This is a genomic window from Microbispora sp. H10885, from assembly GCF_014161415.1.
Taxonomy (GTDB): domain Bacteria; phylum Actinomycetota; class Actinomycetes; order Streptosporangiales; family Streptosporangiaceae; genus Microbispora; species Microbispora triticiradicis.
The window spans coordinates 460,259-573,398 of record NZ_JABBWY010000001.1 but is presented as its reverse complement, the minus strand read 5'-3'; the positions used below and the strand labels follow the sequence as shown (position 1 = coordinate 573,398).

Below are 113,140 nucleotides of genomic sequence, written 5' to 3'. Positions count from 1 at the left end.
ACCGTGGCCTCCATGTCCACCCTCGGAAGGGCCCCGACGTCGGCCGCCTGTGCCGCCGGCATCCCGGACGCTCCGGTCAGGCAAGCGAGCAGGGGGGCCGCGAGGGCGGCGGCGCATGGCGGCAGCTTCATCGTTTCTCCTGGTGGCGAGCGCCGGCAGGTGAGTCCTGCGGCGGGATCCACGGTTCCGGATCCCTCGCGCTGTCCACAACGAGATCGTGTTGTCAGCCTGTTCGACAGGCTCGCCGTACAGGCGTCCGCGCCGCCTGACAGGTGATTACGTGACGAGCGAGACGTCCGGGCGCCTCGAAGCGAGCGGCGACGGACGCCGTTTCGAGCCCGGAGAACACTGAGGCCCGTTTCCAGGTGATCCTGGTAACGGGCCTTCTGTGATGTGCGCGGCCGAGAGGACTCGAACCCCCGACCTTCTGATCATTAGGGCTCTACGGGCCGGTAGCCCCGCACATAGTCGACCACGAACTCCTTGGGGTACGGCCCTACCCGCTCGGGCCCCTCCGCGTCGGGGAACTCGTAGATCCCGAGCATGAGCTGCATCGGATAGTCCGGGGACTGCCGGACGGTCTTGACGTGCCGGCCGTCCACGAAGAACGTCACCCGATCCGGAGTCCACTCGGCCGCGTACACGTGGAACTCGCGTACGTCGATGGGGAGGACCTCGGCGGCGAACTCGTCGGTGATCGCCGGGTCGCCGAACGGGTGGACGCCCATACCGACGGCCGCCGCCTCCGGTCGTACGTCACGCCCGAAGATCTCGCAGACGCAGATCTCCGCGGACCGCTCGGGCGCGTCCTCGAAGCCGATCATCCACAGTGCGACCATGGCACGCGGGTCGTCGGCGGCCCTGGCGCGCATCTCGATCAGCCCGTAGTGCGGGGTGTAGAGCCGCACCTCGTCCTGCGCCTCCCGCACGACGGCCCGGCCCCGCCCATGCTGGCCGACGCCGCTGCCCACAGGTCCGGAGAACACGCCCGTCTGCAGCGAGGACACGCGCATCCGGCCCTCCGTCTCCGGCGACCACGGCGGCTGGTCCTCCTCGATCAGCAGGCGCAGGCACCCGTCGCCCATCCGATGTCGGGCGGCCGAGGCGGCACGCGTCGTCCACTGGGGCAGGTAACGCGGGATCCAGCGATGCTCGTCGAGCGTGTCTCCGTCGAAGGTGTCCTCGAACTCCAGCACATAGCCGGCCTTCGTCACCGGGTCCGGCGGGTGCGTTCTGTCCACGGCTTCGCTCATGCGGCAATCCTGGCGCGACTGGGAAACCTGAGCGTATCTCAAGCAAGCCGACGCCCAAACGTCAGTCGGGAAGGCACACCCAGATGCTCTGGCAATCCCCGAAAGCGTGGAGACATTTCGATGCGGCGATGGCCTCCTGAGCCCTCGCCTTGGCCGCTTTTCGAGCAGCTGTAATCCGTTGTTACGCGGCGATCAGGCACTGGGTCGCCCGCGCACCCCAAGAGGTCCTCCAACACCTCGGGGCCCGGCGAGCTGGTGCGAGGCCGCCTGGGCTCTCGCCGCGATACGGGGCACCGGCCTTTCGGCCAGGCCTTTCCCGGTGCCCATTGCCGGGAAGTAAGGGATAAGCCAAGATCGATGGGTGATCCGCTGCGGCATGCGCCCCGGTCCACCATCGGAAGGTAGACAAGTGATCAGGTCTGTTACGAAGGTCGTCGCCGTGACGGCCTTGGCCGTCGGCGTTCTCGCGGCCAACCCGGCATACACGGCGTACGCGGCCTCCTCCCCCTACACCCCCGAGGGCGTCTGCGGGGCGGGGTTCGCCCGGGTGAAGGACGGCTCCCGTCCCCTCAAGTCCGGACGTGACACCTTCGGCTATGTCTACCTCATGTACAACCGCAGGACCGGTTACAACTGCGTGGTCAGCATCAAGACCGCCTTCTACCGGACCGCCACCTACACCACCGCCACCCTGACGGTGAAGGGCAGCAAGCCGAAGACCGACGCGGGCAAATTCAAGTACTACGCCGGGCCGGTCAAGGTGAAGGCGCGCGGCAAGTGCGTCTCGTATTGGGGCAGCACCCGAGACACCCGGCTGGACTTCGCCGAGGCGACCGGTGGCCGCAAGACCTTTGGCAACTGCGGGTAGCGAAGCCCCAAGCGCCGAGGCCACCCAGAGAAGGCCGAGCTGCTCGCGGCCAAGCGCGGCTGTTGTCAGCAGCCGCGTTGGCAAGAGCGCTCCGTTGGAGCGGGGGTCGACCTCTTATACCGAGAAGCGGATATCGGATGAAGGCTCCGTTCACCCAGATCGGGCCTTGACCGCACCGTGATCCGGCGCGACAGGTGCTGCACCTGCTCTATCGAGTTCGCCAGTACCTGGACACCTAAGTTCTGCGTGCGAGAACAAGCCGGCAGCGCGGGCTGCCATCTTCGCGTCGGCCAAGGGCCGTCAAAGGGACTGTCGTCACGGTGAATCCGGCTGCTGTCAGGTCATCGCGGACCGCGTGCAGCGGGCAGGTGCCGTAGTACATGACGAAGGGGGGACGCCACACGGCATTGCGCACCTGCATGGCCAGGTCGAATCCGAGCAGCGCCCAGTACCAGCCCGACGTGATGGGGGGCGGCGCGACGATCGGGAAGGCGAAGAGCCCGTCAGGCCGTAACGCGCGGTACACCCCGGCGAACAGCGAGGGCCGTTCGGCGGGCAGGAAGTGTCCGAGCGCTCCGAAGCTGACCGCGAGGTCGAACGCCCCGGCGAAGGGCAGGTCTCGAACGTCGGCCTGTACCCACTCAGCGTCCGGGTGCGCCCGGCGCGCCTGGGCAAGCATGCCGGTGCTGAAGTCGACGCCCGTGATCCGTCCCTGGCACAGGGGGTTGAGGATCCGCATGCCCGCACCGGTGCCGCAACACACGTCCAGTCCCTTCCCGAACGGCCCGAGCGGACGCAGAGCGTCGGCGGTTGCGTCAAGAACGCTATCGGGGGTGCGAAAAGGCGTGTGTTCGAACTTCGGGGCGAGCAGGTCGTAGCCGCGCTCGACCGAGGACAGCGCCTGGACCACCAGTTCACGCAGCGACGGGCCTTGAGGCGAGAACACCAGCCAAGGGTACTTCCTCGAATGCCGGGCGGGCCGGCCGCGGGAAGTCCCGGCCGCGGTAGTTGCCGACCGGTGGCGGGTGATCGCCAAGGCGCCGGTGCGTACGGACTGCTGGACACGCACTCCGCTCCACCTCCACAGACTGTTGGCCGAATCGCGGGCGGGCGAAGGCGGGATCGGCATCGTCGTAGTCGCCGTGCAACGAGATGGAGGTCATGTCCCAGTGCAGGCGCGTCACGTCCAGGCCGAACGCCTCGATCGCGGCCAGCCCGACCGACCCGGCCAGCAGGTCCAGATGCGGGGCGATGGCATCCAAAGCGCGGCCGATGCGGTCATCGTTGAGCAGATCAGGCTCGATACCGAAGGCCTCGCCCACCGCCCAGGCACGCGCCCACTCCTGCACGTGCACCAGCGGCGCGGGTGAGGTCAGCCGGTTGGCCACCAGCACCTCGATCACCTGCCCACGAGTCAGCTCCGCGACATCCCGCACCGGGCAGGCCGCATCCGCCAACTCCCGGATCCGTAACCGCGCACAAAACCCCGCGATAACCGGCAACGCCCCAAGCATCTTCTCGACACTGGCCCCGCCCCACTGCGCACGCTGTCTCACCAGCCAGGTCATACCGAAACAACGATCACCACAGCAACCCAGCGATCTCCAATCAACCCGACCTGCGGAAAATGGGGCTAGCCGCTCTCACTGCCGAACAGCATCCGCTCGTCACGACGTGACAGATGCCTGCGATGTGTTTGAGGCAGCCTGCGTTGCGTCAATAGACGCTCCAGGAATCTGGTCCCGACCATCCTCAAGGTCACACGCAGCTGCTGACCGCGCCCGCATCTTCCTGGCCGACCGCCCACCGTGCGGCGTACACCTTGCGCTGTGGCCGATCACGGTCCACCAGCACTGAGGGGCCGGTCCGGGAGATTGAGTCCGTTCCGCCCGCAGCCCAGGGGATCACCCTCACGTAGGGCGTCGCGTACACAATTCGAATCTAAAACGACACGGCCGCGATTCCGAACAACAACAGGATCCGACTTCACAGCGCGCCCGCGGCGCCCCATTGACCGTTCTCCCCGAACGCTGGCACGAGGTTGTCCAGGCGCATCCAATGATGAACGCATATCGATGATCGAATCCGTAGTATGGGACCGCCTTTGTTGAGAGTTCGCTTGTTTAAGCCGTCCCCCGGAGGCCCCAATGACCCACCAACCTGTCATACCTGTACCCGAGGCTGCCCCCACCCGGCCTCGTCCGCGTGCGCGCTCCGTGAGCGTCGTGCTCGCCATGCTGGCCGCCGTGGTCGCCGGCATCGGGCTGGTCGCCGGCACTGCCGGTGCGGCGACCATCCAGTCCGCAGTTCCCGCAGCGGCCACCCCCACGACGAGCAGCACTGCGGGCGTCCTGCCGACCCCGAGCACGACGCCGACCATCTGCCCCACGTCGCCGACGGCGCTCATTCCATGGGGGACGGCGAGCCCAGCCGTGGCCAATGGCGACACCGTGCCGCCCACGCCGCACGGCGGGCCGGTCTTCACCGAGTGCGGACCGACCGTCGTGGTCAGCTGGGCGCCCGCCACCGACAACGTCGGCGTGGTCGGCTACTACATCCTGCGTAACATCAACCAGTCCGAACAGTTCTACCGCTACTTCGTGACGGGCACCTCGTTCGCGGTCAGCCACGTTGAGGGGCACGAGGTCTACACGGTCACGGCCGTGGACGCTGCCGGCAACGCCTCCGGACTTGGCCAAGCCACCACGGGATGCTGGTCGGCGTCCTGTCTGCCGCCGTCGCCGTCGCCGTCGCCGTCGCCGTCTGGTGGGTACCCGTACGGCTACCCCGGCAATCAGATGCTGACGGTCAACGGGTCAACCGCCACCGTGAGTTGGGCCGCGTCCGGCAGCGTGCCTGTCGTGAGCTACCTGGTCGGCCACCAGTGGTACGAGGTCGGCGGGACGGTCCACGCCGAGTTCGTCACCGTTCCGGGCACCACGACCAGCCAGACCCTCAGCATCGCCACCCCCGGCCTCCATACTTTCTGGGTCAGCGCCCTGGACGCGGCGGGCAACATCTCGCCGGCGCCCAACACTCTCGACTACGGTGTCCCCGTGCCGAGCCCGACCGTGCTCCCACCCACCAGCTGCACGGTCACCTACACCATCAACAGCCAATGGCCCGGCGGATTCCACACCGACGTGAAGATCCTCAACACCGGCAAGACCACCGTCCACGGCTGGCGGCTCACCTTCACCTTCGCCAACGGCCAGACGATCTCCCAGATCTGGAACGCCGTCCAAGTATCCAACGGCGTGTCCCCCACGGTCGCCCACGCCGACTGGAATCCGGACATCGCGGGCGGGGCCACCGTCTCCTTCGGATTCATCGGCACCTGGACCGGCACCAACTCGCGGCCCGTGGAGTACGCGCTCAACGGGTCGAAATGCTCAGCCGCCTGACCGGCGCAGCGGAGGCGCCGGCGCATGCACTGGCCGTAACGGGAACAAGCCCCATCGTCTGAGGAAAGCCGCCGAAACGTCAGGGACCGTCTGCGGCACCGGACCAAGGAATGGCACGGTGTGCTGTCGGTCTGCGAGACTCTGTGGGAAGGCATCGGGAAAGATCAACCGGAGTCAACGGCTGACGGCCGGACATAGCCGGACACCGGCAACTGATCTGGAACACGAGAAAGCCCAGGTCATCGGCTGATGATCTGGGCTTTCGTGCTGCGCGGCCGGGAGGACTCGAACCCCCAACCTTCTGATCCGTAGTCAGATGCTCTATCCATTGAGCTACGGCCGCCTGGCTGCCTGTTCACTTGCTGTGCTCGGCAACGCGTGTAACTCTACCAGACCCCTCACCCCTGCTTGCGCCAATAATCCGCCCTGCGCACGGTCAAGCCGACCCGTACGCGGGGACCGTCCGCGCACGGCAGGAGCCGCTCGGCGAACGAGCTGGCCGGAATCGGCCGCATGGCTACCTTGGCGCGCCGCCGATGCGCACACTGGTCCTCGGGGGACCCTTGCCACGCCATCACTCTCTGTGACGGATATGACTTCGTGGCGACAGGAGAGGCGTACCCGGGGTATATGAGCAGGGCACGCAGGCGGACACCGGGCCGCCCCGCGGGAGGGAACGTGAACGAGCCACCAGGCCCGCCCGGCAGGCGGTACCGCCTTCGCGGGCTCGTCGCGGCCGTGGTCGCGGGTCTGGTCTTCTGGGCGCTGGTCATCTGGCTGGTCGTGGCCTTGTTCCGGTAAGAGCCGTCCCCGCGGAAGCCGGATCGCTCAGGGGATCGGGGACGTGCCGGCCAGGAGACCCGCCCCGGCCGGCACCGGCCCTCACCCGCCACGCTGGATGCTCTCCATGAGGTCGAGGTGCTCCTGCACCACCGGCTTGGTGTCCCGGGCGAGCCGCCGCACCTTCTCGGAGGAACCGGTCGACGCCTCCTTGTCCAGCGCCACCAGGGTCATACGGTGGTCCTCGACCTGCGCCGGAACCCAGGCCCGGTCGAACGCGGCGCCGCTCTTGGCGGCGAACTTCCGCAGTTCGGCCTGCTGCTTCTCCGTCGGCTCGCCCGGCAGGTCCACCCCGTACTCCGCGGCGACCTTCGTGACCTGCTCGTCGAGGGCGGTGTGGTCCTTGACCAACCGGCTTCCGGCGTCCTTGACGGCCTGGCTTCCGGCCTGCTTCTCGGCGGTGTGGCCGCCCTCGATCTCCGTGAGGTTGTCCTGATGCGCACTGACCAGGAACGCCTTGTCCTGGTCGCTGGCATCCGGCGGCGCGGCGTGTGCGGCGGTGCCCCCTGACAGCGGCGCGATCACGGTCGCGACCGTGACGATGAGCGATCTCAGCATCGGATCCCCCGATCCTCGCCCGACGGCGAGCACCGGCTGATCGGTACTCGACCATCCGGGCATACTCGTTGTCAGGTGTCATACCCACCGGCCCGTTCACGGGGAACCGAGCGTGTACGGCGGCGCGGCCGGGAGTTCACCATACCTTTGGCGATCTTTACCTTGGTTCGGGCCGAATTCGGGGTGATGCTGGCGATTGTCCATCCCCCTCGCCTCTGCAAGGAGGTCTCGTGCGGACTCCGCGACGCTTCCGGTCGTCCTGGCCGGCCCGGTTCATCGCCCTGATCGCCGCCGTCGTGTCCCTGACCACGGTGACCGGCACCGTTCCCGCCAGCGCGGCGGTCTACGGTTCCTGCACCATCTCGCGCTGCGCCGACGCGCGCTCGGCCAACGCGATCTGGGCCGGGAAGGGATACCCGACCAGCGCCGGCTGGTACTCCTGGCCGGATGGCAAGTACAACTACACCGGCGGCCGTTTCTACAACAGAGAGGGCCAGCTGCCCAGCGGTGCCACCTACTACGAGTACGACGTGTACTCCCGGGCCCGCGGCGCCGCGCGGGACGCCTACCGGATCGTCGTCAACCGGAGCACCGGCGTGACCTGGTTCTCGCCGAACCACTACACCGACTTCTACCGGCTCTAGGGATCCTTATGACCTCCGCCCCGCGTCCGCTGCCCGAATGGCTCACGATCACCACCGGCCGGGCCCCGGCGGTCGTCGACGGGCGGGCCTGCCGTACCCGTGCCGCCTTCTTCGCGGAGGTGGCACGGGTGCTGCGCCTCCCCGGCTACTTCGGCCACAACTGGGACGCGCTGACCGACTCGCTGCGCGACATCGGGAACGTCCATCTGGTCGTCGAACACGCCGGGGACCTGCTCGCCGCCGAACCCGCCGAGCAGTTCGCCACCCTGCTGGCCGTACTGGCCGGGGCGGCGGAGGACGGGCTGACCCTGACGCTGTGCACCGACTCCGCCCACGAGGCGCCACTCCGCCGGCGTACGGCCGAGGGCCTCGCCTGACCCTTCCGCGGCCCGCACCGGGCTGCCCGCTGCGAGAATCGGCGAATGCTCCTGGAAACGCCACGGCTGTTCCTGCGTCGGTTCCGGCCGGAGGACGCGCCGGCGTTCGCCGCCTACCGCTCCGACCCGGTGGTCGCGCGTTGCCAGAGCTGGACCGCCCCCGTTCCGGTGGAGTCGGCCGTCTCGCTCGTCACCGCGTTCTCCTCGCGGGACCCGGAGGAGCCCGGGTGGTTCCAGTACGCCGTGGCGCTTCGGGCCGAGGAGTGCCTGATCGGCGACGTGGGGGTGAACCTGCACGAGAACCGGATGCAGGCGGAGCTGGGCTTCACTCTCGCCGCCCGATGGCAGGGCCGGGGGTACGCCACCGAGGCGGTGCGGGCCGTACTAAGTGACCTGTTCGAGCGGCGCGGCCTGCGGCGCGTCTCCGCCGAGTGCGACGCCCGCAACACGAGCTCGGCACGGCTCCTGGAGCGAGTGGGCTTCCGGCGGGAGGGGCTGCGCCTCCAGCACACCTGGTTCAAGGGCGAATGGACCGATGATCTCCTCTACGGTCTGCTCGCCGACGACTGGAAGAACCGCGCGTGACTCATGCCTCCTCGGGGTCGCGTCCGAGCACCGACCGTCCGCCGTCGACGGGAAGGATCGCGCCGTTGACTAAGCTCGCGTCGGCGGAGAGCAGGTAGGCGACGGCGGCGGCCACCTCCTCCGGACGGCCCACCCTGCCGAGGGGGTGCAGCAGTCCCATCTCGTTCTCGATCCGCTCGGCCGCCGCGGGCTCCTGGCGGCGGAGGAACGCCTCGTACCGTTCGGTGCTGATCGAGCCGAGGGCGACGGCGTTGACCCGGATGCCCCGCGGGCCGTAGTCGACGGCGAGCGCCCGGGTGAGCCCCTCGGTCGCGGCCTTCGCCGTCGCGTACGTCAGGGAGCCGCGCACCGGCCGCTGCGCCTGGTGGGACGAGACGTTGACGATCGCCCCGGCCGTACCGGCGTCGAGGAAGCGGCGGATCGCCGTCACGCAACCGGCGACCACGGGGTTGAAGTTGGCCCCGATGAGAGCCAGGAGCTCACTCGCCGACGGGGAGTCGAGCGAGGCGGCGCGGAAGACGGCGGCGTTGTTGACCCAACCGGCGAGCGGGCCCGCCGCCTGCGCCAGGTCGGCGGCCCGTTCCGTGACGGTCTCGTCGGCGGCGTCGCCTGCCACCGCGATCAGCCGGGAACCCGCGGGGTGAGTACGGATCCACTCGAGCGCCGCCGGGTCGAGTTCGATCACGGCGACGGTGTTCGCGTCGCCCAGGAGTCGCTCGACGATCGCCCGGCCGATGCCCCGCCCACCCCCGGTGACAACGTACGAAGAGCCCACAACGCCCCCTCCATCGAAGTCACCCCGGGTGGAGGTGTGTACCTGTGATCAATCGACCATGGCACATGCAGAACTCGTCGCGCACTACCAGCGCCTGCTTGATGTCGCCCAGTTCCTTGAAGCCGGGTTGTCCTGGACGGTCGTTCAGCCGCTCGTCGAGCCGATCGGCATCGATGACGTAGGCGCGTCAGTGGTCTTCCTGGAAGAGGGCCAGGAAGCGCCGCTCCAGCTCCTCCTCACCTGTGGCCGAATCACTAGACCGCGTAGATGGGGGAAAGATCGACGAATATGCGGTAGTCGGAGATCAGGCCGTCGTCGCGGGTGCGCCAGATGGACACGGCTACGGCGCTCGCGTCCTTGCCGTCGAGCCTCCGGTAGGTCACCTCGGTCTCGGCGATGACGTCGGCGTCCACCTGCCAGGTACGGACGACCCGGTGCCGCAGGCCGCCGATGGTGGAGTAGAACTCCCGGATGCCCGCGACGATGGCCTCACGGCCCGCCAACGGCTCGGCGTTGCCGAACACCAGCGTGGCGTCCTCGGCTAGCAGCCGCCCGAACTCGTCGGGATCGAACGAATCCACTGATCGGAAAACGCGTAGCACCGCATCGTCGGACATGCCGGTCCATTCTCACGCAGACGGGATCACTGATGCGGACGATACGGGGCGAAGGATGGCGTACAACTAGCGCAAGGGTGTGGATCTTGTTGCCGCACCCGGATCGGAGATCTCTCACAGGTCGCCAGGCCGCAGCGGTGGAAACTACCACTCGAGCGGGCCGTGACCTGCGTGGATGCGCACACCCCGCCTCTCCGGTACGGCACCTCCCCGGAGCCGGGAGGCGCTGAGCTACCTGGGCCCTCTGAAACTGTCAGGGCCGCCGCGTAGCCTCGCATCGACGTTCGGCGCCGACAGCCGTAGGAGAGGGCATGGACAGCAAGGTCGTCTTCGAGGGCGTGGCGCCTGTGATCCCCGTCCGCAATCTGGCCGTCGCGCTTGAGCGTTACCGTCACCTGGGGTTTGCGGCGCGGCAGTCCGATGAGGACCTTGGATATGGGTTCGTCGCTCGGGGGCCGGTGTCGCTCCATCTCACCGAGTGGAACGAGCACGACCCTGCGCGCACTGCTGCGGCCGTGTACATCTATGTTTCAGACGCCGATGCCCTTCACGCCGAATGGGTCGCAGCGGGCGTCGCCGGCCGCCTCGGCGAGCCTCACGACACTCCATACGGACTTCGGGAGTTCGGCTATGTCGACCCTGACGGAACACTGCATCGCGTCGGCTCGCCCTTACCGTGATCTGATCACGTAATCAGCTCTCCCACTTCGCCGGACGGCCACCCCGACGGTGCCGCGTACACGAACGCGCCGGCGACTCATGACTACATCGCCAGTCCCCAGGTGAAGGACGCCAGCGAGCGCATCGGAGCCGCCCTGTGGGGCGAGGACCGAGGACAACTGCAACCAGAACTGCAACCAGAGGCCTGTTGAAGATCAAAAAGCCCCTCTCGTCGGTGAGGACGAGAGGGGCTCTGAACTGCGGAGGCTCGGGGATTTGAACCCCGGATGGGCTTAAGACCCAAACCGCATTAGCAGTGCGGCGCCATAGACCTGACTAGGCGAAGCCTCCTGGGAGCGCTGCTCAGCACAGCGTACCGGCGATCGCGCAACGCGGCAAAGCGGATTGCCGGGTGGGGCGTGGCACCGTCTCGACCACCCGCGTCGCGGCACCGGAGCGGGCCCGCTCCGGGCGGGCTTCGGCGGGGCTGGAGGGCTGCCGTGCGGGTCGGCGAGCGGCGCACAGACTCGCGCCGGTGCGTACGGCAGGATGTCCTCGACCGCCGGGTGAGCTGGCGTTATACAAGGGCACAGCCGTCGTCCACAGGCTGTGGATGACGGCTGTGCACAAGGTGTGGATTTCCGCCGGTGCAGTCCACAGGCTCAGGCCTGACGGACGGCCTCGCCCTCGATCTCGATCTTGACCTTCTTGCCGACGAGGACACCGCCGGCCTCCAGCGCCTGGTTCCAGGTCAGGCCGAAGTCCTCGCGGTCGATCTCGGTCTCGGCGGAGTAACCGAAGATCTCCTGGCCCCACGGGTTGTTGGCCGCGCCGTTGAACTCGACCTTGAGCTCGACCTCCTTGGTGACGTCACGCACCGTCAGGTCGCCGACGAGCGTGAACTCGTTGCCGGAGAGGCCGGTCACGCGCTTGCTGCGGAAGGTGATCTCGGGGAACTTGTCGGCGCCCAGGAAGTCGTCGCTGCGCAGGTGGCCGTCACGGTCGGCCGCGCCGGTCTCGATCGTGCCGGTCTTGATGACGACGTCGACGGAGGACTCAAGCGGGTTCTCGGCGATGGCGATCTTGCCCTCGAAGTCGGCGAAGTGCCCGCGAACCTTGCTGACCATCATGTGCTTGACGACGAAACCGACGCGCGTGTGCGCCTTGTCGAGCGCGAACTCGCCGGCCGTCGGGACCTTCAGGCCCTCCCACTCACGGATGCTCATGGCTACTCCCCAGATCGTTGCGGTGCGGATGTCTCACTGAGCAAATTTCTACCCGAGGATATTCCTCGCGTCAACTATTCTGGCGTAGACTTGGACCATGGATCCATTCGACGACCCGCGGCTCACGGCGATGGGCCTGTTCGCGGAGGTCTTCGCCGGGCTGGCCGCCAAGACCACCCCCACCCTGGTCACCGCCGGGTTGTCCGAGGTCGACTTCGAGACTTTGATCCGGCTGGCCCGCTCGCCCGAGCGGCGGCTGCGGATGAGCGACCTCGCGGCCCAGACCTCACTGTCCACCAGCGGGATCACCCGTGTCGTCGACCGCCTGGAGCGCGAGGGACTCGTCGAGAGGCACGCGTGCGCGAGCGATCGCCGCGCGTCGTACGCGGTGTTGAGTGAGGCGGGGGCGGAGCGGTTGCGCACGGTGCTCCCCGAGCACATCAAGGACATCGAGACCTGGTTCACCGGCCTGCTGAACGACGAGCGGCTCGCCGAGTTCCTGGAGACCCTGCGGGTGATCCGCGACGTCGTACGGCCCTGCGCGACCGCGGGAGCGGACGGAGCCGGCAGGCCGTCGCGGACGAGGACGGGCTGAGCCGCAGAGGATCGTGATTCGAGGGAACTGACCGGACGGACTGGCGCATACGATCGTTTTCTGGTGGACTCCGTAGTCCAGGAAACGGCTCCACGAAGCCGACGTGTCCCCCGTACCCAAGCCAATGGAGCACTCGTGCGTTTCCCCTCACACGCACTCGCCATCCTCGCCACCGCGGTCCTCGCGGTTCCTGTGGCCGCGTCCACCAGCGCCTTCGCCGCGGCCAGCACCGCCGCCGCGAGCCCGAGCCCCAGTCCGAGCGCCAGTCCGAGCCCGACGCCGACCCCGTCCCAGACTCCGGCCGCGACCCCCAGCCCGAGCGCGAGCGCGACGCCGAGCCCCAGCGCCACCCCGAGCACGACCGCGAAGGCCACGAAGACCCCCCGGCCGAAGACCGTGCCGAAGGACGCCGTCGAGGTGACGGTGAAGAAGATCGTGGACGGTGACGCCCTGGACGTGGTGACCGCCAGCGGCCGGACCGTACGGATCGGTCTCCTGGAGGCGGACGCGCCGGAGAAGGGCGACTGCTGGTACGAAGGCGCGGTCGCGCGGCTCAAGGCGCTGCTTCCCGTCGGCAAGCCGGCCTACGTGCGGGCCTCCGAGCAGGTGACCGAGAACGACCGCGTCCTCATCTACACGTGGTCGCCCAAGGGCCTGTACGTCAACGGCGACATGGTCAGGAGCGGGTTCGCCCAGGCCGTGCCCTACCTCCCCGACCACAGCTACACCGACTGGCAGTTCGCCGAGCAGATGCGCGCGCAGGCCGATGGCCGGGGCATGTGGTCGGGTCCCTGCTGGGCGGCCGACACCTACGACAAGCGTGGCTCGATCCAGGTTCCGCCCGGATCGTCCGGAGACCTCGCGGTGGAGCCCGCCGACGGCGCCTCTCCCGCGCCCGGCGCGTCCGCGAGCCCGGACCCCGACGGCCTGACCGGCGGCACGACCACTCCCACGCCCACGCCCACCCCGACGCCCACTGCGACGCCGACCCCCACTCCGACCGCGACGGGTGACGACGACGGCTCGACGGATCCCCGCTTCGGCACCTGCGAGGAGGCCAACAGGGCCGGCTACGGGCCGTATGTCCGGGGCATCGACGTCGAGTACGACTGGTACGTCGACAGCGACAGCGACGGCGTGGTCTGCGAGACCTGAGAAGCGCGGGGCCTTATGAAGCGCGGGAGGTGAGGCGCGCGGCGGTCAGTTCACCCGTTCCCGGGGTTCGGGGACGACCAGATCGCCGCGTAGCTTCGCCATGCCCCGCGAGACCGAGCTCTTGACCGTGCCCACGCTGATCCCCAGCGTCCTGGCGATCTCGGGCTCGGTCATGTCCTCGTAGTAGCGCAGCACGATCGCCGTACGCTGCCGGGTGGGGAGCCGGTCGAGCGCCTGCTCCAACTCCTCGTACCGGTGCCGCGCGTCCTGCTGCGCCGGTACGTCGGGAAGGGACTCCGAGGGGTACTCCTCCAGCCTGCGCCGCCGCCACCAGGAGATGTTGATGTTCACCATCGCGCGTCGCACGTAACCGTCGAGCGACGACCGGTCGCGGATGCGGTCCCAGGCGAGGTAGGTGCGGGTGAGGGCGGTCTGCAGCAGATCCTCGGCGTCGCTGGGGTTGCCGGTCAGCTGGTTGGCGACCCGGAGCAGCGCCGCCCCGCGGGACTGGACGTACGTGTGGAACTCCTCGTGCTTCACGCTCAGGATCACCAACCCGGCCAGAGAGGCATCTCGTGCCAGAATCGCAGCCACGCGATCGGATCCGACTGAGCCGGAATTCAGGTTTCGCCCCGGCCTGCGTAAACACCGGACAAGCCGGTAGCGGCGGGCCGGACGGGCCGTAATCCCACCCGGGCGGTGGTTTGCCCTCGGCGGGTGGCAACCCCTTGCACCGGGAGGAGGAATATTGATCCCGGACGCCACCATCGCCCGGAAAACGGCATCTCCATCCCGCCCCGGCATGTGAGGCTGGAGGACGTGGAAGGGTCATTACCGCACCGGGCCGGAGCGCGACGGCGCATGCTGGCCGCGGCGGCGCTCGGGCGCGATCCCGGGCCCGCGCCGCGGTCGCCGGAGGAGGAGGCGCCGTTCGACGTGGTCGACGGCGAGGTGATCGACGTCAGCCCGCATCTGATCATCGTGGAGGCCGACGACGGCCGGCAGCGGCGCCTGGTGATCGCGCCGTGGGCGACCGCCTGGCGCGGCGGCGCCGTCGCGCCCGCCGACCTGCCCATCGGGTCGCGGGTGGTCATCAGGGCGCTGCGGTCCGGCACGGTGGCCGAGCGCATCTGGGCCGACGTCACACGGATCACCGGCGTCATCCGTGACGTCCGGGGAACCCGGGACCTCACCGTGGACCTCGACTGCGGTCCGCATCGCCGGGAACGCTCCATTGTGATCCCGTACCGCTCCTCGGGGCGGATCCGGGTGCGGCACCCGAAGCTGGAGCCGGGGTATCTGTTCGACGCCATCGGCCTGCTCGACCAGGGCACGTCACTGGCGCAGCTCCCCGCGACCTCGCAACCGCCGTACCACGCCTCGGCGTCGCCCCCGGCTCCCCCGGCGTACGGAGGGGTCCAGGCGAGCGTCGCGGGCACGGCCGTGTGGGCGGACCTTCCGGAGGACGGCGCGGCCTATCCCGTGCTCGAATCCGAGGACACCGGCTGCGATGACGCGGGTGTCTCCTGCGCGGGCCTGCCGTACCTCGCGCTGGGCTCGCTGCTGCGCGTACGGAACGTGTGCGACGGACGGGCGGACACGCTGCCGATCGTGGCGTGCGGGTGCCTCGCCGGGCGGTTCTGCGACCGCTGCCTCGAATGCGGCACCTCCCCGCGCGGGAGGCTCGTGGAACTGTCGGCGTCGTCCTACGTGGCTCTTGGGGGAGACTTGACCAAGGGCTGCTTCAACGCCCGCGTCGGATTGGGGTGACCGGTGCTTACGATCATCGCGACGGCCGCGTTACCGGTCCTCGCCCTGACGCTGACGCTGGGCGGCGTCGCCAAGCTGGCCACGGCCGGCCGTGAGGCGTCGCCGGGCGCGCTGACCCGGCTGGGCCCGGTCGCGCTCGCGCCGGAGCGGTTCGCCAGGCCCGCGATGATCGCCTGCGCGCTGACCGAGTTCGCCCTGGCCGGCGGATCGCTGGTGCTGGACCACCCCGTCACGCGCTGGTCGCCGGTGGTGTTCTTCGCGATCGCGACGTATGTCCTGTGGGACCTGCGCAGGCGGCGGCCCGACGTCGGGTGCGGCTGTTTCGGGGAGGTCAGCGCGGCGCCGGTCGGGCTGCGGTCGATCGGACGGGCCGCCGCGCTGACGGCGATGGCGGTTCTCGTCGCGGCCGGGAACGTCCCGGGTCTGCCCGGAGTCATGGCCCGGCCCGTCCTGCCGCGGGGGACCGCGGCCTGGATCGCCGGCGGCCTCGTCCTGCTGCTGCTCGTCCTCTCGCCGGAGATCGACGAGGTCGCCGCCCGCGTACGGCACCGGGCGCCGTGCGAGCAGCGGGCGCTGCCTTCCGGACGGGCGCTGTCCCGCCTGCGCGGCAGTGCGGCGTGGCGGGCGCACGCGGGGTCGCTGGTGACGGACGAGCCGTCCGACATGTGGCGCGAGCTGTGCTGGCGCTTCTTCGTGTTTCCCGCCCGGGACGGCGCCGAGGTGGTCTTCGCGGTGTACCTGAGCGGACGCCGTCCCGCCGTCCGCGTCGCCGTGGTCGGAGCGGACGGCCGCGTCGCGGCCGCCGCCGGTGACCGTACGGACGCCTCTCTGCGGGAATCTACCCCTGTATCGGCCTGACGCTATACAGGCGTAGATTCCCGCATCGAGGGCTTCACTTCAGCTCTCTACGGCTCTCTAGCTTCCCCTCTAGAAAGCCGTAGAGAGGTCGATGGGCGTGCCGCCTCAGACCGGCTGGGCACGCAGGAACCTCCCGAAATGGGGCACGGTGAACCCGATCACGCCGCGCTCGGCGCTGTAGATCAGGCCCTTCTTGATCAGGCTGTCGCGGGCCGGGGACAGGCTCGACGGCTTGCGGCCGAGCGCCTCGGCCACCTCGGCCGTCGGCACCGGGTCGTCGCCGAACTGGGCCATCGCGTGCATGTAGTCGCGCTCCGCGGGAGTGGCCCGTTCGTACCGGCTGCCGAAGAAGCCGACGGCCAGCTCCTCCTCCGCCTCCGGCGCGGACACCTTGATGTCCTCGGCGGTGATGGGGCTGCGGGGCGCGAGGTCCCAGGCGACCTTGCCGTACGCCTGGACGAAGTAGGGGTAGCCGTCGGCCGCCTCGTACAACGCGTCGAGCGCGTCGGGCGTGAACTCCACGTCCTCGCGGCCGGCCGGGACGATCAGCGCCAGGTCGGCGGCGTCGCGGTCGAGCCGGTCGATGCGGGCGTACCGGAACAGCCGCTCGGAGTAGCTCTTGCTCGCCGACAGCACGCTCGGCAGGTGCGGCAGGCCGGCGCCCACGACGATCAGCGGGCCACCGCTCTGCGACAGCTCGTGGCAGGCCGCGCAGAGAGCCGAGACGTCCGGCGCCTGCACGTCCTGCATCTCGTCGATGAACAGCGCGATGCCGACGCCGAGGTCGGTCGCCACACCCGCCGCGTCGACGAACAGCTCGGTCAGGTCGATCTCCAGGTCGCCGGAGTCGGCCCGGCCGCGGGCGGCGGGGACGTCGATGCCGGGCGACCAGTGGGACGTGCCCTTCGCGGCGGCGGGATCGCGCATGGCGAACGCCTTGAGCACGCCGAGGAACTCCTCGATCCGCTCGGGGGCGCGGTGCCGGGGCGCGAGCTCCCTGATGGCCATGTGCATCGCGGCGGCCACCGGGCGCCGGATCGACTGGTCGGGCCTGGCCTCGATCTTGCCGGTGCCCCACAGCCGCTGCATGGCCATGGACTTGAAGGTGTTGAGCAGGACCGTCTTGCCCACACCGCGCAGACCGGTGAGGACCATGCTCCGCTCCGGGCGGCCCCGGGCCACCCGCTCCAGCACGACCTCGAACTGCTGCAGCTCGCGATCGCGTCCGGCGAGCTCCGGGGGGCGCTGTCCGGCGCCGGGGGCGTAGGGGTTGCGCACGGGGTCCACGCTCTCGGACTTTATGACGGGATATAGCGGCCGTCGTAGATTTCCGTAGAAAGCGCTACGGCGTGTCGCCCGGCGCGGCCCGGGCACGCACCGCACGACGGCGGGCGGAGCCTGGGCCGGCACGACCGGGACGACGACGGGCGGAGCCGGGGAGGGTACGCCGCGGCCGAACGCAGCCGGGCCGGCGAGGCCGGGGGCGGGAGTGGGAGCGGGGGCGGCGGACACCGTCGGCACAGCCATCGCACACTCCTCACCTGCCGGGACTCGACCGAACCCGTGTTCGATCCGGTGCCCATGACTGTAGCGCCTCATCGAACATGTGCGCGAGCGTTCGGTGAAAAAGCTCCGCCAAACGCCGTCGTTCGACTCCGGTCAGGAGGGCTTCAGTCCTCGAGGGCGGCGAGGTCCTCCGGCGTCAGGTGGATCCGTCCCGCCGCCATGTTCTCCTCCAGATGATCGAGGACCCCCGTACCGGGGATCGCGAGCAGCGCGGGCGAGATCGCCAGCAGCCACGCGAGCGCGATCTGCGGGGCGGTCGCCCCGTGACGCTCCACGACCGCCGCCAGACGCGTCTGGTCGATGGGCCGCCACCCGCCGCCGAGCGGGAAGAAGGGGACGAAGGCGATGCCGTCCTTCTCGCAGCGGGCAAGCAGCTCGGCGTCGCCCCGGTCCTGCACGTGGAAGCTGTTCTGCACGGCGGCCACCGGGGCGATGGACAGGGCCTCGTCGAGCTGGGCGGCGTCGACGTTGCTGACGCCGAGGTGCCGGATCAGCCCCTCCTCGCGGAGCTCGGCCAGGGCCGCGAACCGGTCGGAGACGGAGGCGCCGCCCGGGCCGCTCATGCCGCCGACCCGCAGGTACACGAGGTCGAGCCGCTCCACGCCCAGGGTGCGCAGGTTGTCCTCCACCAGCCCGCGCAGCTCGTCCGGGCCGGCCTCGCCGGTCGGCATTCCGGTCTCGCCGAGCAGGGGGCCGACCTTGGTCGCGATCACCAGGCCGTCCGCGTACGGCGCGAGCGCCCGGCGGATCAGGTCGTTGGCGGCCACGCCCCCTCGCCGGTAGAACCATGCCGTGTCGATGTGGTCCACGCCGAGCTCGACGGCGCGGCGGAGCACGGCGACGCCCGTCTCGGGGTCGCGGACGGCGCCGTCGAAGGTGCCGACGGGCAGCCGCATGGCCCCGAAGCCGAGCCGGTGAACGGGCAGGTCACCGCCGAGGAGGAACTCGCCGCCGAGCGCGGCGTTCGTGTCAGTCGTCATGCCGTCAGCCTCGCGCGGCGGGAGGCGGCGGCCAACGCGGTGGCAGCAAGCTGCCAGCCTCCCGCCAGGTCATGGAGGGTCATAATGGGCGAATGACAGCCGAACAGGTCATCACCGTCCGCGGCGACGCGGAGCTCGTGGCCCGGGCCGGTCATCTGTTCACCGGCGTACGGCACGAGTTCGTGTGCGCGGCCCGCGACCTCGCCACCTGGTCGCAGCCCGGGGCCCGGCACTCGGTGGCCGGGCGGATGCCCGGCCCCGGCAGCTCCGGCCTGGCCTTCAGGAAGCTCTACACCCCCGTCGCCCTCGTCGACGAGGCCTCGCGGACGCACCTGCGCGAGGTCGTGGCCAGGGGCGTCGAGGTGCGGATCAGCTCCACCCCGCTGCCGCACGAGACGATCGTCATCGACCGGCGCGTGATGATCCTCGCGGGACGGGACGGGCCCGGCCCCCGCGAGTTCACCGTCACCACCTCGCCCACGCTGGTGAGCGGCGTGTACGCCCTCTTCACGGCCGCCTGGGACGCGGCCACCGAGCTGACCGCCTACCTGCGCGGCGACGCGCCGCACCTCGACGAGGACAGCCGGGCCGTCCTGCGCGCGCTCGGCGCGGGTCACACCGACGAGACCGCGGCGCGGCACCTCGGCCTGTCGGTGCGAACGTACCGCAGACGCGTCGCCGAGCTCATGGAGGCGCTGGACGCCGGTTCGCGCTTCCAGGCCGGGCTGCGCGCGGGCGAACTCGGGCTCACGGGATAGCCGGACACCGGTCGGACCCAGGCCGCCGGCTCAGCGGGGCAGGTGCGGGAGCACGAGGGCCGCGGCGGCGGCCAGGGCGACCAGCCCCAGGTAGGCGAGGACGAGCCGGGTGTCACGGAGATAGCACTTGCTCCTCGTGAGCCCCGCGCGGCGGGCCCGCCAGTATCCGGCGACGCCCAGGGCGGCGAAGGCGAGCACCGCCCACGCGCCGAACACCCAGGCGAGCAGCGCCACCGTGGCGTAGACGCACAGTTTCAGCGGATCATACGGCTGCGCCTGACCGTCCGCCGGGGTCTGACCGTCCGCCGGGGCCTGGCCGGGCGTACGGCCCTGGGCGGCGAGGGCCTGTTCGTAGGCGACCCCGGTGGGGTGGTCGTCCGGCCGGTCACCCGCCCGAGGCCCGGCGCCGGGGCTCACGCGCGCTCCGCGACGCGGCGGCTCACGTGATCTCCACGAGCGGCAGCCGTACACCGGCGTCGGCGGAGGCGACGGCCGACAGGCGCTGACGCGCGAGCGCCGGCCAGGCCTGGACCGCGCAGAACGGCGCGCACTGGTCCTGGTCGGAGCGGGTGCCGACGTGTACGCAGCACTGGGTCAGGCGCTCCTCCAGCATCGTGGACATGTCCATGAACGGCTTGACCGTGATCCGGACGACCCGTTCGCCGAGCAGCTTCCGCAGGCGCCGCTGCCGGCCGGGCAGCACCGACGACGCGAGCGTCAGCAGGGTCGTCAACCCGAGATCACAGTTCTCGCAGATGTCGCGCCAGACCTTCCCGATCTCGGGGTGGGACAGCGACGACTGCTCCGACAACAGGCCGAGCAGCGACTCCTGGACGGCCATGCGAAGCTGGCGGGGGATCTCCGAGTCGGCGATCCGGTTCGAGACCAGGCCGAGGTTCTCCTTGAGACGGTCGTGGCCGATCAGGGCCGTCAGCGAGCGCCACCGGTCGGCGTCGTCCCTGACCATGTAGCCCACCGAGCAGCAGTGGGGGTGCGAGCAGGGCAGTGCCGTGAGGTCCCGCCAGGTGACCAGGCCGCCCGTCTGGGGGCCGAGGCGCTTCAGCACGCCGGTGTGGGTGAGCCGGTCCATGGGGTCGATCACGCCGGACCGTCCCGAGCCGAACTGCGGCTGGATCGACACGCCGCCGACGTAGGGCGTGTCGAGGGCCAGGCGCACCACGTCGCCGATCTCGCCGTCGTTGACGCCGAGGGCGGCCGTCATCACCAGGGTCGTGAAGATCTCCCGCTCCGACAGCCGGCGCAGCGCCTCCGCCTTCTGCCGCCGCAGGTCGCCGCCCCGGTGGTGCCGGGACGCCTCGGCGGACAGGCCGTCGTACTGCAGGTAGACCTCGACGCGCTCGCGGTGCTCGGTGAGCAGGTCGAGCAGGGCGTCGTCCCTGGCCACCAGGAGGCCGTTCGTGTTGACGAGGATGCGGGTGACCGGCCGCGCCACCAGTCCGGCGAGCAACTCGGGCAGGTCGGGATGCAGCGTCGGCTCGCCGCCGCTGAGCATGAGCACGTCGAGCCGGCCGTTCTCCCGGGCCAGCCGCTGGTCGACGTTGGCGAGCACCTCCCGGACCGGCACGACTCCCCGCAGGTCGGGCGAGGACTCGGTGAAGCAGGTCGGGCAGCGCAGGTTGCACGCCTCCGCCACGTCCTCCAGCAGGATGCACGTGTGCTGTGTCTGCATCTCCGGCAGACCCCGCAGGTACGCCTCGGGGATCGGGTCGAAGTTGCCCGCGACGTCGGGCAGGTGGGCCTTGGTGGGAGCGGTCCACTCCTCCAGGTAGGCGAGGATCTCCGGGTCCTCGTCGTACAGGGTCCTGACCATGCCGTGGGCCCGGCAGCCGCGCTCCAGGAAGACGCGGCCGTCACGGGCGGCCAGCCAGCCGGACAGCCGCGGCACCTCCGCCAGCGGGCGGTCCGGCCGCTCCTCGTGGCAGCGGGGGCAGAACGCGTTGACGTAGCGGAGGATCCGGTCTCCCCGCAGCGGCATTCCCATGGTCACAGTCCGCCGTCCGTGTAGAGCGAGGTGTTGACGCCGGTGCAGAAACCGGCGGTGACGATCGTCACGAGCGCCCATCCGATCATCAGGCCGAGACCGAGCCCCCGCGACCACGGCTGCCGGTGGCGGATCAGCAGCGTCCCGCCGCCGAAGACGATCGCGGCCAGGATCACGGCCCCGCCCACGACCGCTATCTCCTTGTGATCGCCGAGGCCGTCAGCGGCCGCCAGGGTGGCGACGGCGAGGATCGCGTTGACGATCACCTCGAGCACGATCCCCGCGAACGTCAACGCGACGACCACGCCGGTGGTGTTCTCCTGCCGCGCCGGTGGTGGCGGCCACGCGTAGGGCGCCCCGCCGCCCGGACCGTACGGACCGCTGGGACCTGGTGCGCCGCCAGGCCCGGGTGTGCCGCCGGGGCCATACGGTCCGCCGGGGCCGGAACCGGCGCCCGGACCGTACGGACCGCCGGGACCGGGCGCGCCACCCTGCGCCTCGCCGGGGTACGGAGGCCGGCCCGGGGGTGGGGGCTGGTTGGGAGGCGGGGGCTGTTCCGGTGGCGGGGGCTGGTCGCCGGGCCGGAGGTCCTGGGGCTGGGGGTCCTGGGGGTGGGGGTCCTGGGGCCGCTCGGGCGGCTCGGGGGGTGTACTCATCTGTCCTCCTCGCCGGCGGGCGAAAGCCGTACGCCCGTCAATAACGGCCGCTCGCCCCGGCCGGGGAGCAGTCTGTCGTAGAACCCCTTGCGACAGCCATACGTCAGCCGGACGGCGAGGAGCGCCAGGCCCGGCATCAGGAACCACTGCGGGCGGGTCAGGTCGAGCCAGACCGTCTCGTTCGCCCTGGTGAACTCGACCAGGAACCGGAACACGGCGTAGGCGCCCAGGTAGAGGGTGAACAGCTCGCCCGGCCGGTCGACGCGGCCGCGTGCCCACAGCAGCGCGCCGAAGGCGGCGAGCTGGAAGACGACCTCGTAGAGGAAGGAGGGATGCATGGCCTGCCCGGCCAGGCACCCGGGGCACTCGGGGACGGTCGCGGGCGCGTGGACGCCCCAGGGAAGAGTGGTGGGGCGGCCGGGGGCCTCGGTGAGGAAACAGCCGATGCGCCCGACGGCCATGCCGATCGCGACGGCGGGGGCGAACAGGTCACCGGTCCGCTCCCGGTAGCCGATCAGCCGTTTCGCCACCAGCACGCCGACGTAGGCGCCGGTCAGCCCGCCGAGGATGCTCCGGGCGCCGAACATCCACGCCTCGACGAGCCCGGGGTTCAGCGCGGGGTCGAGGTGCTCGGCCCAGCCGGACAGCCGCATGCCCACCGCTCCGCCGACGAGCGCGCCGGTGACCGCCACCAGCGACTCCTCCCGCAGCGCTCCCCTGCGGCGCGCCTCCAGGACGAAGACCACACTGGCGAGGACCACGCCGAGGCCCACGAAGAAAGCGTGGGCCGGCACGCTCACCCCGCCGAAGCGCAGTTCCTCCATCACGGACGCCACCCTAGCGGCGGCTTCCGACGTTTCCGATCCTCGATTTCCGGGCCGGCCGAGCCGGGTTGACCTGACCGGGCGGTTCCGGGCGACGGCCCGTACGGCGAGGCCGGCGCGGATCGGCCACGTACTTTCGGGGGCTGGTTATCCACAGGTTGTGCACAACCGTCGGCGCATCCTGCGGGCGCGGGTACTCTGCGCCTATGGGCTTCTTAAAGAACCGCAGGTCAGCGGTGATGATAGCGACGCTGGTGGGCGTGACCGGCTGTGGCGGCGGGGCAGGCCCCGAGGCCGGAGGCGCCGCCTCCGCACCCGCCCGGACGTCGGTGCCCGTCGCCGTCACGTCACCGGCGGCGTCCCTCTCCACGGCAACCGCCACGCCCGCGCCCGCGACGCCCTCGGCGACGCCCGCCCCGTCCGCTCCGGAGGACGGCGGCACACCCAGCCCGAGCGGCCCGCCCGCCTTCTCCTCGAAGATCGAGAAGGTGTCCCGGGACGAGTTGCGGCACTCCTGGCGCCCCGGCTGCCCGGTGGCGCCGAGCGGCCTGCGGAAGATCACGATGACCTACTGGGGCTTCGACGACAAGGCGCACACCGGCACGCTGGTGGTGAACAGGTCGGTGGCCGAGGACGTCGCGTCGGTCTTCGGGAAGCTGTACGAGATGCGTTATCCCATCCGGCGGATGGAGCCCGTCGACGTCTACAAGGGCAGCGACTTCGACTCCATCGAGGTGGACAACACCTCGGCCTTCAACTGCCGCAACGCCACGGGATCGGGCAGCTGGTCCAACCACGCGTACGGGCTGGCGGTGGACCTCAACCCGCGCGAGAACCCGTACGTGGAGGCGGACGGGAGCAACGCGCACCGCAACGCGGACGCGTTCGTGGACAGGCCGCTGAAGAAACCCGGCGTGATCAACAGAGGCGACCGCGTGGTGCGCGCCTTCGCGAGCATCGGCTGGGGCTGGGGCGGCACCTGGTCGGGCGCCCGGGACTACCAGCACTTCTCGGTCAACGGGCGCTGACGGCACCGGCCGCGCAGACGGCACGGCCCGGAAACCCCGGGCCGGGCACACGGAGAGGACCGCGCGGGAGGCGGGCCGGATCGGTGGGGCGAGGGGTGGAGGACAACGCCCGCTTCTCCGGCCGCAGAAGCGGGCGTCTCTCCAGATATGACATCTCCTGATTCTCCGGATAAAGGGGAATCACGAGTGAGGGCTCAAACGCTAACGGGCTACGGACTCCAGCTTGGGAAGGATCGCTTACCAGTTAATAACGATCGGCCTACGACGCCGTCACGCTGTGGCGATCACGCGCGCCCGACCGGTCAACTGCTTGTTCTCAACGGCGAGACAGGAGAGACATGTCCGCTTGGCAGCAATCTGCTCCATTGCCCCATCTGTGGCCCCCCGACCGGTTCGAAGTCCGTTCTGTCCGGCCCGCTCCCGGTGGCCGCGCGGCCGACCGCTACCACTTCCCGCGCAGGGCGCACGAGGCCGCCATTCGCCTTCGCGGTCTCCGCTTCGCGACACAGATCCAGGTGATCCGCCTCGCCGACGGCGCCACCCTCTTCGACCTGTCCGCCGGGGTGGAGGTGCCCGTCGACCACTGGTGACGCCGGGAGCGATGAGCCCGGCTCCGCACGCACCGCATGACCGGGGCTTTCCCTGGCTGCGCCAAAATGGGGACATGGCGGCGATGGACGGCGACGGCTGGGCCCTGTGCTCGCTGGGACACCAGCACTGGGGACTGCACGGCGCCGCCGGTCTGCTCGCCGTCCACCACACGCTGGACGGCATGCCGTACGTGCTGCTGCAGAAGCGGGCCTGGTGGAGCCATCACGGCGGCACCTGGGGCCTGCCCGGCGGGGCCCGCGACAGCCACGAGGACGCTGTCACCGGCGCGCTGCGCGAGGCGCGGGAGGAGGCGGCGCTGAGCGCCGATCTCGTCCGGGTACGCGGACTCTACGTCGACGACCACGGCGGCTGGTCGTTCCAGACCGTCATCGCGGAGGCGGACGGGCTGCTCGACGCCGCGCCCGCGAACGGCGAGAGCCTGGACATGCGGTGGGTGGCCGCGGACGAGGTCGCCGCCAAGCGGTTGCATCCGGGCTTCGCCGACTCCTGGCCGCTGATCCGGGCCGCGCTGAGCCCGGTCGTGGTCGTCCTCGACGTGGCCAACATCATCGGGGCGCGGGCCGAGCACGGCTGGTGGAAGGACCGGGCGGGCGCCGCGAACCGCCTGCTCAACGAGCTGATCGCGCTGACGGCGCGGGGCGTGGGCGACATGCCGGAAGGCGTGCCGGCGCTGACGCGGTGGTTCCCCCGGATGCTCGCGGTGCTGGAGGGCGCCGCGGCCAGGGCCGCCGACCCCGGGCCGGTGAACGGGGACATGTCGGTCGTGCTGGCCGGGGGCAGCGGGGACGACGCGATCGTGGAGACGGTGCGCGACGTGCGGCCATGGGAGACGGCGCTCGTCGTCACCGCCGACCGCGGGCTGCGCGAGCGGGTGATGGCCCTCGGCGCCCTCGTCACCGGACCACGCTGGCTGCTCGGCCAGCTCTGACACCGCACAACTAGGACATCACACAGCTCTGACACCGCGCGGCTCTGACACCAGACGGCCCGACACCGCACAACTCTGACCCGCACCGCCGTACGCCGCGCGGACCGGCACGGCCGTGAGCCCGGGCCGACTCGGCACCCTGCCCGCACCGGCGGCGGACCGGCCGCCATCCCCAGATCGGACATAAATGTACGAACCATCGTAAATCGCTCCATCTGGGCAGGATGAAGAGCGTGAATCTGTTCTTCCGCCGACTGGCCACCACCTGGACGACGACCGCTCCGATCCTCGCCGTGATCGTGCTCGCCCTGGCATGGGGCCGGACGATCCCTCCCCTCGTCGTCGCGATCGCGGCGATCTTCCTGGCGGCCGCGGTGCTCGCGGCCGTGCATCACGCGGAGGTCATCGCGCATCGGGTCGGAGAACCGTTCGGGTCGCTGGTCCTCGCGGTGGCGGTGACGGTGATCGAGGTGGCGCTGATCATCAGTCTCACCGTGTCCGGCGGCCCGGCCGCGTCGTCGCTCGCCCGCGACACGGTGTTCGCCGCCGTGATGATCACCTGCAACGGCATCGTCGGGCTGTCACTGCTGATGGCGGCGCTGCGGCGGCGGGTGGCGGTCTTCAATGCCGAGGGAACCGGCGGAGCCCTGGCCACCGTCGCCACGCTCGCGACGCTGAGCCTCGTGCTGCCCGCCTTCACCACGACCGTGCCGGGTCCCGCCTTCGCCCCGGCCCAGCTCGCGTTCGCCGCGGTCGCCTCGATCACGTTGTACGGCCTGTTCGTCCTCACCCAGACGATCAGGCACCGCGAATACTTCCTGCCCGTCGAGACCACCGGCGAGCGCGGCGGCAGGCAGGGGGGCAGGCACGGGGGCGAGGCGAAGCACGCGGATCTCTCCTCCAACCGCGCGGCCATGGTCAGCCTGGCGCTGCTGCTGGCGGCGCTCATCGCGGTGGTCGGGCTGGCGAAGATCGAGGCGCCCGCCATCGAGACGGTCGTGCGTACGGCACGGCTTCCGCAGGCCGCCGTGGGTGTGGTGATCGCGCTGCTGGTGCTGCTCCCGGAGACCCTCGCCGCCGTACGCGCGGCGCGGCGGGCCCGGGTCCAGGTCAGCCTGAATCTGGCGTTCGGCTCGGCCATGGCGAGCATCGGCCTCACCATCCCGACGATCGCCGCGGCGTCGCTGTGGCTGGAGGGGCCCCTGCTGCTCGGTCTCGGCCCGACGCACATCGTGCTGCTCGGCCTCACGGTCGTCGTGGCCACGCTGACGGTGGTACCCGGCCGGGCTACGTTGCTGCAGGCCGGAGTGCACCTCACGTTGTTCGCCGCGTTCCTGCTCCTGGCCGTCAGCCCGTGAGCGGGTCCGCGCGGGAAAAACCCGATGCGGAGCGGATCGGCGTGACCTTAAAGTGCCGGGCATGACCTGGCGACATTGACGCTCACCCGAACGGGCCCTCGCGGCCCGCCTGTACGCCTACGCGTTCTTCGAGGACTTCATCGTCCTCTATCCGGTGTACGCCCTGCTGTTCGCCGAGACCGGGCTGTCGCCCGCCCAGATCTCCTCGCTGTTCGTGATCTGGTCCGTCACCGGCTTCGTGCTGGAGATCCCGTCCGGAGTGTGGGCCGACCTCGTCTCGCGCCGGGCGCTGCTCACCGCCGCACCCCTCCTCACGGGCGTGGGGTACGCCCTGTGGACGTTCGTCCCCTCCTACTGGTCGTTCGCGCTGGGCTTCGTGCTGTGGGGCGCCGGGAGCTCGCTGCGCTCGGGCACCCTCCAGGCCCTCGTGTACGAGGAACTCGGGCGGCACGGCGGGACGGACCGCTACCCCGTGCTCGTCGGCCGGTCGGCCGCGGTCGGCACGACGGCGATCACGGCGGCCACCGCGCTCGCGGCGCCGGTGCTCGCCGCGGGCGGCCTCCGCGCGGCGGGTCTGGCCAGTGTGCTCGTGACACTGCTCTGTGCCGTCGTGGCACTGACGTTCCCCGAGTCACGCCGCCGCGACGAAAGCCCTCGTCCGGCGAACCCCGTGGCCGTCCTGCGGGAGAGCCTCGCCCAGGTGCGCGAAGGGCCGGCGATCCGCCGCGCGATCACGGTCCTGTCGGTGATGTCGGTCATCGGGGCGATGGAGGAGTACCTGCCCCTGCTCGCCCAGGCCACCGGGGTGTCCGCCGGAGCGGTGCCGCTGCTCGTGCTTCTGGTGAGCGTCGGCGGGATGACCGGCGGGTGGTTCGCCGGGCGCGGACAGGGCGCGCTCGCACCGGCCCTGGTGCTCGCCGCCGTCTGCCTGGCCGCCGGGGCGGCGGGGGCCGCTGCGCGCCACCCCGCGGCGGTCACGCTGGTGGCCGTCGCCTTCGGCCTGGTCCAGTGGGCCTCGGCGACGCTGGACGCGAGACTCCAGGACGAGATCTCGGACGGCGCCCGGGCCACCATCACCTCGATGGCCGGAGTCGGCGTCGAGATCGTCTGCCTGACGGTCTACGGCGGTTACGCCGCCGGATCGATGTGGGCGGGCCCCGGGCCGCTCTTCGCCGTCGCCGCCGTGCCCTACCTCGTGATCGCCTTCGCCGTACGCCGTCCAGAGCGCAGGTGACGCCGCGCGCTCAGCCGTACGGCGGGCCGGCGCCCCGGCCGGGACCGGTCACCGGGCGGTGCGGGCGCAGGCCGGCCTGCCGTACGGGCAGACGGTAGGTCTCGCCGCGCATGAGGTAGTGCACGAGGTGGGACAGCCCCGCCCGCCGGACGTACTGCTGGAAGTCCTTGAGCGGCGAGGCGAACGCCTCGTAGTCGTCGTAGTGCACGGGCAGGGCCGACTCCGGCTGCATCAGCCGCAGCCACTCCGCGCCCTGGAGGCCGTCCATCGTCACCGTGACGCCGAGGATCCGGGTGCCGCCGAGGTGCACGACGCCCACGTCGATGTCCGGGAAGCGGCGCGGTATCTCGGCCAGGCACGGGTCCATGATCGTGTCGCCGCTGATGTGCATGCGCAGGTCCACCTCCCCGGCGTGGGCGAAGTCGAGCACGCTGCCCATGACCGGCGGCATCAGCCTGCCGACGGGGCCCGGGGCGTGCCGGGCGGGTGTGGCGGTGACCGTCAGCGTGGCGTCGTGGCGGCGCACGAAGTGGTACTCCCAGGGGTCGAGGGCGATGGCCCGATGAAACCCCTGGCGCCTCAGCCGGTGCGCGGCGTGGCGGGTGGTGACGATCGGCAGGTCCTTGTCGAGGCCGTCGCGGGCGATGGCGTCCCAGTGGTCGCCGTGCATGTGTGACAGGACGACCAGGTCCACGGGTGGCAGTTGCGTGACCTGCATCGCGGGCTCGGTACGCCGGCGGGTGCGCAGGCCGTAGCCGAGACGGGCCCACTGTCCCCGGTGCAGGAAGTTCGGATCCGTCAGCAGGGTGAACCCATGTGATCGGATGATCATGGTGGCGTTACCCACGAAGAACACGGTCGCGTCCGCTGGATCGGGCATGGCGACTCCCCTCTCCCAGGACTTCAGGCTACGTAAACCACCACAAATCACCCGAAAGTGGGGGGTGCTTGACGGGCGCGCGGCGCGACTGCGCGGGCCAGGGCGACGGCCCCCGCCATGCCGGTCGCCGCGGCCAGCGCCAGCCACCAGGCGATCGCGCCCATGGCCTCCGGCCGTGGCGGGTCGGCCAGGGCGAGGAACACCGCGCCGAACACCGCCACTCCGCTGAGCTGGCCGAACTGCATGGTCGTGGTGAGCAGGCCGCTCGCGTCGGCGGCGCGGGCGGGCGGCACGTGGACCAGGGCGTGGGCGAGCAGGCTGGTGGAGACGCCCAGCCCCGCGCCGTACACCACCAGAGCGGCCCACATCGCCGTGCCGCCCGCCGCCGAGACGGCCAGGCACGACGCGCCGAGGACGTTGAGCGCCAGTCCGGCCGCCGGCAGCAGGTGGTGGATCCGCCTCGGCAGCCTGCGCCAGTAGAAACTGCCCAGCCCGAACGCCGCCGCCATGGGCAGGAACGTGAGCCCGGCCCGCAACGGGCTCTCCCCGAGCACGCTCTGCAGGTGCAGGGCGAAGGTGAACAGGAACCCGCCGTACGCCACCATCAGCGCGACCAGCGTCACAAGGCCCGACGGCATGCCGGTCACGCGCAGCACGTCCACGTTGAGCAGCGGGTCGCCGCCCCTGGCCGCCGTGCGCCGCTGCGCCACGACGAACACGACGGCGAGCGCGACCCCCACGGCGATCGAGGCGTATGTCCACTTCGGCCAGCCGGACTCCCGGCCCAGCACGAGCGGCAGCACGAGCAGGAGCGTGGCGGGCAGTGCAAGCGCGAGACCGCGCAGGTCGAGCCGCCGCGACCCGCTTGGCCCCGCGGACGGGAGGTCAGGCGGCACCAGCCGGGGCACCGCGAGCGTCAGCAGGACACCCACGGGGACGTTCACGAGGAACACCGGCCGCCAGCCGGCGCCGACCAGCACCCCGCCCAGAGCGAGCCCGACGACCGAACCGGCCGAGAGCACGGCGGTGTACGCGCTGAGCGCCGTGGCCCTGGCCCTGCCGGTGAAGCGCGCCTGGATCACGCTCATGATCTGCGGCACCATGACCGCCGCCGCGGCCCCCTGGACGAACCTGAACGCGATCAGCGTGCCGATGTCCGGTGCGAGCCCGCACAGCAGCGAGCCCGCGGTGAAGCCGGCGACCCCGATCAGATACATGCGGCGCCTGCCGCACAGCTCGCCGAGCCGGGCACCGGTGATCAGCAACGTCGCGTACGCGATGATGTAGCCGCCGACGACCAGTTGCAGGGCGGCCCCGGACGCCCCCAGGTCGGCGCCGATCCGGGGGATCGCCACGTTGACGATGTAGAGGTCGAGCAGTCCCATGAACTGGCCGGCGAGCAGAACCGCCAGCATCGGCCATGGCCGTCCGGCGGTGGTGTGGCTGGGCGTCATCCGCGTCCTTTCCCGTGGTTCTTCCGCGGTGGTCGCCGGTACCTACCGGGGCCGGATGGAGAACTCATCGATGAGAACCCACCGATGAGTTCCGCCGGGCGCGGCGGTAGACACCCGTGACGGCGACGCGACGCGGGAGAGCGCATGTGGAGTGACGAGGAGTTCGAGCGGATCACCGGGCCCCACCGGCGTGAGCTGATGGCGCACTGCTACCGGATGCTGGGCTCGGCGCACGACGCGGAGGACCTGCTGCAGGAGGTCATGCTGCGGGCCTGGCGCGCCTCGGGCGACTACGACGAGCGGCGGGCCTCCCCGCGCACCTGGCTCTACCGCATCGCCACGAACGCCTGTCTTACCGCGCTCGAACAGCGCGGCCGCAGGGCCCTGCCGTCCGGGCTCGCCGGCCCCGGCGACGATCCGGAGGCGGGACCGGGGCGACCGCTACCGGAGGTGACCTGGCTGGAGCCCATTCCGGACGCGCTGGTCGACCCGGCCGCGGTCGTCGCGTCCCGCGGCGGGATAAGGCTGGCGTTCGTCGCCGCGCTGCAGCACCTGCCACCGCGGCAGCGGGCCGTGCTCATCCTGCGGGAGGTGCTCGCCTGGCGGGCGAGCGAGGTCGCCGATCTGCTGGACACCTCGGTCGCCGCCGTCAACAGCGCTCTGCAGCGTGCCCGCGCCCAGCTCGCCCGGGTGGCCCCGGCCGAGGACGGCCTCGCGGAGCCGGACGACCCCGCCTGCCGCGACCTGCTGGACCGGTACGTCGCGGCGTTCGAGAAGGCGGACGTCGAGGCCCTGGAACGGCTGCTGCGCGAGGACGCCGTCCTGGAGATGCCGCCGTTCCTCTCATGGTTCGCCGGCCGCGAGGACTTCGGCCGCTTCATCCGCTGGGTCTGCGGCCGTCGCGGCCCCTGGCGGATGGTGCCGACCCGGGCGAACGGGCAGCCGGCGCTCGCCGCCTATGTCGACGGCGGTGACGGCGTCCTGAGGGCGCACTCCCTCCAGGTCCTCGAGATCACCGAGGGCGGCGTCGCCCGGAACGTCGTGTTCGGGGATCCCACCCTCTTCACTCTCTTCGCACTGCCGGCGGCCCTCTGAGATTTCAGCTTTCACCACGTAACCGCCCATAACCCCTTTAAAGCCGACGGGTATGGCAAGTAGCATTTCGCCGCAACGGGATCATCGGTGATCACGGACCGATGCTCCCGCGCCGCGGGTGGTCGGCAGGCTGCTCGTCAATCGCGGGAGGTCGGGTGTCCGCACTGCGGCGTGACTCGTGGGTGCCGGTCGCCCTCGCCTACGCCACCTTCGTCCTGGTCGGCCTGAGCGCGGGCGTCGGCGGGGTGCTGCTGCCCGCGCAGATCGACGACTACGGCCTCGACAAGGCCACCGTCGGCACCCAGTTCTTCACCTTCTCGGCCGGGTTCATGCTGGCGGGCTCGACCGCCGGCTGGCTGATCCACCGGTTCGGCGTGCGCACCTCGCTCGTCGTCGGCGGCGGCGTCTTCGCCCTGGCCGGCCTCTACACCGCCGTACGCCCGCCGTTCGCGGCCTTCGTGGCGGTCCAGATCCTGGCCGGGTACGGCACGGGCATCCTCGAATCGGTGCTCAACGCCTACCTCACCGAACGGCCCGGGGCGACGACGCTGCTCAACCGCCTGCACGCGTTCTTCGGCGTCGGCGCGCTGCTCGGGCCGCTGCTGGCCACCTGGATCCTGAGCTTCCTGCCGTGGACGGCCGTGTGGCTGGTCCTCGCCCTGGTGAGCCTGCCGCTGCTGGCCGGGTTCTGGCTGACCCTGCCCGCCCGCGAGATCCCGTCGCCCGCCGCGGACGGGGAACCGGCGGAGCGTCCCGGCCTGCTGACCGCCGTCTCACGGCAGCCCGCCGTCCTGCTGGGCGCCGTGTTCCTGGCCGTGTACGTCGGCCTGGAGATCAGCGTGGGCAACTGGGGGTTCAGCTTCCTGGTGGAGGAGCACGGGCAGGGCGACCTGATCGCCGGATACACCGTCTCCGGCTACTGGCTCGGGCTCGCCCTCGGCCGCTTCCTCATCAGCCCGGCCGCCACCAGGCTCGGCATGACCGCGACCGGGATGACCTACGTGTGCCTGGCCGGCATCACCGTGAGCGCGCTGCTGGCCTGGATCGCGCCGGGCGCCGCCGTGGCCAGCGTGAGCTTCGTGCTGCTCGGCTTCTGGCTCGGGCCCGTGTTCCCCACGACGATGGCCGTGGCGCCCCGGCTCACCGTGCCCCGGCTGGTGCCCACGGCGATCGGGCTGCTGAACGGCGTGTCGGTGGTCGGCGGGGCCGTGTTCCCCTGGCTGGCCGGGGCGATCGCACAGGGCGTCGGCGTGTGGACCCTGCCGCCCTTCGCCGTGGTCCTGGCCCTGGCGCTGCTCCTCGTCTGGTGGCTCGTGGCGGGCCGCATGACCCCGGCGCCCCGCCCGGCCGCCGATGAGCCGGTTCCCTCCCGCTCCGAGGATCAAGCCGAGATATAGGGTCGTCCAGGTGACGGTAAACGACACCACGGGGGATGTAATGGATTCGAGACTCACCCTGATGGCCGTGCACGCCCACCCCGACGACGAGGTGATGGGCACCGGCGGCGTCCTGGCGAAGTACACCCAGGAAGGCATCCGTACGGTCCTGGTGACCTGCACCAACGGCGAGCAGGGCGACGGCCCCGGCGGGGTGAAGCCGGGCGAGCCCGGGCACGACGACGCGGCGGTGGCCGAGCAGCGGCTGAGCGAACTGCGCGAGTCGGTCGCCCACCTCGGCATCGACCATCTCGAACTGCTCGGCTACCGCGATTCCGGCATGGTCGGATGGGAGGGCAACAGGCACGCCGACGCGTTCGCCAACGTCCCGGTCGAGACGGCCGCCGCCCGGCTCGCCGCGCTCATGGAGCGCTACCGGCCCCAGGTGATCGTCACCTACGACGAGAACGGCAACTACGGGCACCCCGACCACATCCAGGCCCACCGCATCGCGGTCGCCGCGGCGGAGCTGACCGGCATCCCGGACAAGCTGTACTACATCGCCGTACCGCGTGAGCGGATCCAGCGGATGTTCGAGTTCCTCCAGGAGAGCGGCATGGCCCCGGAGGACTTCGAGATCCCCGAGGACTTCGGCACCCCCGAGGAGCTGATCACCTCCGTCGTCGAGGTCTCGCCGTACGTGGAGCGCAAGATGAAGGCCCTGCGGGCCCACGCGAGCCAGGGCGAGAACATCCCCATGCTGCAGATGTCCCCCGAGGCCCAGCACCAGGCCTTTTCGCACGAGTTCTTCATCAGGAAGACGTCCCGGGTGGCCACCCCCGACCAGGAGGACGACCTCTTCGCCGGCCTCCGCTGACTTCGGCTGAGCGGGCGCGAGAACCCCATATCGTCCTTCGCCCGCTCATAGCACCGAATTTCTCTGACTCCTATGAAAGATCCGCGTCAAAGGTCATGATTCGAGAATCGCACCAAGATGATCGACGACGCGAAATGTAGGAGGAAAAGTTGTCGGTGCCCCCCACCCCGGCATCCCCCGACGCACCTCTCTCCACTGAATCGCCCTTCCGTCCGTCCCGCCGGGCCGTCCTGGCCGGTGCGGGAGCCGCCCTCGCCGCCTCGCTGATCCCCGCCACAGCCGGCCGCGCCCGAGCGGACGAGGCCCGGAACGGCGGCGGCACCTCCGTCGCCTCCGGCACCGACTTCGCCGTCGCCCCCTCACCCGACGGCCGCCTGCTCGCCATCGACATGCTCGGCGTCCTGTGGGTCTGCTCCACCTCCGGCGGCACCGCCCGCCGGCTCACCAGCGATCTGTACGACATCGCCCAGCCCGACTGGTCTCCGGACGGTTCCACCATCGTGTTCCAGTCGTACCGCGACGGTGTGTTCAACCTGTGGAAGATCCGGTCCGACGGATCCGCGATCACCCAGTTGACCACCGGCCCGTACGACCACCGCGAGCCCCGGTACAGCCCCGACGGACGCACCATCGCCTACTCCTCCGATGCCGGCGGCAGCTACGGGATCCACCTGCTCGACGTCGCCACCGGCGCCACCCGCGCGCTGGCGGACACGCCCGCCGAGGAGTACGAGCCGGTCTGGTCACCCGACGGGACCAAAGTCGCGTTCGTCGTCTCGGACACCAGGATCGACGTCGTCGACGTCGCCACCGGCGCCCGCAGCACCGCGGTCACCGTACCCACCGGTCAGGTCGTCCACCAGCCGTCGTGGCTGCCGAACGGCACCGACATCGCCTACCACCTCTTCAACGCCGGCGTGAACTCCCTGGCCAGCACCGCGGGCCCGCTCGTCACCGGCGAGGAGGTCTTCCCGTTCCGGGCGCGGTTCGCCGCGGACGGGCGCTACTTCTACACCTCCGGCGGCACCATCCGGACCCGCCGCCTCGGCTCCACGTCCGCCGGCACGGTGGGCTTCACCGCCGCGCTGACCGTGACCACCCCGAAGTACAAGAAGAACGTCCGCGTGTTCGACGCGCCCGGGTCGTTCCCGGTCGTCGGCATCGGCAGCCCGGCCGTCTCCCCGGATGGGTCCACCATCGCGTTCCGCGCCCTCAACGACATCTACACGATGCGGATCGGAGGCAGGCCGGTCCCGCTGTTCCGCGACCGGTGGTGGAAGGCCGACCCGGACTTCTCCCCGGACGGGCGGCGGCTGGCGTTCGTCACCGACCGCACCGGCACCCTCAACATCTGGGTCCGCGATCTGGCCGCCGGCACCGACCGGCAGCTGACCCGCCTGACCGACTCCGCGGCCCTGTCGGTCCGGTGGTCACCCGACGGGAAGGAGATCGCCTACCTGGACCAGGACGGCGCGCTGTGGGTCCTGGACGTCGGCACCGGCGACATCCAGAAGGTCTTCGGCGCCACCTTCGAACCGGGCCGGCCGACCTGGTCGCCCGACGGGAAGACCATCGCCCTCGCCGCGGTCGTGCCGTACTCGCGACGGTACCGCGAGGGGCTGTCCAAGATCCTCCTCGTCGACCGGGCCACCGGCGCGGGCACGTACGTCGACCCCGCCCCGCACCGGTCGCTGCAGACCCGCGGCGACGACGGCCCCGTCTGGTCGCCGGACGGCACCATGCTCGCGTTCGCCATGGAATCGCTCTTATGGGTCCTGCCGGTCGACAAGACCGGACGGCCCACCGGCCCCGCCCGCCAGGTGACCCAAGAGCTGTCCGACGCCCCGGCATGGGCCGGCGACTCCGCCTCCCTGCTCTACCTGAACGGCGGGCGGCTGAAGACCGTCCGCATCGACGGCAGGCCCGGACGATCCATTCCGGTACCGCTGACCTGGCGCAACGACCCCGGTCCCGCCGACCAGGTCGTCGTCCACGCCGGCCGAATGTGGGACGGCGTCTCCGCGGGCGTCGCCCGCGACGTCGACGTCATCATGCGCGGCCAGCGCATCGTCGCGGTCGAGCCGCACCGCGACGGACGGCCCGGCACGCTGATCGACGCGAGCGACAAGTTCGTCATGCCCGGCCTGATCGACATCCACCACCACCGCGAGATGCAGGGCTACGCCTACGGATCCCGCCAGGGGCCGCTGTGGCTCGCCCTCGGCATCACGACGACCCGCTCACCCGGCTCGCCCGCGTACCACATGGTCGAAGAACGCGAGTCGGTCCAGTCCGGCGCCCGGCTCGCACCGCGCTACCTGGCCACCGGGGAGGCCATCGACGGGCCGCGCATCTACTACAACTTCATGCGCCCGACGTTCTCCCACCAGCAACTGCGGCTGGAGCTCGAACGGGCCGCCAGCCTCGACTACGACCTCATGAAGGCGTACGTGCGGCTGCCGGTCGTGTGGCACAAGGAAATCATCGAATGGGCCCACCGCAAGGGCAAGCCGGTCACGTCCCACTACCACTATCCGGCGATCGCGATGGGCGGCGACCAGACCGAGCACTACGGCGCCACCAACCGGTTCGGCTACTCGCGGACCGTCACCAACGTCGGCTCCGCCTACTCCGACGTCATCTCCATGTTCAACGCGTCCAAGATGGCCAGAACCCCGACCCTGTTCAACTGCAGCACCCTCTACAAGGAGGACACCTCGCTGGTCACCGACGAACGGGTCCGCCGGCTCTACCCGAACTGGCGGATGGCGGCGCTCCAGGCGTCCGTCACGTCGGCGCAGACCACCGATCAGACGGTGCTCCGGGCGGCCCTGGCCAATCACGTCGCGCAGTTCGCCGCGATGATCCGCGGCGGCGGCGTCGTCACCGCCGGCACCGACTCACCGATCGATCACCTCGCGGTCAGCCTGCACATGAACCTGCGGGCCATGGTCAAGTACGGCCTGACCCCGCTGGAGACGCTGCGTACCGCGACCAGCACGTCCGGGACGTTCCTCGGCCAGCCGCTGGGCAGGATCGGCAGGGGCATGTACGCCGACCTGGCCGTCGTCGACGGCGATCCCCTGTCCCGCATCGAGGACGCCGCGAACGTCACCGCCGTCGTCGTCGGCGGGAGGCACCACACGGTCGAGCAATTACTCGCCCCGTACCCGTCCTCGACGACGACCGACCAGGCCGACGCGCTCGGTGTCTCGGCGCCCCGGGGCAAGGTCAGGGCCCGCGTGCCCGCCCATCCGAGCACCGCGGCCTTCTGGTGGAACGACGCCGACGAGCTGGAGAAGGCCCGCCTCTCCTGCGGCCACGACCACTAGGCGTGCCCGGCTGACCTCCCCACCGGCCGTGTGCGGCCGTACGTCCGCACACGGCCGGAACGATCGACGGCGTCCGGCCGGTGCGAGCCGCCGACCGGACGCCGTGGTGACTGAAGTATCGCTGGTCCGGCAGCGGCCCGAGCCCTTACGCTGGCCGTACAGCAGGGGGGAGTATCCCTTCGCGACGGTCCCGTCATTACGGTGTCGGCACCCGGGGCCGCCGGTCCGGCCGCACGGCGGGCGGGAGAGACCTCTGGCGAGCTTCGCGCTGCCAGGAGGGCTCCGTGACCGAGTTCTTCAAGACCGTGGGAATGGGTGCCTCAATCGTGCCTGTCGCCATGGCCGTCGTCGTCGTGGCCGCCGGTCTGACCGCCCTCTGGGCGCCGTCCGCCAAGCGCCAGACGCGCGCCGTTCAGGTGCTCAAGATCATGCTGCGCGTTCCTCCCCCCTCCCGGCAGCGCCGGGGCGAGCTACCGCCGGAGGCCGCCGACCTGGGTGAGCTGCCGCCCTTCCCGGGCCGGGAGAAGTAGGTTCCGTGCGATTACGTTCGATCCACATGGGCGTACGTGCCGGCTCGAAGCGGTCTCCGGCCGGCCGTCCCCGAAAAGGTGCGGACCGCGTACGGCCCGCACCTTTCCGGGGTTCCTTTTCCTGTTACTGGGCCGGGTAGTCGGAGATGTACACCGGCGCGCCGACCTTGGTCGTGTCGGCCGCGTCGCCGACACCGTTGACGACATGGTCGATCGTGCCCGCGCTGAGGTTGACCGTCATGATGTGGTGCAACCGCACGCCCGGGGTCTGGGGCGCCTCGAAGCCGTTCTCGGTGTGAATCGACGGGTTGTTCTGGTTGAAGACGTAGACACCGCCGCCGTACAGGCGATGCGTCCGCACCCGGTCGCCGACCTTGTAACCGGCGTAGCCCTCGACCTTGCCGTTCATCCAGTCGGCCTGGGTCGGCGGGTCGTACGGCAGCTCGTTCTGGTAGAGGATCGTCGTGCCGTCGTCGCCGTTCCAGACCGTGTTGTAGCGCTGGAAGTGCTCGACGAACAGGCCGGTCGCCGTGACGTGGTCGCCGTTGACGACGGCGCCGTAACGGCCGATGTTGGTCTGCCAGCGCTGCGTGTCGGTGAAGCCCTCGACGCCGTGGTCGGCGCGCCACACCCACGTGTGGTCGATGAGCACGTCGTCGCTGTCGACCTGGAGCGCGACGTCGGTCTTGCCGACGTGCGGCCCGCCGACGCGGAAGTACACGTCGGACAGGGTCGTCGGGTCGTTCGCCGAGGTCCGGTGCCCGCCGTGCCCCCTGCCGACCCGCAGCAGGACCGGCGACCTCTCCGTTCCCGCGTCGATGGTCACGCCCGCGACGACGACGCCGGGGACGTCAGCGACGTCGATGGGGGTCGAGCCGTGGACGGCGGTGAGCGTGGCGTGCCCGAGGCCGAGGACCACCGTGCCGGGACGCTTGACCTCGATGCTCCGCGCGATGTCGTACACGCCCGGCGTGAGCAGCAGGTTCCTGCCCCGGGCGAGCTGGCTGTTGATGGTCTGCACGGAGTCCGACGGCCTGGCGACGAAGAAGTCGCCGATCGGCAGCGTACGGCCCGGGGTCAGGCCGTTCGCCCAGGAGACGCCTCGCGTGTTCTTCCGCGCGGCGGGCACCCGCACGTTGTACCTGCCCTGCGCGTCCACGAACAGGTACGGCTTCTCCCGGCTGACCGGCGTCGTGTCGAGCGTCGTGTACGGCGGGTTGGGGAAACCGCTCTCGTCCGGCGCTCCGACGACCCCGGAGAAGACCTGGTTCCACACGCCGTTGGACCAGCCGGCGATCTCGGTGTTGCGGGTCAGCCACTGCTGCTGTGAGCCGTTCGTGACGGACGGCAGCTTGGAGTCGGCGATGAAACCGCCGCTCGCGTACTGCGGGCCGGCGGTGCAGTAGTCCATCAGCGACAACGTGCCGCCGGTGACGTTGAGACGGCGCATCGAGACGGCCTGGGAGACGGCCCAGAAGTTCGCCCCCTTGCGGCAGTCGTCCTGTCCGGCCCCGTTGACGTTGATCGACAGGTTGGACAGCGTGCGCCAGAAGTTGACGAGCGCGAGGCAGTTGCCGGTGCCGTTGTTCTCCAGGCAGCGGTTGTAGACCTCGACCTTGCCGTTGATGACGACGTCCCCGGGGGAGGCGCCGAGACCGGCGATCTCGGTGTAGTAACCGACCTTGATCTGGAGCGGATGCTCCGCCGTGCCGTACGTGCCGGGTCTGAAGAGATAGGCGTGCCGGGTGGTGCCCATCTCGTTGTCGACCTGGGCGGCGTTGGCCGCGTCGAGGGTCGCCTGGATGTCGGCGACCGGCATGCTCGGGTCGAAGACGGTGACGTTCGGGCCCAGGTTCGCGGCGCCCTGGTTGTGCGGGGCGGCGCCCGGATTGTACGGGGCGGCGCCCGGATTGTACGGGGCGGCGCCCGGCTTGTACGGGGCGGCGCCCGGCTTGTACGGGGTGGCCACGGCGGCCGGGGACGCCGTGGACATCGCGGCGGCCGTGATCAGGAGGCCGGCGGCGAACACGAGGCCGGCCCGGCGGCGGCCGGAAGGCTGGGGCGTCATGCGGTCCGTCCTTCCCGCTCCATGCCGAATGCGGAGGACGTGGGGATGGACGGCGGGTATGCGGGCGCCGCGTGCGGGGTCCCTCGACGGGCTCGGTGGCCCGTTCGCGTGCCGGGGTGGCTCACGATCGTCATCGACCTGCCTACTCAGGGGGTGGACGGCCCGACACCGCCGCCTCCCTGCGGAGCCTGTGAGAGCGCTCTCTCGGGTGGGCGGGCTTGTATCAAGCCGCGAAAAATGTGTTGGGTCGTTTGTACCTCGCCAACCCCTCCCGGCGCTATGTCCACAGCCGCCCCTATTGCCGGAGCGAGGCGCGCGGCCCGTTGCCGTTCCGGGCCGTCGCGCGCTACGTCGGCGGCGACGGCCCCGCGGCGTGAGGAGGCGTCACAAGAGGTCGTGCAGCTCCCGCAACAGCTCAGCCGTTCCCCCAGGGGGCAGGGCCTGGACGCACAGAGTCGCCATCACCTCCGTGTAGAGGTCGACGTCCTCGCGCTTGTCGATGTAGAGCGCGCTGTTGAGCTGTTCGAGGTAGACCAGATCGGGAAGGTCCGGCTCACCGAACCGCAGGATGGTGAACGAGTGACCGACCAGAGCATGGGCCTCGGCATCGTACGGAAGAACCTGGACGGTCACGTTGGGGCGTTGCCCCATCTCCATGAGGTGCCGCAACTGCCCCCGCATCGTCTCGCGTCCCACTGTGGGGCGGCGGAGAGCGCTCTCGTCGATCACCGTCCACACTGCCGGGCCTTCGGCCGCCGACAGAATCCGCTGACGCTCTCGCTGCAGGTCGACCCGGCGGTCGATCTCCAACGGAGGCGCGCCTGGATTGGCAAGCGTCAGGTACGCCTTGGCGTACTCCGCCGTCTGCAGAAGAGGGGGGACGGCGTGCTCCTCGTAGCCCCGGATCACCGAGGCTCCCTCTTCCAGCCCCAGATAGGCGTTGAGCCAGGGCGGCAGGACGTCGCTGTACTTGTGCCACCAGCCCGGGTTGTTGGCCTGCTTCACCAGGTCGAGGAGTGCCGCGCGCTCCTCGGCGTCCGTCACGCCGTAGAACGTCAGGAGATCGGCGACGTCCCGCTCCTTGAAGGGGCTCCGGCCCAGCTCCAGACGGCTGATCTTGGATTCGCTGCCTCGGATGAGATGTCCCGCCGCGGCGCGGGAGATGCCCTTCGCCTCACGCAGCCGACGTAGCTGGGCGCCCAGTGTGATGCGCAGGACAGTCGGTCCGCTTCCCGAATGACCGCGATCCCCGTCGGCCGGCCATCCGCTTCCTGCGAGTACCGCCGCCATCAACTCTCTCCCGCGCAGATGACCTGACCTGGGAAACCATGCCTCTATAAGGGTCCGCGCACGTCAAACCGCCCCGGGCTCGACAGTACGCCATCGAATTGTCCGGCGCCCATGGTAACCGAGTCTGCCGCGCCAACCGCCGTGCACGTGCATATAGCCGCTCATAAGCAGGTGCAAACCCTGACGGCCCCGACCGTGCCCGTCGGCCGAGCGCGATGCCAGGAGAAGCACAAGGTGAAAGGAAGGGTGAGGCCGAGCGGATCGACGAACGGCCTGTCCGTGTTCGGCACAGAGGGCAGCGGGACGCATGACCCGACCGCGAGGCATCCGCCATCGCCCCGCACGCGCTCTTCCTCGCTCATCCGGTATGAGCTGGGAATTCGCCCGAAGACGGAACTCTGCCCAAGGTCGATCAGGCTCAGGCCGGCAATCCGGAAAGCTCTCCGGCCCGATAGAGAAGGTTATGCACGTGCATCTGGTCGGTCATACTCACGTGCAGATGGCGCTTGCACGGAGGTGATCGCTGGTGGAGGATAAGCGCCATCGAGCGTGGCACCGTGTCAAAGCCACGCAAAAACGAACGGCCCTCCGTGGTCAGACAGAGGGCCGTTCCCGATCAGTCCCCGCGCTTCCACCGCACGAAAGGACATGAACCGATGTTGAAGATACCCCCTGCGCCTCGCGGTCGGCGCGTCCCACCGGGCATATCGCCGAGATCACGGGCCGGGAGTTCGGCCAGGGTCTCGGCCACGGCCTCGGGCGCGGCCTCGTGAGTCGCCGGCACAGGACACCGCCGGGAACGACTGACCATCCCGGTAGAAGGGCCGATGAGGCCATGGGCCAATGGAGATGCCGGGTGGTGCGCAGGCGCGTGGAGGGCAGCGGGCCTTACGAGGGACGTCCCCCGGCACTGCTCTCTTCCCGCGCTCTCCTCCTCGTGTTCGTCTCCGTACAGACCGGGGCGACCGTGGCGGTCAGCCCGGCGCTCGCGCTCCCCATCGGCGTCGCCCTCACCACGCTGGCGCTCCTGCACAGGTTGACAGGTTCCTGAGGGCGCTCGGCGCCCGAGCATCGGCCAGAGGGCAAGGCTGGTGCTGATTCGCCGCCGGTAGCGGTCGACGGCGTCCGGCTGACCGGCCAGACGCCGTCCCGACCTGAAAAATCGCCGGAAGTCGCGGTCAGTCCCGGGTGTGCATCATCGAAAGGGCTTTCTCGGTCACCGCCATCCACATCGCGAAGGCGGCGCAGCCGCCCTCGAATGCGACGAGCCGCGAATACCATTCCTGGTCTGTCCCTTCGGCCTGCACCACCGTACGGAGCAGCAACAGGCCACCGGTGAGATTGACGAGCCCCCATTCCGGGAGCGTTATCGGTGCGATTCGCCCTGCAGCGGCCTGCCGGGCGGTCGCCTCTCCGACGTCAGCGAGCGAATTTCGCGATGGCGGCCGGCGTGACGGGGGTGAAGAAATTGACGAGGTTGCCGTCAGGGTCGCGCACCAGGAGCGACCGGTTGCCCCAAGGCATGGTGGTGGGTTCCTTCACGAGCTCCGCGACGGACCCGGCCAGGTTCCGGTGCACGCCGTCCACATCGTCGACGAGGAATTCGATGATCACCGAGTGGTTGCCGGCCGGACGGGCCGCTCCGGGAGCGAACAACGGAACGGTGCGGGTGCTACCGATCGCGAGGGTGGCGGATCCGGTCCTGATCTCAGCGAAGTCCTCACTGGACCAGTCGGCCCGCACACCCGTGGCCCGCTCGTAGAAGCCGACGAGGCGCGCGAGGTCGCCTGTGATGACGCGGATCGAGACGAAATCCATGAGAGATCTCCTTGGTCTGCGGGGCCTACGCAGGAGAAGTTACGTCGAATACTGGACAGAATCGGCCCACTATCGGCACTAAGTTGTGGTGTATGGCCCGGCCCACTCAGCGCGTGCTCACCCTGCTCGAACTCCTGCAGTCGGGCGGCATCCGGACGCTGGCCGAACTCTCCGATCGGCTCGGCGTGGATGAACGCACCGTGCGCCGCTATGTGGACCACCTCATCGACCTCGACGTGCCCGTCGAGTCGGTGCGCGGCCGATACGGCGGATATCGGCTCGCCGTCGGATACCGGATGCCTCCACTCATGCTGAGCGACGACGAAGCCCTCGCCGTGCTGCTCGGCCTGGTCGCCGCCCGCCGGGCGGGGTTGGCGACGACGACGGGCACGGCGAGCGAGACGGCGGCTGCGAAAATCCGGCGGGTACTGCCCGAACGGCTCGCCCGCAAGGTCGACGCCGTGCTCGAATCCCTCGCCTTCACGGCTCCGCCCGGCGAGTTCCCCGCCCCGCAGACCACGGTCCTGCTCGCCGTCGCCGATGCGGTGCGCCACCGTCGGCCGATCTCGATCCGGTACACCGCCGCCGACGGCCGGCGCAGCGAACGCACGCTGCACCCGTACGGGCTCGTCGCCCACTCGGGCCGGTGGTACGTGACGGGTGCGGATCCCGGGGCCGGCGAGGACCGGACCTTCCGGCTGGATCGCATCGCGGACGCCAGAACCCTGCCCGGCTCGTTCGAGCAGCCGACCGCAGGGATCGATCCGGCGCAGCGCGTCCTGTCAGGGCTCGCCAAGGCCCCTTACCGGCACGAGGTGACCCTCAGAATCCAGGGGACGGTCGAGCAGATCCGCACCAGGTTTCCCGCCAGCGTCGCGATCGTGGAGGAGCCGCCGCCGACGGGGGGCGTGGCTTCGGAGACCGAGGGCTGGCTCCGCGTCGAGGTGCGGGCGGAACGGCTCGACTGGCTGCCTCCGCTGCTGGCGTCACTCGACCGGCGGTTCGTCATCGAGCGACCGGATGAGCTGCGCACCCTCGTCATCGCCCTCGCCGATCGGCTCGCGGCCTCCGCCGGCCGGCGGACCTGATCCGCTGATTGCCGGGCAGGCACGACCCACCCGGCAGATTCGCTCCCCCCGTCGTCAGGCCTGTCTCAGTGGCCGTGTCCCTGGAACTCGGCTCCGGCGTCCGCTCGGGCCGGCAGGAGCACGGCGGTGATCACCACGGCCAGGGACAGCACCGCGCCGATGACGAAGGCCAGCCGCATGCCGCCCAGGTTGGCGAGCACCTCCGTCGTTCCCGCGGACCTCAGGGCATCGGCCCGCGCGCTCATCACGGTGATCACGAGCGCGGTGCCAAAGGCCGCGGCGACCTGCTGCAACGTGCTCAGGATCGAGCTGCCGTGGGAGTAGAGGTGCGGGGGAACCGCGCCGAGCCCGAGGGTGAACACGGGGGTGAAGGTCGCGGCCAGGCTCACCATCAGCAGCGCGTGCAGGCCCAGCAGCTGCCAGTACGGCATGGTCATCGTGACCTGGGTGAAGCCGGCGAGCGCGAACATGATCCCGACCGCGCCGGGAACGACCAGAACCCGGCCGCCGAACCGGTCGAACAGGCGGCCCACGGTCGGGCCGAGAAGCCCCATAGCGAGGCCGCCCGGCATCACGAGGAGGCCGGTCTCCAGGGGGCTCAACTGCCGGACGTTCTGCAGGTACAGCGGCAGCAGGATCATCGCACCGAGCATCGCCATGAAGGAGACCGACATGAGGATCAGCGCGATCGTGTAGGTGCGGTGCCGCAGGGTGCGCAGGTCCATCAGCGGCACGCCGCGCTTCTGCAGCGACAGCTGGCGGACGACGAAGACGGCGATGGCGATCAGGCCCGCCGCCACGATCGAGGCGGCCACGCGGACGTCGCCGCCCTCGAACTGGCTGAGCCCGTAGACCAGGCCGCCGAAGCCGGCGGCGGCGGTCACCACGCTCAGCCAGTCGATGGCGCTGGCCTGGGTCTCCCCGACGTTCCTGAGCTGCCGCAGACCGCTCCACGCGATCAACGCGGCGATGGGGAGCACCACCGCGAACAGCAGCCGCCAGGACCCGAGCTGGAGGATCACCCCCGAGACCGCCGGGCCCATGGCGGGCGCGACCGAGATGGCCAGCGTGACGTTGCCCATCACACGGCCGCGGTCCGACTCAGGCACAACCTGCATCAACGTCGTCATCAACAGCGGCATCATCACGGCCGTCCCGGACGCCTGGATGATGCGGGCGCCCAGCAGCATCTCGAACGACGGCGCGACGGCGGCCAGCGCCGTGCCGAGCAGGAACAATCCCATCGCGGTGGCGTACGCACTCCGGGTGGACACCCGTTGCAGGAACCACCCGGTGATCGGAATGACGGCCGCCATGGTCAGCATGAAGGCGGTCGACAACCACTGCGCCGTCTGTTCCGTGATGTGCAGTGCGCCCATCAGCCGCGGAATCGCGTTGATCAGGAGCGTCTCGTTGAGGATCACCACGAACGTGGCGAGTACCAGCAGCCGGATCACGGGCGGGGTGCGCCCCGGAGCTGCGGCGGTCACAGGCTTGGCAGGTGAATCAGTCTGAGCGATTGACACGGTACCTCGATCAGGGTCGTCGGAACATGACGCGGGCATGGCTGGAGCCCCAGCCTTAGCCTTGGGCTCCGCAAGAAGTTGCGTTCATGGAAAGCCTGACGGACACCACCGACAAAACTCATCGCCCAAGCACAGAGTTACGGCACCTGCCATGAAATGTCACATGGTTTTCACCTGGCGGCGGGCACCGGCACCCCGAAGCGACGCCTTCGGCGCCGCGGCACCGCCCGCGCCGAGCCAGGCCGCTCACGCCGTACGCGACCTCAGCCGGGCGGCCTTCGTCAACTGCTGAGCGCGCGGGCCGCGCACGGTCGCCCAGCCACGCGTCTCGCGATCCCGTACGACCCGGTCGATCCGCCCCGCGGGCAGGAAGTCGGTGACGACATCTCCGGGCCCGCGGGCGGCGGCCGTGAAATTTACACCTGCAGCGGTGAATCGCCATCGGACCCCATGTCCCTCTGAGGGCCGCCGATCCCGCCTGCGCTCGCCGAGCTCCCGGGGTTTCCGAGTTCCTGCCCACGACGCCGCAGCGACCCTGGCGGCAGGCCACCCCGCCTGCTCGCCGTCTTTCCCAGTCAGGGCGGGAAACCTCGAAAAGTTTCGAAAAACCTGCCGCCGGCTTAGCCGCAGGCGGAGGGCCGACTATCGCACTCCTATCTCCCCCAGAGGGCACCGGGAGCGAAACCACTGGTGGTTGGAGCTCTTGACGTACAACAAGCCACTTCCTATGGTCTGCATTACTTTCGTAACAACCTCGAAACTTTCGGTCATCCTCCGTACGAAGATGGAGTCGTCGTGGTCAACCGAAGCCGGCGTCCACGCGGGCCACGTCTTCTCGCAGCTCCACCGGCCGCGACGGTTCTCCCGCCGGTAGGCCGCGCCCGCTCGCCGTACCGCGCGAGCGCCGCGTGAGCGTAGTCATGTGCCCGTCGGGCGATCGTGTGCGGCCCTGTTGGAGACGAGCGTCGCCATCCGCGCACCTCCCGACACCGGTCCGGCGGGGCTGACCTGATCCACAACAGCCATCAGATCCCTGTTTCCAACCCGAGGAGTTCCTGTGGTTCGTTCCGCACTGTCCATCGGCGTCCTGAGCGCCACGGTCCTGCTGGGCGGGGTGGCTCTCACCAGCTCGGCCTCCGCCGAACCGGGCGCCGCCGCTGCCGCACCGTCCAAGGCCGTCCGCTACCCCGCGGACTCGCTGCGCGCCCTCGGCGACCGGATCGGTCTGCGCATCGGCACCGCCGTGAACATGGACGAACTCGGCAGCAACACCGACTACACCAAGATCACGGCTGAGCAGTTCTCCAGCGTCACCCCGGAGAACGTGATGAAGTGGCAGCTGGTGGAGCCCACCCGCGGCACCTACGACTGGGCGCCGGCCGACCGGCTGGTCGCCTTCGCGAAGACGAACAAGCAGCTGGTCCGCGGCCACACGCTGGTGTGGCACAGCCAGCTGCCCACCTGGCTCTCCTCGGACGGCTACACCACCACGCTGTCCAACGACGAGCTGAAGGCCCTGCTCAAGAAGCACGTCCAGGACCAGGTGAAGCACTTCAAGGGCGACATCTGGCAGTGGGACGTGGTCAACGAGGCGTTCGACGACGACGGGAAGCCCCGCCAGACCGTCTGGTACAAGGCGTGGGGTGGTCTCGGCTACATCGCCGACGCCTTCCGCTGGGCGCACGAGGCCGACCCGAAGGCCCTGCTGTTCTACAACGACTACAACCTCGAGTTCACCGGGCCGAAGAGCAACGCGGTGTACGACTTCGTCAAGACGCTGAAGGCCCAGCGTGTGCCCATCGACGGCGTCGGCTTCCAGGGCCACCTCGACACCCAGTACGGCTTCCCAGACCTGCAGAACAACCTGCAGCGCTTCGCGGACCTCGGCCTGAAGGTGGCCGAGACCGAGGTCGACGTCCGCACGTTCACGCAGGCCGCGCCGAACGTGAACACCCCGACCGACCCGCTGGCCCCGTACGCCCAGGAGAGCTACTGGTCCCGCGCCCTGAAGGCCTGCCTGGCGGTGCGCGAGTGCATCTCGTTCACCCCGTGGGGCTTCGGCGACACGTACTCCTGGATCCCCGGCTGGTTCGACAACCCGCAGGAGGGCGCCGCCCTGCTGTACGACGCGGACCTGAAGCCCAAGTCGCAGTACTACGTGATCCAGCAGGACCTGGCACTGGCCGCGGGCGCGCCGCGCCGGAACGGCCCGGGCGCCGGCCACTGACCGTACCGACAGGAATGGGTCCGCACTCCACGAGTGCGGCCCCATTCGCCGTATCGGGTTCACTCTATAACTCTATATAGGTAGAGTATCGGAGGTGACCCGGACACGGCGTTTCTCTCCCCAGGCGGAAGCGGTGCTGCGCGCGCTGGCGGCGGACCCTTCCGAGTGGCGTTACGGCTACGAGCTCGGGCGGGAGGTGGACCTCAAGGCCGGCTCCCTGTATCCGATCCTGATGCGGCTGGCCGACCGCGGGCTGCTGGAGTCGTCCTGGGAGAAGGCCCCGGTGGCGGGCCGCCCTCCCCGGCACCTCTACCGCCTCACCGGCGCTGGACTGGCGGTCGCCGCCGAGGTGGCGGCGAAGGCCGCGGCGCGCTCGGCCGCCGAGCAGGACAGGCCCGGCACACAGGGTTCCCTGCGCGGTGCCTGGTGAGCCGCCCCAGAGGCGACGCGGCGGGGCGGCTCCTCGCCTTCGCGCTGTGGCTCCTGCCTGCCGCCCGGTACGACTGGGGACTGGCCATGCGGGCCGAGCTCGCGCACCTGGAACAGCCCGCGGCACGCCTGCGCTTCGCGCTCGGCTGCGTCCGAGCGGCGGCGGTGCAACCGGTGGCACTGCGCCGCCTGGCCCTTTCCGCCGGCGTGGCAGGCGCGTTGGCGCTCCTGCTGGCGGGAGGCGTCACGTATCCCGCCGCCCGGCTCGAGCTGACCGGCTTGTTGTCGGTCGTGGTGCTGCTGGCCTGGCGGGGAGCCAGGCCCGGGCTGCTGGGTCCGGTGCGGCCTTCGAGGACCGCCCGGGTGGTGCGGACGACGGGGTTCGCGGTCGCGTGCGCGTACCTGCTGATCGCCTTTCTGGACCATCGCGGTCCCCAACCGCTGGGACCCGGCGACGGCCTCCTGCCAGCCATGATCACGCTCGTCCTGTACCTCGTGGTCACGCTGGCGCTGACCGCGCGTGCGTCCACGGCGAGTTCCCTGACCCTTGCCTCCGGCATCGTCGCCGGTCTGGTCGCGGGACCGGCGTGCTTCACGCTCCTGCCCTTCGAGCGTGCTCTGCCGCCGCTCGCGGAGCACCTGCCGGGCCACGGGATGTGGCTGTTCGCGGCGGTCGTGGCGGCGCCTGCGGCGGCGATGATCGTGGTCGCCCGGTGCACCCGGGACACCCTCCAGAGCGTCGTCGCCCTGATGTGTGCGGGAGCCGTCTGCGCCGGAGTGGTCGCCGTACTGGGTTACGGCGCCTTCCTGCTCTTCCCCGACCAGATGCCGAACCTGGTTCCGCTCAACGCGGGGCCCCCCGACGTCCGCAGGGCGTTGTCCAGGCTGGAAGCAGGCGACGAGTACGTGGCCGCCCTGATCTGGGGTTGCCTGCTCGTGGGCGTGCTCAGCTCGTTGATCCGCCCTGCCGTCCGGCGGTGGACCCGCGTCCTGCGCGTCGTGACGCTCACCGGCGCGTGCCTGGTCCTCGTGGCCGCGCCGACCGGACACGTGGACGCGGCCGTCGCCGCCGTCCTCGCCGCCACGACGACAGGGATGCTCACCCTGATCAGTACGAGGCATGATCTCCGTCGCAGCGGTACCACGGCCCGCATCTCATTCAGGTGACCGATTCCTGAGTTCCCGGCACACAGAGAAGTCGGCATCTCTACACGGACGGATTGACGAGGCAGCTCACCCCTTCGCCTTCATCCACCGGAGGGGGCTTCCAGTCATCCGTGATTGCGGCGGCTCGACAGAAGGAGCAGGCGGGACCAGGTCGGCGGGTGCGGGCGGGACCGCGGCGGCGGGCCAGGGCCGGGCGTTCAGGGCCTCGAGGGCCTGGCGGGCCATGGCCAGCTTCTCGTAGACGAACAGGACTGGTTGGCCGGCGGCCATCGTGACCGCGATCCGCAGGGCGGCCTGCGGTCCTTCGGCGGTGGCGAGGCCGATACCGGGCCGGGCCCGGCGCATGGCCGCGGTGATCAGGCCGGTCATCTCACCGGGCCGGCGGCCGCGCTTGTCGGCGTCCTCGTAGACGACGACCCGGCCGAACCACGCGGCGACGGCGTCGGCCGAGCGGGCCACCAGGTCGTCGCGGCGGTCGCCGGGCAGCGTGATCGCGGCCACGGGCTCGCCGCCCCAGACGTCGTTGATCATGCGGCCGGTCGCGTCGAGCGCGGCGGCGTTGTGGCCGTAGTCCACGATCACCGGGCCGCCGCCGGCCAGGAAGACGTGGCCGCGCCCCGGGTTCGACTCGCCCGGCGTGAACGTGCCCAGCGCGCGCCGGATGTCCTTGGCGCTGACTCCGAGCCCGCGGCAGGCCGCCACCGCGGCCAGCGCGTTCGCGATCACGTGCGGGGCGAGCCCGCCGAACGCGCCGGGCAGCTCGGCCACGCTGAGCAGCGCCAGCTCCCGGTCCGCATCGAACTCGACCAGCTCGCCATCGCGAAGCTCGTAGGCCAGGCCGCCCGCCTGCCGGTGCCGTTCGGTGACCGGGTTGCCGTTCACCAGGCTGAAATACCTGATCACGGACGCGTGCCTGCGCACCCGCGGCCGGTCGGCGAGCGCGGCGACCAGCGGGTCGTCGGCGTTCAGCACCACGGTCCCGCCATCGCGAACCTCCTCGGCGACCAGCGCCTTCACCTCGACCAGCTCGTCGAGATCTTCCACGCCGTCCGCACCCAGGTGGTCGGCGGTGATGTTGGTGACCACGGCCACGTCGGCCTGGTCGTAGCCGAGCCCACTGCGGATGATCCCGCCACGCGCCGTCTCCAGCACCGCGGCATCGATGCTGGTGTCGTCGAGCACCATGTCCGCGGACCGCGGGCCCGAGCCGTCGGCGTCGAAGACCAGCCGGCCGCCGGAGTAGACCCCGTCCGTGGTGGACATCCCCACCCGCATCCCCGCCTTGCTCAGGATGTGGCCGATCATGCGGACCGTCGTGGTCTTCCCGTTGGTCCCGGTGACCGCGACGATCGGGACCCGAGATGGGGCGCCGGGCGGGTACAGGCTGTCGATCACCGCGCCGGCCACGTCCCGCGGCGCCCCCTCGGCCGGGGACAGGTGCATCCGCAGCCCCGGGCACGCGTTGATCTCGATCACGGCCCCGGGCTCGGCCCCGCCGTGACCGGCCGCGCCGCACCGCATCGGTGCCGCGATGTCGGCCAGCCGCACGTCGATGCCGCAGACGTCCAGGCCGACCACGGCCGCGGCCCGGCGGCACATGTCGGCCACATCCTCGTGCACCAGGTCGGTCACGTCGCGGCTGGTTCCGCCGGTGGACAGGTTCGCGTTCCGGCGCAGGGTCACGAGCCGGCCGCGGGCCGGGACCGACGCCGGGCCCAGGCCCTGGGCCTCCAGGTTCGCGAGCGCGCAATCGTCCAGTTCGATCTTGGTCAGCTCTCGGGAGTGGCCCTCGCCCCGGCGCGGATCGGCATTCACCACATCGACGAGCCGGGTGATGTCGGAGGCGCCATCGCCGGTCACCGAGGCCGGCCGCAGCTCGGCCGCGGCCACCACCTGGCCGTCGACCACCAGCACCCGGTAGTCGGTGCCGGGCACGAACTTCTCCACGATCGCTCCCTCGCCGTCGGCCGCCGCCTGGGCGTAGGCCACCGCCGCGGCCGCGGCGGTGGTCACGCCGACGGTCACGTTGGCACCGTGGCTGCCGTGGAGCGGCTTGATCACGACCGGCCCGCCGAGCCGGCCCACCGCCCCGGCGGCGTCGGCCGCGCTCCAGGCCACCACCCCATCGGGCACCGGGATGCCCGCCTCTGTCAGCAGCTGCTTGGCCAGCATCTTGTCGGCCGCGATGTCCACACCGATCACCGACGTCTGCTCGGTCAGCGCGGCGTACACCAGTCGGCGATAGCGCCCGTAGCCGAGCCGCAGCATGCTCAGCCGGCCGACCCGGCGGACCGGTATCCCCCGGCGGCGGGCCGCGCCCGCGAGCGCGGCCGTGCTCACGCCGAGGCGCTCCCGCTCCACGACCCGAGCGATCCTGGCCAGTTCGAGCGGCAGGTCGGGGATGCGTTCGCGAAGAATGTGCTTGACCGTGGTGATGGCCAGTTCCAGCAGCTCGGCCGGCACCGAGGACTGCGCGGGCTCGTCCTGCGGGCACTCGGTCATCACGTCGTAGCGGCCGTCGGCGCCGGCCCACATGGTCCGGCCCAGGTACACGTCGCGGCCCACCAGGCTGGACAGCTCCAGCGTCACGTGCTCGGTGACGTGGCCGAAGTAGGTGCCCCGGGCCATCGCCTCCAGGAATCCGCCCGGACGCCCGGCCGCGCAGTGGTGCTCGGCCAGCCCGGGCAGGGCCGCGGTCAGCCGTCCGGCGAAGCCCGGGTACTCGGTGGTGTTCCGGCCGGTCAGCTCCTTGAGCTCGAGCCGTGCGACGGTGACCGGCCGGGTGCTGAATGCGTTGGGTCCGCTCAGGTGACGCAGGTCTTCGAGACGCACGTGACGCTCCCCAAGGGTTGGGCAGATGGGCGGGCTGGCGGTGATCAGTACCGGTCGTGCGCGGGCCCGATGGTGGCCTCGCGGGTCGCGATGTCGAAGACGCACCCGGCGGGCAGCAGGTGCAGCCGGACGCCGAACAGGGTGATCGGGTCTTCGTCCCCGGCGGCGTGGATGACCGTGGCGTTCCGTCCGTCAGCCACCGTGGCCACGCCGGCGCCGAGCACCTCGAAGCGGGTGCCGTCGACCAGGATCCCGGTGTTCTCGCCGATGCCGACGCCCAGGTACTCCAGGTCCAGCGCCAGAGCGCTGAGCAGCCGGGGGAGCCGGCCGCGCTCGCTGAAGTGCATGTCGATGATGAGCGCCTTCGGGAGCAGGCCGAGCCCCGGGCCGGTGCGGACCGTGGCGGCGGACACGCCGGGGCCCTCGCCGCCGAGGATCATCGTGCGGCCCATGGCGGTAGCGCCGGCGCTGGTCCCGGCGATGACCGCGCCACCTGCGCGCAGCCGGTCGCGCAGGATCTCGTTGGCCCGCGAGCCGACCAGGGCGCGCAGCCGCGACTGGTCGCCGCCGGAGAAGAACACGCCCGTGGCGTCGTCGAGGAGCTTGGCCGCGTTGTCGCCGTCCGCGTCGGAGCGCCCGCGCAGCCGCAGTTCTCTGGTGTGCTCCACGCCGAGCTTGCGGAACACCCGATCGTAGTCGGCGTGCACCTCCTCGGGCGCCCCGGTGGCCGTAGTGACCAGCACGATCCGGGCCGCCTCGCCGCCAGACAGCTCCACGAACCGCTCGAGCAGCCCGGAACCGCGGCACTCGGCGCCTCCGATGACAAGCAGGCGGCCCGGATCGCCAGGTTCATCCCCTTCGTCCGTGTCCATGCTGCCTCCTCGACCAGTTGTTACCCTGAGGCGTCGGATATCATCCGAGAGCAACCAGTTCGGCCCCTATGGGCCGGTTTGTGAGCTCGGGTGCCCTGCTCCCCCCGCCCGTACCGAGGTCAGCGGTGCTGCTCGGATGCCGACGTGCGCTCATAGTGGCCGACACCGGACCAACTGCCTCGGTCGATGCAGGCCTTGGTCCGCTTCTACCGCGAACGGGTGGGGCGGAATGGGATCACAGGGTTTCCGCCGGGCCTGCCGTCGCCTGCGAGCCGATCACCGGCCGACGACGAGGCGGCCGGGCCGGTAGCGAACGAAGGCGGCCCCGCCGGGGTTCAGCGACAGAGCGGAGCGCTGCAGCACAGCGGGTTCGGTGACGTCGCCCCAGCGACCGGTCGTGACCCGCCTGTCGATCGCCCGCACACCCAAGGCACCCATCAACTGACCACCCATCACAAGGGAAAGGCAGGCCCCTGGTCGATGTCTCGCCGCTCTGCTTCAGCGGTAGATGCGGGCAGGCGGGATGTGATCGCGTGCGGGGTGGTTACGTCAGTGGCCAGGTCGTCACCAATGACCCATGCGCCCTTGACGAGAGTGATGCTGAAACGCTTGGCCGCGATCTCGAGCAGACCGGCATCGGGGCTTCCGGATGCCCTCGCTCCCCGACAGCGCATAAGCGGTTACAGTCTTGGCCAGCCCTGTCTGCTAGACCTTCCCAGACTGGTTGTCCCCGTCCCCGTTTGGTGACGATCGCGACTCGCCACCCGGACCCGTGTAGCCGGAGGCCGTCCAGCCGGGCCGACAGCGCCCACATGAGGTACGGCATTCGTCTCCAGTAGCGGCCCCACAACTCCTCGACCCGAGTAAGGCAGCGCGAAGCGGTCACGCACCTTGGCGAAGGACACATTTCGTGAGTAACCGTCCCGGTCAAGTCGGCAGGTGCGGGCTCGGCTGATGGCCGGGCTGGACAATCCGCGGGCTGAGCCGCCGTGTCGTCCGCGGCGCCGGACAGGCACGCCGCCGGATCGGCGTGGCGCCGTTGGATGCGCTGTTCGAACTGCTGGCTGGGCGGTGGCGGGGCCTGCTGCTGATTCCTGGTGTCTACAGAACGACTCGCGGTCGAGGGATAGTGTTTCGGGTCCTTATCGTTGCGTAGGTATCGAACTTATAAAAGTGCGGGCGAGGCGGTCGATTTCGTTGTCCCTGGACGCCTCGTCCACGCGCTGATCTCGGTCAATCCGGCCACGTTCGGCTTTCAGCCGGCGCTCTTCCTCACGAAGTCTGATCTCGTACTCGCCGGTCCTCTGCCGGGTGGTGAAGTTCAGTTCGGCTTCGTGACAGGCAGAGCCCGCGCGCAGTTCCTGAGTAAGGAGGCGATCGTACTCGGTCTTGCCGTTCAGCATCTTGGAGATAATGGGCATGCAGTCGAGCAGGACGAAGATGATGCGCAACAACCAGTGGGCGAAGTTGACCATGCCGCTCTGGCCTGCGACCGTCCCCAAGGCCTCCCATCGATCAAGCAGGCCGATGTCGGTGTAGGCGCGCCTGCTCTCCTCGACATGCTCGGTGATCTTCTTGCTGAGTGCCGCCGCGCGTTTTGCCTCGGCGCTGGCGCGATCGGCCGCGAGAGAGCCGAGTTCCGCTTTCAGTTTCGCCACTTCCGCCTGCTGCTGGGGGATGTCATGGTTGGCGACGAAGGTATTGAGCTCGTTGTTCCGGGCCTTGCACTCGGGTCCGTCGCCGGGCACGCCAGTGGTCCGGTTCGGAACCTTGACGCCATAGCACTCGCGGTCGCGGCGTCCCTCCAGCTTCCCACGCTGTTCTATGTCCGCCTCCAGCCGATCTTCCGCGGCCTGGAGGGTGTGCTGCCTCTGCGTCATGTTGCCTTCAACGGCGAGTGCTTGGTCGCCGCCGTCGAGGAGATAGCCGTTACAGTCCACACCCGAAGGAGCCGGCCCTTTGAGAGGGTTGCACTGCTTGTACCGGCTCTCCGTCAGGCTGATCGCCTGGTTGCGTTCAACCATGATCTGCCGATCGAGCCGCTCCTGGAAAATCTTCAGGGTCAGCGGCTCGGCGATAAAGACGCCGATGACGATGGCGAGGGCCAGCCGGATCAGTACGTTGCCCCAGCGGGACCAGCCGTCATTGTCGCCGTGAAGGCTGGTGATCAGGAATCGATCGACGTTAGCGATGATCAGACCCCACAGCACCGCCACCGGCACCAGATACAGCGGGGACGCTTGCGAGAGCAGTGTCAGTGCGCCCAGCATGGAGGTGGCCGCTATCAGCGCGGTGCTGACCACGACTCCGCCGAGGCTGGTGTAGCGGGAACGTTCCTGAGGAACACTGGCGAGGATTTTCTCGTCGACTCCGGTGAACCGACGCAGGAACGTCCCGAAAGGGAGTCGATCCCGGCGCCGGGGGTGCCGTCCGTGCTGCTGGGCCGCCTTCGATCCGTGAAGGATGTCAACCACGGACGTCCTCCTCCGGGAAAAGGTCGTCATCGGTGTCACCCGCCGTCACCTCGGCACGGGGCTCGTAAGCGGGGCCTTCGAGGCCCTTCACCTCCGCTTCCGGCTCGACATCGTCGAACGTGGCAAGTAGCTCCTTGCCGGTGTTCTCGTTGAACAGGCCCTGGGCAATCGCCGCCCGGACAACCTCCGCCCGGCCGCGAGCCTGAACGACTTGCAACTCGTGCTCGCGCTGCATCCTGTGCTGGATAGCGCTGTACTCCCGATCTCCCAGGGCGGCGTACCGGTCGGCAACCTGCTGGTCACTGAGGCCGCGAACGGTGACGTACAGGCCGTCGGCAGCGCCACGACCGCTGTTCAGGAAGTCCCTGACCTTCTCAGCCTCGCTGATCTGCTGATCCCGGTCGAGAGCCGCCTCCTGCCGGATGAAGTCGTTGGAGCTATGGCCCTTGGTGTGCAGGTAGTCCAGCTCATCGAGTTCGAAGTTACGGTCGAGCTTGCGTTTGGCGTCGCGGAGGCCGTGTGCGCCCTGGAGGTCGTGCAGGTTGGTCTCGTAGCGCCGCCGCCCGTGGGCGATCTCGTCGGGGGCGTACACGTCGAGGCCGGCGAACTCCGCCGACATGCCGGGCAGTACACATGGCACCACAGTCGTGTAAGCCTTCACCTGAGCATGCACGATGGTCCACACCTCGTGAACGTCGTCCAACCCGTGGCTCCGGCCGAGTTCGAAGAGCTTGTGGTAGGCCCGGATATAGGTGACGAGGTGCTCGGTGACGTCGGTCAAGCCCGCGCGCACCACCTCAATCGGTTCGTCGACCGTGCAGCGAAACTGCACCGCAACCGTGAAGTCGTGAGCGCCGGAGGAGTTGATCGACACGTGGATCGTCACGGGGCGATCCTTGGCCACGTCCACAACGCTAACGCTGTCGGCCAGCAGCACGTGTGGTTCGTCGCCGCGCAGCCGCCGATCGCCCAGTACGAACGTACCGTCGTACTCGAAGACGAGCCGCTGATGAGGAAGTTGACGGGGCAGGCTGGAGATCGAACGACGAGGTTTGCTCAGGAATCGTTGCTTGACGACAGGGTCAAGGGGGACCTGGCTGACCACGGGGTAGCTCATGGACGTTTTCCAATGGTGTTGAGGGAAAGTACAGCCGGGCTTAGGAAGATCCGGAGCAGCGACATGAGAAGCTCCAGCCGGTCCTCGTCAGTGTTGCGAGAGATGGCATAGCGCCGCAGGTCATAGGCCAGCAGTGGCCGTTCCTTCTCCGGGAGGGTTTCCACGAGCGCTGCAAACAGGGCACGGACACGGTCACGGTCGTCGTCATCGCGTTTGTCAAAGGCGCAGACGGCGTCGTACAGGGCAGACAGTCCATCCTTGCGGTGAGGGCGCTTCACCAGCACCGCGGACCAAAGAGTGGCGAGAGGGATAGCTGATTCAGGGCGACTGCGCAGGTGAGCGGTGACTGTAGGGGTTCCGACGCGGTCCGCCCGAGCCGAAAGGACGCTCAAGATCGCCCGAATCAGAGGGTCGACCGCACGGCCAATCCGCCTGTCGCTGCTGATCTGACGCGCCAGCCAGTCGAGGATGGGCAGAGCGTTGCCGGTGGCCTCGGTCAGCGCTGCGAACAGACGGGCCAGCGCGATCTCCGCATGCCGGACAGGCTTCTCACTGTCTCTGATCTGCAGCCAAAGCATCCGGGCTGCCTCCATCGGGAACCGAATGCCCAACTCGCCGGACCAGGCAAGGGTGGCGGTGAATTTGGGCCTGGCGGCGGAGGACCTCGTCCACGAGGTGACTGTACGTAGAACCTCCGGACGGGTCGTCTCGTCTAGGCACAACCATGAGATGGCCATCGCGGCGGTGGCCTGGCCGCGCATGACGCCCCTTCCGCGGGCCCATGGAGTGAGGAAAGTGCTTTCGACATACGAGTAACCCGCGACGGAGGCCAGAACCGCCACACCCCTGGCAATCTCCGCCTGTACGCTCGGGTCGCGTAGAGCGGCGCACTCATGGAGCCATTCGGTGACCGGATCCCACAACCGCATGCCGTGTCGCTGGTACAGCTCCCGCATCACATGTGTTCGGTGACCCTCGACCTTGAATTCCAGCCTGCGTCGCGGCGACAGACTGAAAAGCGAACCCTCTGCCACCCGGAGCAGGCGGCGGCTTGGCATTGGATCATCCGCTGAGATGGCATCCGCCTTTTCCTCGCCGATACCGGCGATGGACTCCAGCCGGGCGAGCAGCGACTCGAAGCCGTTTTCCGAAAGACCAGCGGCGAAGGCCATGGCGGCCATCTCGAAGAGCTCACCTCGGGTACGCGGACCATCGAACCAGGCGACCACGTCGCGCCGCCCAGCAGACTCCAGCCTGCCGAGCGCTTTGTCCAGCGGAACCCCTGATGCCAGATCGCGCGCCAGTGTCACCACGTCGTTCATGGCATGGTCGGCGGTGATCTGGGTGGCTGCCTCGTCAGCGACCTCGGGCGCCACCTGGTGAGCCCGCAGGACGTCGCAGGCCGGCGGCGGTAGCCAGGGTATTTGGTCTCCTTCGGGCAGCGAAGTGGCTGTCCCCGTGATCACCAGATAAGCGCCGGCATCGCGCACGCGGCGTCTGATCTCCCGTACGTGAAAGCCGGCGATGCTTCCGTCGACGTCGTCCATAGGCCAGTCGCACAGCAGATAGCCGTGAGCCTTCCGGTACTCGCGGGCAACCAGCTTCTCCAGGGTGTACGCCGGGCTGAGCTCCACCACATGGCGCTGCGCGCCGACGAACTCGTCAAGCAGGTTGAGCGCCGCCGTTCGGCGACCCGTTCCGGCGTTGCCGACCAAAGCCACCATGTTCCCGTTCTTCAGCCGTTCGGCGGCGGCCATATAGCTGGCGTGGCGCACGAAGCAGGTGCGGGCCTCCGCTATTTCGTACTGGGATATGGGGCCGGACGTGCGGCGAGACTTGGGGTGGGATCCCGAGATGCCGAAAGAGGCTCCTCCGATGTTGCCGTGGATGTGGTTGATGACGGTCTGGACCTGGGAGACCTGTGCGAAACTCTCGTTCGTCGCCTCGGTCTGATCAGTCAGATCGACAGGCGTGGCTTCCTCGCCGATCAGTACCCCCTCGGCCGACGACTCAGTTTCGGAAGCCAAAGGTGATCTCCTCGCCGGAAATGGGAGCGGTGATCAGGTTGACGGTCATCTGCTTTGCGTTGAACTGCTGCGCGAACTGCTGCGCGGCGGCGTCGACACGCACCAGCTTCTCCAGGGACTCCAGCAGGTCGTCGCGCGACTCCGGGTCGGCCGGTCGGCCCTGCTCGGACCGGAACGCCTTGATCTTCGCGAGCAGTTTCCGAGCGCCGACGAGGCCGGTCTCGGTGCCGTAGGCGCCCAGACGCTCGAGGGCGCCGCCAGCGATCAGCGCCCACAGGGTGTCGGCGACCTCGGGCAAGTTGTCCACGTTGCGAGTTCCTTTCTGATCCAGGTCTTCTGAGGGGATCCACATCCAAGCGATCTCGGTGCGTTCCTTGGTCGGCACCTCCAGCCGAGTGAAGGACTCTGGTCGGTAAGAGGTATGGAGTTGTCGGACGACGTCCTCGTAGAGCCGATCGGTGAGTATCAGCACTAGATCGGCGCGCGGGTTCACCTTCAAGGCGGTGCGGGCGGCTTTCGCGTCGAGCAGTCGGCAGGTGGTGACGACGACCTGGCCGACGAAGCCCATGGCGCCACGTTTCACGACCCCGTGGCCGATAGAGATGCGTATCCGCAGGCGGGCGTCGTCCCGGCGTTCGCGATTGTGGTCGTGAAGTGCCTTGCGCACGCGGCGCACCAGGTCATCGACGACCCTGAGCTCGGGCTCCCCTTCGGGGAGGACGATGACCTCACCGTCACCAGCTTCCTGACGGGTCCAGATCTCGCGGCGCAGGCCGGCCTCTCGTGCGCCGCGGTCCATGACCTGGGCCAGGCCCGACTGGAGCGAGTCGTGCCGTAGGTCGTCGCCGCGGCCGTATCCCTCCGCATCGACCGCCACGATCAAGCGGCGGCTGAAATCAGAATCAAGCATCACGTCACCTTGTGGTTGCTAAACGATCGACCAGAGTGGTCGGGTAGATCGACGGGGGTAGAGTCTGGCGGAGATCACATCACTTCAAGACGTACCAGTACGGTTCACCGGAAATCGGCTAGACCGATCGGGTCGATGATGATCTTCCGGCGATGACTGGCGTCGATCAGTCCAAGATCCTTGAAACGTCGGATGGCTTTGAAGACGGCATCTTTTCTGGCCCCGACAAGGTGAGCGATCTCCTCATGGGTAAGATCGATTCCGAGGCCCCGTTTGCCATCGACCCTGTCGACTCCGTGCCGGCTGGAGATTTCCACGAGCACGTTCGCAACCCGTACAGGCACGCTGAACTGAGCAAAGTCAGTTCTTCTACGGTTGGCCCAGTCGAGCCGGTCGGCGATCATCCTGGCAAGTGCATTCCATGCCGCAGGGTGATGATCGAGGAAGTCGGTGAAGGCCTGTGCGTGAATGACGTGCACCAACATCGGACTGCACGTGGTCACCATGGCCGATCTCGGCTGTCTGCGCAGAGCCGCCAGTTCGCCGACCACGTCGCCGCAGACGCGGATGCCCAGCATGGCTGCCCCGCCCGATTCCAGGTAGGCAGTCACCTTCACGCACGCCGTGAGCCGCTGACCTGGGATGGACCTCAGAAGAAAGACGTCGGACCTATCTCGATCTCCTTGATAGATGAGTGGTTCGCCGGCCTGCCGCGGGGACGACGGCGCGAGAGCTAGAAGCCCTGCCCGCTCCTCCGGGCTGAGTCTGTCCATGAATGTGCCAATGGGCCATCTGGCGGGGATTTGATCATTTGCCACGGATTAAGCGCCTTGAATCATCGATGTGAAGCTGTTAGAAGCTACACCCTGATTGGGATATCTGGAGGCAAGATTCGATTAGTCACCAGAGTATAGGTATGTGACATTTTGTCCGGCCTATCATGAAATATGGTCAGAGCTCCCGGCGGAGTGGAACAATGTTCCTGTAATCAGCGTGGCATGGCGGAACATCGACAGCCGCCTGCGACTTCTGCGCTTGTAGGGGTTGGTTGATTGCTCATCTATGAAGTGGGCCCGGTACTGGATCTTTCCTGGACGTGCTTGATGACGCGGACGAGCTGGGCAGGTCGGCGAGGGCGAGATCGTCGAGAGCGCGGCATTTGAGCAGCGACCAGATGCCCTCGATGAGGTCGGGGACATAGGCGGCAGGGCGGGATCGCGCAGTCGGTTGGCGCTTCTCACGGCTGCGCATGGGTGAAAACCCACGTCATCCTTCTCGTCGACGATCTCCACGTCCGGGTGGTCGCCGCCACCACCGGAGAACTCCTCCGCGAGCTGACCATCGACCCCGCCCGCGACTACCAACCCCAGTACACAAAGAAACCCCCGAACCCGTAGGTTCGAGGGTTTCCGATGTCTTGCGACATCACAGAGCGGAGAGCGTGGGATTCGAACCCACGAGACCGGTCACCCGGCCTAGCGGTTTTCAAGACCGCCGCCATCGTCCACTAGGCGAGCTCTCCCTGGCGGCGCCTCGTTCGAGGCGCCACGCCGCAGACTAGTCTCTCACCGCCCCGGACGTGACCGCGACCGGTGAAAAAGATCAGTCGATGCCCCTACAGGTGGTCCGGGATCTCGGAGAACTTGCGCTCGACCAGTGCCTGTGGGCCGGCGAAGCCGTCGCCGACGGAGGCGGCCAGGCGGAGGTAGGCGTCCCGGGTGGCCTGCTGCAGCCGGTCCAGGTCGATCTCCGCTCCCTCCTCCAGGTGCGGGTCGTACGGCACGCGGACGACCGTACGGCAGCGGGCGGCGAAGTGGGCCTCCAGCTTGTCGAGGTCGACCGTCGACTTCGACCGCGGCCGTACGCTGCAGAGCACCACGGTGGCGGACCGGACGAGGTCGCCGTAGTGGTGCGCCTCCAGCCAGTCCAGCGTGGCCGAGGCCGCGCGGGCGCCGTCCACCGAGGGCGAGCTGACCAGCACGATCTGGTCGGCCATGCCCAGCACGCCCGACATGGCCGAGTGCAGGAGCCCCGTGCCGCAGTCGGTGATGCAGATGGAGTAGAAGTTCTCCAGCACCTGCGCCACCGAGTGGTAGTCCTTGGCGCTGAACGCCTCCGACACCGACGGGTCGCGGTCGGACGCCAGGATCTCCAGCCGCGAGGGCGTCTGCGAGGTGAAGGCCCGGATGTCCACGTACCGCTTGATCTGGGCGCGTTCGTTCAGCAGGTCGCGTACGGTCGCCGACGTCTCCAGCTCCACCTTGTCGGAGAGCGTTCCACGGTCCGGGTTGGCGTCGACGGCGATGACGCGGTCACCGCGCACCTGCGCGAGCGTGGCGCCCAGGCCGACGGTCGTCGTGGTCTTGCCCACCCCGCCCTTGAGGCTGAGCACCGCGACCCGGTGATGCCCCGTGGCCACCGGCGTACGGGCGCGCTGGACGAGTTCGCGGCGGCGCCGCACCTCCGGGGCCTCGCCCGGCTTGATCAGCCCGGCGGAGGCCTTGTAGACCAGACGCCGCCAGCCTGTCGCGGGAGCGTTCCTGCGGCCGCGCAGGAGGACGACCGGGTCGAGACTGTCGGCGTTCGGCTTGGACCCCGCCGTCTTGGGACCTGTGGCGCGCGCCGGTGAATTGAACGCGGAGACCGGCGGAGCGGGCCGCCGCGGCGACTGGTACGCCTCCCGCTCCGCGAAGGCGTCCCGCTCCGGGACAGCCGGAGCATCCGGGATGACCGGAGCGGCCTCGGCGATGGAGCGAGGCGGGGCGGCGGAACGAGCGGGGGCGGTGGGGTACGCGGAGGCGGCAGGGCGTTCCGGAGCCGGTTCGGGAGCCACAACGGGCTCCGGCGCCGCGGCCTGCGCGGGCGCGGGGGGCGCCACCGGGCCCGGCTCGTACGGCTTGCGCTCCTCGGCCGCCAGGTCGTCCCGCAGTGAGCCGGTGAAGCGGTCATCCGCACGCTCGGACCGCAGCGAGCCGGTGAAGCGATCGTCCGCACGCTCCGACCGCAGCGAGCCGGTGAAGCGATCGTCCGTACGCTCGGGCCGCGGGGAGCCGGTGAAGCGATCGTCCGTACGCTCGGGCCGCGGGGGCGCGAACGACGACGAGGCCTCCGAGGGGGCCGGAGGCTCCTCCGGCTCGGCGTCGGTGGCGTCCTCCTGCCTGACGGCCTCCACCGGCACCGCCGGCTCCAGCCAGCCCCGCAGCGGCTCCTTCGACGCGGACGGCGGGTCCGGCGTGTGACGCTTACGCGTCTCGGTGTCCGAGAACGCCCCGATGTTGTAGGAGTCGGTGTCCACGGGCGACGAGAACGCGCCACGCCCGAAGGCCCCTCCAGACGACGGGGTGGAGTGGTCGTCGCCGTCCTCCTCCTCGTCCCGGCTCCCGGCCGGTGACTCCGGCGCCGGCGCGTCCGCCGCATCGCCGAGCTGCGGAGCGCTGACGGGCCCGGTCGACGTCCCCAGAGGCGTGCCGAAGGACGCGGTCGGCGTCCCGAAGGAACTGTACGATTCCCCGCTCTCCGACTCTGTCTCCGTACTTCTGAACGAGGGGAACCGCACGGGACCGGTGGAGGACTCCACCGACCGGCCCTCTTCCCGCTCCTCACTTACGGCCGAGGATTCGTCGGAGCGTTCCGGCCTGACGGGTTCCGGCGGGGTGACGAAGGCCGTTTCGCCATATCCCGTGTCGTTCCCGTATCCCGAGTCGGTTCCATATCCCGAATCGGTGCCGTATCCGTAGTCGTACGCCGAGGTCGCGGCGCTGTCGCCGCCCTGATCACCCGAGCCGTACGCGGCGGAACCGCCGAAACCGGACTCGCGGATCGGGCCGGTGGACGACGCCTCCCGGGCCTCGGCGTCCTCCTGGACCGGTGCGCCGTACGCGGACTCGGTCGTGGCGCGGAACAGCCCGCCGGACGCGGGCTCGGCCGGGACGAGGCTCCAGGGGTCGGCGGGGTACGGCGAGGCGGCCTCGGGCTCGGCGGCGGGCGAGGGCGGTGGAGAGGCGAGGGTCGCGGACGTGACCGCGCTCACCGCTATCTCGACCTCGTCGGGCATCTCCTTGATCGCGTCCAGCCACGCGAGCTGGTCCTCCAGAGAATGGGGATCCTCACGATCATGTCTCGCCACCGAGTACCCCCTCGGGATGGGCTTATGGGGTAGCAATCACATTGAAGATTAGCGCCACGTAATCCGGTGAATGCGGGCAACCGCCCTAGTTCTCCGTCACGCTACTTTAGGTCACATGCGCGCGATGGTGATTTCCGAACCCGGCGGACCCGAGGTTCTGGACTGGCGGGAAGTGCCCGATCCACGTCCCGCCCCAGGTGAGGTGGTCATCGACGTCGCCGCCTCGGCCGTCAACCGGGCCGACCTCCTCCAGCGGCGCGGCCTCTACCCGCCGCCGCCCGGCGCCTCGGAGATCCCCGGTCTCGAGTGCTCCGGGGTGGTCGCCGAGGTCGGGGGGAACGTTCCGGGTATCGCCTCCGGCGACCGGGTCTGCGCCCTGCTCGCGGGCGGCGGGTACGCCGAGCGGGTGGCCGTCCCGTGGCAGCAGGTCATGCCGGTGCCCGAGGGGCTCGCGCTCGACGAGGCGGCCGCGCTGCCCGAGGTCGCCTGCACGGTCTGGTCGAACGTCTTCATGACCGCCCGCCTGCGGAAGGGCGAGACGCTGCTCGTCCACGGCGGCGCGAGCGGCATCGGCACGATGGCGATCCAGCTCGCCAAGGCGTACGGCTCCCGGGTGCTGGTGACGGCGGGCTCGGCCGAGAAGATCGAACGCTGCCGGGCCCTCGGCGCGGACGAGGCGGTGAACTACTACGAGGAGGACTTCGCCGAGCGGTTCGAGAGCCGGGCCGACGTCATCCTCGACATCATCGGCGCGAAGTACCTGGCCGGGAACCTCCGGGCCCTCGCCACCGGCGGCAGGCTGGTGGTCATCGGCATGCAGGGCGGCGCCAAGGGCGAGCTCGACCTCGGGGCGCTGCTCGCCAAGCGGGCGGCGATCCACGCGACCGGCCTGCGCCACCGCCCGGTGGACGACAAGGGCGTGATCTGCCGGGGCGTCGTGGAGAGCGTCTGGCCGCTGGTCACCGCCGGGGCCGTACGGCCCGTGGTGCACGAGCGGATTCCGCTCGACCAGGCCGGACGGGCGCACCGCATGCTCGAGGAGGGGGCCCACGTCGGAAAGCTGCTGCTGGTCAGGTGAGCTAGGTTGGGTCGGGTGAGCACCGGTGTGCCCCAGCGGAGTGAGTCAGGAGTTGTAAGCGATCGATGAACGCAGACGAGAGCACGCCGCAGATCGTGGTCGTGGGCCCGCAGGGCCTGTCGGTCTCCGGCGACGGTAAGGGCGGCGAGCACGAGGAGCGATCCGTCGCCGACCTGGTGGAGCAGCCCGCCAAGGTGATGCGGATCGGCAGCATGATCCGTCAGCTTCTGGAGGAGGTGCGCGCCGCTCCCCTCGACGACGCCAGCCGCAAGCGGCTCAAGGACATCCACCAGAGCTCGATCAAGGAGCTGGAGGAGGGCCTGGCCCCCGAGCTCGTGGAGGAGCTGGAACGGCTGTCGCTGCCGTTCAGCGACGAGAGCCCCACCCCGCCCAGCGACGCCGAGCTGAGGGTCGCGCACGCCCAGCTCGTCGGCTGGCTGGAGGGCCTGTTCCACGGCATCCAGACCACGTTGTTCGCCCAGCAGATGGCCGCGCGGGCCCAGCTCGAACAGATGCGCCGCGCCCTCCCCGGCGGCCTGAGCCAGGCCGCGGACGAGCAGGGCCACCGCGCCGGCGGCCCCTACCTGTAAGGGCCGCGAGGCCGGAAGAGGTTCTCCAGCACCACCGCGACACCGTCGTCGTTGTTGGCCGCCGTCACGTGGTCGACGGCGGCCAGCACGTCCGGGTGGGCGTTCGCCACCGCGTACGACGTGCCGGCCCAGGTCAGCATCGGCAGGTCGTTCGGCATGTCGCCGAAGGCGACCACCTCCGCCGGCTTGATCCCCCGCTCCTCCGCCAGCGTGGCCAGCGCCGTCGCCTTCGTCACCCCGTACGCGCTCATCTCCAGCAGCGCCCGGCCGCTGGAGTGCGTCGGGGTCACGATGTCGCCCACGATCTCCAGGGCCACGCGGACCAGTTCGTCGGGGTCCATCGCGGGATGCTGGGCGAGCAGCTTGGCGCACGGCAGGGAGGTCAGCGCGGCGGTCCCCACCTCGCGTCCGCACGACACCTCCCGGGAGTCCCAGCCGCCGAGGGCGTACGCCGCCTCGTGGGCGAAGTCACCCTCGTACTCGACCGAGAACGTCAGGCCCGGCACGTCCCGCCGGAGGCGGGCGACGCACTCCTCCAGGATGTCAGGGGCGATCAGATGCGACTCGACGATCCGCTCGGTGTGCAGGTCGTACACGAGTGCGCCGTTCGCGCAGATCGCGAGCCCGCAGTGCCCCACGGTTCCGGCGACGCTGTGCATCCACCGGGGTGGACGCCCGGTGACGAAGACGAGGGTGCCGCCGGACTTCTCCACCCGGGCGAAGGCGGCGGCCGTACGCGATGAGATCGTTCCGTCGGTACGCAGCGCGGTGCCGTCGAGATCCGTGGCGATGAGGCGGGGGCAGGTCATAGCAGGTTCCAGTCTGCACCGTGACCCGGCACGACCACCCCTCGACCACCCCCGGTGCGAGAAATCTGCCCCAGACGTGGAACACCAACGGGCTACATAGTGTTAGATGTGAAGGCGTTGTATTAGCTGTTCCCGTAGCGAAAACCAGTTTGACTGTATGAGCCACCCGGGGAGCTGTGCGACACACCGGGGGCCACGAGGTGTGGTCCCCAAGATTCACTTCCTTAGGGAGAGCAGTAATGGCTCAGGGAACCGTCAAGTGGTTCAACGCTGAGAAGGGCTTCGGCTTCATCGCACCGGACGGCGGCGAGCCCGACGTGTTCGTGCACTTCTCCGCGATCACTGGCAGCGGCTACCGCAACCTCGAGGACGGCCAGCGGGTCGAGTTCGAGGTCATCGCCGGTCCGAAGGGTCCGCAGGCGTCGAACGTCCGTGGTCTCTGACCTGACGTGACGAAGGCGGGGCTCGCGCCTGCGAGCCCCGCCTTTCGTATATCCGGGCCCAATCGCCGGCCCGGCCGCCAGGTCTGGTACCGCTCACATGAGGAGGCCTCCGTGCGTGAAAGTTTCACGCACGGAGGCCTCTTTCGGGTCCGATCGCCGATCCGGCGAAGAGATTTACATCACTCCTGACGCCCACCCTCACTCGGCCAATCACCCGGCCCCTTCACCAGGCGCCGAAGAGGGCCGCCCGGCGGCGCGTCCCTAACGCGACACCGGCTCCAGAACGTCGAGTCCGACGTACGGCCGCAGCGCCTTGGGCACCACGACCGAGCCGTCCGCCTGCTGGTGGTTCTCCAGGATCGCCACGATCCACCGGGTGGTGGCGAGCGTGCCGTTGAGCGTGGCCACGTGCTGCGGCCTGCCGTCCTCGTCGCGGTAGCGCACCTTGAGGCGGCGGGCCTGGAAGTCGGTGCAGTTCGAGGTCGAGGTCAGCTCGCGGTAGCGGCCCTGGGTGGGCACCCAGCCCTCGCAGTCGTACTTGCGGGCCGCCGACGAGCCGAGGTCGCCGCCCGCCACGTCGATCACGCGGTAGGGGATCTCGACCTTCTCCAGCATCTCCTTCTCCCACGCGAGGAGCCGCAGGTGCTCCTCGTGGGCGTCCTCGGGACGGCAGTAGGAGAACATCTCCACCTTGTCGAACTGGTGGACGCGGATGATCCCCCGGGTGTCCTTGCCGTACGACCCCGCCTCGCGCCGGAAGCAGGACGACCACCCGGCGTACCGCATCGGCAGCGCCGTCCGGTCGAGGATCTCGTCGGAGTGGTACGCCGCCAGCGGCACCTCGCTGGTGCCGACCAGGTAGAGGTCGTCGGCCTCCAGCCGGTAGACCTCGCTCGCGTGGGCGCCGAGGAAGCCGGTGCCCTGCATCGACTCCGGCTTCACCAGCACAGGTGTGATCATCGGCGTGAAACCCGCCTCGACCGCCTGCTGGATCGCCATGTTCAGCAGCCCGAGCTGGAGTCGCGCGCCGGCGCCCTTCAGGAAGAAGAACCGCGCGCCGGACACCTTGGCCCCGCGCTCGGTGTCGATCGCGCCGAGCAGCTCGCCCAGCTCGACGTGGTCGCGCGGCTCGAAGTCGAAGACCGGCTTCTCGCCGACCTCCTCGATGACCACGTAGTCGTCCTCGCCACCGGGGGGCGCGCCCTCCTCGACGATGTTCGGGACGGTCATGAGCAGCTCGTCGAGCTCGCCCGCCAGCGCGGCGGCCTCGGCCTCGGCCGTCTTCACCTGCGCGGCCAGCTCCTTCGCGCGGTCGAGCAGCGCCTGGCGCTCGTCTCCGGACGCGCGGGACACCGACTTGCCGATGCTCTTCTGCTCGGCGCGCAGCGACTCGAAGTTGTTGAGCGCGGCACGGCGGCGCTCGTCGAGCGACAGCAGGGTCTCCACGACCGAGTCGTCCTCGCCGCGGACGCGCTGCGACGCCCGGAGCCGGTCCGGGTCCTCACGAAGGGTTCGCAGGTCAATCACGGCTCACAGGCTACCGGAGCCGGTGCGGCTCCCGTGTGTCAAGCGAGACCGGCGCGGATCTTTCCGAGCCACTGCGCGGCCTCGTCGAAGTCGCCGTCCGCCGTACCCGGCTTGACCTGCGTGGCGACCCGGTCGGCGCGGGGATAGCTGCCGAGGAAGCGCAGGTCGCCGCAGAGCCGGTGGAGCCCGGAGACGGCCTCGCCGACCCTGGCGTCCGCGATGTGACCCTCCAGGTCGAAGTGGAAGAAGTAACGCCCGATGCCGTCGCCGGTGGGGCGCGACTCGATCCGGGTCAGGTTCACCCCGCGCACGGCGAACTCGCTCAGCATCTCCAGCAGGGCGCCCGGGTGGTCGTCGCGCAGGAAGGCGACGAGCGAGGTGCGGTCGGCGCCGGTCGGCTCGGGCAGCGGCCCCGGCCGGCTCACCTGGATGAACCGCGTCACGGTGTCGGAGCGGTCGCCGATGTCCGAGGCGACGGCGTCGAGCCCGTAGTACTCCCCGGCGATGGCCGGGCTGATGGCCGCGTCGTACGGCGAGCCGGGGAGGGAGACCTCCTGCGCGGCGGCGGCCGTGGAGGATCCGGCGATCACCACGGCTCCGGGCAGCTCGCGCTCGATGAACCCCCGGCACTGCGTGTGCGCGGCGGGATGCGTGATGATCCGCTTGATCTGGGCCAGCTCGGTGCCGGGCCGGACCAGCAGGGCGAACTCGACCGGGAGCAGCACCTCGCCGGTGATGTGCAGCGACCTGCCCTTGGCCAGCTCGTCGAGGGTCTGGGTGATCGCCCCCTCCACCGAGTTCTCCAGCGGGACGACCGCGCCGTCGGCCGCGCCGTCGCGGGCGGCGTCGAGCGCGGCTCCGACGTTGGCGCAGGGCAGGCGCTCGGCGTCGGGCGCCAGGAGTCGCAGTGCCGCTTCACAGAAGGTGCCCTGCGGCCCCAGGTACGCGAGCTTCGACATGCCGTCCAGAGTATCCGCAGGTATCGGCCGTGAGGGCGCCGAATCACCTTCTGTGGAAAACCTGAGACGATCGCGCTGCCCACCCGGCTGCCGCGCGCACCCTCCACGCGGCCCGTCGGCCGCGCGTTCCCGGGGTCAGGCCTTCGCGGCGGGGACCGCGGCAGCGGTGGTGACGGAGGCCCGCCATCGCGGCAGCCAGGACCCGAGCAGCCAGACCAGGCCGATCGCCCCGAGCCCGAAGGCGTTCTGCACGATCTTCCCGGCGACCGGGCTGAGGATCGGGATCTCCAGCGCCTTGATCGACACTCCCCACCAGGGGATGGGCAGCACGTAGTACAGCCACACGCCGGCCGCGACCAGCAGCCGGACCGGGTCGCGCCCGGACCCGGCCACGGCCGCGACCACCACCACGATCCAGGCGATGTGATGGATCCACGCCACCGGCGACAGCAGCACCGCCATCAGCCCGGTGAGCGCGACCGCCGTCATCGTGTCGCCGTCCACGTACGCCCGCCGGGCCTGACGGAAGCCGTACCAGCCGACGGCCGCGACGGCGGCCAGCCAGACGGCCGAGGTCAGCGCGTCGGGCAGGTAGAGCCTCAGCAGCATGCCCCGCAGCGACTGGTTGGTGGTGGCGGCGTTGGCGCCCAGCCGCTCGGAGTCGAGCAGCGCCCCGAACCAGAAGTCCCGCGCGTCGTCGGTGATCACCACGAACGGCAGCAGCGTGAGCACCGCCGCCGTGAACACCGCCATGAACAGAGCCCGCCGCTGTGCCGCGTCCCCGTGGCGCTGTGCCGCGTCCCCATGGCGCTGCGCGGTGCTCCCGTGGCGCTGCCTCGGGCCGCTGGGGGCGGTGCCGCTGCGGCCTGGGCCTGCGTCGCGAGGGGCGAACGCGGTGACGGCCAGGTAGACGAGAAACACGCCGGGGGTCAGCTTCACCGCCGTCGCCAGCCCGATGAGCATCCCGCGCGGCCACCACGGGCGGCGCACCACGCAGTCGAGCAGGCACAGCGCGAGGAGGAACAGGTCCACCTGGCCGAACCTGACCTGGTCCCTGATCGGCATGAGGTACATGCACGCGGCGCACAGCACGGCGAACAGCGCGGGCGCGGCCAGGGCGCCGCGCCCGCCGTCCAGGAAGGCCCGGAACGCGTGCCGGACCGTCACCGCGAGAACGGCGACGACCGCGATCGTCCACACCCACTGCGCGACCGGCCAGGACATCGCGGCGAGCGGCACCGCCAGCATCGCGGCGACCGGCGGGTACGTGAAGGGCAGCAACTGGGGCGCCGGCGTGATCACGTCGTAGACGGGCAGGCCCCGCAGGAGTGCCCAGCCGCCCGTACGGTAGACGTCGAGGTCGACGAGGCGCTGGTCGTCCGGATTGGTGAGCCAGTGGGCGATCAGCGGGGACGCGGCGGCGGCCACCGCCACCAGGGCCAGCGCCCATGCCCAGGCGGGCCGGCGGGCCCCGGCGATGCGGCCAGTCGTCACAACCAGGCAGGTTACCGTGGACCGTGGCCGCACCATCGCCGATCATGAGGGAGCCTGGAACAGTGCCATCCGCACCAGCACCGGCGCCGGGCCGGGGACCTTCCGCCGCCCCGCCGGGCCGCGGCGGCGTGCCCGTGAGCCCAGGCCCCCGCTCTGTGCCGATGCTCACCCCTGGCGGCCCCAGCCCTCGCACGGTGCGGGTGCTCCTCGCGGCTCTCCTCACGCTCCTCGTCGCGGCCCTCATCGTGCCCGCCTCTTCCGGCCCGGCCTCCGCCGGAACCGCGCCGGCGGGGGGAACCCTGCCGGTGGCTGGAGCCGCGCCAGTGGGGCGGGTGGTGGTGATCGGGGTGCCCGGGCTGCGCTGGGCGGACCTCGATCCGGAGCGGACACCCACCTTGTGGGCCCTGGCGGACCGGGGCGCCACCGCGTCGCTGTCCACGCGGGCGGTGCCGCCGGAAGGCCTGCCCGTCACCTGCCCGGCCGCCGGATGGCTGACCGTCTCGGCGGGCCAGCGGGCGGCCTCCCCCGGCCCGGGTTGCGGCGCGATCCCCGCACCCGTGGCCGCCGGCGACGGCGGTACGGCGTCGGTGCCCGGCTGGCCCGCGCTGGTCGCCGCGCAGCAGTCGAGTCCGTTCAAGGCACGGCTCGGGCTCCTCTCCGACGCCGTCACCGCCGCCGGAGGGAAGGTCGCGGCGATCGGCCCGGGGGCCGCCCTCGCCGCCGCCGACGGATCCGGCCGGGTCGCGGCGTACGCCGCCACGCCCGCCGCGCTGCCCGACCTCGCGCCGTACGCACTGGTCGTCGCCGAAGCCGGAGAGATCACCCGAGCCTGGACCGGCGGCCGGGAGGCGAGCCCCCCGGCCACGCGATCCACCCCGTCCACAACCCAGGCCACGCCGCCGACCGCGCCGTCCACAACCCAGGCCACGCCGCCGGCCGCGCCGTCCACAACCCAGGCCACGCCGCCGGCCGAGCCGTCCACAACCCAGGCCACGCCGCCGGCCGCGCCGTCCACAACCCATCCCGCGCGGCCCACGGCATCGGCCCCGGAATCCACAGCGTTCCCAGCCCGGGCCGCGCCGTCCACGACCACGGCCGGGGCCGAGCGGGAGCCGGCCGACCTGGACGGGGAGGCGCGGCGGGAGGCCGTGGGCGCGGCCGACCGGACCGTGGGCGAGGTGCTGTCGAAGGTCCCCCAGGGCACCACCGTCCTGGTGGCCGGGATCTCCGACTCCGGCTCCGTCGCCCATCTCCACGTGGCGATCGCCACGGGCGGGCCGTACGGGCGTGGATGGCTGACCGCCGCCTCGACCAGGCAGCGGGCACTGGTCACGATCACCGACATCACGGCCACGGTCACCCACCTGCTCGGCATCCCCACGCCCGAGGGCGTGGTCGGCAGGGCGTGGTCGGGGGGCGGCGCGGCTCCGCCCGCCGCCGAGGCGGCCCGCGGGCTGGCCGACGCCGACCTGGCGAGCCAGGTGCTCAGAGAGGTCAGGGAGCCGTTCTTCATCGCGCTGGTCAGCGCGCAACTGCTGTTCTACGGCCTCGCCGCGATCGTGGTCAGGCGTCACCGGCGCATGCTCACCGCCACCCGCGTGGTCGCCACGGTCAGCGCCGCGCTCCCGGTGTCGATCTTCCTGGCCCAGCTCGTGCCGTGGTGGAGCCTCCGGCACCCGATGCCCGCCCTGCTCGGCACGATCGTGGCCTTCGCCGCCCTCGTGGCGGGGCTCGCGTACGCGGGGCCGTGGCGCGGCCGGGTGCTCGGGCCGCCCGCCGTGGTCGCCGGGGTCAGTTCGCTCGCGCTCCTCGCCGACGTGGTCACCGGCTCGCGGCTGCAGGTGAACGCCGTGGCCGGGTACGAGCCCGTGACCGGCGGCCGGTTCTACGGCTTCGGCAACATGGCCTTCGCCGTCTACTCGACCGGCACCATCCTGCTGCTGGCCGCCGTCGCCCACGCGCTGCGCCGCCGGCCGAGGCTCGCCGTGGCCGTGTGCGTGGCGTACGGCCTGCTCGCGATCGCCGGGGACGGCTGGCCGACCTGGGGCGCGGACTTCGGCGGCGTGCCGTCGTTCGTCCTCGGCGTGGCGGTGTGCGTGCTGATGACCGCGGGCGGGCGGGTGTCGGTCCTCCGGCTCGGCGTGATCGGGCTGGCGGGCGCGGCGCTCATCTCGCTGATCGCGGTGGCCGACTGGCTGCGCCCGGCCGATCAGCGCACCCATCTCGGGGCGTTCGTCCAGCAGATCATCGGCGGCGACGGCGGCTCGGTCGTCGGCCGCAAGCTCGGGGCGATGCTCCACACCCTGGGCAACCTGCCGCTGACGCTGCTGTCGGTGGTCGCGCTGGCGTTCCTGTTCCTCGTGCTGGCCAGGCCCTCGCGGTGGGGCGCGGCGGCGCTCAGCCTGGCCTACGCCCAGGCCCCCGAACTGCGGGCGGGGCTGATCGGCGCGCTGACCGCGGCCTTCGCCGGGTTCCTGATCAACGACTCGGGGATCGCGATTCCGGCGATGGCCCTGACGGTCGCGGTGCCGCTGGCGCTGGCGGCGTCCGTACACGCCCTCCAGCTCGCGCCGCCCACCACAGCAGCACGATCGTCAGCGCCAGCAGAAGCGACGGCGCCACCCACTGCCTGACCACGTCGACGCGCCACGACAGGTCGTCCGGCTGGTGCGCCTGGCGCGCGGGGAGATAGGCCAGCGAGAGCACGGTGAGCCGGGCGACCAGGAACGCTTCCAGGCCCGGCCAGGCGACCAGGGCGAGCAGCGCGAAGCCCAGCCCGTCGTACCACGGCAGCGCGTACGGCGTGGCGAACAGCCAGGCCACCGCGACGGCGAGGGCGACGACCGGCCCCTCGCGCTCCGCCGCCGGGCGGCCGCGCAGCATCAGGACGGCGAGCGCGGCCAGCAGGAGCAGCGACCCCGTCTGGATCCACGCGTGGTACGCCCCGGACCCGAACACCGCCTGCAGGGCCTTCTTCCCGAGGGCCCACGGGGTGGCGAGCGAGACCGACCTGCTGGCGTTCAGCAGCTGGTCGAGCGAGTGGGGCCCGGCGATCAGGTACGCCACGACGACGGTGAGCGTGGCGAGCCCGGTCACCAGGGCGAGCCGCCGCGGGTTGCCGCGCAGCTCCCACGCCGTGCCCAGCGCGACAACGCCCACAGTGGCCTTGACCGCGACGCCCAGGCCGAGCGGCACGCCCCGGCGGGCGACGAGCCCGGCCACGACGAGCGCGACCGCGAGAGTGTCGAGGTGCATCCCGGCCACGAGTTGGTAGACGACCAGCGGGTTCGCCGTCCAGAGCAGGGCCGCGCGGCGCTGCCGCACGGAGTCGCCGGCCGTGACACCCCCGGTGCCGCGGGCAGTGGCACGAGCAGCAACACGGTGCAGCAGCAGGCCGGTGGCGGCGAACGCGGCGGCGTTGACCAGGGCCATCACGAAGACCGTCAGGCGGACCGAGTCGCCGCCCACGTGGCTCGCCAGAGCCTGTACGGCCGTCGCGACCGGGCCGTACACGCTGGGGGTCCTCGTCCACTCCTCCACGTGGCCGATCACCGGATCGCCGGGCAGGTCGGCGGGCACGGTCAGATAGGGGTCGTACCCGAGGGCCGCCATCCGGCCGTACGCCGCGTAGTTGAGATGGTCGGCCGACCCGGAGGGCGGCAGGAACGCGAGCACCCCGGCGGCGGCGCATCCCGCGAGGACGAGCGTGCGCGCCTTCGGCAGCCGGTCGACGCACGACAGCCCGGCGGCCAGGCCGATCGCCCCGAGCACGACGGCCGCGGCGGCCATGGCGACGACGAGACGCCCGTCGGGGGCGAGGCCCAGGGACCAGGGGGGCTGCCACGACTCGGCCTGCCCGGGTGGCCCGGGCAGCGCGGGCACCATCGCGGACGGCCCGAGGACGCCGATCGCGATCGTGAGGAGGATCGACAGGCCGCCCGCCGCCACGGCCACGGCCGGCCCGGCGACGGTCCGCGCTTCCACCCGAGAATTCCACCACACGGCCGGGCCGGTCACGCCCGTACGGGCGGCTACCCGCGCGGCGACCTGATCGTGGACAGGGTCTGCCGCACCACGGGCTCGCGGGCGGCGAGGGCCAGGCCGACGTCGCGAAGCTGCCGCGCCCGGTGCACCTGGGAACGCCAGTCGGTGCCGGTGGCCCGGTGCGACATCTCGACCTCGACCTCGACCACCCGGAAGCCCTTCCTGAGGAGGTCGACGGTCATCCCGGTCTCGACGCCGAAGCCGTGCGCGAGCGGGCGGGCCGCCTCGAAGGCGTCCCGGGTGAGGCACCGCTGCCCGTTGAGCGGCTGGGTCGCCTCCCAGCCGGTCAGCCGTTTGATCCCGTCGCGCGCCACCCGTACGACGATGCCGTGGCCGCCGAGCTTGACCCTGGTCGCGAACGTCGCGATGGTCATGTCGGCCTCGCCCGCCCGCACGGGCGCGATCAGCGGGAGGGCCGCCGCCGCCGTCTCACCCAGATCGGCGTCGAGGAACAGCAGGTGACGTGCGTGGTCCGCGTCCAGGAGGCCCGCGGCCTCCGCCCCGCTCTCCATCGCCGCGGCCTTGCCCCTGTTGCGGCTGTGCCGTACGACCCGGGCGCCGGCCGCCCTGGCCACCCGGCCGGTCTCGTCGGACGAGCCGTCGTCGACCACGACCACGAGATCCACGCCGGGCAGCTTCAGGGCGGCGCTCACGGTGGCGCCGATCCGTTCGGCCTCGTCCTTCGCCGGGATCACCACCGCGGTGTCCGGCTCGGGCACTGCCATGTCCCTCATACGCCTAGCCCTGGTGTTCGGCGGTGAGCAGATCGGCGGGCACCGCGTCGTACACGGTGAACACCGAGTCCAGGCCGGTGACCTGGAGAATCTTCCGTACCGCCGGTCTCGGCGCGGCCACCTCCAGCGTGCCGCCGCGCTCCCGCAGCCGCTTGAGCGCGGAGAGCAGCACGTTCATGCCCGTGGAGTCGCAGAACTCCACTCCGGACATGTCGATGACCACCCGGTCCGGCCCGGTGTCCAGCAGGCGGGTGAACTCCGTCTGCAACCGGGGCGCGGTATAGAGGTCGATTTCGCCGAATACGGCCATGACGGCCTGACCGGCGTGGGATTGCGTCGCGACTTTCAGCTCCACGACGCGCACACTAGCGTCGTCCCGGCCCCGGGTCACGTTCCACGGGTTTCGTCGAAGAGTCGTCCGCCCTTTGTCCCCGATTCCGGCCGCATGTAAACGCGGAGTGCGCGAAGCTTGACGCTGAGCGACACCGGCGTCGCCGGATGGAGGGCCCCGGAACCTCCGCGTCCTGGTCGTCACTTCGCGGAAGGAGGGCGGGCGCCTGGGAATGCCACCTGGATCTTCACCTCTTGGGAGATCCACGGCCAGAACCCGGAACAGTGGGCCCGACAGCATTATGAACAGTGACATTCCCGAAGATTTCCAGCGTCGCGTGCTGCGGGAGCATCTGGAGACGATCCAGGCGCACACCGAGAAGGCCTCGTCGTGGCGCGCCTCCGCAGAGCCGCTGCGCGGCCTGCTGAACCGCGAGGGGTACGTCCGGGTCAGCGCCCGCCTGGTCGGCGAGGACCTCGACTTCCTCGCCGAGGCCCGCGAGGAGCTGCTGTGCTTCTCCGAGCTCGGCATCCGGCTGCTCGACCTGCACCAGCCCAGGGACGCGGGCGGCATCTCCAGCGACCCGGCGAACCCGATCCTGCGGTGCAGGAGCTGCATGTGGCGCTGGCCCTGCCCCACGTTCCGCGCGATGGCGGAGGCGTTCACGCCGCGCCGCCGGGAGGCCGCACCGGGCCTGCCCTCCTGGCGGGGACAGCTCGAACCGCAGAGAGCCCCCGACCTCGGCTAGCGCATCGCCGCAGAAGGGGGCGGCAGTGTCCCGCGATGGTGCGGAACCGCCGCCCATTCTCCGTCGCAGCCTTGATTCGTCTATTGATTTTCGATAGATTTCCATCGTGTCTCGATGGAAGGGTGGGCCATGGGAAAGCTGACGGTGCTTGCGCTGCGCGCCGTGCTCGTGGTGGTGCTCGCCGGCACCGCGTTCGTACAGGCATTGATGGTGTGGGCGTTGGTCAGCGGGAGCGACCCGGAGGACGGGTCGCTCCCGCTGACCCCGCTGCGCGTGATCACGATCCTGGGCATGGTGTCGGTCCAGGTCGCCCTGGTCTGCGTATGGCGGCTGGTGACGATGGTGCGACGCGGAACCGTGTTCTCCCACGCCGCCTTCCGGTACGTGGACGGCGTGATCGGCGCGATCGTGGCGGCCGCCCTCGTGTGGTTCGCGGTCACGGTTCTCAACGCGCCGGGCCAGCGGGACGACCCGGGCGTCACCGTCATCATGGGCGGGGTCGGCGTGGCCATCCTGGGGGTCGCGCTCATCGTGCTCGTGCTGCGGATGCTGCTCGCCCAGGCCGTCGCGCGCGACGTCGAAGCGGCGCAGATGCAGGCCGAGTTGGACGAGGTGATCTGATGCCGATCGCCGTCGACATCGACGTGATGCTGGCCAGGCGGAAGATGTCCGTGGGCGAACTCGCGGACCGCGTCGGGATCACGCCCGCCAACCTGGCGGTACTCAAGAACGGCCGCGCCAAGGCGGTGCGCTTCACGACGCTCGCCGCCCTCTGCGAGGTGCTCCAGTGCCAGCCGGGCGACCTCCTGCGCTGGGAGGCCGACGAGGACGCAGCGGGCGCATGACGCGCCCCGGGCCGGGCGTGAAAACGTCTGACCCACCGGCCCACAAGACACGCCGCCGTTCGGGCGCGCCCGCTCAGGGCGTGAACTTTTCACCGCGGCCGCTTTCATGCGCGCCGGATCCCGGTCGTGGCCGGGGGTGGTCCGCAGGTCACCGCCGTGGTTTCCGCGCGGCGGGACGACCGGGCGGTATCGCCGCGTCCCACCGGTTGACCTGCGCCGTCGCGATGAGAACGTGAGGGTGATCGCGCGCAATCAACCGAGGGAAGGAGCCCGATGTTCCACACGATCCAGTCCCTGGGCGACCGCCTGCTCGCCCGCCTGGTACCGCGGGTCGAGGCGTCGGCCACCGTGCCGTGCTGGTGCATGCAGCAGCGGTGGTGCTGCTACGGCGGGAACTACGGCTACTACTGCGGCGAGGTCGGGACCTGCTGAGACCCGCCGTGGCGGGCCGCGTGCGGACGACACCCGCACGCGGCGCCGCTCCTCCGGCGGCCGGGAGCGGCCGGCCTGGATCGCCCGTCGCGAGCACCGCCCGGGTCACGCGAAGCCGGGCCTGATCCGTCAGGCACGACCCAGCGGCAGCGTGATCGTGAAACGGCAGCCGGGGCCCTCGTTGACCACGCCGATCTCCCCGTCGTGGGCCTCGACGATGCCGCGGGCGATCGCGAGGCCGAGCCCGGCGCCGCCGTCGGGGCCGGGCGTGCGTGCCGCCTCGCCGCGGAACGCGACGTCGAAGACCCGGGGGAGATCCTCCTCCGGGATGCCGCCGCAGCCGTCGAGCACCGACAGCCGGGCGGCCGTTCCGTCCGCCGCCGCGCGCACGAGGACCGTCCCTCCGGCGGGCGTGTGCCGGATCGCGTTCACGACCAGGTTGCGTACGGCCCGGCCGAGATGCCCGGCGTCGGCGTAGACGGGGACGTGCGGGTCGGCCTCACCGGACAGGCGTACCCGTTCGGCGCGGGCCAGCGGCTCGACGGCGGCCAGCGTGTCGGCCACGAGGTCGCCGAGCCCGGTGCGGGCGAGCGACAGCCGCAGCGAACCCGCGTGGATCCGCGACAGCTCGAACAGGTCCTCCACCATCCCGGCGAGCCGGTCGACCTCCACCCTGATCTGGACGTGGTAGCGCTTGACCGTCTCGGGGTCGTCGGCCACCCCGTCCTCCAGCGCCTCGACCATCGCCCGCATCCCGGCGAGGGGCGTACGCAGGTCGTGGCTGACCCAGGCGACGAGTTCGCGCCGCGCGCTCTCCAGCGCCCGCTCCCGCTCGCGGCCCAGCCGGAGCCGCTCGTACGCCTGCTCCAGGGCGGCGCCGATGGTCCGCAGCTCGGCCGGAAGCGGGGTGGGCGGCGGGGTGAAACGGCCCGAAGGCGGCACGTTCTCCACCGCGGTCACCAGGCTCCTGCTGGCGCGCACCACCGTACGCGCGTTCACCAGCGCCACACCGAGTCCGACGAGGCCGCCGATGGCGACGACGGTGAGCACGATGTTCTTCGGCCGCCCTTCGATGATCATGGCGAGCGTGATGGCGACCACCCCGGCGAGCGTCGCGGAGACCGTGACGGCCGCCACCACCGCGAGCATCACGCCGATCGACCGCCGGCGCAGCACCCGCAGCAGCGCCAGGCCCAGGGCCGCGATGACGAGGCCGAGCCCGGCGGCGACCGCGACGATCTGGACGATCACGACAGCGGCTCGTAGCGGTAGCCGACACCCCAGACGGTGACGATCCGCCGCGGGTCGGTCGGGTCCGGCTCGATCTTCTCCCGGAGCCTGCGCACGTGGACCGTCACGGTCGAGGAGTCGCCGAAGGACCAGCCCCACACCTGGTCGAGCAGCGCCGCGCGGCTGAACGCCTGACGCGGGTTGCGCAGCAGGTAGACGAGCAGGTCGAACTCGCGGGCGGTCAGGGTGATCTCCTGCCCGCCGAGGCGCACCTCGTGGGCGCCGACGTCCACCACCAGGTCGCCGTCCCGCAGGACGCCGGTTCCCGTCGGCACCAGGGCGCCCCGGGCCCGCCGCAGCACGGACTGGACGCGCAGGGCGAGTTCGCGTGGGCTGAACGGCTTGGTCACGTAGTCGTCCGCGCCGGTCTCCAGGCCGACCACCCGGTCCATCTCCTCGCCCAGGGCGGTCAGCATGATCACGGGAACCGGCCAGCGCTCCCGCAGCTTCCGGCAGACCTGAAGACCGTCGAGCTTGGGCAGCATGAGGTCGAGCACGAGCAGGTCGGGCGGGTCGGCCAGGGCCCGCCGCAACGCCTCGGCGCCGTCGCCCACGCACTCGACCTCGTGACCGTCCCGCTCCAGGTAGCGGGCGACCACCTCGGCGACGGTCGGGTCGTCGTCGACCACCAGGACACGGGCGGCGGGGTTCGCGGACATCGGACTCCTCGGGGAGGGCACGCCTCAACGGTAAAGCCGCGGGACGACCGCGCCGAGCCCCGTCACCGCCCCGTAAGAACAACCCGCGGGACCAGCGCCACCGCGGGGCCCGGGATCTTCCAGCGCACGCGAGTCGGTGGAAAACGGCGCCGATCACGATGATTCACGTGAAACCTCGGCGGCAGCGGGTAGGAGGACTCGTTTGGATCAAGCTCGCGCTTGTCGGACCTACCGCGTAGCGTGTGCCTATGGCCCGTACCGTACTGACCATTCTGGGGATCCTGCTGGCCCTGTGGCTGGTGTTCGCATTCGTCATCCCCGCACTGTTCGCGACGCTGAAGTTCCTGCTGATCATCGGGATCGTCGCCGCCGTCGCCGTGCTCGCGGTCACCGTCGTGGGGAAGATGTCCCGCTGACGTGAACGCTCTCCAGGCCGCCGTCACGTCACTCGTCCGGCTGCTCGCCGAACTGGTCACCGGATTGGCCGGCGGCTCCGCCGTGCCCTCCGTGGTGGCCTTCGCCGGCGTGGCCGGGGTGGCCGTGCTGGTGTTCGCCTGGATGCTCTCCCGGCTGACCGGGGTCCCCGCCGTCGTGCGGGGCCCGGGCAGACGTTCGTACGACGGTGAGACGGCGATGGTGAGGCTGCGCGATCCCGGCGCGCCCGGCCGCCCCCGTCCCCGCGCACCATCAGGAAGCCTCGCGCTCGCCTGACCACCGATCCGGTCGCGAGCGCCTTCGTCATGCCCTGAATTCAGACGAAAGGCTTCCCCATGTTCGACTTCGTGCTCGACCCCGCCTACCGGCTCATCGACGCGCTCAGCCACGCCACCGGCGCCGGGCTCGCGATCGTCCTCGTCACCCTCGCCGTACGGCTGGCGCTCCTGCCGCTGAGCATCCGCGTCGCCCGTGCTCAGCGCGTCCGGGTCCGGCTCGCTCCCCAGGTGGAGAAGCTCCGCAAGCGGTGGCAGAAGGACCCGGAGCGGCTCATGCGGGAGGTGAACGCGCTGTACGCGGCGGAGGGCACCAGCCCGTTCGCCGGATTCCTCCCGGGCTTCGCGCAGATGCCGTTCTTCATGGTCACCTACCGGCTGTTCACCACCGTGACGATCGCGGGGCATCCGAACCTGCTGCTCGCGCAGGGCGTGCTGGGAGTGCCGCTGGGGGAGCACCTGGGGGCGGCGGTCGCCGGCGCTGGCCTGTTCAGCCCGCCCGTGGTGGTCTTCGCCGTGCTGCTGGCGCTGCTCACCGTCGTGGCCGTGCTCGCCGCCCGCCGGGTGGAGCCCGCGGCTCCGATGCGGCGCCTGCAGGTCCTGCTCCCGTTCTGGACCGTGCTCGCGGCGGCCTTCCTGCCCCTCGCGGCGGGCGTCTACCTGCTCGTGAGCACCGCCTGGGCGACCGCCGAGCGCGCGGTGCTCTACCCCCGGGCCGCCTAGGCCCGCCGGGGCCGGCGCCCGGGCGATCAGGGGTGAGATGGAATCCTGCTCCCTGTGACCGATGCGTACTCGATCAGCACGTGGGCGGGCGGAGACGGCCGGGAGGGGCTGCGCGCGCTCCTCGCGGCCTATCACCTGCGCACCGAGGAGGAGAAGGGCGTCCCGGTGCCCGGCGTGGCCGAGCTGCCCGAGCGATACCGGGCGGAGGTCGAGGACCCCGGAGCGGCCTTCGCGCGGGACGTCGTGCTGGTCGCGCGCCGCGCCGGGACCGCGATCGGCTGCGTGGTGCTGACGGAGCCGGTCGGCGGGCGAGCGGAGATCAAGCGGCTCTGGGTGGACCCTGACGAACGCGGCAGGGGCGTGGCCGGGGCGCTCGTCCGGGCCACGCTGACCCGGGCGCGGGAGGCCGGCCTGCGCTCCGTACGGCTGTCGGTCTGGAGGTGGCGGGCGACGGCGATCGCGCTCTACGAGCGGCTCGGCTTCGCGGTCGTCCCGTCGTGGGACGCGCGCGAGGACCTGCTCTGCCTGGAGCACCCTCTCGGCCGACCGTGACCGGGCGCTCAGCCGACCTCGCGCAGAATCCTGGTTTCGGACGGACCCTGATGTCCGTTACGGTCCGGGGTCGCGACCAGGACGACGGCCCACACGGTGGTGATCTCCGCCTCGTGCCGGACCCCCCAGCGCTCGGCGAGATACTCCACGATGCCCAGCCCCCGTCCGCCCAGTGACGACAGCGTCGGACGGCCCGCCCGCGGCTCGGTGTAGGCGCCGCCGTCGCTCACGGCCACCTCGACCTGGGCGTCCGAGCAGTACCAGGCCACCCTGAGCTGTCCGGACGGGAGAGGGTGGGCGTGCCGCAGGGCGTTGCTGAGCAGTTCACTCAAGATGAGCACCACGTCGTCGACGGCGGTCGCGAGCAGCCCCGCCCCCTGTAGTTCGGCGCTGAGGCGCTGGCGTGCGACGGCGACGCTCGACGGTGCGTACGGCAGCATCACGACGCTCGACGCACTCACCTCCCCGATTCCCCCGACTCCCCTTGCACAACGTTTCCCCTTGCACAGCCCAGTACGACCGAAATGCCCCGTCGTATCAGCCGGGAAACCGTGCCCCGGATCACAGCTTGTGCACATTGGACAATAGATCAGTCGCCAAATCGCGACGCCACGCTCCGGACCGTCCCGCCGGAGTGAAGATCCTCCGCATCGCCCGCCCTGGTCAGCCCGGTGAACCCGGCCGGCCCGGCGGCGTTCTCCAGCGCCTCACGAACGCTCCGATACGCTGCCTCCACGCGATGAACAGAAAGTTGGGCGCCCATGTCCACCGAGGACCTCGAAGCCCTGCTCCGCGTGACCACGCCGGGCTACGTCGGCCTGGCCCCGCCCGAGGTGGCGTTCGGCACCACGGACACGCCGGTCGGCCGCCTGGTCCTCGCGGTGACCGCGCGCGGCGTGCTCGCCTGCACCTACGAGGACGAGCACGCGGTCTTCGCCCGGGTGACCCGCGCCGTCGGCTCGTTCATCGGGCCCGACCCGCGCCGCCTCGATCCCCTGCGCCGTGAGCTCGACGCGTACTTCACCGGCAGGCTGCGCACCTTCTCGCTCTCCGTGGACCCGCGCCTGGTCACCGGCTTCTCCCGCACCGTGATCCAGCTGATGCAGGGCGTGCCGTACGGGAGCGTGACCACCTACCAGGAGATGGCCGAGCGGATCGGGCGGCCCCAGGCGCCGCGCGCGGTGGCCGGCGCCCTGTCCGGCAACCCGCTCTGCCTGCTCATGCCCTGCCATCGCGCGGTGGAGGGCCCGGGCTCGCTCGGCGGGTACGCGGGCGGCAAGGCGGCCAAGGAGCACCTGCTCCGCCTGGAGGGCGCGCTGCCCTGATCAGCCGTACGGGCTCAGGCGCCCGTGCGATCAGACCCCGTGCGATCAGGCCCGACGCCGGGCGAGCCGGCCGGGCACGGACAGCGCCGCCGTCGCCAGCGCGGCGACCAGGAACGCGGCGAGCGCCGCGTTCATCCACGGCTGGTGGACGAACCCCACCGCGTCGCGGACGTCGGCCCAGAGACCATCCCACCAGGCCACGGTCGGGGTGATCGTCACGATCCAGTACGCCGCGAACCCGAGGACCCACGGCACGACCATCGGCCAGCGCGAGGGGGCGTCCTCGGCCGTGTTCCACCGGGCGGCCCCGCCGAGCAGGAAGTAGTCGACCACGAGGACCGCGAACATCGGCACGAAGACCGCCCCGATGACGGTGAGGAACGCGCCGTAGGAGTTCACGTCGGCGATCAGCGCGATCAGCGTGGTGAGCACGCCGATCACGACCGAGATCACCCGGCGGTCCCAGCGCGGCGCGAGGTTCTGGATCGACACGGTCGTCGAGTAGACGTTCGCGAACGACTGGTCGGCCTCGCGCAGCACCAGGACGCCGAAGAACAGGAGCCCGAGCGGGGCGGCCACGAACGGGTCCCACACCTTGTCGGGGTCGTTGCCCACCAGCGCCAGCGCGGCGATGCCGAGGGCCAGGCAGGCGACCTGCGCGATCGTGTAACCGGCCACCACCCCGGTGAACGCCGCGCCGCTCGACCGCGAGTGCCGCGCGTAGTCGGCGGCCATCGGCACCCACGACACCGACAGCGCGATCACGTAGTCGACGGCCGGGGCGAAGGCGTCCCAGGAGCCGCCGCCCACGGAGGGTCCGCGGGTGAAGAGGGCGACCGACAGCCAGATCATCGCGACCACGACGCCCGCGGTGACGTAGCGGCGCAGCAGGCGCAGCGCGCCGAGCGGCCGGATCGTCAGCGCGATCGTCAGCGCGCCCGCCGCGACCGCCCACACCGCGTACGGCACCGCCGTCCCCGACAGCGCCTGCGCGCCCTGCGCGATGACCCACAGCTCGAACGCGCCCCAGCCGAGCATCTGCACGATGTTCAGCACGGTCGGGACGTACGACAGGCGGGCCCCGAACAGGCCGCGCAGCAGCACCATGGCGGGCCGGCCGGTCCGGGCGCCGGGGATCGCCGCGAGGCCGACCATCGCGGTGCCCACGAGGCTGCCGACCACGGCGGCCAGCACCGCGGCGGTGAACGTCAGGGGCTTGCCGCCCAGGGGATCGAGCAGGAACAGCGCCCCCGAGAAGCCGAGGAGGCTGACGCCGAGGTTGGCCCAGAACGCCCCCTGGTCGAGCAGGCCGAGGGTCTTCGGGACCTCCTCGTCCAGGGTGAGCGGAACCTCCGCATGCGCGTCGTCGACGACGGCGGTCATCACACGCTCCCTACGCCGGCATTATCCGGACAGGTTCAGGCGGTCGGCAGCGGCTTAGCTGCCCTCTCAGCCCGGTGCCCCGAGCTCCCGCGACTTCCTATGCAGTTGGCGCCCTCATCCTGCCTCATCAGAGGCACTCTGACCACAGTGAGACACATCACGTCCGTCTCACTACTACCGTCCGTCGTCGTACTGCTTTGTGCGAGGGGACCGTGCGCCAGCCCCGTCGGCAGTCGAGGCAAAGCCCGGCTCCTCCAGGTCAAGCCCAGCCGTGCGGCCGGGACAACCAGCGGGCGAGGAAGCTCACCGGGAGCAGGTACACGCGAGGCAGGGCTTGACCCTCCGTCCCCGGCCCGCTGTCGCTTCGCGATGGGTCGACGGCAGACGAGAGATCAGGCCAGCGGATAATGTGCGGGTCCGCACGAACGTGGGAGAACCCGGTGGTTCGAATGCGAATGTCCGCGCAGGAGGCCGTCATAGGTCTGATGAGCTTGGCATTCATAGAGATCCGCACCATGAGTTACCGTCGCGATCCGACGCTCCTGGGGTGGATTGACGGCCCGGAGGATTACCACGAGCAGATACGAGTAATCGCGGATATATGCCACAACTTGCCCGGAAGTCTTCGCTCGCGCAGCAAGCGGCAACGGGAGCGAAGGGCTGGTGAGAGCCTGAGACTCCTTCTGCAGGGAGCAGACGACGCACATACTCAATGGGTCCGCACCCGTCTTGACGAGCTCGGATATGACTACCACTCGTTGCTCGGGAAGCCTGATCGAGAGGTCAGGGAAGAGCCAAAGGTATGAAGCTTATGCCACCCGCTACCTCTGACGATTACGCCTGGCAGAGCGATTGGGAGGAGATATACACGGTCACGTTCGTCTGCGGCCACGATGAGCGGGAGACGCTGCGCAGGTTCGGGGTCGCCCAGGCGGACATGCGGCCGTACAACTGGGAGGACATCTGGGAGCGTGTCGAGGAGACCGACGGAGAATCCGACCTGGTCGTCGTGACCCACCTGAACGGGTGGACGATCGCCTTTGAGGCTTGCGGTTGGGAAGGCAACCGGCCGGAGACGTTGCGTGAGCTGTCCCGGGGAGGCGAGGCGGTTTCTGTCATGCGGCATGACTACGCCGCATCCCACCACTTCGCGCATGCGGTCGACGGTGAACTGCGCACAGCCTTCCGGCTGGAGTCGCCCCAGGAACGCTGGGGAGCCCAGCCCGACGCCCTGAACGCAGAAATGCGCGAGCTCGGACTCACGCCTTCAGGACCGCAGGAGAAGTCCCGGTACCGGCACGAGATCGTGGCGCTCGCGCTCGCGCTGGCCAGCCGCCTCTCCGGGGTCCTGTTCCACCGGGACATGGTCGAGAGTGACGCTCTGCTCGGCGGGATTATCACCGCTCCCGTACCCGATGACCCGCAGTAAGCTCCCCGCCGATCCGCCCTGCGTGTCCAACTGCGTGGCAACGCCCACGGACACCAGCGGACGCTAGCGGACGACGATGGACTCTCCTCACAGGTGGAGAGCCAAAGAGGCCAGTTCTAACGACTGTCGCTGTTGCCTGATAACGAAGCGACCCTACGTTCAGGCGTGTGCCGTCCTCCTATAGGGCCTACTCTCTGCGCGTGAGCAGGAGGCGATACGTCGCCAGAGGCGTGCCCGGCGGCTACCGGATCTGGGACAACAAGGCCCGTCGCTGGTGGGGTGACCTCTACGAGCTATGCCCCGACGACCTTCTGAACGAGTTGAACGGCGAGAAGAACAGCGAGAAGATCACCGCGCTGCTGCAGCAGTACCGGATCCAGAAGCGGTAGCGAACTGCTGTGTGCAGCAGCGAAGTACAGCAACACCACCTCACACAGGCACCCACGGCCGGGCCGCAACCACCTAGCGAGCAGGGCGGGAAGCCCTCTACCTCGTGGCTGGCTCCCGTTTGCAAGCAGGCGGTCATGCCGATGCGCCAGCAGCGCGGGCAGGTACCGGGAGGCTTCAGGGCACAGTCAGGGCGCATGAACGCGAAAAGCAATGCGAAACGATGGGAACCGGCGAGCGCTGAAAGGGCAGCTCGACGCGCGTGGAGCAGCCGTCGCAGGTCAGTCGGCAGGACGGATCAGATCTCGATGATCTAAGGTAGCCGTCCGAGGTCGAGCCCGCCCATGGAATTAGTAGCGTCGATCCAGGGGTTCGACCAAGCTGCGGAGCTCGCGCGCCCGCCGGCAGGACATCGCCAACATTACCGCTTCCAGGTACTCACGGGCCTGCCACGGGTCTCCGCAGCAGGCCCATTCGGTGCAACCGCCGCTCTCGTAGTTCCAGAGGCGTCGATTCGGTTCGTGGACGAAGATCCGCCAACGCGTAAAGGCAGCCCCGACCGAGCCCGGCCATGGGTGCGTCTTCCGGCGCTCGATACGCCGCACTTCGGCGAGGGCTGCCGAGGACAGGCCAGGGATAATCGTGGCGTCGTCCTGCATCCGGGGCTGGCGCGGAAGCCCCGCGCGGACGCGGCCAGGCCGTCTACGCGGCATCGACCTTTCTGCTGATCGTCATGTCAGGCATCTTCCCACCAGCCGGTGGGCTTTGCCATGGGCGGGGGCACTTTGGGGGCACACGGTGCTGGAAATCACTGGCAAGCAATGACAACGAACGGAAGCTTAATTGCAGGCCAGCCGCAGGGTAGGGCGATTCCGTGCAGGTAGGGGCCACGCCAAATTAGAACCTGGCCTACAGACCGACTGCTTCAACTGACGACAGGTTAGGAGCCGGGGCCGGCAGACCGCGCCTTATGTTCCTGACTGATGCCCAGACATGCGACCACGCGCAGAGTGTCAGCAGATAGGAAGATCTGGAAGTGGTATGCGGGGGTCACGCTCTTGACGTAGCCGACCAGAACAACTTCAAGACCGCAGGCATCGAGGCGAACGACAGCATCGGCAAAGCCGATAGACGAGACGCCACGCCGACGACTCAGGCGTTCGCGACGCCGGTAGATACCGACGAGGTCACGGGTGGAGACGGGTGTTGGCCAGACCTCATAATCTCCTCCGGAGACCAGTGCGCGACGACATGCGGCGCCAGCTTCCCCAGCATCACTCAGCAGATCGGCAAGAGCACTCCGGTCCACAGGAGCAGCATTGCACGGCTGACGGTCAGGGGCGCTGCGCCAGTAGGCGACGAGCGCCCGTAGCGGCCCGTAAGCAGGGCAGGTCTCGGAAGACTCCAGGGCACAGCCAGGGCACATGCACCCGAAAACCAGCGCGGAACGATGAGAAGCGATGAACGCCTACAGCCCAGCTCAGCGCGTGAGGTGGGAAGTCGCCGCAGGTCGGCCGCCAGGACGGATCAGATCTACGACGTGTGATCCCGTGGTGTGCGAGAGGATGAGCCTGTGCCCTCCGGCTCCAGCTCTGCTTCGGCAAAGACGCGAGACCGAGAAGCTGTCGAGCGTATCCTTGGTCGCCCTCTGAGTCAGACATGGCCTGCCGGCGCGTTGCCGCCTGGAAGCCGGGTCACGGTCCTAGGCGACCCCGCCAGGGGCTGGCCATGGCAGGAGGAGTTCCTGGGAACGATCGACGACATGGGCGCGCCCGAGCCGGTTCAGCATCCGCATGCACACCCCGAAGAACTGGAGTACTGGGTTACGTTCGATGAGGCTCAGAAAGACAGCGATAGGTGTGGGCCTTATCGCAAAGCCCGGATTTGGGGCCGCCATCTGAGGCTTGAGCCACCCGCCGATTGTCTCTAGCGGGCCGGGGAGCTTTGGGGAAAAGCGTTGGCAGGCAATGGCAACGAACGGAAGTGTTCTCGCAGGTCGTATGTGGTGCGGGGCGATTCACCGCAGGTCGGGAGCGTGTGAATTCTGAACCCGACCTATAGGCTGACTACGCAGATCGACATGGCGAACCGAGCGATGAGGCTGCCGGCCAACACTCGCTCGTTAAACGTCCAACCAAGCGACTTACGAAGCCGGCAGCTACTAGCCGTTGGAAGGCCCCATCGACGCCATCCGGGTACGGCTGCTCGACGGCGAAGCCCTTCTTGGCGTACTCGGTGATCCGCTAGGTGTCGCCGACCAGCATGTTGATTACGCGGGGTCTACATCCCCGTTTTCCTACGCGACGTAGGGGTTCCCTCCGGTTTCGCTCACCATCGGACGTCCGGCGGCGGCCCAGGACATCATCCCGCCGTCCACGTTGACGGCCTCGCGGCCGATGTGGTTGAGCCACATGGCGGCGTGCGCCGACCGCCCGCCGACCCGGCAGACGACGTACACCGGCCGGTCCAGCGGCACCTCGTCCACCCGCGCCTGCAACTCGCCGAGCGGGATGTGCACGGCCTCCGGGGCGTGTCCCGCCCGCCACTCCTCGTCCTCGCGGACGTCCAGCAGGTACGCGCCCTCGGGCAGGGCGTCGGGGGCGATTTCCGGCAATGTCATGCGCCCATTCTGGCGGCACACCACGCATGCCCGGGCCCGCGCCGGGAGCTGTGACCCACGGTGGTCCACGCACCGCCCACACGAGGACCACCAGACTCCCCAAACTTCCCTATACATCCCTTTATGACGTATGTTTGAGGAGTGATGGTCTACAAATCCGAAGCCGGTCGACTGGAGATCCTCGACCACTACCGGCGGGTGCTGGACGCCTGGCCGGTTCCGGCCGAGCACGTGCGGGTGCCGACTCGCGAGGGCGAGACGTTCGTCCTCGTCTCCGGCCCCCGCGACGCGCCGCCTCTCGTGCTGCTGCACGGCTCGGGCGCCAACGCGTCCATGTGGCGGGGCGACGTCTCCACCTGGTCCCGCCACTTCCGCACGTACGCCGTGGACCTCGTCGGCGAACCGGGCCTGAGCGCGCCCTCGCGCCCCGCCCTGGACTCCGACGCCGTGGCGCTCTGGCTCGACGACGTGCTGGACGGGCTCGGGATCGCCGGCGCCGCGTTCGTCGCCACCTCCCTCGGCGGCTGGATGGCCCTGGACTACGCCGTCCGCCGCCCGGAACGGGTGACCCGCCTGGCCCTGATCTGCCCCGGCGGCGTGGGACGGCAGAAGGTCGGCTGGATCCTCAAGGCCCTGCTGACCCGCCCGTTCGGGGGTGGCGGGGTGCGTGAGTCGGCGATGGCCGTCGCGGGCCTGGACGGGGAGCGGGACCGGCAGGCGCTCGACGCCGTCGTCCTGACGTTCACGCACTTCAACCCGCGCAGGGAGAGGCTTCCGGTGTTCTCCGACGACGCGTTGCGCGGCCTCGCCATGCCGGTCCTCGTCATCGCGGGAGACCGCGACGCGATGATCGACTCCCGCCAGACCGCGCGACGGGTCCGTAAGTCGGTCCCGCACGCGACCGTCCGCCTGCTCCCCCAGGTCGGTCACGCCGTCTTCGGCCAGGCCGAGCCGATCGCCGAGTTCCTCCGGGCCTGACACCGGCCCTGGTGGAGCGGCTCCACCGGGGCCGGCCCTCCTCGCGGGCCTACTTCAGCAGGCGCGACAGCCGCCGGTCGGCCAGCGGCTTGCCGCCCGTCTGGCAGGTCGGGCAGTACTGCAGCGACGAGTCGGCGAACGCCACCTCCCTGATCGTGTCGCCGCACACCTCGCAGGGCTCGCCGGTGCGGCCGTGCACGCGCAGGCCCGACTTCTTCTCCGACTTGAGGTCCTTGGCCGCCAGGCCGCGGGCCCGCTCGACCGCGTCCCGCAGCGTGCTCACGATCGCGTCGTGCAGGTCGGCGATCTGGCCGTCGGTCAGCGTCCCGGCGACCTTGAACGGGGACATCCGCGCGACGTGCAGCACCTCGTCGGAGTACGCGTTGCCGATGCCCGCGATCACCTTCTGGTCGCGCAGCAACCCCTTGATCTGGGCCCGGCTCCCGCCGACGATCGTCTTGAGCAGGTCGGGCGTGAACTCCTCGGCGAGCGGGTCGGGCCCGAGCCCGGCCACCCCGGGGACGTCGCGGGGGTCCCGCACCACGTAGACGGCGAGGCGCTTCTGCGTGCCCGCCTCGGTCAGCTCGAACCCGGGGGCGCGGCCGTCCTCGCCGGGCGACAGCCGTACCCGGACCGCGAGCGGGCCCTTCCCCGGCCGCACCGGTCTCGCGCCCGTGAGGTCGTCGCGCCAGCGCAGCCAGCCGCCGCGGGCGAGGTGGGTGACGAGGTGCAGGCCGTCGCAGTCGAGGTCCAGGAACTTGCCGTGCCTGGCCACGGCGGTGATCGGCAGTCCGCCGAGCGAGGTGACGGGCGGGTCGACGGTCTTGAGCGCCTGGAAGGCGGTCACGTCGACCCCGATGATCGCGTGGCCGACGGCGTGCTCGCGGAGGAACCCGGCGAGCGCCTCGACCTCGGGCAGCTCCGGCATGTCCCCACACTAATCGCAGCCGTCAGGGCACGTCCCAGAACGCGAGCTCGTGCTCCATGCCGCGTACGAACAGTTCCCGGGCGCGCGCCGGGTCCGGGGCCGCCTCGTCGATCATCTCGCCGATCCGGGCGGCGAGCGCGGCGAAGCCGGGGTCGGCGTAGGTGTCCACCCACGCCCGGTAACGCGGCTCGGCGGGCGGGTCCTCGGCGAGGAGCCGCCCGAGCGTCGAGTAGCCCCACATGCAGGGGTAGAGCGCCGCCAGCCCCTCGCCGTAGCCGGCCGCCGCCTCCAGCAGGAACGACGTGTATGCCGCGCAGGCCGGGCCCTTCACCGCGCCGTCCAGGTCGGCGCCGAAGCCCGCGGCCAGCGACCGGTGCAGGTCGAGTTCCTCGTGCCAGGTCGCGTGGGCCAGGTCGACCAGGTCGCCGAGGTGGCCGTCCGGCGCCTGCCAGGCCAGCCGGGAGAACACCCTGACGTAGTCGAGCAGGAACAGGTAGTCCTGTTCCAGCCACGACCGGAAGACCGGCTCGGGCAGGTCTCCCGCCGCGATGCCGCGTACGGTCGGGTGGGCGAGCTGGGCGTCGAGCATCGGCCGTCCGATGGCGTGCAGGTCCGCTGATATCCCCATAAGTACTCATTTTCGCGGTAAGGGAAGAGTTAGGCTCGATGCCGTGACTCTGACGATCGCCGAGGAAGTGCTGCTGCTGGCTTACCGGGAGGACACCGGGAAGCCGGTCATCGGGTCCGTGGAGCTCGACGCCGCCCTGGCGGGAGCCGTGGTCGCCGAACTCGCCGTGACCGGGCGCGTCGATTTCGACGACAAGAAGCTGGTGGTCACGGACAACGCGTCGCTGGGGGACGAGGAGCTGGACCAGGCGCTGGCCCGGATCTCCGGTGAGTCCCGGCGGCACAAGGCGGACTGGTGGGTGGGCAAGCTCCGCATGGGCGGGCTGCGCAAGCGGCTGCTGACCCGGCTCGCCGTACGCGGCGTGCTGAGCGAGCAGAAAGGCAAGATCCTCGGGATCTTCCCCACCACCCGTTATCCGGAGCTCGATCCGAGCCATGAGCAGGCGGTGCGGGACCGCGTCCGGAACGTGCTGGCCGGGGCCCGGCCCGACGAGCGGACCGCGGCGCTGATCGCGGTCGTCCACGCGGCGAAGCTCGACCGCGAGGCGTTCCCGGACGCGCCGAAGGGCCGCGTCAAGGAGATCGCCCAGGGCGAGTGGGCCGGCGAGGCCGTACGCAGGACGATCGCGTCCGTGCACGCGGCCGTCCTGGCGGCCACGACCGCGGCGACCACCGCCGCGACCACCGCGTCCATCAACTGACGCCGCGCTCGGGCCTCCGCCGGAACCGGCGCCGGGGACGGCGCGGCGGCCGCGGCGTCACTTCGTGATGACGTCCTTCGGGACCTGCTTGTCGGCGGCGAGCGCCTCGAACAGGCGCAGCGCCTTCTGCGTGTCCCACTTCACGACGGCCTGACCGCCGATGGTCGGCAGCGAGCCGATCGGGACGGCCGTCGTGACGGGTCCGCCGCGCATGGCGAGGCCCACCGACAGCAGGTCGAACAGGCCGGTGCCGGGGTCGACGGCGACCGAGTCGGCCGCGTTCAGCGCCAGCGGCACCGAGGTGAAGGGGTTGAGCAGCGTGCCGGGGCTCGCCGCCTTCTGGACCACCGCGGAGAAGAACTCCCGCTGCCGCTGGGTGCGGTCGAAGTCGGGAATGGCGCCGGTCTTCCTGGTGCGCACGTAGCCGAGCGCGGTGCCGCCGTCCATGTCCTGGCAGCCCTTCTTGAGGTTGATCCCGGCCTTGTGGTCGTTGATGTCCTGCTTCACGCAGATGTTGACCCCGCCGATCGCGTCGACGATGCCCACGAACCCACCGAAGCCGATCTCCATGTAGTGGTCGATCCGGATGCCGGTCACCCGCTCGACCGCCCTGGTCAGCAGCTTCGGCCCGCCGAAGGCGTAGGCCGCGTTCAGCTTGCCGCTGCCGTGCCCCTCGATGGGGACGTACGAGTCGCGGGGAAGGCTCACCAGCGTCGGCCGGCCGTCCTCCGGGATGTGGAGCAGCATCATCGTGTCGGTGCGCTTGCCGACCGCCTTGCCGGTGGCCAGCTTCCTGCGCTGCGCGGCCGTGAGGCCCGCCCGGCTGTCGGAGCCGACCAGCAGCCAGTCCTCGCCCGGCGTCTCGGCGGACCGCCCGTCGTAGTCGGTCATCGCCTCGACCGAGTGGAGCCTGGCACTGATCAGGAAATACCCGGCGACGGCGGCGACCAGCAGGAGCACCAGCAGCACCACGACGATCCGGACGACGGCCCTGCCGGTCACCCGGGGGCCACGCCTGCCGCCGGACCCACCGCCACGCCCGCCACCGGACCCGCCACCGAATCCGCCCCCGGACCCGCCGCCGTCCCTGTGCGGGGCGTCCTCGGGGGCCCTGGGCGTCCGCCCGCTCCCCCCGATGGGGCGGACCGGCGCGCTGCCCGAGCGCGGCTTGCCGTACACCTTGGAACGGGCGCGGGGGACCGTGTCGTCCCTGCCGGACCCCCTCCCGGACGCTCCGCCCGGCCCCTCGGCCCGGTTCCCGGACCCGGGCGCCCCGAGCGGGGCAGCCTGGGGCTCCGCCGGGCGGCGGATCGCCCGGGTCGCCTCGTTCTCGTCGGCCACGTGAAATCCCCAGCCCCTCAGCGTCCTGACCACCGCTTTGACCTCACCGGCGGAACTCTTTGCCGATGGGCCCCCTCCTTCACGGTACTCAGGCGGCTTCTAAGCAGCCAGTAAACGCCGCCGGGAAACACAGGAGAGATTCCAGCCGTTACGGTGGTATACGAACCACGCGAAAGGATCGACGTGTCCGTTCCGGACCCCTGGAGTACCGGCCCGTGCCTCGGCACGGGCTCTCATGATCATACGGCGGCCGCCCGATGAGCGCTGCCCTCGGTCTTCTTGCCGTTCTCGTCCTGACCCTCGCCACCGGATTCTTCGTCGCGCAGGAGTTCGCCTTCGTCGCCGCCGACCGCGGCGCGCTGCGCGAACAGGCGGCGGCCGGCGACGACGCCGCCCGCCGTGCCCTCGACGTCACCGGACGGCTGTCGTTCATGCTCTCCGGCGCGCAGCTGGGGATCACCGTCACCACCCTGCTGGTGGGCTTCATCGCCCAGCCCGCGACGTCGGGCGTGCTGCGCGGCCCCCTGGAGGCCGCCGGGCTGCCCGGCGCGGCCGTGCCCGGCGTCGCCGTGGCGCTCGGCGTCGTGATCGCCACCGTCGTCCAGATGATCATCGGCGAGCTCGCCCCCAAGAACCTCGGCATCGCCCGGCCTGAGGAGGTCGCCAAGGCCCTCGGCCGGCCGACCGAGATCTATCTCGCGGTCGCCGGGCCCGTCATCCGCCTGTTCGACACGGCAGCGACCAGACTGGTCCGCCTGTTCGGCATCGAGCCGGTGGAGGAGCTCGAACACGGCGCGACCCCCGAGGAGCTCTCGCGCATCGTGTCGGAGTCCGCCGCCTCCGGGGAGCTGCCGCCCCGGCTGGCCGAGACGCTGGAGCGGGCGCTGGAGTTCGGTGACCGCACCGCCGAGGACGTGATGGTCCCCCGCCCGCGCGTGGTCTCGCTGCGCGCCGAGTGGCCGGTGTCCGACCTTCTCGACGCCCTGCGCACCCAGGGTCACTCCCGCTACCCCGTCCTCGGCACCGACGCCGACGACGTCGTCGGCGTGACCGGGCTGACCGAGTATCTGAAGGCCGGATCCCCGGCCGACGGGCTCGTCGGCGGCATCACCCGCGCGCCGGTCCTCGTCCCCGCGACGCTGCCGCTGCCCGAGCTGCTGCGCCGGATCACCTCCGCCGGCGAGACGTTCGCCTGCGTGATCGACGAGTACGGCGGGCTCGCCGGCGTGGTCACGATGGAGGACCTCGCCGAGGAGCTGGTCGGCGAACTGGTGGACGAGAACGACCCCGAACCCCTCGGCGTCGTGCGGCGCGGCGACCACGTCTGGGACGTGCCGGGCACGCTCCGCCTCGACGAGGTCGAACGCGCCACCCATGTCCGGCTGCCCGAGAGCGAGGACTACGAGACCGTCGCCGGGCTCGTCCTCGCCGCCCTCGGCCGCATGGCGGAGCCGGGCGACGAGGTCGTCTCCCGCCTCGTGCCCGAACCGCACCTCTTCGAGGACGAGGAGGAGGACACGCGGCACGCCGTGCTCACGGTCCAGAGCGTGCGCCGCCGGGTTCCCGAGTGGATCCGGCTGTCGACGGAGGCGGGGGAGCGGCGGGAGGCCGAGGACGCCCGCGTGGCGGCCCGTGAGCCCTCCGGCGGCGCCTACTACGCCCCCGAGCTGTTCTCGGCGTTGTTCCAGGGCAGGCCCGCATGAGTTCGCTGACCGGAGTCCTGCTCGGCATCGTCCTGCTCGCCGCCAACGGCGTCTTCGTGGCGGCCGAGTTCGCCCTGGTGTCCGCCCGCAGGCACCGGCTGGAGGAGATCGCCGCCGGCGGCGGCCGGCTGGCCAAGATCACGGCTCGGGCGGCGGTGCGCGGCGGGCGCGAGCTGTCGCTCATGCTCGCCGGGGCGCAGCTCGGCATCACCCTGAGCTCGCTGGGCCTCGGCATGGTCGCGGAGCCCTCCATCGAGCACCTGCTGGAGCCGGTGCTCGCGCTGCTGCCGGAGTCGCTGCGCACGCCGGTCGCGTACGTCGTGGCGCTCGCCCTGGTGACGTTCCTGCACATGGTCGTGGGCGAGATGGCGCCCAAGTCGCTGGCGCTCACCCACCCCGAGCGCGCCGCGATGGGGCTGGCGCTGCCGTTCCGCGGCTTCGCCTGGATCGTCCGCCCGGTCCTGGCCACGCTGAACGCGGTGACCAACGGCATCCTGCGGCTGCTCGGCGTGCACGCGCGCGACGAGCTCGCCACCACCCGGACGCCCGGGCAGCTCGCCATGCTGGTCGCCGAGTCGGGCCGGATGGGCATGCTCGACCGCGACGAGCACGACCTGCTCACCCGCGCGCTGCGGGTCCACTCCCAGCCGGTGGAGCGCCTCATGGTGCCCGTGAGCGAGGCGCCGTCGGTGCCCGCCGGGGCCGACGCCCAGCTCGTACGGCGGACGGCGGTGCGGGTCGGGAGCCTGCGCATGCTGGTGGTCACCCCCGACGACGTGGTCGGGGTGTGCCACGTCCGCGACGCCGTCGTGCGGCCCGATCACCGGGCCGGTGAGCTGGCGACCCCGGTCCCCCGCATGGCGAAGGGCACCACGATCTCCGACGCCGTGACCCTGCTGCAGGAAGCCCACGCCCAACTCGGGCTGGTCACCGACGCGGGCGGCGCCCCCGTCGGTGTGATCGATCTCACTACCCTGCTGGGCGAGCTGCTGGTGGCCTGACCCGCCGGACTCGCAAGCGCGCGGAAAGTGGTTTGAAAGCCGGTCTCCGGAGAATGTGCAGTGCGCGATCGAGGGGCCCCGGCCATCGGGGCCCCCGGCGCGTCACGACCTGTGGACCGGGGCCCGACGCCGTACGGGCCGGAAGGAGATGCCCGACGTGTGTTCACTCCCGACCACGTGGGGCCAGGGCTCGTGTGGCACAAAGAGAAAGCCCCGCCGGGAGGAAGCTTTGCTTCCGACCGTGCGACGCGGCTTGTCCGGCCGGGGGTTCCAGGGGGTTGCCCCCCTGGGTGGCACAAAGAGAAAGCCCCGCGGGAGGGAAGCTCTGCTTCCGACCGTGCGAGGCTGCTTTCTCGTGGGCAAGGGGGGAGTTGAACCCCCACGTCCTTTCGGACACACGGACCTGAACCGTGCGCGTCTGCCATTCCGCCACTTGCCCTTGCGGTTGGCCCCCATCTCTGGGTGCCTGGAAAGGTTAGCACGTATCCGCCCGTGCTACCGAACCCGGATACGATCCTCATCAACGACGATGCGATGGAGCTCAGCGAAGCACCGGAGCGGTCGCGACCATAGACGCGAGTGGAAGGGAGGTATCCGGTGGGAGTCCTTCAGCGCTTCGAGCGCAGGCTCGAAGGGATGGTTGAAGGGGCCTTCGCGCGGGCGTTCAAGTCCGACCTCCAGCCGGTCGAGGTTGCCAGCGCCGTGCAGAGGGAGATGGACGAGCGCGCCGCGATCGTCGCTCAGGGTCGCACGCTCGTGCCGAACGACTTCGTGGTGGAGCTGTCGACGACCGACAGCGAGCGCCTGGAGGTGTACGCCGACAGCATCAGCCACGAGCTCGCCACGCTCGCCCGGGAGTACGCCAAGGAGCAGGGGTACTCGTTCGTCGGGCCGGTGCGGGTGCGCTTCGAGACCGCCGACGACCTCGCGGTCGGGCTGTTCCGCATCCGGTCGGGCGTGATCCGTGGCGCCACGGTCGAGCAGGACGAGATCCGGCAGCCTCCGAGCGACCTGCCCGCCAGCCGGCCCAGCGCGTTCCAGGGCCGCCCCCGGCTGCTCGTCTCGACCCAGGACGACCCCCAGGGGCAGCGTTCGTACGAGCTGACCACACCGGTGACGTTGCTGGGACGCGGAACCGATTGTGATCTACGACTGGTGGATCCCGGCGTATCGCGGCATCATGCCGAGCTACGGGTAGAGGGGCCACAGGTCGTGCTCGTGGACCTGGGGTCGACCAACGGCACCTTCGTCAACGGCCAGCCGGTCCGCAGAGTCGAGATGCAGGATGGGACGAGGGTGACCCTCGGCCGCACGACACTGGTGTTCCGGCGCGATTAGAGGTAACAAACGGTCCATGTCCGAGCTAACGCTGCTGCTGATCCGGCTCGCCTTCCTGGCGGTGCTGTGGTTCTTCGTGATCGCCGCGGTCGGCGTCATCCGGACAGACCTGTTCGGTTCGCGCACGGCTCCCGCCCCCCCACGGAAACCGGCCAGGCAACCACGACCGGTGTCCAAGCCCAAAAAGGGCGAACCACGTCAGCTCATCGTCACCGGTGGCCCCCTGCAAGGGACCATCATCAACCTCACGGAGACGCCAATCACCATCGGCCGGGCGAACGACGCCACGCTGGTACTCAGCGACGACTACGCTTCGAGTCGGCACGCCCGGCTCTTTCCGCAGGACGGCCAGTGGATCGTGGAAGATCTCGGATCCACCAACGGCACGTACCTCGAACGTTCGAAAGTGACCCGCCCGACCCCGGTGCCCCTCGGAGTTCCGATCCGCATCGGCAAGACCGTCATCGAATTGCGCAAATGACCATCGCACTCCGCTACGCCGCTCGCTCGGACGTCGGGCTCCTCCGTGAAGGCAACGAGGACTCGGCGTACGCCAGCGGCCGCCTGCTGGCCGTCGCCGACGGCATGGGCGGGCATGCTCACGGCGAGGTGGCCAGCTCGGTCGCCATCGCCGCAATGTCGTCCCTCGACCGGGACGCCTCCGGCGGTGACCTGCTCGGCGCCATCGAGGCTGCGGTCCGGGACGCCAACCACCAGTTGCACGCGATGGTGGCCCGGGACCCGAGCCTCAAGGGCATGGGCACCACCCTCACCGCGATGCTCTGGAGCGGCCCGCGCTTCGCCCTGGTCCATGTGGGCGACTCCCGGGCCTATCTGCTCAGGAACGGCGAGCTGTACCAGATCACGCACGACCACACACTGGTGCAGTCGCTGGTGGACGACGGGCGGATCACCCAGGAGGAGGCCGCCAACCATCCCCAGCGCTCGATCCTGCTGCGGGCGCTCGACGGCAGCGGCGAGGTCGATCCCGACCTGCAGGACCGGGAGGCCCAGGTGGGCGACCGGTACCTGCTGTGCTCGGACGGCCTGTCCACCGTGGTCAGCGCCGAGACCCTGCACCTCACCCTGACCACGATCGACGATCCCGAGGACGTCGTCCGGCAGCTCATCGACCTCGCCAACCGGGGCGGCGGGCCGGACAACATCACCTGCGTGGTCGCCGACGTGATCGAGGTGGACGACGTGCAGCCGCCGCCGCTGGCCGCGGCGGTCGTGGGCGCGGCCGGCTCCGGCCGGGGGCGTTCCACCGCGCCGCCCGACACGCCGGCGGGCCGGGCCGCCACGGTCACCGCGCCGCAGCCGGTGATCACCGACGACGACCTCGGCGACGAGCCCCTACGGGACCCTCAGTCGTCGGGGCGTCGCGCCCGGAAGCGCCGCTCGGGCCCGAAGGTCGCCGCCGGCGTGCTGGTCGTCGCCGTCGCGCTCGGGCTCGGCGGCTACTTCGGCTACGAGTGGACCCAGAGCCAGTTCTACATAGGCGCCAGCGGGGACAGGCTCGTCGTCTTCCAGGGCGTCGACGCGGAGGTCGGGCCGGTGTCCCTCAAGAAGGTCGCCTACACCGACGACATCCGCGTATCGGCGCTGCCCGCGGTCCAGCAGGACCAGGTCCGCACCGGCATCCCGGTCGACGACCTCCAGACCGGGATAACCAGGATCAAGAACTTCGGCGCCTCGGCGACGTCCACGACGGACACCGGGGCGACACCGACCCCCACGAGGTCCGCTAAGTGACTGCTGTCGAAGCCACGCCCGTACCGATGACCGCGAAGCGGCGCGGCGCCCAGCTGGGCATGCTCGCCTTCGCCGTACTGATCGTGATGGGCGCGTACGCCAGCGTCGGGCTCGGGATCAACGGCAAGGTCCCGTCCGGCATGCTCGGCTACGGCCTCGGCCTCGGCGGTCTGATGCTCGCGGCCTACCTGGTGCTGGCCAAGTTCGCGCCGTGGGCCGATCCTCTGCTGCTTCCCCTCGTGACGCTGGTCAACGGCATCGGCCTGGTGATGATCTACCGGCTGGAGGAGGGCGGCATCAAGGACGCCTCGGCCTCCAACCAGCTCATGTGGACGGCGCTCGGTGTGGTGATGTTCTCCGCGACGCTGATCGTGTTGAGGGACCACCGCGCCTTGCAGCGCTTCACCTACACCGCCGGCTTCGCCGGGATCGTCCTGCTCATCCTGCCCGTGCTGCCGGTGGTCGGCTCCGAGCACTACGGGGCCCGGATCTGGATGAACCTCGGTCCGTTCTCCCTGCAGCCGGGCGAGTTCGCCAAGCTGGCCCTGGTCGTCTTCTTCGCCGGCTATCTCGTCGCCAAGCGCGACGTGCTGGCCCTGGCCGGTCGCAGGCTCCTGTTCATCGACCTGCCGCGCGCCCGCGACCTCGGCCCGGTGCTGATCACCTGGGGCGTCAGCATCGCGGTCCTCGTCGCCGAGAAGGACCTCGGCACCTCGCTGCTGCTGTTCGGCGCGTTCATCGCGATGCTCTACATCGCCACCCAGCGCACGTCCTGGGTGCTCATCGGCCTGCTGCTGTTCGTGGGCGGCGCCGTCCTCGCCGGGCAGGTCTTCAGCCACGTGCAGGCCCGCTTCGAGGGGTGGCTGCACGCCGACTCCGCGGCGGTCTACGACTCGGGCACGAGCTACCAGCTGATGCAGGGCCTGTTCTCGCTCGGCTCGGGCGGCATCCTCGGCACCGGGCTCGGCCAGGGCTACCCGGGCCTGACCCCGTTCTCGTTCTCCGACTTCATCTTCGATGCCGTGGGCGAGGAGCTGGGCCTCACCGGCCTGATGGCCATCCTCATGGTGTACGCGCTGATCGTCCAGCGGGGGCTGCGGACGGCGCTGGCGTCCCGCGACCCGTTCTCGAAGCTGCTCGGAGGCGGCCTGTCGTTCATCCTCGCCTGGCAGGTGTTCATCATCGTCGGCGGAGTGACCCGGCTGATCCCGCTGACCGGTCTCGTGACGCCGTTCATGTCCGCGGGAGGCTCGGCCCTGCTGGCCAACTGGATGCTCATCGCCCTGCTCGTACGCATGTCCGACGCGGCCCGCCGGCCGCCGCCACAGGCGATCCAGGACGAGGGAATGACCCAGGTGATGCAGCGATGAACAGCACGCTCAAGCGCGTCGCCGTGGCCTGCCTGCTCATGTTCGGCCTGCTCATGGCCAACGTGACCTATCTGGGCACGGTGCAGGCGGAGAGCCTGCGCAACGACTCGCGCAACGTCCGGATGCTCTACTCCAGGTACAAGGTCGACCGGGGCTGGATCACCGCCGACAACACCAAGACCACCCTGGCCAAGACCGTCGACACCGGCGACCCGAAGTTCCGGTTCGAGCGGGAGTATCCGCTGGGCAAGCCGTTCACGCACGTGGTCGGCTGGTTCGCGCCGGAGAGCGCCGCGGGCATCGAGAGCGCGATGAACCGCTACCTCGACGGCTCGCACCCCGACCTGGTGGTCCGCCGGGCCATCGACATGGTCAGCGGCAAGCCCGCCAAGGGCGCGAGCGTCGACCTCACGCTGAACACCAAGGCCCAGGAGATCGCGTACAAGGACCTGGCGAGCACGGGCAAGCGCGGCGCGGTCGTGGCGATCGAGCCCAAGACCGGCAAGATCCTGACGATGGTGTCGGTGCCGTCGTACGACCCGAACCCGCTGGCCACGGCCAGCAAGGACAAGGTCAACAAGGCGTACAACAAGCTCGACAAGGACGGCGACAAGCCGCTGCTGAACCGGGCGATCGACCTGACGTACGCCCCGGGGTCCACGTTCAAGACGGTGACCTCGGCGGCCTACCTCAGCGACGACTCCTCCCGGGACGAGAACACCCAGGTCGACGCGCCCGACTCGCTGCCGCTGCCGGGCACGAGCATCTCGCTGCCGAACTACCACGGGGAATCCTGCGGCGGCCGGGCGACGCTGGTGGAGGCGCTGACCATCTCCTGCAACACGCCGTTCGCGAAGATGGGCATGGAGCTCGGCTACGACAAGCTCAAGGAGCAGGCCGAGAAGTTCGGCGTCGGCCAGCCGCTGGCGATCCCGCTGTCGGTCGCGGGCAGCAGCATCGGCAAGGAGGAGGGCAAGGCCGAGCTCGCCAAGACCGCGATCGGCCAGCAGAGCAACCAGATGACCCCGCTGCAGATGGCGATGGTCGCGGCCGGCATCGCCAACCAGGGCACGGTGATGAAGCCGTTCCTGGTCAACAAGGTCCTCGGGCCCGACGGCGCGGAGATCGACGGAACCGACCCGGAGCCGCTGAGCGAGGCCGTCACCCCGGAGGTCGCCGGAGAGCTGACCAAGATGATGATCAGCGTGGTCGAGAACGGCACGGGCGGCGCGGCCAAGCTCCCCGGCAAGACCGTGGCGGGCAAGACGGGCACGGCGGAGACCTCGCCGGGCAAGCCGTCGCACGCGTGGTTCATCTCCTTCGCCCCGGTCGACGACCCGCAGGTCGCCGTGGCGGTCTTCGTGGAGTCGGGCAGCGCGGGCAACGACGCCACCGGTGGCGCGGTGGCCGCGCCGATCGCGCACGACGTCATGCAGGCGGTGCTCGGACAGTGACCGAGACGGTGCTCGGCGGCCGGTACCGGCTGACCTCCCCCATCGCCGCGGGCGGGATGGGCGAGGTCTGGCGGGCAGACGACGAGTTGCTGGGCCGGGAGGTGGCGATCAAGCTGCTCGGCCGCCACGTGGCGGGCGACTCGACCTTCCGCGACCGGTTCCGCTCGGAGGCCCGGATCACCGCCGCCCTGACCGATCACGGCATCGCGCAGGTCTTCGACTACGGCGAGACCGACGACGTGGCCTACCTGGTGATGGAGCTGGTGAAGGGCGAGCCGCTGTCGGCGGTCCTCGCCCGCAACGGCGCGCTCGGGCCGGAGGTCACGCTCGACGTCGTCGAGCAGACGGCCCGGGGCCTGCACGCGGCCCACCGGGCCGGGGTGATCCACCGCGACGTCAAGCCCGGCAACCTGCTCGTCACCGAGGCCGGCCAGGTGAAGATCACCGACTTCGGCATCGCCCGCGCGCTGGAGGCCGCGCCGCTGACCGCGACCGGCCTCGTGCTCGGCACCGCCCAGTACGTGAGCCCGGAGCAGGCGTCCGGCGACACGCTCACCCCCGCGAGCGACATCTACTCCCTCGGAGTGGTGGCGTACGAGTGCCTGGCGGGCCGTCCGCCGTTCACGGCGGAGACCCCGGTGGCGCTCGCGCTGCGGCACCTCAACGACACGCCCCCGCCGCTGCCCGGCAACGTGCCCGCTCCGGTGGCGGCCCTGGTGATGTCCATGCTGGCCAAGGATCCCGCCGCGCGGCCGGAGACCGGGCAGCCGCTGATCGACCGGGTGCGCGGGCTGCGCGGGAACCTCGCGGGCACGGCCGCCTCGACGGCGGTGCTCGGCTCGCTCACCGACCCCCGCGGGTTCCCCGTCGCCGGGGGCCACACCATCGGAGGCGGCACCGCCGGAGACGCCGCCGGCGGGACTCGGCCCCTGGGGGCGGTGCCGGTCCCGCCCGCGCCCGGCCGGACGACGCCGCTGAACTCGCCGCTCAACCCGTCGCCGGGTCCCGCGACCCCGGTGTCCGCGCGGCCCACGAGCCCGGGCAGGGCGCCCGCCGCGGGCGTCCCCGGAGCCGGCGTCCGACAGCCGGCCGGAGCGGGCGGGCCCGCGGCGAGCGGGCGCAGGCGGCGTCCGGCGGCCCTGATCCTCGCCGCGGCCGGCTGCGCCGCCGCGGTGGGCATCGGGGTGCTGGCGTTCACCGCCGGACAGATCGGCGACTCGCCGCCGGACACGGGGGAGACCACCGTGCCCACGACCTCGTCGTCCACCGCGCCGACGCCGTCCGAGTCGCCGGCGCGGGTGTCCAAACCGGCGGCGCCGCCGTCGCACCGGCCCACGGCCCGGAGGACGTCGGCTGAGCCGACCGCCGTTCCGTCGGCTACCGTAAGCAGGTCGGCACCATCCACCCGGACGCCCGAACCGGACCCGTCCCCGACCTCTTCCTCGACCTCGGAACCGACGTCCACCCCGGCCAAGGAAACCACCGAGACTCCGCGCCCCACGGAACCCCCGCCCGACACGAACCCTCCGGCTGAGGGGGAGTGATGAGGAAAAAGGTCGATGATGGACACCGGCGGCACCCCACGATGAACGGCAAGGGACTGTGCAGGAAATGACTCAGCCACGACTACTCGGCGGACGCTACGAGCTCGACGGCGTCGTGGGGCGTGGCGGCATGGCCGAGGTCTACCGCGCCCGGGACATCCGGCTGGACCGTGTCGTCGCCATCAAGACGCTCCGCTCCGACCTCGCCAGGGACCACACGTTCCAGGCGCGCTTCCGGCGTGAGGCGCAGTCGGCCGCCTCGCTCAACCACCCGTCCATCATCGCCGTGTACGACACCGGCGAGGACATGATGGACAACACGCCCGTGCCGTACATCGTCATGGAGTTCGTCGACGGGCGGACGCTGCGCGACGTGCTGCGCGCCGACCGGCGGCTGATGCCCGAGCGGGCCGCGGAGCTCGTCGACGGCATCCTGCGGGCGCTCGACTACAGCCACCGGGGCGGCATCGTCCACCGGGACATCAAACCGGCCAACATCATGTTGACGGTCAACGGCGAGGTCAAGGTCATGGACTTCGGCATCGCCCGGGCGATGGCCGACTCCGCAGCCACGATGACCCAGACCGCACAGGTGATCGGCACCGCGCAGTACCTCTCCCCCGAGCAGGCCCGCGGCGAGCGCGTCGACGCCCGCAGCGACATCTACTCGACCGGCTGCGTGCTGTACGAGCTGCTCACCGGCCAGCCGCCCTTCACCGGCGACTCCCCCGTCGCCATCGCCTACCAGCACGTGCGGGAGGACCCGATCCCGCCGTCGCGGATCGACCCCGAGATCCCCCAGTGGGCCGACGCGATCGTGCTGAAGGCCATGGCCAAGGACCCGGTTCACCGCTACCAGAGCGCCGCCGAGATGCGCGGCGACCTCCAGCGGGCCATGTCCGGCATGCCCGTCGACCCCCAGACGATGGCGATGGCCACCCAGCAGTACAACTCGTACGGCGCGCCGGACCGCACCCGGACGATGACCACGGCGGGCGGCGCCGCCACCCAGGGCACCCGCGCGATCCCCCAGTACGACTACGGCCCCGAGGAACGCGGCGGCCGCTACGACGGGCGGCGACGCGGGGGCGGCGGCAACACCGCGCTGAAGACGGCCGCGTGGATCCTGATCCCGCTCCTGGTGATCGGCGCGATGATCGGGGTCGGGTACGCCTTCCTCGGCGGCGGCGGCTCGTCCACGGCCGACAAGGTCGCCATCCCGCAGGTGACCAACCAGACGAAGGCCGCGGCCAAGCAGGCGCTGGAGGCGAAGGGCTTCAAGGTCGAGTTCGGGCCCGAGGAGTTCAACGCCGACGTGCCCAAGGGCTCCGTCATCAGCACCGAGCCCGCCGAGGGCGAGGAGGCCGACCCCGGCTCCACCGTCACCGTCATCGTGTCGAAGGGCGAGGAGAAGATCTCCATCCCCGACGTGACCGGTCTGGCGCCGGACGAGGCCCGGGCGAAGCTCGTGGAGATGGGTCTCAAAGCCAGCGTCGTGGCGAAGGCGTCCAGGCAGCCCCAGGGCAAGGTGTTCGACACCGACCCGAAGGCGGGCGAGGAGGTCGACAAGGGTTCCCTCGTCAAGCTCTACGTGCCCAAGGAGATGACGGAGGTGCCGAGCGTCGTCGGCCTCACGCTGGCGGACGCCAAGAAGGCGATCGAGGGCGCCGGCTTCAGGGTCAAGACGACGGAGCGGCCGAGCGACGTGGTGGCGCCGGGCAACGTGATCGACCAGTCGCCGCAGCCGGGGGCCAAGCTCAACCCCGGCACCACGATCACGCTGACGGTCTCCAGTGGGCCGGAGCAGACGGAGGAGCCGACCCAGCCGCCGGTCGACGACCTCCCGACGGCCGAGCCGACGGACGACGGCGGCGGCGTCGACCTCGGGGACGGCGGGGACGACCCCTTCGGCAACGGCTGAGCAGCGCCACCGACCGAACCGACAACGCTGCGAGAGGACGGCGGCCACCGCACGGCGGTGGCCGCCGTCCGGCTTTCATGAACGGTTCACGTACGGCGCCGCACGCGGCAGGCACGGCGCGGCGGGCAGACCGGGTGCGGCTGAGAGATCGGGCGGAAACGGCCCGTACACGCGAGAAGGGCTTCCGCCACTCGGGGGCAATGGCGGAAGCCCTCACTTTGGTCTTCGTAACAAGAGCGGAAAGCGTTACACGATCCGCGCGAGCCAGTTTCCGAGAAGCCGGTGGCCGTGTTCGGACACGACCGACTCGGGATGGAACTGGACGCCCTCGACGGGGGCGGCGCGGTGACGCAGGCCCATGATGACGCCGTCAGGGGTGGTGGCGGTGACCTCCAGCGCGTCCGGCACGGTCCGCGGGACCACGGCGAGCGAGTGGTAACGCGTCATCGTGACCGGCGAGGGGATCTCCGCGAAGACCCCCCGCCCGTCGTGCCGGACCGGGCTGGTCCTGCCGTGCATCAACTCGGGGGCGCGGCTCACCACCGCGCCGTACGCGACGGCGATGGCCTGGTGCCCGAGGCAGACCCCCAGCAGCGGCAGGCCGCGCCCGGCGCAGTGCCGCACGAGGGGGACGGACACGCCGGCCTCCTCGGGCGTGCCGGGGCCGGGCGAGACGAGCACGCCGTCGAATCCGTCGGCGTCGCCCACCGTGACCCGGTCGCGCGGCCGCACGTCGCAGTCCGCGCCGAGACCACGCAGGTACTGCACGATCGTGTGGACGAAGCTGTCGTGGTTGTCCACGACCAGCACCCTCGGCGGCGCGCCGTGCGGTGCCGTTCGCTGTGTCTCCCGCTCTGTCTCCGGCTGCGTCATCAGCTCGTTCGGCGTTCTCGGGTGTGGAGAAATCGGACTTTCAGCCTAAGGCAATGCCGTACGGGGATCGCCCCGGCGGGCCCGCGCCGACTATCCTTGCTCGGGACTTCGCCGCCATGGCGACTACGCTATTGACACCAGCCCGCACGACCGCGCGGGTACCCACCAGGAGACGCTCCCGTGCCCAAGTCGAAGATTCGCAAGAAGCCCGTCTACACGCCGCCGCAGAAGACGCAGACGGTGAAGGTCAGCCCCCGCTGGCTCGCCCCTCTGATGGTGGCCTGCTGGATCGTCGGCATCGTCTGGATCGCGGTCTACTACATCGCGCCGAACGTTCCCGGTATCTCCGCGCTGGCCAACTGGAACCTGCTGATCGGGTTCGGGCTCATCATCGTGGGTGTCGTGCTGTCCACCAAGTGGCGTTAGCCGTTTGAGATTTTTTCCACAGTCTTTGTCCACAGGCTGTGGGTAAAGTGCGACGCGCGGTCGATCCGCCGGGCCCGCTCCCGTACGGCGAGGCCCGGCCGACCAGGTCAGACGCGCGACGCGCTCAGGTGCGGATGCCCACCGGAGGATATCCGTACGGCGGAAGCGCGGTGACGAGCAGGACCAGCGCCACCAGCACGACCGCCGCGACGCCGACCTGGACGAGTACGCGGTTGCCGCGGGGCGCGTAGGCGAAGCCCGCCGCGACCAGGGTGCCGGTCAGCAGCCCGCCGAGGTGCCCCTGCCAGCTGATGCCGGGCACGACGAACGTGAGCACCACGTTGATCCCGATCAGCCACAGGACGCCCCGGGCGTCGTACCCGAGTTTGCGGGAGACCACGAACAACGCGCCGAACAGGCCGTAGATGGCTCCGGACGCGCCGACCGCCACGGTGCCGAACAGGTAGATGGCGACCGAGCCGCCGAGCGCCGACAGCAGGTAGAGCGCCGCGAACCGGGCCGAGCCGAGCCTGCGCTCCAGTTCGGGCCCGATGACGTACAGCGCCCACATGTTGAACAGGATGTGCCAGAACGACGGCGGCGGCGAGTGCAGGAAGGCGCCGGTGATCAGGCGCCACCACTCGCCCAGGTGGACGCCCAGCGAGTACATGGCGAACCGCTGGATGACCTCGTTCTGGTTCACGACCTCGGCCGCGTACGCGAGCACGTTGAGGGCGAGCAGCGCCCAGGTGACGCGGGGCGCGGCGACGACCGCGCCGCCGAAGGTCGTGCGGGCCTGCCGGACCTCCCGGTTGCCCTCCTGGACGCATTCGGGGCACTGGTGGCCGACCGCCGCCTCACGCATGCAGTCGGGGCAGATCGGGCGCGCACAGCGCTGGCAGCGGACGTAGGTCTCGCGCTCGGGGTGCCGGTAGCAGGTGGGTACGGCGTGCGCCCCCGGCTGCGGGGGCGGCGGAGGCTGGGAGGTCATGGAATCCTTCCTGGGGCGGGTCCCGGTGCGGGCACATCCACGACAGCCAGCCTATAAGCCGGAAACGCCCCGGCCGCGCGCGTTCGCGCGGCCGGGGCGCCGTGATCGCCGGACGCTATGCGCCGTGATCGCCGGAAGCGTCAGGACCGCTCGATGGTGACCTCTTCGAGGACCACGTCGTTGACGGGCCGGTCGCCCCGGGCGGTGGGGGTCTTGGCGATCGCGTCGACGACCTCGGTGCCCTCGATCACCTCGCCGAAGATCGTGTGGCCCTGGTTCAGGTGCGGCGTCGGCGAGACGGTGATGAAGAACTGGGACCCGTTGGTGCCCTTGCCGAACCGCTTGCCGGCGTTCGCCATGGCGAGCAGGTAGGGCCGGTTGAACTGGTTCTCCGGGTGGATCTCGTCGTCGAAGCTGTATCCCGGGCCGCCGACGCCCTGCCCGAGCGGGTCGCCGCCCTGGATCATGAAGCCATTGATCACCCGGTGGAAGATGGTGCCGTCGTACAGCTTGGCGGTCGTCTTCTCGCCGGTCTCGGGGTGGGTCCACTCACGGGTGCCCTCCGCGAGTTCGACGAAGTTGCGCACCGTCTTCGGCGCCTTGTTGGGGAAGAGCCGGACCCGGATCGTGCCGTGGTTCGTGCGCAGGTTCGCGATGAGGTTGTCAGCCACGAGGGCCGCCCCCTTAGGTTGCTCGTGTTAGTTGTCCGGATCACAGGGTATCGAGCATGCCTTCAAGCACCGCCCGTGATTGAGCCCCGACCATCCGGGAAGGGGACGGTCCGGGGCCCCTGTCGATTGGGGAGGTTGATCGTGTCCCTGACAATGAACAGAAAGCGCCGTGCCGAAGTGATCATCCCGCAGACGTGGCTGAGCAGGGTGAGAGATCAGGCGATGAAGGCCGGCGGGCGGGTGAGTCCGATGGCGGAGAACGCCAGAGACCTCGCCACGCACCGGATCGAGGACGCCAGAGTCTGGGCGGCGCCGAAGCTCGACCAGGCGGCGCAGTCGGTCGAGGAGCAGATCGCTCCGATCGTCAGCGCGTTCCTGAGCGAGTTGGCCCGCCGGATCGAGGTGTCGACCGTCACCCGGCGCACCCGGCGGCGCTGGCCCGTCGTCGCGCTGCTCAGCGGTGTCGCGATCGGCGCGGCCGGAGTGGCGATGTACCGCAACAACGCCCAGAAGTGGGCCGACACGATGCGGGACAGTGTGCGGCACACGGGTGCCGACGCCGGCAGGTGGGTGGGAGACAAGGCCGAGGAGGTCGGAGAGAAGGCCGACAAGGCCGCCGACGAGATCTCGGGGAAGATGTCCTGAAACCGGTGGCCGCGCTGTGCGCGGCACACCTGCGCTGATACGGCCGGCGTCCTCCACGCCGGCCGTTCGCGTGTCCGGAGCCCCGCGGGCTCCGCCCGGCCGCCGCTACGTCACCGGCGGCGCGGCGGGTTCCAGGCGGTGCAGCATGGCGGGCAGCGCGCCCTCGTGGACCACGGTCAGCCGCCGCGTCGCCCGCGTGGTCGCGACGTACAGATCCTGGCCTCCCTTGGGGGACTGACGCAGGATGCCCTCGGGGTCGACCACGACCACGGCGTCGAACTCCAGGCCTTTGGAGCCGCGCACGGTCAGGACGGCCACCCTGCTGTCCAGCGGATCGACGGCCTCGGGAAAAAGCGCGCCGATCTCGGCGTGCCGGGCGTCCGGCGTGATGACGCCCACCCGTCCCTCCCCGATCTCACCCCCCTCCCCGATCTCACGCAGTTCCGCGTCCACCAGCCGCCGCAGATCTGTCCCGGCGGCCGGTACGGCGCGGGGGCGGGCGCCGCCGTGCCTGACCGACTCGGGCGGCGCCTGCCCGGGCTCCACCGCCCGCAGCACGTCCGCGGCCACCTCCATGATCTCCGCCGGGGTGCGGTAGTTGACCAGCAGGCGCTCCTCCCGCCAGCGCCCCTTCACGTACGGGTCGAGCATCTCGCCCCAGGACCGGGCGCCGGCGGCCGCGCCGGTCTGCGCGATGTCGCCCACGACCGTCAGGGAGCGGGCCGGGACCCGCCGCATCACCGTCCGCCACGCCATCGCCGACAGCTCCTGCGCCTCGTCCACGATCACGTGTCCGTACGCCCAGGTGCGGTCGCGTGCGGCCCGGTCCGCGGTCGTGACGTACGGCCCGTCGTCGCGGTTGCGGCCGGCCAGCGAGGCCGCGTCCAGCACCGAGGCGGCGTCGGTGATCGTGAGGACCTCCCTGGCGTACAGCTCCTCCTCGCGCCGCTCCTCCTCCGCGCGGCGCCGTCTCGCCTCCGCCCCGTGGTCGTGCTCGCCGAGCAGTTCGGCGGCCTCGTCGAGCAGCGGCACGTCGCCGATGGTCCAGGGCGCCTCCCGTGGCCGCAGCAGCACCGCGCGCTCGTCCTCCGTCAGGTGCGGCCCGGCGGCGGCGCGCAGCCGCTCCTCGTCGGACAGAAGCTCGCGTACGAGCCGCTCCGGGCTGATCTCCGGCCACAGGGCGTCGAGCGCGTCGCGCACCGGCCGGTGCTCCCACAGGGCCGTGGCGGCGTACCGGAGGTCGCCGTCCTCCAAGGGCCGGTCGAGCCGCTCGGCCTCGTCGCGCGCCAGCGCCGGCAGGATCCGGCGGACGAAGGCCCAGCGGGCGATGTTGTGCGGCCGCCGCAGGCCGCGGGCGTGGTCCCGGGCCCGCAGGCAGGTGGCGTGATCCACCCGCAGCGTCATCTCCTCGACCACCACCTCCACACCGCCGCGCAGGGAGGTGCGGACGGGGATCCGCACCTCCAGGTCGCCCTCCGGCACCCGCTCCCGGTCCCGTACGGCCTCCTCTATCACCCGGACCATGCGCGGGTCGCCCTTCACGACGGCGGCGGCGGGCGCGTCCTCGGCCTCGGCCCGCACGCCGGGGTGGAGCCCGCCCAGGCTGGTGAGCACCACCTGGGTCTCGCCCAGCGCCGGGAGCACCTGGCCGATGTACCGGGAGAAGGTCGCGTTGGGCGCGACGACGAGGATGCCGCGCCGTTCCAGCGTGTCGCGGTGCGTGTAGAGCAGGTACGCCGCGCGGTGCAGGGCGGCGACGGTCTTGCCGGTGCCCGGCCCGCCCTGCACGACCAGCGCCCCGGCCAGGCCCGAGCGGATCACCCGGTCCTGCTCCCGCTGGATCGTCGCGACGACCTCGCCCATGCGTCCGGTGCGCCCCCGCCGCAGCGCCGCGAGCAGGGCCGCCTCGCCGACGAGCGTACGGCGGTCGGCGTCGGCCATCCGGTCGAGGTCGAAGACCTCGTCGTCGATCCGGACGACCCTGCGGTCCCGGATGTGGAGGTGACGGCGGCGTACGAGACCCTCGGGGTCGCCGGGGGTGGCGACGTAGAAGGGGCGTGCGGCCGGTGCCCGCCAGTCCACCAGCACGGACGTGTGGTCGTCGTCGCGGAGCCCGACACGTCCGATGTAGAGAGCGCGGCCATCGCCGTCGTCGACGCGGCCGAAGCAGAGGCCGCGTTCGACGGCCGACAACCGCGCGAGGCGGTCGGCGTGCTCGGCCGCCGTCACCTCCCGCTCCACGAGCGCCTGCCTGGTGCCCGAGGCGCCCCGGGCCAGAACGTCGCGCATCCCGCGGCCGGCCCGGTCGCGGGCGACGTCGAGACGTTCGTACAGCATGGAGACGTACTCCTGTTCACGCCGCAGGGCCTCGGCGCGAGCGGCGTCCGGTTGACGATCACTCATTCCTGTGATAAACTCCTAACGAGGGAATCTGTTTTTCAGATATTTTCGAACCTCTCACTATAGGCCATGCCCGGCCGTTTCCCGCCTGCCTTCCGGCTCTTTTCCGCTTCTTCTCGGCCACCCCTGATGCCGCAGTCGATCTGTGTGACGGATGTGAGTGAGACCGCGCCTCTTCTGGGTAGCCGTTCTCGCGGCGGAGGAGCCGCCCGCGTCCCGTTCCGGATTCGTGCGGGCGCCCGGTGAACCACCGCGTACCGCGGGACGTCTTGGAAACAAGGAGGCCCGGATGGACGTCCTCGACAGCCTCGTGGACGAGGAGCTCCGGCTGGAGTTCGTCCTCATCGAGGCGCTGCACCAGGAGGCGGAACGGCTGGCCGCCCCAGCCGTACGCTGAGATCGCGCGCCCGCCGTCCCATCAGGGGACGGCGGGCCGTCTTAACGCCCGCCCGCGCCGGGTCCGGAGTCTCAGATCCAGGGGCGGAACACGGCCCGCACGCAGCCGTCCTTCTTGTTCTTGAACAGGTCGTAGCCCCTGGGCCCCTCGTCGAGCGTCATGGTGTGCGTGGCGAGGTGGGACGGCTTCAGGTCCCCCCTGCCGATCAGTTCGAGCAGCTTCGGGATGTACCGCTGGCCGTGCTGCTGCGCGCCCCGCAGTGTGAGGCCCTTGTTCATCAGCGCGCCGAGCGGGAACTTGTCCACGAACCCGGCGAAGACGCCGAGCACGAACACCGAGCCGCCCTTGCGGCAGGCGTGGATCGCCTCCCGTACGGCGGCCGGGCGGTCCTGCTCCAGGCGGAGCCGCTGCTTGACCCCGTCGTAAACGCGCTGCAGGCCGGTGCTGTCCGCCTCCATGCCGACGGCCTCGATGCACACGTCGGGTCCCCGCCCGCCGGTGCGCTCGCGCAGTTCGGAGACGACGTCGGTGGTCGTGTAGTCGACCACCTCGCAGCCGACGTGGCGGGTGGTCATGGCCAGCCGTTCGGGGTAGCGGTCGATCGCGACGACCCGTTCGGCGCCGAGGAGCATCGCGGCTCTGGCGGCCATCTGGCCGACGCCGCCGCAGCCCCACACCGCGACCACGTCGCCCGGCCGTACGCCGCCGAGGTCGGCTCCCATCCATCCCGTCGGGACGGCGTCGGAGGCGAACACGGCGTCCATGTCGGAGACGCCCTCGGGCACGGTGAACGCGTTGTGGTCGGCGAAGGGCACCCGGACGTACTCGGCGTGGCTGCCTCTGAAGCCCCCCATCGCGTGGGAGTAGCCGAAGATCCCGGCCGTCGACCCGCCCCACATCAGGTCCGTGATGCCCGGGTTGGGATTGCTGTTCTCACACAGGGACCAGTCGCCGTGCCGGCACGACCAGCAGCGCCCGCAGCCGATGATCGAGCAGACCACCACCCGGTCGCCCGGCCGGTGCCGGGTCACCTCCGGGCCGGTCTCCACGATCTCGCCGAGGAACTCGTGCCCGATGACGTCACCCGCCCGCATGGCCGGGATGTGACCGCCGAGCAGGTGCAGGTCGGAGCCGCAGGTGGTGCTGGCCGTCACCTTCACGATCGCGTCCTGGGCATTGAGGATCGCGGGGTCGGGCACCCGCTCGACCGACAGCTCGTTCACGCCCTGCCAGCAGACCGCCTTCATCACAGCCGTCCCCCTTCCGACGCCCGGCCGAGCGCCAGGTCGAGGACCTTCCCCGGCAGGGTGGGCCGGGT

At 70.5% G+C, this 113,140-nt stretch carries 107 protein-coding genes, 4 tRNA genes, 1 pseudogene and 1 riboswitch (2 of these 113 cut by a window edge); of the genes and pseudogenes, 56 read left to right on the top strand and 56 right to left on the bottom strand.

Annotation, left to right across the window (positions count from 1 at the left end; genetic code table 11):
* Positions 1-131, bottom strand: the 5' portion of a protein-coding gene (locus tag HHX37_RS02545) for a peptidoglycan-binding protein (RefSeq protein ID WP_182884366.1). It extends 712 nt beyond the left edge of the window; the window shows 131 of its 843 coding nt (coding positions 1-131); its start codon is at positions 129-131; the stop codon falls past the left edge of the window.
* Positions 132-434: 303 nt separating this feature from the next.
* Positions 435-1,253 (bottom strand): glycoside hydrolase family 16 protein, encoded by an 819-nt coding sequence (locus HHX37_RS02540; protein WP_182884365.1) that lies wholly within the window; start codon positions 1,251-1,253, stop codon positions 435-437.
* A gap of 409 nt (positions 1,254-1,662) precedes the next feature.
* On the opposite strand from HHX37_RS02540, the gene HHX37_RS02535 reads away from it, so the two are divergent.
* Entirely contained in the window at positions 1,663-2,121 is a 459-nt protein-coding gene (locus HHX37_RS02535) for a hypothetical protein (protein ID WP_182881922.1), read from the top strand.
* Between the two features lie 235 nt (positions 2,122-2,356).
* Here HHX37_RS02535 and HHX37_RS02530 read toward each other — a convergent pair whose 3' ends face one another.
* Both HHX37_RS02530 and HHX37_RS36130 read right to left on the bottom strand, forming a co-directional pair.
* A complete protein-coding gene (locus HHX37_RS02530) occupies positions 2,357-3,067 on the bottom strand; it encodes a class I SAM-dependent methyltransferase (protein ID WP_182884364.1) in 711 nt (236 codons plus the stop codon).
* On the bottom strand, positions 3,036-3,689 hold the full coding sequence (locus HHX37_RS36130; protein ID WP_259406140.1) for a DUF4277 domain-containing protein: 654 nt from the start codon (positions 3,687-3,689) through the stop codon (positions 3,036-3,038). The genes HHX37_RS02530 and HHX37_RS36130 overlap by 32 nt, the downstream gene beginning before the upstream one ends.
* Positions 3,690-4,337: 648 nt before the next feature.
* On the opposite strand from HHX37_RS36130, the gene HHX37_RS37495 reads away from it, so the two are divergent.
* Positions 4,338-5,525, top strand: coding sequence for a cellulose binding domain-containing protein (locus HHX37_RS37495; protein ID WP_182884363.1), 1,188 nt, complete (start codon positions 4,338-4,340; stop codon positions 5,523-5,525).
* A gap of 270 nt (positions 5,526-5,795) precedes the next feature.
* On the opposite strand, the gene HHX37_RS02515 is transcribed toward HHX37_RS37495, so the two are convergent.
* Positions 5,796-5,868 (bottom strand) — tRNA-Arg (locus HHX37_RS02515).
* Positions 5,869-6,203: 335 nt separating this feature from the next.
* Here HHX37_RS02515 and HHX37_RS36120 point away from each other — a divergent pair.
* Positions 6,204-6,326 (top strand): hypothetical protein, encoded by a 123-nt coding sequence (locus tag HHX37_RS36120; protein WP_259402020.1) that lies wholly within the window; start codon positions 6,204-6,206, stop codon positions 6,324-6,326.
* Positions 6,327-6,407: 81 nt separating this feature from the next.
* Here HHX37_RS36120 and HHX37_RS02510 read toward each other — a convergent pair whose 3' ends face one another.
* Entirely contained in the window at positions 6,408-6,923 is a 516-nt protein-coding gene (locus HHX37_RS02510) for a DUF4142 domain-containing protein (protein ID WP_182884362.1), read from the bottom strand.
* Between the two features lie 230 nt (positions 6,924-7,153).
* Between HHX37_RS02510 and HHX37_RS02505 the strand changes: the two genes are divergently transcribed.
* From HHX37_RS02505 to HHX37_RS02495, 3 genes are read left to right on the top strand one after another with little or no spacing between them, the layout of a single operon-like run.
* Positions 7,154-7,567, top strand: coding sequence for a ribonuclease domain-containing protein (locus HHX37_RS02505; protein ID WP_220499363.1), 414 nt, complete (start codon positions 7,154-7,156; stop codon positions 7,565-7,567).
* Positions 7,568-7,575: 8 nt separating this feature from the next.
* Positions 7,576-7,944: a barstar family protein gene (locus tag HHX37_RS02500; protein ID WP_117410409.1), complete on the top strand. Its 369-nt coding sequence runs from the start codon at positions 7,576-7,578 to the stop codon at positions 7,942-7,944.
* A 45-nt stretch (positions 7,945-7,989) separates the two neighbouring features.
* A complete protein-coding gene (locus HHX37_RS02495) occupies positions 7,990-8,529 on the top strand; it encodes a GNAT family N-acetyltransferase (RefSeq protein WP_182884361.1) in 540 nt (179 codons plus the stop codon).
* 1 nt (position 8,530) lies between these two features.
* Here HHX37_RS02495 and HHX37_RS02490 read toward each other — a convergent pair whose 3' ends face one another.
* Together HHX37_RS02490 and HHX37_RS02485 are read right to left on the bottom strand one after the other, a co-directional pair.
* On the bottom strand, positions 8,531-9,304 hold the full coding sequence (locus HHX37_RS02490; RefSeq protein ID WP_182884360.1) for an SDR family NAD(P)-dependent oxidoreductase: 774 nt from the start codon (positions 9,302-9,304) through the stop codon (positions 8,531-8,533).
* 254 nt (positions 9,305-9,558) lie between these two features.
* Positions 9,559-9,921: a nuclear transport factor 2 family protein gene (locus HHX37_RS02485; RefSeq protein WP_259406138.1), complete on the bottom strand. Its 363-nt coding sequence runs from the start codon at positions 9,919-9,921 to the stop codon at positions 9,559-9,561.
* A 311-nt stretch (positions 9,922-10,232) separates the two neighbouring features.
* On the opposite strand from HHX37_RS02485, the gene HHX37_RS02480 reads away from it, so the two are divergent.
* On the top strand, positions 10,233-10,601 hold the full coding sequence (locus tag HHX37_RS02480; protein ID WP_182884358.1) for a bleomycin resistance protein: 369 nt from the start codon (positions 10,233-10,235) through the stop codon (positions 10,599-10,601).
* Between the two features lie 241 nt (positions 10,602-10,842).
* Here HHX37_RS02480 and HHX37_RS02475 read toward each other — a convergent pair.
* Both HHX37_RS02475 and HHX37_RS02470 read right to left on the bottom strand, forming a co-directional pair.
* Positions 10,843-10,932 (bottom strand) — tRNA-Ser (locus HHX37_RS02475).
* A 311-nt stretch (positions 10,933-11,243) separates the two neighbouring features.
* The gene (locus tag HHX37_RS02470) at positions 11,244-11,807 is read right to left on the bottom strand and encodes a YceI family protein (RefSeq protein WP_182873052.1); all 564 of its coding nucleotides are present in this window, start codon (positions 11,805-11,807) and stop codon (positions 11,244-11,246) included.
* Between the two features lie 97 nt (positions 11,808-11,904).
* Here HHX37_RS02470 and HHX37_RS02465 point away from each other — a divergent pair, with 97 nt between their 5' ends.
* Positions 11,905-12,402, top strand: a complete 498-nt coding sequence (locus tag HHX37_RS02465; protein ID WP_182884357.1) for a MarR family winged helix-turn-helix transcriptional regulator — start codon at positions 11,905-11,907, stop codon at positions 12,400-12,402.
* A gap of 135 nt (positions 12,403-12,537) precedes the next feature.
* Positions 12,538-13,557: a thermonuclease family protein gene (locus tag HHX37_RS37490; protein WP_220502539.1), complete on the top strand. Its 1,020-nt coding sequence runs from the start codon at positions 12,538-12,540 to the stop codon at positions 13,555-13,557.
* A 45-nt stretch (positions 13,558-13,602) separates the two neighbouring features.
* Here the strand turns inward: HHX37_RS37490 and HHX37_RS02455 are convergent, their stop codons facing one another.
* On the bottom strand, positions 13,603-14,142 hold the full coding sequence (locus HHX37_RS02455) for a SigE family RNA polymerase sigma factor (protein ID WP_310738221.1): 540 nt from the start codon (positions 14,140-14,142) through the stop codon (positions 13,603-13,605).
* A gap of 234 nt (positions 14,143-14,376) precedes the next feature.
* On the opposite strand from HHX37_RS02455, the gene HHX37_RS02450 reads away from it, so the two are divergent.
* Both HHX37_RS02450 and HHX37_RS02445 read left to right on the top strand, forming a co-directional pair.
* A complete protein-coding gene (locus HHX37_RS02450) occupies positions 14,377-15,327 on the top strand; it encodes a hypothetical protein (protein WP_310740242.1) in 951 nt (316 codons plus the stop codon).
* Positions 15,328-15,330: 3 nt separating this feature from the next.
* Positions 15,331-16,185, top strand: a complete 855-nt coding sequence (locus HHX37_RS02445) for a MauE/DoxX family redox-associated membrane protein (RefSeq protein WP_182881915.1) — start codon at positions 15,331-15,333, stop codon at positions 16,183-16,185.
* 105 nt (positions 16,186-16,290) lie between these two features.
* Here the strand turns inward: HHX37_RS02445 and HHX37_RS02440 are convergent, their stop codons facing one another.
* Both HHX37_RS02440 and HHX37_RS02435 read right to left on the bottom strand, forming a co-directional pair.
* Entirely contained in the window at positions 16,291-17,472 is a 1,182-nt protein-coding gene (locus HHX37_RS02440) for an ATP-binding protein (RefSeq protein ID WP_182884356.1), read from the bottom strand.
* A 383-nt stretch (positions 17,473-17,855) separates the two neighbouring features.
* Positions 17,856-18,731 (bottom strand): oxidoreductase, encoded by an 876-nt coding sequence (locus HHX37_RS02435; RefSeq protein ID WP_182884355.1) that lies wholly within the window; start codon positions 18,729-18,731, stop codon positions 17,856-17,858.
* A gap of 92 nt (positions 18,732-18,823) precedes the next feature.
* Here HHX37_RS02435 and HHX37_RS02430 point away from each other — a divergent pair, with 92 nt between their 5' ends.
* Entirely contained in the window at positions 18,824-19,489 is a 666-nt protein-coding gene (locus HHX37_RS02430; protein ID WP_182884354.1) for a DNA-binding response regulator, read from the top strand.
* Positions 19,490-19,519: 30 nt separating this feature from the next.
* Here the strand turns inward: HHX37_RS02430 and HHX37_RS36110 are convergent, their stop codons facing one another.
* Genes HHX37_RS36110 through HHX37_RS02410 form a run of 4 tightly spaced genes read right to left on the bottom strand, consistent with a single transcriptional unit; the run spans position 19,520 to position 22,971 of the window.
* Positions 19,520-19,906, bottom strand: a complete 387-nt coding sequence (locus tag HHX37_RS36110; RefSeq protein WP_259406137.1) for a hypothetical protein — start codon at positions 19,904-19,906, stop codon at positions 19,520-19,522.
* A 22-nt stretch (positions 19,907-19,928) separates the two neighbouring features.
* The gene (locus HHX37_RS02420) at positions 19,929-21,491 is read right to left on the bottom strand and encodes a radical SAM protein (RefSeq protein ID WP_259406136.1); all 1,563 of its coding nucleotides are present in this window, start codon (positions 21,489-21,491) and stop codon (positions 19,929-19,931) included.
* Positions 21,492-21,493: 2 nt separating this feature from the next.
* A complete protein-coding gene (locus tag HHX37_RS02415; RefSeq protein ID WP_182884353.1) occupies positions 21,494-22,147 on the bottom strand; it encodes a hypothetical protein in 654 nt (217 codons plus the stop codon).
* Positions 22,144-22,971 (bottom strand): prolipoprotein diacylglyceryl transferase, encoded by an 828-nt coding sequence (locus HHX37_RS02410; RefSeq protein ID WP_117410253.1) that lies wholly within the window; start codon positions 22,969-22,971, stop codon positions 22,144-22,146. The genes HHX37_RS02415 and HHX37_RS02410 overlap by 4 nt, the downstream gene beginning before the upstream one ends.
* A gap of 239 nt (positions 22,972-23,210) precedes the next feature.
* Between HHX37_RS02410 and HHX37_RS02405 the strand changes: the two genes are divergently transcribed.
* The 5 genes from HHX37_RS02405 (at position 23,211) to HHX37_RS02385 (ending at position 28,131) form a co-directional block, all read left to right on the top strand.
* On the top strand, positions 23,211-23,999 hold the full coding sequence (locus HHX37_RS02405; RefSeq protein WP_259402024.1) for a M15 family metallopeptidase: 789 nt from the start codon (positions 23,211-23,213) through the stop codon (positions 23,997-23,999).
* A 365-nt stretch (positions 24,000-24,364) separates the two neighbouring features.
* Positions 24,365-24,589, top strand: a complete 225-nt coding sequence (locus tag HHX37_RS02400; protein ID WP_182881910.1) for a hypothetical protein — start codon at positions 24,365-24,367, stop codon at positions 24,587-24,589.
* A 74-nt stretch (positions 24,590-24,663) separates the two neighbouring features.
* Positions 24,664-25,539 carry an NUDIX hydrolase gene (locus HHX37_RS02395; protein WP_182884352.1) on the top strand — a complete coding sequence of 292 codons (876 nt, stop codon included), beginning with the start codon at positions 24,664-24,666 and terminating at the stop codon, positions 25,537-25,539.
* Between the two features lie 233 nt (positions 25,540-25,772).
* Entirely contained in the window at positions 25,773-26,897 is a 1,125-nt protein-coding gene (locus HHX37_RS02390; RefSeq protein WP_220502538.1) for a calcium:proton antiporter, read from the top strand.
* Between the two features lie 154 nt (positions 26,898-27,051).
* Positions 27,052-28,131, top strand: coding sequence for an MFS transporter (locus HHX37_RS02385; protein ID WP_182884350.1), 1,080 nt, complete (start codon positions 27,052-27,054; stop codon positions 28,129-28,131).
* 10 nt (positions 28,132-28,141) lie between these two features.
* Here the strand turns inward: HHX37_RS02385 and HHX37_RS02380 are convergent, their stop codons facing one another.
* Together HHX37_RS02380 and HHX37_RS02375 are read right to left on the bottom strand one after the other, a co-directional pair.
* On the bottom strand, positions 28,142-29,011 hold the full coding sequence (locus tag HHX37_RS02380; protein WP_182884349.1) for an MBL fold metallo-hydrolase: 870 nt from the start codon (positions 29,009-29,011) through the stop codon (positions 28,142-28,144).
* 47 nt (positions 29,012-29,058) lie between these two features.
* Positions 29,059-30,465 carry an MFS transporter gene (locus HHX37_RS02375; RefSeq protein ID WP_182884348.1) on the bottom strand — a complete coding sequence of 469 codons (1,407 nt, stop codon included), beginning with the start codon at positions 30,463-30,465 and terminating at the stop codon, positions 29,059-29,061.
* 144 nt (positions 30,466-30,609) lie between these two features.
* Between HHX37_RS02375 and HHX37_RS02370 the strand changes: the two genes are divergently transcribed.
* The 5 genes from HHX37_RS02370 to HHX37_RS02350 all read left to right on the top strand — a co-directional run bounded on the left by HHX37_RS02370 (position 30,610) and on the right by HHX37_RS02350 (position 37,675).
* Positions 30,610-31,560 (top strand): sigma-70 family RNA polymerase sigma factor, encoded by a 951-nt coding sequence (locus HHX37_RS02370; protein WP_182884347.1) that lies wholly within the window; start codon positions 30,610-30,612, stop codon positions 31,558-31,560.
* Between the two features lie 155 nt (positions 31,561-31,715).
* On the top strand, positions 31,716-32,957 hold the full coding sequence (locus tag HHX37_RS02365) for an MFS transporter (RefSeq protein WP_220499359.1): 1,242 nt from the start codon (positions 31,716-31,718) through the stop codon (positions 32,955-32,957).
* A gap of 40 nt (positions 32,958-32,997) precedes the next feature.
* On the top strand, positions 32,998-33,813 hold the full coding sequence (locus tag HHX37_RS02360; protein WP_182873060.1) for a PIG-L family deacetylase: 816 nt from the start codon (positions 32,998-33,000) through the stop codon (positions 33,811-33,813).
* A gap of 155 nt (positions 33,814-33,968) precedes the next feature.
* On the top strand, positions 33,969-37,145 hold the full coding sequence (locus tag HHX37_RS02355; RefSeq protein ID WP_182884660.1) for an amidohydrolase family protein: 3,177 nt from the start codon (positions 33,969-33,971) through the stop codon (positions 37,143-37,145).
* Positions 37,146-37,429: 284 nt separating this feature from the next.
* The gene (locus HHX37_RS02350) at positions 37,430-37,675 is read left to right on the top strand and encodes a hypothetical protein (protein WP_182884346.1); all 246 of its coding nucleotides are present in this window, start codon (positions 37,430-37,432) and stop codon (positions 37,673-37,675) included.
* A gap of 124 nt (positions 37,676-37,799) precedes the next feature.
* Here the strand turns inward: HHX37_RS02350 and HHX37_RS02345 are convergent, their stop codons facing one another.
* The gene (locus HHX37_RS02345) at positions 37,800-39,743 is read right to left on the bottom strand and encodes an adenylyl cyclase (protein ID WP_182884345.1); all 1,944 of its coding nucleotides are present in this window, start codon (positions 39,741-39,743) and stop codon (positions 37,800-37,802) included.
* Between the two features lie 384 nt (positions 39,744-40,127).
* Positions 40,128-41,033, bottom strand: a complete 906-nt coding sequence (locus HHX37_RS02340) for a helix-turn-helix domain-containing protein (RefSeq protein WP_182884344.1) — start codon at positions 41,031-41,033, stop codon at positions 40,128-40,130.
* A gap of 856 nt (positions 41,034-41,889) precedes the next feature.
* Between HHX37_RS02340 and HHX37_RS02335 the strand changes: the two genes are divergently transcribed.
* On the top strand, positions 41,890-42,084 hold the full coding sequence (locus HHX37_RS02335) for a hypothetical protein (RefSeq protein ID WP_182884343.1): 195 nt from the start codon (positions 41,890-41,892) through the stop codon (positions 42,082-42,084).
* Positions 42,085-42,211: 127 nt separating this feature from the next.
* On the opposite strand, the gene HHX37_RS36105 is transcribed toward HHX37_RS02335, so the two are convergent.
* Both HHX37_RS36105 and HHX37_RS02330 read right to left on the bottom strand, forming a co-directional pair.
* Entirely contained in the window at positions 42,212-42,343 is a 132-nt protein-coding gene (locus HHX37_RS36105) for a hypothetical protein (RefSeq protein WP_259406135.1), read from the bottom strand.
* Between the two features lie 109 nt (positions 42,344-42,452).
* Positions 42,453-42,851 carry a VOC family protein gene (locus HHX37_RS02330; protein ID WP_182884342.1) on the bottom strand — a complete coding sequence of 133 codons (399 nt, stop codon included), beginning with the start codon at positions 42,849-42,851 and terminating at the stop codon, positions 42,453-42,455.
* Positions 42,852-42,943: 92 nt separating this feature from the next.
* Here HHX37_RS02330 and HHX37_RS02325 point away from each other — a divergent pair, with 92 nt between their 5' ends.
* Entirely contained in the window at positions 42,944-43,939 is a 996-nt protein-coding gene (locus HHX37_RS02325) for a helix-turn-helix transcriptional regulator (protein ID WP_182884341.1), read from the top strand.
* A gap of 65 nt (positions 43,940-44,004) precedes the next feature.
* Here HHX37_RS02325 and HHX37_RS02320 read toward each other — a convergent pair whose 3' ends face one another.
* Entirely contained in the window at positions 44,005-45,429 is a 1,425-nt protein-coding gene (locus HHX37_RS02320) for an MDR family MFS transporter (RefSeq protein ID WP_310740241.1), read from the bottom strand.
* Positions 45,430-46,522: 1,093 nt separating this feature from the next.
* Here HHX37_RS02320 and HHX37_RS02315 point away from each other — a divergent pair.
* The 3 genes from HHX37_RS02315 (at position 46,523) to HHX37_RS02305 (ending at position 49,288) form a co-directional block, all read left to right on the top strand.
* Positions 46,523-47,692: an endo-1,4-beta-xylanase gene (locus tag HHX37_RS02315; RefSeq protein ID WP_117409850.1), complete on the top strand. Its 1,170-nt coding sequence runs from the start codon at positions 46,523-46,525 to the stop codon at positions 47,690-47,692.
* 94 nt (positions 47,693-47,786) lie between these two features.
* Entirely contained in the window at positions 47,787-48,122 is a 336-nt protein-coding gene (locus HHX37_RS02310; protein ID WP_182881897.1) for a PadR family transcriptional regulator, read from the top strand.
* Entirely contained in the window at positions 48,119-49,288 is a 1,170-nt protein-coding gene (locus HHX37_RS02305; RefSeq protein WP_182884339.1) for a hypothetical protein, read from the top strand. The genes HHX37_RS02310 and HHX37_RS02305 overlap by 4 nt, the downstream gene beginning before the upstream one ends.
* A 66-nt stretch (positions 49,289-49,354) precedes the next feature.
* Here HHX37_RS02305 and cphA read toward each other — a convergent pair whose 3' ends face one another.
* The 8 genes from cphA to HHX37_RS02265 form a co-directional block, all read right to left on the bottom strand.
* A complete protein-coding gene (gene cphA, locus HHX37_RS02300; protein ID WP_182884338.1) occupies positions 49,355-52,120 on the bottom strand; it encodes a cyanophycin synthetase in 2,766 nt (921 codons plus the stop codon).
* 44 nt (positions 52,121-52,164) lie between these two features.
* Positions 52,165-52,992 (bottom strand): cyanophycinase, encoded by an 828-nt coding sequence (locus HHX37_RS02295; RefSeq protein ID WP_182884337.1) that lies wholly within the window; start codon positions 52,990-52,992, stop codon positions 52,165-52,167.
* A 276-nt stretch (positions 52,993-53,268) separates the two neighbouring features.
* On the bottom strand, positions 53,269-53,430 hold the full coding sequence (locus HHX37_RS02290) for a hypothetical protein (protein ID WP_182884336.1): 162 nt from the start codon (positions 53,428-53,430) through the stop codon (positions 53,269-53,271).
* A gap of 704 nt (positions 53,431-54,134) precedes the next feature.
* The gene (locus tag HHX37_RS02285; RefSeq protein WP_182884335.1) at positions 54,135-55,466 is read right to left on the bottom strand and encodes a DUF4407 domain-containing protein; all 1,332 of its coding nucleotides are present in this window, start codon (positions 55,464-55,466) and stop codon (positions 54,135-54,137) included.
* Positions 55,459-56,583, bottom strand: coding sequence for a hypothetical protein (locus HHX37_RS02280; protein ID WP_182884334.1), 1,125 nt, complete (start codon positions 56,581-56,583; stop codon positions 55,459-55,461). The genes HHX37_RS02285 and HHX37_RS02280 overlap by 8 nt, the downstream gene beginning before the upstream one ends.
* Positions 56,580-58,610 carry a hypothetical protein gene (locus HHX37_RS02275; RefSeq protein ID WP_182884333.1) on the bottom strand — a complete coding sequence of 677 codons (2,031 nt, stop codon included), beginning with the start codon at positions 58,608-58,610 and terminating at the stop codon, positions 56,580-56,582. Before HHX37_RS02275 ends, HHX37_RS02280 begins: the two co-directional genes overlap by 4 nt.
* A complete protein-coding gene (locus HHX37_RS02270; protein ID WP_182884332.1) occupies positions 58,594-59,520 on the bottom strand; it encodes a hypothetical protein in 927 nt (308 codons plus the stop codon). The genes HHX37_RS02275 and HHX37_RS02270 overlap by 17 nt, the downstream gene beginning before the upstream one ends.
* A 104-nt stretch (positions 59,521-59,624) precedes the next feature.
* Positions 59,625-60,293 (bottom strand): Crp/Fnr family transcriptional regulator, encoded by a 669-nt coding sequence (locus HHX37_RS02265; protein WP_182884331.1) that lies wholly within the window; start codon positions 60,291-60,293, stop codon positions 59,625-59,627.
* A 480-nt stretch (positions 60,294-60,773) separates the two neighbouring features.
* On the opposite strand from HHX37_RS02265, the gene HHX37_RS02260 reads away from it, so the two are divergent.
* Positions 60,774-60,917, top strand: a complete 144-nt coding sequence (locus HHX37_RS02260) for a hypothetical protein (protein ID WP_220502536.1) — start codon at positions 60,774-60,776, stop codon at positions 60,915-60,917.
* A gap of 36 nt (positions 60,918-60,953) precedes the next feature.
* On the opposite strand, the gene HHX37_RS02255 is transcribed toward HHX37_RS02260, so the two are convergent.
* Positions 60,954-61,042, bottom strand: a tRNA-Ser gene (locus HHX37_RS02255).
* A gap of 93 nt (positions 61,043-61,135) precedes the next feature.
* On the bottom strand, positions 61,136-63,646 hold the full coding sequence (locus HHX37_RS02250; RefSeq protein ID WP_310740240.1) for an AAA family ATPase: 2,511 nt from the start codon (positions 63,644-63,646) through the stop codon (positions 61,136-61,138).
* A gap of 115 nt (positions 63,647-63,761) precedes the next feature.
* On the opposite strand from HHX37_RS02250, the gene HHX37_RS02245 reads away from it, so the two are divergent.
* Both HHX37_RS02245 and HHX37_RS02240 read left to right on the top strand, forming a co-directional pair.
* Positions 63,762-64,724, top strand: a complete 963-nt coding sequence (locus HHX37_RS02245) for an NAD(P)H-quinone oxidoreductase (RefSeq protein WP_182884330.1) — start codon at positions 63,762-63,764, stop codon at positions 64,722-64,724.
* A 65-nt stretch (positions 64,725-64,789) separates the two neighbouring features.
* Complete coding sequence (locus HHX37_RS02240; protein ID WP_117409853.1) at positions 64,790-65,314, top strand: bacterial proteasome activator family protein; 525 nt, start codon at positions 64,790-64,792, stop codon at positions 65,312-65,314.
* Here HHX37_RS02240 and HHX37_RS02235 read toward each other — a convergent pair.
* On the bottom strand, positions 65,305-66,123 hold the full coding sequence (locus HHX37_RS02235; RefSeq protein WP_182884329.1) for an HAD family hydrolase: 819 nt from the start codon (positions 66,121-66,123) through the stop codon (positions 65,305-65,307). The genes HHX37_RS02240 and HHX37_RS02235 overlap by 10 nt on opposite strands.
* A 239-nt stretch (positions 66,124-66,362) precedes the next feature.
* Here HHX37_RS02235 and HHX37_RS02230 point away from each other — a divergent pair, with 239 nt between their 5' ends.
* Entirely contained in the window at positions 66,363-66,566 is a 204-nt protein-coding gene (locus HHX37_RS02230; protein ID WP_041952879.1) for a cold-shock protein, read from the top strand.
* Positions 66,567-66,827: 261 nt separating this feature from the next.
* Here the strand turns inward: HHX37_RS02230 and serS are convergent, their stop codons facing one another.
* The 3 genes from serS to HHX37_RS02215 all read right to left on the bottom strand — a co-directional run bounded on the left by serS (position 66,828) and on the right by HHX37_RS02215 (position 70,546).
* Positions 66,828-68,093, bottom strand: coding sequence for a serine--tRNA ligase (gene serS, locus HHX37_RS02225; RefSeq protein WP_117409855.1), 1,266 nt, complete (start codon positions 68,091-68,093; stop codon positions 66,828-66,830).
* Positions 68,094-68,131: 38 nt separating this feature from the next.
* Positions 68,132-69,052: a prephenate dehydratase gene (pheA, locus tag HHX37_RS02220; protein WP_117409856.1), complete on the bottom strand. Its 921-nt coding sequence runs from the start codon at positions 69,050-69,052 to the stop codon at positions 68,132-68,134.
* A gap of 135 nt (positions 69,053-69,187) precedes the next feature.
* Positions 69,188-70,546: a glycosyltransferase 87 family protein gene (locus HHX37_RS02215; protein WP_310740239.1), complete on the bottom strand. Its 1,359-nt coding sequence runs from the start codon at positions 70,544-70,546 to the stop codon at positions 69,188-69,190.
* A gap of 161 nt (positions 70,547-70,707) precedes the next feature.
* Here HHX37_RS02215 and HHX37_RS36100 point away from each other — a divergent pair, with 161 nt between their 5' ends.
* Positions 70,708-73,179, top strand: a complete 2,472-nt coding sequence (locus HHX37_RS36100) for a hypothetical protein (protein WP_259406134.1) — start codon at positions 70,708-70,710, stop codon at positions 73,177-73,179.
* Positions 73,180-73,747: 568 nt separating this feature from the next.
* On the opposite strand, the pseudogene mptB reads toward HHX37_RS36100, so the two are convergent.
* The 3 genes and pseudogenes from mptB to HHX37_RS02200 form a co-directional block, all read right to left on the bottom strand.
* Positions 73,748-74,335: pseudogene (gene mptB / locus HHX37_RS36095) on the bottom strand (polyprenol phosphomannose-dependent alpha 1,6 mannosyltransferase MptB); the annotation flags it as partial.
* 242 nt (positions 74,336-74,577) lie between these two features.
* Positions 74,578-75,315, bottom strand: a complete 738-nt coding sequence (locus HHX37_RS02205; RefSeq protein WP_182881887.1) for a glycosyltransferase family 2 protein — start codon at positions 75,313-75,315, stop codon at positions 74,578-74,580.
* A gap of 13 nt (positions 75,316-75,328) precedes the next feature.
* Positions 75,329-75,679 (bottom strand): STAS domain-containing protein, encoded by a 351-nt coding sequence (locus tag HHX37_RS02200; protein ID WP_117409882.1) that lies wholly within the window; start codon positions 75,677-75,679, stop codon positions 75,329-75,331.
* A 313-nt stretch (positions 75,680-75,992) separates the two neighbouring features.
* Here HHX37_RS02200 and HHX37_RS02195 point away from each other — a divergent pair, with 313 nt between their 5' ends.
* The 4 genes from HHX37_RS02195 (at position 75,993) to HHX37_RS02180 (ending at position 77,680) form a co-directional block, all read left to right on the top strand.
* Positions 75,993-76,403: a hypothetical protein gene (locus tag HHX37_RS02195; protein WP_244301676.1), complete on the top strand. Its 411-nt coding sequence runs from the start codon at positions 75,993-75,995 to the stop codon at positions 76,401-76,403.
* A gap of 129 nt (positions 76,404-76,532) precedes the next feature.
* Positions 76,533-77,024 carry a DUF2975 domain-containing protein gene (locus HHX37_RS02190; protein ID WP_117409859.1) on the top strand — a complete coding sequence of 164 codons (492 nt, stop codon included), beginning with the start codon at positions 76,533-76,535 and terminating at the stop codon, positions 77,022-77,024.
* Positions 77,024-77,248: a helix-turn-helix domain-containing protein gene (locus HHX37_RS02185; protein ID WP_138459643.1), complete on the top strand. Its 225-nt coding sequence runs from the start codon at positions 77,024-77,026 to the stop codon at positions 77,246-77,248. Before HHX37_RS02190 ends, HHX37_RS02185 begins: the two co-directional genes overlap by 1 nt.
* A 273-nt stretch (positions 77,249-77,521) precedes the next feature.
* Positions 77,522-77,680 (top strand): hypothetical protein, encoded by a 159-nt coding sequence (locus HHX37_RS02180; protein ID WP_165900884.1) that lies wholly within the window; start codon positions 77,522-77,524, stop codon positions 77,678-77,680.
* Between the two features lie 129 nt (positions 77,681-77,809).
* On the opposite strand, the gene HHX37_RS02175 is transcribed toward HHX37_RS02180, so the two are convergent.
* Positions 77,810-78,931: a sensor histidine kinase gene (locus tag HHX37_RS02175; RefSeq protein WP_310740238.1), complete on the bottom strand. Its 1,122-nt coding sequence runs from the start codon at positions 78,929-78,931 to the stop codon at positions 77,810-77,812.
* Positions 78,928-79,629: a response regulator transcription factor gene (locus HHX37_RS02170; protein ID WP_138459644.1), complete on the bottom strand. Its 702-nt coding sequence runs from the start codon at positions 79,627-79,629 to the stop codon at positions 78,928-78,930. The genes HHX37_RS02175 and HHX37_RS02170 overlap by 4 nt, the downstream gene beginning before the upstream one ends.
* Positions 79,630-79,877: 248 nt before the next feature.
* Between HHX37_RS02170 and HHX37_RS02165 the strand changes: the two genes are divergently transcribed.
* The 4 genes from HHX37_RS02165 to HHX37_RS02150 are packed head-to-tail and all read left to right on the top strand — an operon-like array spanning position 79,878 to position 81,614.
* On the top strand, positions 79,878-80,045 hold the full coding sequence (locus HHX37_RS02165; RefSeq protein WP_182884327.1) for a hypothetical protein: 168 nt from the start codon (positions 79,878-79,880) through the stop codon (positions 80,043-80,045).
* A gap of 1 nt (position 80,046) precedes the next feature.
* Complete coding sequence (locus HHX37_RS02160) at positions 80,047-80,340, top strand: DUF6412 domain-containing protein (RefSeq protein ID WP_182881885.1); 294 nt, start codon at positions 80,047-80,049, stop codon at positions 80,338-80,340.
* 59 nt (positions 80,341-80,399) lie between these two features.
* A complete protein-coding gene (locus HHX37_RS02155; protein WP_182884326.1) occupies positions 80,400-81,062 on the top strand; it encodes a YidC/Oxa1 family membrane protein insertase in 663 nt (220 codons plus the stop codon).
* Between the two features lie 54 nt (positions 81,063-81,116).
* Complete coding sequence (locus HHX37_RS02150) at positions 81,117-81,614, top strand: GNAT family N-acetyltransferase (RefSeq protein WP_310740237.1); 498 nt, start codon at positions 81,117-81,119, stop codon at positions 81,612-81,614.
* A gap of 8 nt (positions 81,615-81,622) precedes the next feature.
* Here HHX37_RS02150 and HHX37_RS02145 read toward each other — a convergent pair whose 3' ends face one another.
* Positions 81,623-82,075, bottom strand: a complete 453-nt coding sequence (locus tag HHX37_RS02145; protein ID WP_310738206.1) for an ATP-binding protein — start codon at positions 82,073-82,075, stop codon at positions 81,623-81,625.
* A gap of 300 nt (positions 82,076-82,375) precedes the next feature.
* On the opposite strand from HHX37_RS02145, the gene HHX37_RS02140 reads away from it, so the two are divergent.
* Positions 82,376-82,939 (top strand): methylated-DNA--[protein]-cysteine S-methyltransferase, encoded by a 564-nt coding sequence (locus tag HHX37_RS02140; RefSeq protein WP_117409866.1) that lies wholly within the window; start codon positions 82,376-82,378, stop codon positions 82,937-82,939.
* Positions 82,940-82,984: 45 nt separating this feature from the next.
* Here HHX37_RS02140 and HHX37_RS02135 read toward each other — a convergent pair whose 3' ends face one another.
* Positions 82,985-84,322 carry a purine-cytosine permease family protein gene (locus HHX37_RS02135; protein WP_182884325.1) on the bottom strand — a complete coding sequence of 446 codons (1,338 nt, stop codon included), beginning with the start codon at positions 84,320-84,322 and terminating at the stop codon, positions 82,985-82,987.
* Positions 84,313-84,423: riboswitch (TPP riboswitch) on the bottom strand. It overlaps the preceding gene by 10 nt.
* Before the next feature lie 710 nt (positions 84,424-85,133).
* Here HHX37_RS02135 and HHX37_RS02130 point away from each other — a divergent pair.
* Together HHX37_RS02130 and HHX37_RS02125 are read left to right on the top strand one after the other, a co-directional pair.
* The gene (locus HHX37_RS02130) at positions 85,134-85,751 is read left to right on the top strand and encodes a DUF6461 domain-containing protein (protein WP_182884324.1); all 618 of its coding nucleotides are present in this window, start codon (positions 85,134-85,136) and stop codon (positions 85,749-85,751) included.
* Between the two features lie 200 nt (positions 85,752-85,951).
* Complete coding sequence (locus HHX37_RS02125; RefSeq protein WP_182881881.1) at positions 85,952-86,140, top strand: hypothetical protein; 189 nt, start codon at positions 85,952-85,954, stop codon at positions 86,138-86,140.
* Between the two features lie 2,294 nt (positions 86,141-88,434).
* Here HHX37_RS02125 and HHX37_RS02120 read toward each other — a convergent pair.
* Positions 88,435-88,758 (bottom strand): rhodanese-like domain-containing protein, encoded by a 324-nt coding sequence (locus HHX37_RS02120; protein ID WP_182884323.1) that lies wholly within the window; start codon positions 88,756-88,758, stop codon positions 88,435-88,437.
* Positions 88,759-88,902: 144 nt separating this feature from the next.
* Between HHX37_RS02120 and HHX37_RS02115 the strand changes: the two genes are divergently transcribed.
* Positions 88,903-89,736, top strand: coding sequence for an alpha/beta fold hydrolase (locus HHX37_RS02115; protein ID WP_182884322.1), 834 nt, complete (start codon positions 88,903-88,905; stop codon positions 89,734-89,736).
* Between the two features lie 49 nt (positions 89,737-89,785).
* Here HHX37_RS02115 and HHX37_RS02110 read toward each other — a convergent pair whose 3' ends face one another.
* Complete coding sequence (locus HHX37_RS02110) at positions 89,786-90,664, bottom strand: Fpg/Nei family DNA glycosylase (protein WP_117409870.1); 879 nt, start codon at positions 90,662-90,664, stop codon at positions 89,786-89,788.
* Positions 90,665-90,686: 22 nt separating this feature from the next.
* Positions 90,687-91,292 carry a TenA family protein gene (locus tag HHX37_RS02105; protein ID WP_117409871.1) on the bottom strand — a complete coding sequence of 202 codons (606 nt, stop codon included), beginning with the start codon at positions 91,290-91,292 and terminating at the stop codon, positions 90,687-90,689.
* A 43-nt stretch (positions 91,293-91,335) separates the two neighbouring features.
* Between HHX37_RS02105 and HHX37_RS02100 the strand changes: the two genes are divergently transcribed.
* Positions 91,336-91,992 carry a GOLPH3/VPS74 family protein gene (locus HHX37_RS02100; RefSeq protein ID WP_182873092.1) on the top strand — a complete coding sequence of 219 codons (657 nt, stop codon included), beginning with the start codon at positions 91,336-91,338 and terminating at the stop codon, positions 91,990-91,992.
* Between the two features lie 57 nt (positions 91,993-92,049).
* Here HHX37_RS02100 and HHX37_RS37485 read toward each other — a convergent pair whose 3' ends face one another.
* Complete coding sequence (locus HHX37_RS37485; protein ID WP_310740236.1) at positions 92,050-93,333, bottom strand: LCP family protein; 1,284 nt, start codon at positions 93,331-93,333, stop codon at positions 92,050-92,052.
* Between the two features lie 257 nt (positions 93,334-93,590).
* Between HHX37_RS37485 and HHX37_RS02090 the strand changes: the two genes are divergently transcribed.
* Both HHX37_RS02090 and HHX37_RS02085 read left to right on the top strand, forming a co-directional pair.
* The gene (locus HHX37_RS02090) at positions 93,591-95,036 is read left to right on the top strand and encodes a hemolysin family protein (protein WP_182881877.1); all 1,446 of its coding nucleotides are present in this window, start codon (positions 93,591-93,593) and stop codon (positions 95,034-95,036) included.
* Positions 95,033-96,037, top strand: coding sequence for a hemolysin family protein (locus tag HHX37_RS02085; protein WP_182881876.1), 1,005 nt, complete (start codon positions 95,033-95,035; stop codon positions 96,035-96,037). Before HHX37_RS02090 ends, HHX37_RS02085 begins: the two co-directional genes overlap by 4 nt.
* Before the next feature lie 356 nt (positions 96,038-96,393).
* Here the strand turns inward: HHX37_RS02085 and HHX37_RS02080 are convergent.
* A tRNA-Leu gene (locus HHX37_RS02080) sits at positions 96,394-96,476 on the bottom strand.
* A 158-nt stretch (positions 96,477-96,634) separates the two neighbouring features.
* On the opposite strand from HHX37_RS02080, the gene HHX37_RS02075 reads away from it, so the two are divergent.
* From HHX37_RS02075 to pknB, 7 genes are all read left to right on the top strand, one after another.
* Positions 96,635-97,375 carry an FhaA domain-containing protein gene (locus tag HHX37_RS02075; protein WP_117409875.1) on the top strand — a complete coding sequence of 247 codons (741 nt, stop codon included), beginning with the start codon at positions 96,635-96,637 and terminating at the stop codon, positions 97,373-97,375.
* 16 nt (positions 97,376-97,391) lie between these two features.
* Entirely contained in the window at positions 97,392-97,856 is a 465-nt protein-coding gene (locus tag HHX37_RS02070; RefSeq protein WP_117409876.1) for an FHA domain-containing protein FhaB, read from the top strand.
* Positions 97,853-99,130, top strand: a complete 1,278-nt coding sequence (locus tag HHX37_RS02065; RefSeq protein WP_182884321.1) for a Stp1/IreP family PP2C-type Ser/Thr phosphatase — start codon at positions 97,853-97,855, stop codon at positions 99,128-99,130. Before HHX37_RS02070 ends, HHX37_RS02065 begins: the two co-directional genes overlap by 4 nt.
* Before the next feature lie 26 nt (positions 99,131-99,156).
* Positions 99,157-100,500: an FtsW/RodA/SpoVE family cell cycle protein gene (locus HHX37_RS02060; protein ID WP_182882026.1), complete on the top strand. Its 1,344-nt coding sequence runs from the start codon at positions 99,157-99,159 to the stop codon at positions 100,498-100,500.
* Positions 100,497-101,954 carry a peptidoglycan D,D-transpeptidase FtsI family protein gene (locus tag HHX37_RS02055; RefSeq protein ID WP_182884320.1) on the top strand — a complete coding sequence of 486 codons (1,458 nt, stop codon included), beginning with the start codon at positions 100,497-100,499 and terminating at the stop codon, positions 101,952-101,954. The genes HHX37_RS02060 and HHX37_RS02055 overlap by 4 nt, the downstream gene beginning before the upstream one ends.
* Complete coding sequence (locus HHX37_RS02050) at positions 101,951-103,498, top strand: serine/threonine-protein kinase (protein ID WP_310740235.1); 1,548 nt, start codon at positions 101,951-101,953, stop codon at positions 103,496-103,498. Before HHX37_RS02055 ends, HHX37_RS02050 begins: the two co-directional genes overlap by 4 nt.
* A gap of 67 nt (positions 103,499-103,565) precedes the next feature.
* Entirely contained in the window at positions 103,566-105,419 is a 1,854-nt protein-coding gene (gene pknB, locus HHX37_RS02045; protein WP_182873097.1) for a Stk1 family PASTA domain-containing Ser/Thr kinase, read from the top strand.
* 246 nt (positions 105,420-105,665) lie between these two features.
* On the opposite strand, the gene HHX37_RS02040 is transcribed toward pknB, so the two are convergent.
* Positions 105,666-106,229: an anthranilate synthase component II gene (locus HHX37_RS02040; protein WP_307801145.1), complete on the bottom strand. Its 564-nt coding sequence runs from the start codon at positions 106,227-106,229 to the stop codon at positions 105,666-105,668.
* A gap of 243 nt (positions 106,230-106,472) precedes the next feature.
* Here HHX37_RS02040 and HHX37_RS02035 point away from each other — a divergent pair, with 243 nt between their 5' ends.
* On the top strand, positions 106,473-106,718 hold the full coding sequence (locus HHX37_RS02035; RefSeq protein ID WP_111697511.1) for a cell division protein CrgA: 246 nt from the start codon (positions 106,473-106,475) through the stop codon (positions 106,716-106,718).
* A gap of 124 nt (positions 106,719-106,842) precedes the next feature.
* On the opposite strand, the gene HHX37_RS02030 is transcribed toward HHX37_RS02035, so the two are convergent.
* Together HHX37_RS02030 and HHX37_RS02025 are read right to left on the bottom strand one after the other, a co-directional pair.
* Entirely contained in the window at positions 106,843-107,709 is an 867-nt protein-coding gene (locus HHX37_RS02030; protein ID WP_182873098.1) for a rhomboid family intramembrane serine protease, read from the bottom strand.
* A gap of 140 nt (positions 107,710-107,849) precedes the next feature.
* Positions 107,850-108,380, bottom strand: a complete 531-nt coding sequence (locus HHX37_RS02025) for a peptidylprolyl isomerase (RefSeq protein ID WP_111697509.1) — start codon at positions 108,378-108,380, stop codon at positions 107,850-107,852.
* 153 nt (positions 108,381-108,533) lie between these two features.
* Between HHX37_RS02025 and HHX37_RS02020 the strand changes: the two genes are divergently transcribed.
* A complete protein-coding gene (locus tag HHX37_RS02020) occupies positions 108,534-109,025 on the top strand; it encodes a hypothetical protein (RefSeq protein WP_182881871.1) in 492 nt (163 codons plus the stop codon).
* Between the two features lie 105 nt (positions 109,026-109,130).
* Here the strand turns inward: HHX37_RS02020 and HHX37_RS02015 are convergent, their stop codons facing one another.
* From HHX37_RS02015 to HHX37_RS02005, 3 genes are all read right to left on the bottom strand, one after another.
* Entirely contained in the window at positions 109,131-111,428 is a 2,298-nt protein-coding gene (locus HHX37_RS02015) for a HelD family protein (RefSeq protein ID WP_182884319.1), read from the bottom strand.
* Between the two features lie 465 nt (positions 111,429-111,893).
* The gene (locus tag HHX37_RS02010; RefSeq protein ID WP_182882024.1) at positions 111,894-113,069 is read right to left on the bottom strand and encodes a zinc-dependent alcohol dehydrogenase; all 1,176 of its coding nucleotides are present in this window, start codon (positions 113,067-113,069) and stop codon (positions 111,894-111,896) included.
* Positions 113,069-113,140: the 3' end of a hypothetical protein gene (locus tag HHX37_RS02005; protein WP_182884318.1), read on the bottom strand. Its footprint extends 402 nt past the window's final position; the window shows 72 of its 474 coding nt (coding positions 403-474); the start codon falls outside the window, past its right edge — the gene reads right to left on this strand; its stop codon occupies positions 113,069-113,071. Before HHX37_RS02005 ends, HHX37_RS02010 begins: the two co-directional genes overlap by 1 nt.

What these genes read in the sequence shown, in the direction of transcription:
- HHX37_RS02540 (WP_182884365.1), bottom strand. Translation starts at nt 1,253, where the DNA reads ATGAGCGAAGCCGTGGACAGAACGCACCCGCCGGACCCGGTGACGAAG.
- HHX37_RS36130 (WP_259406140.1), bottom strand. Translation starts at nt 3,689, where the DNA reads ATGACCTGGCTGGTGAGACAGCGTGCGCAGTGGGGCGGGGCCAGTGTC.
- HHX37_RS02510 (WP_182884362.1), bottom strand. Translation starts at nt 6,923, where the DNA reads ATGCTGAGATCGCTCATCGTCACGGTCGCGACCGTGATCGCGCCGCTG.
- HHX37_RS02500 (WP_117410409.1), top strand. Translation starts at nt 7,576, where the DNA reads ATGACCTCCGCCCCGCGTCCGCTGCCCGAATGGCTCACGATCACCACC.
- HHX37_RS02495 (WP_182884361.1), top strand. Translation starts at nt 7,990, where the DNA reads ATGCTCCTGGAAACGCCACGGCTGTTCCTGCGTCGGTTCCGGCCGGAG.
- HHX37_RS02485 (WP_259406138.1), bottom strand. Translation starts at nt 9,921, where the DNA reads ATGTCCGACGATGCGGTGCTACGCGTTTTCCGATCAGTGGATTCGTTC.
- HHX37_RS02480 (WP_182884358.1), top strand. Translation starts at nt 10,233, where the DNA reads ATGGACAGCAAGGTCGTCTTCGAGGGCGTGGCGCCTGTGATCCCCGTC.
- HHX37_RS02470 (WP_182873052.1), bottom strand. Translation starts at nt 11,807, where the DNA reads ATGAGCATCCGTGAGTGGGAGGGCCTGAAGGTCCCGACGGCCGGCGAG.
- HHX37_RS02465 (WP_182884357.1), top strand. Translation starts at nt 11,905, where the DNA reads ATGGATCCATTCGACGACCCGCGGCTCACGGCGATGGGCCTGTTCGCG.
- HHX37_RS02435 (WP_182884355.1), bottom strand. Translation starts at nt 18,731, where the DNA reads ATGACGACTGACACGAACGCCGCGCTCGGCGGCGAGTTCCTCCTCGGC.
- HHX37_RS02430 (WP_182884354.1), top strand. Translation starts at nt 18,824, where the DNA reads ATGACAGCCGAACAGGTCATCACCGTCCGCGGCGACGCGGAGCTCGTG.
- HHX37_RS02420 (WP_259406136.1), bottom strand. Translation starts at nt 21,491, where the DNA reads ATGGGAATGCCGCTGCGGGGAGACCGGATCCTCCGCTACGTCAACGCG.
- HHX37_RS02415 (WP_182884353.1), bottom strand. Translation starts at nt 22,147, where the DNA reads ATGAGTACACCCCCCGAGCCGCCCGAGCGGCCCCAGGACCCCCACCCC.
- HHX37_RS02410 (WP_117410253.1), bottom strand. Translation starts at nt 22,971, where the DNA reads ATGGAGGAACTGCGCTTCGGCGGGGTGAGCGTGCCGGCCCACGCTTTC.
- HHX37_RS02405 (WP_259402024.1), top strand. Translation starts at nt 23,211, where the DNA reads ATGATAGCGACGCTGGTGGGCGTGACCGGCTGTGGCGGCGGGGCAGGC.
- HHX37_RS02395 (WP_182884352.1), top strand. Translation starts at nt 24,664, where the DNA reads ATGGCGGCGATGGACGGCGACGGCTGGGCCCTGTGCTCGCTGGGACAC.
- HHX37_RS02380 (WP_182884349.1), bottom strand. Translation starts at nt 29,011, where the DNA reads ATGCCCGATCCAGCGGACGCGACCGTGTTCTTCGTGGGTAACGCCACC.
- HHX37_RS02375 (WP_182884348.1), bottom strand. Translation starts at nt 30,465, where the DNA reads ATGACGCCCAGCCACACCACCGCCGGACGGCCATGGCCGATGCTGGCG.
- HHX37_RS02370 (WP_182884347.1), top strand. Translation starts at nt 30,610, where the DNA reads ATGTGGAGTGACGAGGAGTTCGAGCGGATCACCGGGCCCCACCGGCGT.
- HHX37_RS02360 (WP_182873060.1), top strand. Translation starts at nt 32,998, where the DNA reads ATGGATTCGAGACTCACCCTGATGGCCGTGCACGCCCACCCCGACGAC.
- HHX37_RS02345 (WP_182884345.1), bottom strand. Translation starts at nt 39,743, where the DNA reads ATGACGCCCCAGCCTTCCGGCCGCCGCCGGGCCGGCCTCGTGTTCGCC.
- HHX37_RS02340 (WP_182884344.1), bottom strand. Translation starts at nt 41,033, where the DNA reads ATGGCGGCGGTACTCGCAGGAAGCGGATGGCCGGCCGACGGGGATCGC.
- HHX37_RS02330 (WP_182884342.1), bottom strand. Translation starts at nt 42,851, where the DNA reads ATGGATTTCGTCTCGATCCGCGTCATCACAGGCGACCTCGCGCGCCTC.
- HHX37_RS02325 (WP_182884341.1), top strand. Translation starts at nt 42,944, where the DNA reads ATGGCCCGGCCCACTCAGCGCGTGCTCACCCTGCTCGAACTCCTGCAG.
- HHX37_RS02295 (WP_182884337.1), bottom strand. Translation starts at nt 52,992, where the DNA reads ATGGACACGGACGAAGGGGATGAACCTGGCGATCCGGGCCGCCTGCTT.
- HHX37_RS02290 (WP_182884336.1), bottom strand. Translation starts at nt 53,430, where the DNA reads ATGGGTGCCTTGGGTGTGCGGGCGATCGACAGGCGGGTCACGACCGGT.
- HHX37_RS02280 (WP_182884334.1), bottom strand. Translation starts at nt 56,583, where the DNA reads ATGAGCTACCCCGTGGTCAGCCAGGTCCCCCTTGACCCTGTCGTCAAG.
- HHX37_RS02270 (WP_182884332.1), bottom strand. Translation starts at nt 59,520, where the DNA reads ATGCTTGATTCTGATTTCAGCCGCCGCTTGATCGTGGCGGTCGATGCG.
- HHX37_RS02265 (WP_182884331.1), bottom strand. Translation starts at nt 60,293, where the DNA reads ATGGACAGACTCAGCCCGGAGGAGCGGGCAGGGCTTCTAGCTCTCGCG.
- HHX37_RS02245 (WP_182884330.1), top strand. Translation starts at nt 63,762, where the DNA reads ATGCGCGCGATGGTGATTTCCGAACCCGGCGGACCCGAGGTTCTGGAC.
- HHX37_RS02240 (WP_117409853.1), top strand. Translation starts at nt 64,790, where the DNA reads ATGAACGCAGACGAGAGCACGCCGCAGATCGTGGTCGTGGGCCCGCAG.
- HHX37_RS02235 (WP_182884329.1), bottom strand. Translation starts at nt 66,123, where the DNA reads ATGACCTGCCCCCGCCTCATCGCCACGGATCTCGACGGCACCGCGCTG.
- HHX37_RS02230 (WP_041952879.1), top strand. Translation starts at nt 66,363, where the DNA reads ATGGCTCAGGGAACCGTCAAGTGGTTCAACGCTGAGAAGGGCTTCGGC.
- pheA (WP_117409856.1), bottom strand. Translation starts at nt 69,052, where the DNA reads ATGTCGAAGCTCGCGTACCTGGGGCCGCAGGGCACCTTCTGTGAAGCG.
- HHX37_RS36100 (WP_259406134.1), top strand. Translation starts at nt 70,708, where the DNA reads ATGCTCACCCCTGGCGGCCCCAGCCCTCGCACGGTGCGGGTGCTCCTC.
- HHX37_RS02205 (WP_182881887.1), bottom strand. Translation starts at nt 75,315, where the DNA reads ATGGCAGTGCCCGAGCCGGACACCGCGGTGGTGATCCCGGCGAAGGAC.
- HHX37_RS02190 (WP_117409859.1), top strand. Translation starts at nt 76,533, where the DNA reads ATGGGAAAGCTGACGGTGCTTGCGCTGCGCGCCGTGCTCGTGGTGGTG.
- HHX37_RS02185 (WP_138459643.1), top strand. Translation starts at nt 77,024, where the DNA reads ATGCCGATCGCCGTCGACATCGACGTGATGCTGGCCAGGCGGAAGATG.
- HHX37_RS02180 (WP_165900884.1), top strand. Translation starts at nt 77,522, where the DNA reads ATGTTCCACACGATCCAGTCCCTGGGCGACCGCCTGCTCGCCCGCCTG.
- HHX37_RS02170 (WP_138459644.1), bottom strand. Translation starts at nt 79,629, where the DNA reads ATGTCCGCGAACCCCGCCGCCCGTGTCCTGGTGGTCGACGACGACCCG.
- HHX37_RS02165 (WP_182884327.1), top strand. Translation starts at nt 79,878, where the DNA reads ATGGCCCGTACCGTACTGACCATTCTGGGGATCCTGCTGGCCCTGTGG.
- HHX37_RS02155 (WP_182884326.1), top strand. Translation starts at nt 80,400, where the DNA reads ATGTTCGACTTCGTGCTCGACCCCGCCTACCGGCTCATCGACGCGCTC.
- HHX37_RS02140 (WP_117409866.1), top strand. Translation starts at nt 82,376, where the DNA reads ATGTCCACCGAGGACCTCGAAGCCCTGCTCCGCGTGACCACGCCGGGC.
- HHX37_RS02135 (WP_182884325.1), bottom strand. Translation starts at nt 84,322, where the DNA reads ATGACCGCCGTCGTCGACGACGCGCATGCGGAGGTTCCGCTCACCCTG.
- HHX37_RS02130 (WP_182884324.1), top strand. Translation starts at nt 85,134, where the DNA reads ATGCCACCCGCTACCTCTGACGATTACGCCTGGCAGAGCGATTGGGAG.
- HHX37_RS02120 (WP_182884323.1), bottom strand. Translation starts at nt 88,758, where the DNA reads ATGACATTGCCGGAAATCGCCCCCGACGCCCTGCCCGAGGGCGCGTAC.
- HHX37_RS02115 (WP_182884322.1), top strand. Translation starts at nt 88,903, where the DNA reads ATGGTCTACAAATCCGAAGCCGGTCGACTGGAGATCCTCGACCACTAC.
- HHX37_RS02110 (WP_117409870.1), bottom strand. Translation starts at nt 90,664, where the DNA reads ATGCCGGAGCTGCCCGAGGTCGAGGCGCTCGCCGGGTTCCTCCGCGAG.
- HHX37_RS02105 (WP_117409871.1), bottom strand. Translation starts at nt 91,292, where the DNA reads ATGGGGATATCAGCGGACCTGCACGCCATCGGACGGCCGATGCTCGAC.
- HHX37_RS02090 (WP_182881877.1), top strand. Translation starts at nt 93,591, where the DNA reads ATGAGCGCTGCCCTCGGTCTTCTTGCCGTTCTCGTCCTGACCCTCGCC.
- HHX37_RS02085 (WP_182881876.1), top strand. Translation starts at nt 95,033, where the DNA reads ATGAGTTCGCTGACCGGAGTCCTGCTCGGCATCGTCCTGCTCGCCGCC.
- HHX37_RS02070 (WP_117409876.1), top strand. Translation starts at nt 97,392, where the DNA reads ATGTCCGAGCTAACGCTGCTGCTGATCCGGCTCGCCTTCCTGGCGGTG.
- HHX37_RS02065 (WP_182884321.1), top strand. Translation starts at nt 97,853, where the DNA reads ATGACCATCGCACTCCGCTACGCCGCTCGCTCGGACGTCGGGCTCCTC.
- HHX37_RS02060 (WP_182882026.1), top strand. Translation starts at nt 99,157, where the DNA reads ATGACCGCGAAGCGGCGCGGCGCCCAGCTGGGCATGCTCGCCTTCGCC.
- HHX37_RS02055 (WP_182884320.1), top strand. Translation starts at nt 100,497, where the DNA reads ATGAACAGCACGCTCAAGCGCGTCGCCGTGGCCTGCCTGCTCATGTTC.
- pknB (WP_182873097.1), top strand. Translation starts at nt 103,566, where the DNA reads ATGACTCAGCCACGACTACTCGGCGGACGCTACGAGCTCGACGGCGTC.
- HHX37_RS02030 (WP_182873098.1), bottom strand. Translation starts at nt 107,709, where the DNA reads ATGACCTCCCAGCCTCCGCCGCCCCCGCAGCCGGGGGCGCACGCCGTA.
- HHX37_RS02020 (WP_182881871.1), top strand. Translation starts at nt 108,534, where the DNA reads ATGAACAGAAAGCGCCGTGCCGAAGTGATCATCCCGCAGACGTGGCTG.
- HHX37_RS02015 (WP_182884319.1), bottom strand. Translation starts at nt 111,428, where the DNA reads ATGAGTGATCGTCAACCGGACGCCGCTCGCGCCGAGGCCCTGCGGCGT.
- HHX37_RS02010 (WP_182882024.1), bottom strand. Translation starts at nt 113,069, where the DNA reads ATGAAGGCGGTCTGCTGGCAGGGCGTGAACGAGCTGTCGGTCGAGCGG.